General features: G+C 64.6%; 75 protein-coding genes, 2 tRNA genes, 2 pseudogenes and 1 riboswitch. Of the genes and pseudogenes, 35 read left to right on the forward strand and 44 right to left on the reverse strand.

Features of this window, described 5'->3' with window-relative positions; translation table 11 throughout:
- The 3 genes from mksF to mksB all read right to left on the reverse strand — a co-directional run.
- A partial coding sequence (gene mksF / locus HMPREF1224_RS31955) for an Mks condensin complex protein MksF (RefSeq protein WP_010793755.1) occupies nucleotides 1–2,787 on the reverse strand: 2,787 nt, incomplete at its 3' end.
- Entirely contained in the window at nucleotides 2,784–3,479 is a 696-nt protein-coding gene (gene mksE / locus HMPREF1224_RS31960; RefSeq protein ID WP_003095041.1) for an Mks condensin complex protein MksE, read from the reverse strand. The genes mksE and mksF, both read right to left, overlap by 4 nt.
- Entirely contained in the window at nucleotides 3,469–4,767 is a 1,299-nt protein-coding gene (gene mksB, locus HMPREF1224_RS31965) for an Mks condensin complex protein MksB (protein ID WP_003117421.1), read from the reverse strand. Before mksB ends, mksE begins: the two co-directional genes overlap by 11 nt.
- 284 nt (nucleotides 4,768–5,051) lie before the next feature.
- Here mksB and HMPREF1224_RS31970 point away from each other — a divergent pair, with 284 nt between their 5' ends.
- From HMPREF1224_RS31970 to can, 8 genes are all read left to right on the forward strand, one after another.
- A complete protein-coding gene (locus HMPREF1224_RS31970; protein WP_003095035.1) occupies nucleotides 5,052–5,654 on the forward strand; it encodes a hypothetical protein in 603 nt (200 codons plus the stop codon).
- 204 nt (nucleotides 5,655–5,858) lie between these two features.
- Nucleotides 5,859–6,905 carry a DUF6160 family protein gene (locus HMPREF1224_RS31975; protein ID WP_003106143.1) on the forward strand — a complete coding sequence of 349 codons (1,047 nt, stop codon included), beginning with the start codon at nucleotides 5,859–5,861 and terminating at the stop codon, nucleotides 6,903–6,905.
- A 1-nt stretch (nucleotide 6,906) separates the two neighbouring features.
- Nucleotides 6,907–7,926 carry a hypothetical protein gene (locus tag HMPREF1224_RS31980; RefSeq protein WP_003095031.1) on the forward strand — a complete coding sequence of 340 codons (1,020 nt, stop codon included), beginning with the start codon at nucleotides 6,907–6,909 and terminating at the stop codon, nucleotides 7,924–7,926.
- A 30-nt stretch (nucleotides 7,927–7,956) separates the two neighbouring features.
- On the forward strand, nucleotides 7,957–8,493 hold the full coding sequence (locus HMPREF1224_RS31985) for a DUF6160 family protein (RefSeq protein WP_003141635.1): 537 nt from the start codon (nucleotides 7,957–7,959) through the stop codon (nucleotides 8,491–8,493).
- A 259-nt stretch (nucleotides 8,494–8,752) separates the two neighbouring features.
- Nucleotides 8,753–9,454, forward strand: coding sequence for a hypothetical protein (locus HMPREF1224_RS31990; RefSeq protein WP_003141633.1), 702 nt, complete (start codon nucleotides 8,753–8,755; stop codon nucleotides 9,452–9,454).
- Nucleotides 9,451–9,903 carry a ribosomal protein S18-alanine N-acetyltransferase gene (gene rimI / locus HMPREF1224_RS31995; protein ID WP_003095025.1) on the forward strand — a complete coding sequence of 151 codons (453 nt, stop codon included), beginning with the start codon at nucleotides 9,451–9,453 and terminating at the stop codon, nucleotides 9,901–9,903. Before HMPREF1224_RS31990 ends, rimI begins: the two co-directional genes overlap by 4 nt.
- Before the next feature lie 198 nt (nucleotides 9,904–10,101).
- On the forward strand, nucleotides 10,102–11,340 hold the full coding sequence (locus tag HMPREF1224_RS32000; RefSeq protein WP_010793756.1) for a C69 family dipeptidase: 1,239 nt from the start codon (nucleotides 10,102–10,104) through the stop codon (nucleotides 11,338–11,340).
- A 61-nt stretch (nucleotides 11,341–11,401) separates the two neighbouring features.
- Nucleotides 11,402–12,049 (forward strand): carbonate dehydratase, encoded by a 648-nt coding sequence (can, locus tag HMPREF1224_RS32005; protein ID WP_003095021.1) that lies wholly within the window; start codon nucleotides 11,402–11,404, stop codon nucleotides 12,047–12,049.
- 69 nt (nucleotides 12,050–12,118) lie between these two features.
- Here the strand turns inward: can and HMPREF1224_RS32010 are convergent, their stop codons facing one another.
- Complete coding sequence (locus HMPREF1224_RS32010; RefSeq protein ID WP_003099265.1) at nucleotides 12,119–14,347, reverse strand: TonB-dependent receptor; 2,229 nt, start codon at nucleotides 14,345–14,347, stop codon at nucleotides 12,119–12,121.
- Between the two features lie 150 nt (nucleotides 14,348–14,497).
- On the opposite strand from HMPREF1224_RS32010, the pseudogene HMPREF1224_RS45960 reads away from it, so the two are divergent.
- The 3 genes and pseudogenes from HMPREF1224_RS45960 to HMPREF1224_RS32015 form a co-directional block, all read left to right on the forward strand.
- Nucleotides 14,498–14,623: pseudogene (locus HMPREF1224_RS45960) on the forward strand (integrase); the annotation flags it as partial.
- 52 nt (nucleotides 14,624–14,675) lie between these two features.
- Nucleotides 14,676–14,954: a type II toxin-antitoxin system RelE/ParE family toxin gene (locus HMPREF1224_RS44585; protein ID WP_003113526.1), complete on the forward strand. Its 279-nt coding sequence runs from the start codon at nucleotides 14,676–14,678 to the stop codon at nucleotides 14,952–14,954.
- 11 nt (nucleotides 14,955–14,965) lie between these two features.
- Nucleotides 14,966–15,271 (forward strand): HigA family addiction module antitoxin, encoded by a 306-nt coding sequence (locus tag HMPREF1224_RS32015; RefSeq protein WP_003113527.1) that lies wholly within the window; start codon nucleotides 14,966–14,968, stop codon nucleotides 15,269–15,271.
- Nucleotides 15,272–15,421: 150 nt separating this feature from the next.
- Here the strand turns inward: HMPREF1224_RS32015 and HMPREF1224_RS32020 are convergent.
- Nucleotides 15,422–15,498: transfer RNA gene (locus HMPREF1224_RS32020), tRNA-Met, on the reverse strand.
- 456 nt (nucleotides 15,499–15,954) lie between these two features.
- On the opposite strand from HMPREF1224_RS32020, the gene HMPREF1224_RS32025 reads away from it, so the two are divergent.
- Together HMPREF1224_RS32025 and HMPREF1224_RS32030 are read left to right on the forward strand one after the other, a co-directional pair.
- Nucleotides 15,955–17,097 carry an STY4528 family pathogenicity island replication protein gene (locus HMPREF1224_RS32025; protein WP_010793757.1) on the forward strand — a complete coding sequence of 381 codons (1,143 nt, stop codon included), beginning with the start codon at nucleotides 15,955–15,957 and terminating at the stop codon, nucleotides 17,095–17,097.
- 601 nt (nucleotides 17,098–17,698) lie between these two features.
- Entirely contained in the window at nucleotides 17,699–18,562 is an 864-nt protein-coding gene (locus HMPREF1224_RS32030) for a phage integrase N-terminal domain-containing protein (protein ID WP_010793758.1), read from the forward strand.
- 375 nt (nucleotides 18,563–18,937) lie between these two features.
- Here HMPREF1224_RS32030 and HMPREF1224_RS45800 read toward each other — a convergent pair whose 3' ends face one another.
- The 17 genes from HMPREF1224_RS45800 to lbcA form a co-directional block, all read right to left on the reverse strand.
- Nucleotides 18,938–19,195 (reverse strand): ATP-binding protein, encoded by a 258-nt coding sequence (locus tag HMPREF1224_RS45800; RefSeq protein ID WP_010793759.1) that lies wholly within the window; start codon nucleotides 19,193–19,195, stop codon nucleotides 18,938–18,940.
- A gap of 22 nt (nucleotides 19,196–19,217) precedes the next feature.
- The gene (locus HMPREF1224_RS32040; protein WP_010793760.1) at nucleotides 19,218–22,370 is read right to left on the reverse strand and encodes a type I restriction endonuclease subunit R; all 3,153 of its coding nucleotides are present in this window, start codon (nucleotides 22,368–22,370) and stop codon (nucleotides 19,218–19,220) included.
- A 44-nt stretch (nucleotides 22,371–22,414) separates the two neighbouring features.
- Nucleotides 22,415–22,987, reverse strand: a complete 573-nt coding sequence (locus HMPREF1224_RS44595) for an SLATT domain-containing protein (RefSeq protein ID WP_071536034.1) — start codon at nucleotides 22,985–22,987, stop codon at nucleotides 22,415–22,417.
- Complete coding sequence (locus HMPREF1224_RS44600) at nucleotides 22,980–24,290, reverse strand: SMODS domain-containing nucleotidyltransferase (protein ID WP_010793761.1); 1,311 nt, start codon at nucleotides 24,288–24,290, stop codon at nucleotides 22,980–22,982. Before HMPREF1224_RS44600 ends, HMPREF1224_RS44595 begins: the two co-directional genes overlap by 8 nt.
- 13 nt (nucleotides 24,291–24,303) lie before the next feature.
- Complete coding sequence (locus tag HMPREF1224_RS32045) at nucleotides 24,304–25,581, reverse strand: restriction endonuclease subunit S (RefSeq protein WP_010793762.1); 1,278 nt, start codon at nucleotides 25,579–25,581, stop codon at nucleotides 24,304–24,306.
- Nucleotides 25,571–27,286, reverse strand: a complete 1,716-nt coding sequence (locus HMPREF1224_RS32050; RefSeq protein ID WP_010793763.1) for a class I SAM-dependent DNA methyltransferase — start codon at nucleotides 27,284–27,286, stop codon at nucleotides 25,571–25,573. The genes HMPREF1224_RS32045 and HMPREF1224_RS32050 overlap by 11 nt, the downstream gene beginning before the upstream one ends.
- Nucleotides 27,287–27,606: 320 nt before the next feature.
- Entirely contained in the window at nucleotides 27,607–28,599 is a 993-nt protein-coding gene (locus HMPREF1224_RS32055) for a restriction endonuclease (RefSeq protein WP_010793764.1), read from the reverse strand.
- A gap of 26 nt (nucleotides 28,600–28,625) precedes the next feature.
- Nucleotides 28,626–28,946: an HVO_A0114 family putative DNA-binding protein gene (locus HMPREF1224_RS44605; protein ID WP_071536035.1), complete on the reverse strand. Its 321-nt coding sequence runs from the start codon at nucleotides 28,944–28,946 to the stop codon at nucleotides 28,626–28,628.
- Between the two features lie 274 nt (nucleotides 28,947–29,220).
- Nucleotides 29,221–30,432 carry a tyrosine-type recombinase/integrase gene (locus tag HMPREF1224_RS32060; protein WP_010793765.1) on the reverse strand — a complete coding sequence of 404 codons (1,212 nt, stop codon included), beginning with the start codon at nucleotides 30,430–30,432 and terminating at the stop codon, nucleotides 29,221–29,223.
- 205 nt (nucleotides 30,433–30,637) lie between these two features.
- On the reverse strand, nucleotides 30,638–31,738 hold the full coding sequence (gene ychF / locus HMPREF1224_RS32065; RefSeq protein WP_003099270.1) for a redox-regulated ATPase YchF: 1,101 nt from the start codon (nucleotides 31,736–31,738) through the stop codon (nucleotides 30,638–30,640).
- Between the two features lie 40 nt (nucleotides 31,739–31,778).
- On the reverse strand, nucleotides 31,779–32,363 hold the full coding sequence (gene pth / locus HMPREF1224_RS32070; RefSeq protein WP_003099278.1) for an aminoacyl-tRNA hydrolase: 585 nt from the start codon (nucleotides 32,361–32,363) through the stop codon (nucleotides 31,779–31,781).
- 41 nt (nucleotides 32,364–32,404) lie between these two features.
- A complete protein-coding gene (locus HMPREF1224_RS32075; protein WP_003099279.1) occupies nucleotides 32,405–33,019 on the reverse strand; it encodes a 50S ribosomal protein L25/general stress protein Ctc in 615 nt (204 codons plus the stop codon).
- Between the two features lie 116 nt (nucleotides 33,020–33,135).
- A complete protein-coding gene (locus HMPREF1224_RS32080; RefSeq protein ID WP_003099281.1) occupies nucleotides 33,136–34,077 on the reverse strand; it encodes a ribose-phosphate pyrophosphokinase in 942 nt (313 codons plus the stop codon).
- Between the two features lie 55 nt (nucleotides 34,078–34,132).
- Nucleotides 34,133–34,207: transfer RNA gene (locus HMPREF1224_RS32085), tRNA-Gln, on the reverse strand.
- Between the two features lie 36 nt (nucleotides 34,208–34,243).
- Complete coding sequence (gene ispE / locus HMPREF1224_RS32090; RefSeq protein WP_003099284.1) at nucleotides 34,244–35,092, reverse strand: 4-(cytidine 5'-diphospho)-2-C-methyl-D-erythritol kinase; 849 nt, start codon at nucleotides 35,090–35,092, stop codon at nucleotides 34,244–34,246.
- Nucleotide 35,093: 1 nt separating this feature from the next.
- Complete coding sequence (lolB, locus tag HMPREF1224_RS32095; protein ID WP_003095005.1) at nucleotides 35,094–35,711, reverse strand: lipoprotein insertase outer membrane protein LolB; 618 nt, start codon at nucleotides 35,709–35,711, stop codon at nucleotides 35,094–35,096.
- A 4-nt stretch (nucleotides 35,712–35,715) separates the two neighbouring features.
- Nucleotides 35,716–37,488: a proteolytic complex protein LbcA gene (lbcA, locus tag HMPREF1224_RS32100; RefSeq protein ID WP_019726913.1), complete on the reverse strand. Its 1,773-nt coding sequence runs from the start codon at nucleotides 37,486–37,488 to the stop codon at nucleotides 35,716–35,718.
- Between the two features lie 143 nt (nucleotides 37,489–37,631).
- Between lbcA and hemA the strand changes: the two genes are divergently transcribed.
- From hemA to pagL, 6 genes are all read left to right on the forward strand, one after another.
- Entirely contained in the window at nucleotides 37,632–38,900 is a 1,269-nt protein-coding gene (hemA, locus tag HMPREF1224_RS32105; RefSeq protein ID WP_003095001.1) for a glutamyl-tRNA reductase, read from the forward strand.
- Between the two features lie 17 nt (nucleotides 38,901–38,917).
- On the forward strand, nucleotides 38,918–40,000 hold the full coding sequence (prfA, locus tag HMPREF1224_RS32110) for a peptide chain release factor 1 (RefSeq protein WP_003099290.1): 1,083 nt from the start codon (nucleotides 38,918–38,920) through the stop codon (nucleotides 39,998–40,000).
- A 1-nt stretch (nucleotide 40,001) separates the two neighbouring features.
- Nucleotides 40,002–40,832, forward strand: a complete 831-nt coding sequence (prmC, locus tag HMPREF1224_RS32115; RefSeq protein ID WP_003121049.1) for a peptide chain release factor N(5)-glutamine methyltransferase — start codon at nucleotides 40,002–40,004, stop codon at nucleotides 40,830–40,832.
- Complete coding sequence (locus tag HMPREF1224_RS32120; protein WP_003099296.1) at nucleotides 40,826–41,584, forward strand: molybdopterin-synthase adenylyltransferase MoeB; 759 nt, start codon at nucleotides 40,826–40,828, stop codon at nucleotides 41,582–41,584. The genes prmC and HMPREF1224_RS32120 overlap by 7 nt, the downstream gene beginning before the upstream one ends.
- Entirely contained in the window at nucleotides 41,574–42,371 is a 798-nt protein-coding gene (gene murI, locus HMPREF1224_RS32125) for a glutamate racemase (RefSeq protein ID WP_003099300.1), read from the forward strand. The genes HMPREF1224_RS32120 and murI overlap by 11 nt, the downstream gene beginning before the upstream one ends.
- A gap of 133 nt (nucleotides 42,372–42,504) precedes the next feature.
- Entirely contained in the window at nucleotides 42,505–43,026 is a 522-nt protein-coding gene (gene pagL, locus HMPREF1224_RS32130; protein WP_003099307.1) for a lipid A 3-O-deacylase, read from the forward strand.
- A gap of 125 nt (nucleotides 43,027–43,151) precedes the next feature.
- Here pagL and phrB read toward each other — a convergent pair whose 3' ends face one another.
- From phrB to HMPREF1224_RS32150, 4 genes are all read right to left on the reverse strand, one after another.
- Entirely contained in the window at nucleotides 43,152–44,597 is a 1,446-nt protein-coding gene (gene phrB / locus HMPREF1224_RS32135) for a deoxyribodipyrimidine photo-lyase (protein WP_023912004.1), read from the reverse strand.
- Nucleotides 44,594–45,493 carry a MerR family transcriptional regulator gene (locus tag HMPREF1224_RS32140; RefSeq protein WP_010793768.1) on the reverse strand — a complete coding sequence of 300 codons (900 nt, stop codon included), beginning with the start codon at nucleotides 45,491–45,493 and terminating at the stop codon, nucleotides 44,594–44,596. The genes phrB and HMPREF1224_RS32140 overlap by 4 nt, the downstream gene beginning before the upstream one ends.
- Nucleotides 45,494–45,502: 9 nt before the next feature.
- Entirely contained in the window at nucleotides 45,503–46,459 is a 957-nt protein-coding gene (locus tag HMPREF1224_RS32145) for a DUF523 and DUF1722 domain-containing protein (protein WP_003099314.1), read from the reverse strand.
- Nucleotides 46,460–46,611: 152 nt separating this feature from the next.
- Complete coding sequence (locus tag HMPREF1224_RS32150) at nucleotides 46,612–47,595, reverse strand: NAD(P)/FAD-dependent oxidoreductase (RefSeq protein ID WP_003099318.1); 984 nt, start codon at nucleotides 47,593–47,595, stop codon at nucleotides 46,612–46,614.
- A gap of 413 nt (nucleotides 47,596–48,008) precedes the next feature.
- Between HMPREF1224_RS32150 and HMPREF1224_RS32155 the strand changes: the two genes are divergently transcribed.
- The 3 genes from HMPREF1224_RS32155 to HMPREF1224_RS32165 all read left to right on the forward strand — a co-directional run bounded on the left by HMPREF1224_RS32155 (nucleotide 48,009) and on the right by HMPREF1224_RS32165 (nucleotide 51,598).
- Nucleotides 48,009–48,926, forward strand: a complete 918-nt coding sequence (locus HMPREF1224_RS32155; protein WP_003457067.1) for a TIGR01777 family oxidoreductase — start codon at nucleotides 48,009–48,011, stop codon at nucleotides 48,924–48,926.
- Nucleotides 48,923–49,945: a ferrochelatase gene (hemH, locus tag HMPREF1224_RS32160; protein WP_003099324.1), complete on the forward strand. Its 1,023-nt coding sequence runs from the start codon at nucleotides 48,923–48,925 to the stop codon at nucleotides 49,943–49,945. Before HMPREF1224_RS32155 ends, hemH begins: the two co-directional genes overlap by 4 nt.
- A 279-nt stretch (nucleotides 49,946–50,224) precedes the next feature.
- A complete protein-coding gene (locus HMPREF1224_RS32165; protein ID WP_010793769.1) occupies nucleotides 50,225–51,598 on the forward strand; it encodes a spinster family MFS transporter in 1,374 nt (457 codons plus the stop codon).
- A gap of 1 nt (nucleotide 51,599) precedes the next feature.
- On the opposite strand, the gene HMPREF1224_RS32170 is transcribed toward HMPREF1224_RS32165, so the two are convergent.
- From HMPREF1224_RS32170 to upp, 8 genes are all read right to left on the reverse strand, one after another.
- Entirely contained in the window at nucleotides 51,600–52,547 is a 948-nt protein-coding gene (locus HMPREF1224_RS32170) for a Csu type fimbrial protein (protein ID WP_003117435.1), read from the reverse strand.
- Nucleotides 52,544–54,916 (reverse strand): fimbria/pilus outer membrane usher protein, encoded by a 2,373-nt coding sequence (locus tag HMPREF1224_RS32175; protein WP_010793770.1) that lies wholly within the window; start codon nucleotides 54,914–54,916, stop codon nucleotides 52,544–52,546. Before HMPREF1224_RS32175 ends, HMPREF1224_RS32170 begins: the two co-directional genes overlap by 4 nt.
- Nucleotides 54,917–54,932: 16 nt before the next feature.
- A complete protein-coding gene (locus HMPREF1224_RS32180) occupies nucleotides 54,933–55,721 on the reverse strand; it encodes a fimbrial biogenesis chaperone (RefSeq protein WP_010793771.1) in 789 nt (262 codons plus the stop codon).
- Nucleotides 55,722–55,739: 18 nt separating this feature from the next.
- Complete coding sequence (locus tag HMPREF1224_RS32185; RefSeq protein ID WP_003099337.1) at nucleotides 55,740–56,282, reverse strand: Csu type fimbrial protein; 543 nt, start codon at nucleotides 56,280–56,282, stop codon at nucleotides 55,740–55,742.
- Nucleotides 56,282–56,815: a Csu type fimbrial protein gene (locus HMPREF1224_RS32190; protein ID WP_003146046.1), complete on the reverse strand. Its 534-nt coding sequence runs from the start codon at nucleotides 56,813–56,815 to the stop codon at nucleotides 56,282–56,284. Before HMPREF1224_RS32190 ends, HMPREF1224_RS32185 begins: the two co-directional genes overlap by 1 nt.
- Nucleotides 56,816–56,845: 30 nt before the next feature.
- On the reverse strand, nucleotides 56,846–57,394 hold the full coding sequence (locus HMPREF1224_RS32195) for a Csu type fimbrial protein (RefSeq protein WP_003117437.1): 549 nt from the start codon (nucleotides 57,392–57,394) through the stop codon (nucleotides 56,846–56,848).
- A 333-nt stretch (nucleotides 57,395–57,727) separates the two neighbouring features.
- Entirely contained in the window at nucleotides 57,728–59,011 is a 1,284-nt protein-coding gene (locus HMPREF1224_RS32200; protein WP_003094970.1) for a uracil-xanthine permease family protein, read from the reverse strand.
- A 2-nt stretch (nucleotides 59,012–59,013) separates the two neighbouring features.
- Nucleotides 59,014–59,652, reverse strand: a complete 639-nt coding sequence (upp, locus tag HMPREF1224_RS32205; RefSeq protein WP_003094968.1) for a uracil phosphoribosyltransferase — start codon at nucleotides 59,650–59,652, stop codon at nucleotides 59,014–59,016.
- 167 nt (nucleotides 59,653–59,819) lie between these two features.
- Between upp and HMPREF1224_RS32210 the strand changes: the two genes are divergently transcribed.
- From HMPREF1224_RS32210 to HMPREF1224_RS32230, 5 genes are all read left to right on the forward strand, one after another.
- On the forward strand, nucleotides 59,820–60,377 hold the full coding sequence (locus HMPREF1224_RS32210) for a hypoxanthine-guanine phosphoribosyltransferase (protein ID WP_003094967.1): 558 nt from the start codon (nucleotides 59,820–59,822) through the stop codon (nucleotides 60,375–60,377).
- A gap of 1 nt (nucleotide 60,378) precedes the next feature.
- Nucleotides 60,379–60,852 (forward strand): WbuC family cupin fold metalloprotein, encoded by a 474-nt coding sequence (locus HMPREF1224_RS32215; RefSeq protein WP_003094965.1) that lies wholly within the window; start codon nucleotides 60,379–60,381, stop codon nucleotides 60,850–60,852.
- 67 nt (nucleotides 60,853–60,919) lie between these two features.
- A complete protein-coding gene (locus tag HMPREF1224_RS32220; protein WP_003094962.1) occupies nucleotides 60,920–61,405 on the forward strand; it encodes a hypothetical protein in 486 nt (161 codons plus the stop codon).
- Nucleotides 61,406–61,487: 82 nt separating this feature from the next.
- Nucleotides 61,488–61,778, forward strand: a complete 291-nt coding sequence (locus HMPREF1224_RS32225; RefSeq protein ID WP_003099343.1) for a PA4642 family protein — start codon at nucleotides 61,488–61,490, stop codon at nucleotides 61,776–61,778.
- A 268-nt stretch (nucleotides 61,779–62,046) separates the two neighbouring features.
- Nucleotides 62,047–62,460 carry a VOC family protein gene (locus HMPREF1224_RS32230; protein WP_003094957.1) on the forward strand — a complete coding sequence of 138 codons (414 nt, stop codon included), beginning with the start codon at nucleotides 62,047–62,049 and terminating at the stop codon, nucleotides 62,458–62,460.
- A gap of 49 nt (nucleotides 62,461–62,509) precedes the next feature.
- Here the strand turns inward: HMPREF1224_RS32230 and mqo are convergent, their stop codons facing one another.
- Nucleotides 62,510–64,033 carry a malate dehydrogenase (quinone) gene (mqo, locus tag HMPREF1224_RS32235; RefSeq protein ID WP_003161400.1) on the reverse strand — a complete coding sequence of 508 codons (1,524 nt, stop codon included), beginning with the start codon at nucleotides 64,031–64,033 and terminating at the stop codon, nucleotides 62,510–62,512.
- 840 nt (nucleotides 64,034–64,873) lie between these two features.
- On the opposite strand from mqo, the gene HMPREF1224_RS32240 reads away from it, so the two are divergent.
- A complete protein-coding gene (locus HMPREF1224_RS32240; protein ID WP_003094953.1) occupies nucleotides 64,874–65,461 on the forward strand; it encodes a YajG family lipoprotein in 588 nt (195 codons plus the stop codon).
- A gap of 57 nt (nucleotides 65,462–65,518) precedes the next feature.
- Here HMPREF1224_RS32240 and HMPREF1224_RS46100 read toward each other — a convergent pair whose 3' ends face one another.
- The gene (locus tag HMPREF1224_RS46100) at nucleotides 65,519–65,725 is read right to left on the reverse strand and encodes a hypothetical protein (RefSeq protein WP_003094951.1); all 207 of its coding nucleotides are present in this window, start codon (nucleotides 65,723–65,725) and stop codon (nucleotides 65,519–65,521) included.
- Nucleotides 65,726–66,008: 283 nt separating this feature from the next.
- Between HMPREF1224_RS46100 and HMPREF1224_RS32250 the strand changes: the two genes are divergently transcribed.
- Nucleotides 66,009–66,287, forward strand: a complete 279-nt coding sequence (locus HMPREF1224_RS32250; RefSeq protein WP_003114705.1) for a hypothetical protein — start codon at nucleotides 66,009–66,011, stop codon at nucleotides 66,285–66,287.
- Between the two features lie 120 nt (nucleotides 66,288–66,407).
- On the opposite strand, the gene HMPREF1224_RS32255 is transcribed toward HMPREF1224_RS32250, so the two are convergent.
- Complete coding sequence (locus HMPREF1224_RS32255; protein WP_003099351.1) at nucleotides 66,408–67,568, reverse strand: 1-acyl-sn-glycerol-3-phosphate acyltransferase; 1,161 nt, start codon at nucleotides 67,566–67,568, stop codon at nucleotides 66,408–66,410.
- A gap of 97 nt (nucleotides 67,569–67,665) precedes the next feature.
- On the opposite strand from HMPREF1224_RS32255, the gene HMPREF1224_RS32260 reads away from it, so the two are divergent.
- A complete protein-coding gene (locus HMPREF1224_RS32260; protein WP_003094945.1) occupies nucleotides 67,666–67,848 on the forward strand; it encodes a CPXCG motif-containing cysteine-rich protein in 183 nt (60 codons plus the stop codon).
- Nucleotides 67,848–68,111: a putative signal transducing protein gene (locus HMPREF1224_RS32265; RefSeq protein ID WP_010793772.1), complete on the forward strand. Its 264-nt coding sequence runs from the start codon at nucleotides 67,848–67,850 to the stop codon at nucleotides 68,109–68,111. The genes HMPREF1224_RS32260 and HMPREF1224_RS32265 overlap by 1 nt, the downstream gene beginning before the upstream one ends.
- Before the next feature lie 12 nt (nucleotides 68,112–68,123).
- Here HMPREF1224_RS32265 and HMPREF1224_RS32270 read toward each other — a convergent pair whose 3' ends face one another.
- Nucleotides 68,124–68,828, reverse strand: a complete 705-nt coding sequence (locus HMPREF1224_RS32270; RefSeq protein WP_003094941.1) for an MgtC/SapB family protein — start codon at nucleotides 68,826–68,828, stop codon at nucleotides 68,124–68,126.
- A 424-nt stretch (nucleotides 68,829–69,252) separates the two neighbouring features.
- On the opposite strand from HMPREF1224_RS32270, the gene HMPREF1224_RS32275 reads away from it, so the two are divergent.
- Entirely contained in the window at nucleotides 69,253–69,867 is a 615-nt protein-coding gene (locus HMPREF1224_RS32275) for an SOS response-associated peptidase (RefSeq protein WP_010793773.1), read from the forward strand.
- 2 nt (nucleotides 69,868–69,869) lie between these two features.
- Here HMPREF1224_RS32275 and HMPREF1224_RS32280 read toward each other — a convergent pair whose 3' ends face one another.
- The gene (locus tag HMPREF1224_RS32280) at nucleotides 69,870–72,008 is read right to left on the reverse strand and encodes a methyl-accepting chemotaxis protein (protein WP_003099358.1); all 2,139 of its coding nucleotides are present in this window, start codon (nucleotides 72,006–72,008) and stop codon (nucleotides 69,870–69,872) included.
- 162 nt (nucleotides 72,009–72,170) lie between these two features.
- Here HMPREF1224_RS32280 and HMPREF1224_RS32285 point away from each other — a divergent pair, with 162 nt between their 5' ends.
- On the forward strand, nucleotides 72,171–72,992 hold the full coding sequence (locus tag HMPREF1224_RS32285) for a M48 family metallopeptidase (RefSeq protein WP_003099360.1): 822 nt from the start codon (nucleotides 72,171–72,173) through the stop codon (nucleotides 72,990–72,992).
- Nucleotides 72,993–73,135: 143 nt separating this feature from the next.
- Complete coding sequence (locus tag HMPREF1224_RS32290) at nucleotides 73,136–74,161, forward strand: NAD-dependent epimerase/dehydratase family protein (RefSeq protein WP_003121034.1); 1,026 nt, start codon at nucleotides 73,136–73,138, stop codon at nucleotides 74,159–74,161.
- Nucleotides 74,162–74,170: 9 nt separating this feature from the next.
- Here HMPREF1224_RS32290 and HMPREF1224_RS32295 read toward each other — a convergent pair whose 3' ends face one another.
- The 5 genes from HMPREF1224_RS32295 to HMPREF1224_RS32315 all read right to left on the reverse strand — a co-directional run bounded on the left by HMPREF1224_RS32295 (nucleotide 74,171) and on the right by HMPREF1224_RS32315 (nucleotide 79,299).
- Complete coding sequence (locus HMPREF1224_RS32295) at nucleotides 74,171–74,614, reverse strand: nuclear transport factor 2 family protein (RefSeq protein WP_003099368.1); 444 nt, start codon at nucleotides 74,612–74,614, stop codon at nucleotides 74,171–74,173.
- 116 nt (nucleotides 74,615–74,730) lie between these two features.
- A complete protein-coding gene (locus HMPREF1224_RS32300; RefSeq protein WP_003094926.1) occupies nucleotides 74,731–75,309 on the reverse strand; it encodes a TMEM165/GDT1 family protein in 579 nt (192 codons plus the stop codon).
- Between the two features lie 90 nt (nucleotides 75,310–75,399).
- A riboswitch (yybP-ykoY riboswitch) is annotated at nucleotides 75,400–75,523 on the reverse strand.
- Between the two features lie 138 nt (nucleotides 75,524–75,661).
- Nucleotides 75,662–77,125: an amino acid permease gene (locus HMPREF1224_RS32305; protein ID WP_003094922.1), complete on the reverse strand. Its 1,464-nt coding sequence runs from the start codon at nucleotides 77,123–77,125 to the stop codon at nucleotides 75,662–75,664.
- Between the two features lie 94 nt (nucleotides 77,126–77,219).
- Nucleotides 77,220–78,218 (reverse strand): class I SAM-dependent methyltransferase, encoded by a 999-nt coding sequence (locus tag HMPREF1224_RS32310; protein ID WP_003099371.1) that lies wholly within the window; start codon nucleotides 78,216–78,218, stop codon nucleotides 77,220–77,222.
- A 109-nt stretch (nucleotides 78,219–78,327) separates the two neighbouring features.
- Nucleotides 78,328–79,299: a 2-hydroxyacid dehydrogenase gene (locus tag HMPREF1224_RS32315; RefSeq protein ID WP_010793774.1), complete on the reverse strand. Its 972-nt coding sequence runs from the start codon at nucleotides 79,297–79,299 to the stop codon at nucleotides 78,328–78,330.
- A 320-nt stretch (nucleotides 79,300–79,619) separates the two neighbouring features.
- On the opposite strand from HMPREF1224_RS32315, the pseudogene cdrA reads away from it, so the two are divergent.
- Nucleotides 79,620–82,886, forward strand: a pseudogene (cdrA, locus tag HMPREF1224_RS32320) (two-partner secretion system adhesin CdrA); the annotation flags it as partial.

Raw genomic sequence — 82,886 nt, forward strand, 5'->3', positions numbered from 1 at the left:
GGCATCCCGGCGACGGATGTATTTCCAGTCCGCTTCGTCGATATAGATGCCGTTCGGGCCGCTACCGCCTTCCAGGTCGATCGCCACGTGTGCGGAAACCTGCGGCTTCACGCTCGCCAGGATCGGCACGAAGCCCAGTTGCAGGCTGGTCTCCAGCAGCGCGGCCTGGTTGCGCTCGTCGATGTCCGCCGCCTCGTCCAGGTAGTAGGGCAGGCGCACGCGCCCGGCCTGCTCGCGGTCCATCAGGTGCAGCAACAGGTACATGTTGGTCAGCGCCTTGATGGTCATGGTGGTGCCGTTGGAGGCGGCGCCGTCGATGTCGGTGTGCATGATCGGCTGGCCGTTGACCTTGGTGATCTCGAAGGCCAGTTCGAACAGGTCCTTCAGGCCCAACTGGTTGTGGTTGGCGGCGACCAGGCGGGCCAGGTATTCCTTGGCCTCCTCGTTCTTCGCGTCCTGCTCGGCGCTCTGGGTCAGGTCGAACACCGAGAGGTTCTCGCCTTCCTCGTACTGGCCGGCGCTGTGGATGATCTGGTCGATGTGCTTGAGCGCATCCTTGTTCGGCGCGAGGACGATGCGGAAGCTCTGCAGGTTGGAAACCTGGCGCTTGTTGATCTCGCGGTTGAACAGGGCCAACTGGTGTTCCAGGTTGTCGTAGTCGCTGCGGATGTTGCGCAGGGTCCGGGCGATGTCGGTGACCGCCGCGCGGCGCGCCTTGGCCAGCGTCAGGGCCTCGTCCTGGCGATGCGCGTAGGCGTTGATCAACAGCTTCAGGCGGCGCTCGGTGTCGTCTTCGCTATCGAACTTGGCGACGCCCTTCAGGCGCACCTGGGCGTACAGCGCCTCGATCTGCCCGTCGATGCGCTGCAGCGCCTGCCAGGTGTCTTGGTAGTCGTTGAGCAGCGGCAGCAGGTTGTCCAGCGAGTCGTCCACCGGCTCCATGAACGGCGTGCCGAAGGGCAGGTCGGCCGGCAGTAGCTGGCGGCGGCGCAGGGCATCTTCCAGGGTGCGCTCCTTGGCCTCCAGGTCGCCCAGTTGCCGGGCCACCAGTTGCAGGCGCGCGGAGAGTTGCTGGACGCGCTCGGCGAAGGCGTCGCTGGAGCGCTTGAGTTCGTCCTGGGACGCCTCCAGCTGGGCCAGTTCGGCGAGCTTCTCGGGCTCCTCGGCGGTCAGCGTCTGGGTGCGGCGGAAGTCTTCCAGGGCCTTCTGCGCATCCAGCACGTCCTGGTACAGCTTCTCTGCCTGGGCCTTGCTCGCGGCGCGGTCGGCGGCGACGCTCTGCTGGGTCTTGAGCTGCTTCAGCTCCTTCTCCAGGCGCTCCTTCTGGTCGCGCAGGGCGGCGCGGTCGGCCAGGGCCTGCAACGCCGGCGGTTCGATGTGCGACAGGTCGATGCTCAGTCCGGGAGCCTCGAAATGCTCGCCCTTGAAGTGGTCGAGGATGGCTTCGACGCTCTTCACCCAGACGTCGCCGTCATCCAGGTTCACCCCGTTCTCGCCGAGCGGCAGGCTGAACAGCGCGCCGTTGAACAGACGCATCAGGCGTTCCACGTCCTGCTGGCTGAACTCCTCGCGCAGGCGTGCGTAGCTGTTGTTGTCGGCGTGTTCGAGCTGCTGGCGGACGTTCTTCAGGCGTTTTTCCAGGTCGCGCAGGCGCTCTTCCAGGTCTTCGCTGGAGAACTGCCGCGAATGGGCCAGGGCGCCGGCCAGTTCGTCGTGGGCATCCTTGGCGGCGAGCAGCTGTTGTTCGAGGACCTTGGCGTCGTCGACCAGGGCGAAGCGGGTCTTGAGCACCGACAGCTCGCCGAGCCAGCGCTGGATGCCGGCGATCTCGCGCTCCAGGCGCATCAGCTCCTGGGTGCCGCCACGCTGTTCGTTCTGCAGGCCGTCCTGCTCGGCGCGGTATTGCTCGTGCTGGATCAGCAGTTCCTCGCGGCGCGCCCCGGCGTAGTCGTGCCAGGTGCCGAGCAGGCTGTCGAGCAGCGGTGAAAGGCGGTGCATCTTGCCGCGCAGTACGTCGCGCTGGGTCACGCCGTTGGCCAGGGCTTCCACCAGCGGGCCGGCGGCGACCAGCGCCTGGTAGTCCTGCTCCATCCGCCGCACGTCGCGGAAGGCCTCCTCGCAGGCGGCGATGTAGTCGACGTTACCCGAGCGCAGGCTGTGCTCGAAGGCGTCGAGGAACAGCTGCTTGAGCTTGGCCGCGGTGATCTCGCGCATGTGCAGCAGGTTGATGAACAGCGAGCGGAAGGTCTTCAGGCTCTGCTCGCTGGTGGAGCGCAGCGGGATCATGGTCAGGTCGAGCGGGATCGACGTGTGCCCGCCGACCAGCAGGCGGCGCAGCTCTTCCGGCTTCACCTCGTAGGCCTTGATGCCTTCGCGCTCGAGGTTGGCGAACAGCTCGCGCTGGCGCAGGCAGGTACCGTTCTTCTGGTAGTGGTCCAGGCTCAGCTCGCCGGCGTAGGCGAAGAACTGGTGGCTGAAGCCGCCGCCCGGGCCGCGCCCGGCCACGCCGATCACGTGCGGACCGTGGGGCAGCATCAGTTCGAGGAGGATGTAGCTGGTGTCCGAGGCGAAGTAGAAGCGCCGCGACTGCTCCATGCTGTACTTGCCGAAGCTCATGTCCGACAGGCGGGCAAGGATCGGGAACTGCAGGGCGTTGATCGAGGCGCTCTTGCCCAGGTTGTTGGCGCCGTAGATCGACAGCGGGTTTTCCAGCGGGAAGATACCCAGGCTGTAGCCGGCGGTATTGAGCAGGGCGAAGCGGCGGATGCCGTAGCGGGTCTGGCTCATGCGTCAGCCTCCTGTTGCGCGTGTTCTTCGGCGATGGCGCGGGCGAGGGCGTCTTCCTCGCTCTCTTCGGACAATTCTTCGTCGCTGGCCATCAGCGGTTCGATCTCGCCGTCATCGACCAGCACCGGCGTCTGCAACGGCAGGTCGGCGTGCAGGCTGGCGGACAGGTTGCGGTCCTGCTGCACCGACAGGCAGACGTCTAGGAAACGGTGCATCGGCGGCATGAAGCGGTACACGCCGCTGTCCTCGGAGGCGAAGCCGAGCTGGGTCAGGCGGCGCATGACCTTCTCTTCCAGTTCTTCCTGGGTCTGCACCTCGGCCTGGAGGAACAGGTCGCGGTATTTCTCCAGCAGCGGCGGCAGCTCTTCGCGGCCGATGCTGCCGCCGTCCAGCACGGACAGCGGGTCGCGGCCCTGGTCGGCGAGGTGTTCGACGAGGATGAAGGTGAACAGCGCCAGGCGTTGGGCGGTCTTGTTCACCTGGGCGCCGACCTGCTCCGGGACGAAGTAGTAGAAGCCGCGGGTGTCGCAGACCAGCTCGAAGCCCATGGCGCGGAACAGGCCGCGGTACTGGTCCTGGTGCGAGGACAGCTGGGTGTACAGCTCGGGGTCGCGGTGGCTGATGTGGTAGCCCTTGAACAGCTCGCGGAAGATCGGCGCGAGCTGGGTCAGTTCGGAGAGATCAAGATGCATGGGTTTCGCTCGCGGAAAGGGTGTCTGCGTCCCTGGCCTGGCCCTTGTCCTTGGCGGCGGGGTTCAGGGCGAAGGAGCAGAGGCTGACGCAATGTTCGGTGGTTTCGTACTCGCGGCGTTGCAGGCGTTCGCGCTGGAAGCGCGCGTCGCGCGACAGCCGGGAGAACCAGTAGAGCAACTCGTCGGTGGCGCCGTCCGGTTCCTGGGCCAGCAGCCATTGCATGAGGTCCGGCAGCGGCAGCGCCGCCTGGCAGCGCTCGATCATTTCCCGCGCGGTCCGCGGTGGTCGCGTCGGCCCGTTGCTCTTGCGCGTGCCGCTGGACTTGGGGAACTGCGCCGGCTTCGGCTCGAAGCGGGCGAGGGCGAAGACGTAGCTCTCGACCTGCGAGGCGGTGCCGAGGAAGGTGCTCTGCGGCCGGGTGAATAGCGGCATCGCCGCCTGCGGCACGGCATCCAGGCCCTTGCGCCGGATCGCCGCCAGCGCCAGGGCGGCGCCACGGGTCACCGCGTTGTGCCGGCGCGCTTCCTCGCGCAGCGGCAGCAATAATTCGCGGGCGCGGCGCAAGGTCAGCTGGGCGTTGGTCTGCATCTCGAGGATGCGCGCGTGGGTGCGCAGCACCAGGTCGTCGTCGACCAGGTGGCCGAGGCGCTGCTGTTCGCCGAGCAGGCGCAGCAGGACCTGTTCGACCCGCCGCACGCCCTGCTCGAAGGCGCCGTCGGCGCTGACCAGTTGGATCATCGGCTCGACGTACTCGTCCCAGGTCGCCAGGACCTCCGCGTAGCGCTGCGCCAGGGGAATCTGCCGGTCGCTGGTCTTGGCCCGCTCGGCCACGCCGATCAGTGCCTGCTCGTCATTGCCGAGCTTCTTCAGTACATCGCGCACGCGCATGTCGAGCAGTCGCAGCTGGCGCGCCAGGTCCTGGCTGTCGCGGGTCTCGAAGGCGTCCTGGATGTACCCGGCGAGGCGCTCCAGATGGCGCAGGTAGGCCTCGATCTCCAGGCACAGACCAAGGCGATGCTCGTGGCGCAGGTAGGCGAGGAAGTCGTGGATCTGCGCGTTCAGCTCGAAACGGTTGGGGCTCTTGGCCACCGGGACCAGGATATCCAGGCGGATCCACTGGTCGAGCAGGGCGGTGATTTCCGCCGGGTTGCTTTCCGGTAACTGGGTGTTCAACTGGCTGCGCAGTTCCGCCAGGCTCAGGGTGCCGGCATCGAAGCGCTCGCAGAGAGGCTCGAGCAGGGCCCAGTGTTCGGCAAGCGCACGCAGTACGCGTCGGGGGTCGATCATCGGGAGGGCCGGTCCGTGGAAAAAGCGCCGATTGTACTGCAAAGGCACGGGCGACGCAGACGCCGCCGATGAGTGCGATGCAGGCCGTCGACACGTCTGCGGCGCAGGTACGGGCCCGGTATCGGTGGGTGGCATCTGGCTATCACCGAAGTGTCGAAAAGCGGCAGTTTATGACTGCGTAAGGACTTTCCTGCCCCGCCTGGTCCGGGGAATGGGGCTTCCAGGGGCTGGCACGCTTTCTGCTGAAGTCCCCTGGCCTGTCTATTCCAAATGAATGCCGACTCTTGAACGACGCCGCCTACGCCGAGGCCCGCTGGGCCGAACTGCAGAACCAGGGTGACCTTGCCTGGGACCTGGATGCCATCACCAACCGCAGCGAGGCGATCGCCTTCCTCAAACGTTTCGAGAACCGCCTGTGCATCTACTCGGCCTATGTCGAGAAGCTCTACAGCAACTACAGCTTCGTGATTCCCGAGAGCGACCATGGCGGCATCACCATCCTGCCCAGCGAGCAGGCCTGGCACGACACCTTCCACGATATCCCGCTGGCCGCGGTGGAGCCCACCGGGATCCATATCCTGCCGGGCGAGACCATGGGCTATCGCGGGCTCTACCTGAAGATTCCCGGCGAGCACCGCCTGGTGGCGTCGAAGGAATTGCCGTTCCAGGAAGGGTTGAAACTGCTGATCCAGCGTTACCAGGCTCACGACGACGTGTTCCTGCCGATCCTGGTCAAGGGCGACCTGCGCGAGTACGAAGCGCGCATGCCCTCGCTACACCTGCACCGGATCAACCCCGCCCGCCTCAGCGCACACTCCCTGCTCAGCCTCAACGCCATCAAGGGCGCCATCGCCGACCATCTGATCGGCCTGTTCCGCCAGCAGTGAAAGGCTGACGTTACCCCCGTGTGACGATGGGTAACATCCATCCTGGCCGAGCGACCGCTCATCCGCTGCAGCGAGCGCGGCGACCGCGTCGTTCGCCGGTTTTTCTCGACTATGGGTCGGCCCCGATTCGCCCGGGGCTTTCTATAGTGACTACAGGTCGCAGTGTCTCTGCCGTCGGCCACGAGAAGAACAAGAGGTGAGCCCATGTCCCGTCGTCTGCCCTTCCTGCTGCGTTGCGCGCTGTTCTGCGGCGCCGGTCTGCTGGCTGCCACCGCCCAGGCGAGGATGGAGTCGCTGGACGACGACCAGCTTTCCGACGTGGTCGGCCAGGCCTTCATCAACCTCACCACCGACGCCGCCAACGGACTGAACTTCACCCGCATCAACTTCGGCGCCGACATCGAGACCCAACTGAACATGAAGAAGCTGCAGTTGGGCCAGTACAACCGCAGCGGCGAGCTTGCCGGCAGTGCCGACATCGCCATCGACAACTTCGCCCTGGGCACGGTCAACGACACCACCGGCGCGATCAACCCGTTCCTCATCAGCAATCCCTACATCGAGTTCGCCTACGACGGCAGCAAGATGGTCGGGATCCGTATCGGTTTCGGCGAAGCCAAGGGCTACCTCTCGGGCGATATCAAGACCCTCACCGGCAACGTGCCGGTGGACCTGTACGGCACCGGCAGCCAACTGGGAGGCAGCATTTCCTGCGGCCTGCTGGCCCTCGACTGCCTGGCGGCGAAGACCGCCATCACTCTCACCGGCAGCTCTCAGTACACCGCCCAGGCAGAGCTGGTGAACAGCTCCGGCAACCCCGACCCGATCCGCGCTGCCATGATCGGCCTGAAGAACGGCACGGCCCTGGACATGCACGACAGCACCATCATCGGCAGCCTGGTGAACGTCCTGCTGCCCTTCCTGACCTCCAACGACTGCAAGCTGATGGGCGCCCAGACATGCTTCAACCTGGCCCAGTACCAGTCGTTCCCGATCGGCACCGTGGATCCGAACAACGCGCAGAACTTCATCGACTCGTCGAAAGGCTTCTTCATCTCGATGCAGAGCCAGAACGTCCAGTGGCGCGACCAGCAGGATCCCTCCAAGCTGGTCGCCGCGCTGGCCGGTGCCTTCCTCAACATGTCGCGCAACGCCGATGGAACGGCGCCGATCAAGGTCGACTTCGGTCAGGCCTTCAATGGCATTCCACGGCAGGACACCTGCCTGGGCGGCCTGAACAAGGGCTGCTGAGATGAGTCGCGCCTGCCTGCTCGCGGCCCTGCTGGCCGCCCCCTTCGCCCATGCCGAGATGACAGCGCTCGACGACGAGCAACTGTCGGACGTGCAGGGTGCCGGCATCGGCTTCGTCCTCGACAGCGCCATGGTCGACGGCAACAAGGCCACCATCGCGATCAATGGCGTGACCAACACCGCCACCGGGCAGAACGTGCCGATCACGGTAAAGGAGCTGTACGTCGCCGCCACTGGCAGCAACAAGGGCAGCACCCTGGCGCCGGTGACTCTCGGCCGTCTGAATTTCCCGTTCAAGCTGAATCTGGCCAAGGGTTCGGTGCTGACCACCCAGCTCGACGACGGGCGGGTGGTCAGCACCTTGCCGGACACCGCGGACGTGATCGAGCTGGCTTTCCCCAGCCTGGTGAGCGGCGCCGGCGGCCAGCCGTGCATCGCTGGTTACGCCGGTGCCGGTAGCAACTGCTCGAGCCGGGCCAGCGAAAAGGTCGACGCCGGCATCCGCTTCGACTTCGGCGTCACTTCCACGCGCACCGATGTGCTCAACCTGGACTTCTCCGAACTGGCGATGGACGGTTCCTACCTGCGCTTCTGGGGCGCCAACGCGCGCAGCCAACTGGTTGGCGAGATGCGCCTGAACCTCTACGCCAAGACTTTCGAGATCATGTCCTGCGGTGCTGGCTCGCCCAGTTGCGTCAGCGCCGCCGAGCAGGCCGCGCGCACCGTCTACCTGACCAACGCCTATGCCAGCGTCGCGCTTGGCTACGGGAAGTCGCAGCCGTTGCTGTTCTCGGTCACCGCCGACGGCAACTTCACTTTCGAACTGCCCAAGCTGACCCTGGCCAACGCCGCTGACTTCTACGCCAATGCGCCGCGCACCAGCCTGGTGATCGAGAACCTCAACATCGGCGGTACCCGGCCAGGCTACGGGCAGGTACCGACCGGCGGCTACAACATGGGCCGCAACGAGATATCCGGGCTCAGCTTCAACTACCTGAAGGTGACGTCGCACAACCTCTGAGGTGGCGGCGGGAAACGAGGTACGCAGCACATGGCCAAGCAGACTCATCCACTGGCAGGCGGCATCGGCATCCTCGCGGCGCTGGCGCTGCTGTTCAGCGCTTCGGCCGGGGCCGAGTTGCGCTCGCTGGGCGATAGCGATCTGGACGACGTGGTCGGCCAGGCCGGGATCAGCATCAGCGCCTCGCTCAATCTCCAGGAAAATCCTTCGCAGACGCGCTGCGCCGGCGGTTGCGGCGCGCGCCTGGCGATCCAGCCGGCCGGCAGCGGCAACAACTACCTGGTGATCGACGATATCAGCGGCAAGTTCAGCTTCGACGAAGTCACCCTGGACGTGGTGACCATCAAGGACGGCTTCGGCGGCGACGGCGCCGCCTTCAACCGCCCGGTGCTGCGCGTCGGCCTGAAGGACACCAGCTTCCAGGACCTGCGCTTCACCATCGCTGGCGCCAACAAGGCGCGCGGTACCGATCCCGGCCTGGTGCAGACCAACCTGGTCAGCGCACGCATCGACGGCACCCTCAAGCTGCAGGGCAACGTCAATATCTTCACCGTCGCCCCGCGTTGAGGGCGAACCGTCGCATGGCGGGACAAAGCCGCTCCGCCGAGGTCGAAGAACCGCTATCATTGCCTGCCTGAACGCCGGGGGCGAAACCGTCCCCGCGCATCGCCTAATTGCCGGTGCCCGAGATTTGATCGAAGAACAGCGTCGCCGCGCCTTCCTGGGCGCGATGCAGATAACCAGTTGGCTGCCCCGCCAGCCGTTGCCGTTCGCCGCACCCTCGCGGCCGGAGTTGCTGGAGACCCCGCCCCGGGAAGAGCCGGCGGTGCCTGTGCGTGCGCGCGCCGCGATCGATGCGCCGCAGGCCCGCGTCCCGCAAGCCGAGGCGCCGGCCAGCGCGCCGAGCGTGGCTCCCGCCGCGCCCGTGGAAGGCCGCGGGATCCCGATCAGCCTGCCGAAGCCGGGCGCCCCGGCGGCGAAGAAAGCCGAGCCGGTCGCGCCGGTCGAAGAGGCCCCGGCCGAGCCGCCGGCGGTCCAGGCCCCGCCGCCGCGCTTCGCCTTGCAACTGCTGCAGGCGGGCTCCTGCACCCTGCTGGTCGAACTGCCCACCGGCGAACCCTTCGCCAGCCGCGATCCGGGTTACCTGCTGCTGCGCGACCTGCTGCGCGCCGCCGGCCTGCCGGACAGCCCGCGGCTGATCGGCGAACCGGTACGCTGGCCGCTGCTGGCGCGCGGCAACCTCGACCAGGGGCCGCAGGCGGCCCTGGAGTTCGTCCAGAGCTTCGTCGCCGCGCGCATGGAGGAGAGCGAGCGTAGCCGCTGCCTGTGGTTGGTCGGCCTGCCGGCGATCCGCTTCGCCGGCGAGGGCGACGAGGGCAGCCTGTTCCGCGAGCTGCAGGTGGACGGTCTGGGCGCAACCTGGGCAGTGCCGGGCCTGGAAGCCCTCATGGAAGAACCCGCCCTCAAGGGCGAGCTGTGGCGCGCCATGCGCCGTGTCCGTCAGCGCTGGTCGAGCGAGATTCAATGAGCGATGCGATTTCCTTCCGCCCGATGACCGAGGCGGACCTCGATGCCGTGCTGAAAATCGAATATGCCGCCTTCAGCCACCCCTGGACCCGTGGCATCTTCAGCGAAGGCCTGAAGAACTACCATTGCTGGCTGATGTTCGAGGGTAGCCAGCAGGTCGGCCATGGCGTCATCCAGATCATCCTCGACGAGGCGCATCTGCTGAATATCACGGTGAAGCCCGAAAGCCAGGGGCGTGGCCTCGGTCTGCGCCTGCTCGAACACCTGATGCGCGAGGCGGCCGGCCACCAGGCTCGCGAATGCTTCCTCGAAGTGCGCGCTTCCAACCAGGCCGCCTACCGCCTCTACGAACGCTACGGTTTCAACGAGATCGGCCGCCGTCGCGACTACTACCCCGCCGTCGGCGGGCGCGAAGACGCCCTGGTCATGGCCTGTACCCTGTTCGACTGAGGCTTGCTCCGCTTCCCTGCCGGCAACTAGCTATCACTTGGAGTAGCTGGCTGGCCTTCTGGCACCGCCGTACCCTTACCAGCATTCCGATTCTCGCCTGCATACCGCAGGCAGGTCCCTTCATGCGGTAACCCTTCGCGGGAGTGCGAAGTCAGGTCGACAGCGGCCGGTGGCAGGATGCGCAGACTGGAGCCCCCCATGTGCGACACCCTGATCCTTCGCCACCAGGGCCAGACCTGGTTCGCCAAGAACAGCGACCGCGAGCCCGCCGAACCGCAGCGTCTGCTGCGCCTGCCGGCGGTGCGCAACGATCCGGAAGCGCGCTTGCGCACCACCTACCTCGACATTCCCCAGGCCGCCCAGCGACATGCGCTGGTGATCAGCCAGCCGAGCTGGATCTGGGGCGCGGAAATGGGCGTCAATGAGCACGGCGTGGCCATCGGCAACGAAGCGGTGTTCACCAAGCTGACCCGTCAGCGCGGCACCGCGCTGCTCGGCATGGACCTGCTGCGCCTGGGACTGGAGCGCGGCGCCAGCGCCCGCGAGGCGCTAGAGGTGATCACCGGGTTGTTGCAGCGTTACGGCCAGGGCGGCCCGGCCGGCTACCGCGACAAGCGCATCCGCTACGACAACAGCTTCCTCATCGCCGACCCCGGCGAAGCCTGGGTGCTGGAAACCGCCGGCAACCTGTGGGCGGCGAAGAAGGTCGAGCGCTGGGCCATCTCCAACGCCCTGACCCTTGGCCACGAATTCGACCTGTGCAGCCGCGACCTCGAGGACCAGGCTCGCCGCCAGGGCTGCTGGGATGGTCGCGGCGACTTCCACTTCGCGCGGGTCTTCGACACCCGCCTGCTACCCTGGGTCGGCGGCGCGCACCGGCGCTGTCGGATCAACCAGCGCTTCCTCGACAGCCTGCCTGGCGAGCCGGACTGGCACGCGCTGTTCGCCGCGCTGCGCCACCATGGCCCGCGCGGGGACCACTTCCGCCGCCACAACAACCGCCAGGTATGCATGCACGCCGGCAGCTTCTGGCGGCCTTCGCAGACCACCGCCAGTCTGGTCGCCCGCTTGCGCGACGACGGCCCGCTGCTGGCCGCCACCGGTACTTCGGCGCCGTGCCTGGGACTGTTCCAGCCGCTGTCCTTCGATCCGGCCTCCGGCACCGCCGTGCTCAGCCAGCCGCGCGAGGCGGTACAGGAGTCCCGCTGGTGGCGCTTCGAGGCGGTGCACCGCCGCGCGCTCACCGACCGCGCCTTCCGCCGGCTCCTGCGCAGCGGCCGCGATTGGCTGGAACGGGAACTCTTCGCCGACCTCGAACAGCCCGACTGGCCGCGCCTGGCAGAGGATGCCGCCGCCTGGCACGCCTGTTGGCATGATCAGGCCGCCATGCAGCCGCTGGCGCAGCAGCGCTGGTGGCGTAGCCACGCCGCGCTGTGACGCTTGTCAAACGGGCATCGCCTTCCGTAAGGTGCTGCACCGGTCAAACGAGGGGCATGCCATGAGCGACTTGCAGCAACTGTTCGAGAACAACGTCCGCTGGGCCGAAGCGATCAAGCAGGAAGACCCGGACTTCTTCGCCAAGCTGGCCCGCCAGCAGACCCCCGAGTACCTCTGGATCGGCTGCTCCGACGCGCGGGTGCCGGCCAACGAAATCGTCGGCATGCTGCCCGGCGACCTGTTCGTCCATCGCAACGTCGCCAACGTCGTGCTGCACACCGACCTCAACTGCCTGTCGGTGATCCAGTTCGCCGTCGACGTGCTCAAGGTCAAGCACATCCTGGTCACCGGCCACTACGGCTGCGGCGGCGTGCGCGCCTCCCTGCACAACGACCAGCTCGGCCTGATCGACGGCTGGCTGCGCAGCATTCGCGACCTCGCCTACGAATACCGCGAGCACCTGGAGCAGTTGCCGACCGAGGAAGAGCGCGTCGACCGCCTCTGCGAGCTCAACGTGATCCAGCAGGTGGCCAACGTCAGCCACACCAGCATCGTCCAGAACGCCTGGCACCGCGGCCAGTCGCTGTCCGTGCATGGCTGCATCTACGGGATCAAGGATGGCCTGTGGAAGAACCTCAACGTCACCGTCAGCGGCCTCGACCAGTTGCCGCCGCAGTATCGCTTGAGTCCGCTGGGCGGTTGCTGCTGAGAGAGGCGGAAGCTCTTTCCCACGAGTTCCCCTCTCCCTGGAGGGACAGGGGAACTGTCGAGGACGGCTTCAGAACTCCACGCTATACGTCAGGCTGTAGGTCCGCCCCCGTCCCTTGTAGTCGAACAGTCCCGCTGGTGCGAGCCCGCCGTAGTAGACCTGCGCGCGTTGTCCCCAGACCGTGGTGTAGTCCTTGTCCAGCAGGTTCTGGATGCCCGCGGTGAGGGTGCCCACCGGCAGCGCCTGGGTGCCGAGCAGGTCGAACAGCGCGTAGCCGTCGATCTTGTTGCCCGGCTCGTCGTTCAGGTTGAAGGTGCGCACGCCCTGCAGGCGCAGGCTGCGCTGGTCGTCCTTCCAGCCGACGAAGGCGCCGGCCTTGGACGGGCTGGCCGAGGTCACGTCCTGCTTCAGCCAGCGGCCGTCGACCTTCTCCTGGGAGCGGATGGCCAGGCCGTTGACGCCGACCTGCCAGTGATCGTCCAGCCAGTAGGTAGCCTGGCCCTCCAGGCCGTAGTTGCGCTTCTTGGTGTCCTGCTGCAGCACCGCCAGGGTCTTCGAGTCGTACTTGATGCTCTTGTCCGACCAGGAATAGAACGCCGCCACCTGGGTATCCAGGGCACCGTCGGTGTGCCGCCAGCCCAGCTCGACCTGCTTGGTCTTGATCCCGTCCAGCGGCGAGTCGTTCACGCTGACCCCCTGCAACAGCGGGTAGTGGCCATTGCCGTCGGCTGCGCCGTAGCGTCCGAAACCGTAGTACTTGGCCGGATCCGGCAGCTCGAAGCCTTCGCTGTAGTTGGCCCAGACCTGTTGTTGCAGGTTCAGCTTGTAGATGGCGCCGACGTTGACCAGGTTGACGTCGTAGTCCTTGCTCCCGCCCGGAACCGCGTCGGCGGTCTTGCCGAGGCCGTTGGCGATGAGGATCTGCTGGTTCGCCGCAACGAAGTCGCTGACGTCGGTGCTCATCGACTGGCGCCGCACGCCGGCACTCAGGGTCAGGTCGTCGGTGGCCTTCCAACTGCCCTGGAGGAAGAAGGCGCGGCTGTCGGTATCGATGTCCGGGTAGCGGCCCAGCTTGGCCTGTTCACTGGCTACCAGCCCGCCGCTGGCGGCGGCGAGCGGCAGGTTGAAGAGCATCTGGTCGGACGTGAATTTTTCCCGGTCCAGGTCCACCCCGTAGGTCAGGCTGGCGCGCTCCCAGGTCTTCACCAGGGCCAGTTTCATCCCGTAGTAGTCGGTGTCCTGCTGCGAGGCCGAGTAGTAGGAGGTGCCGTAGTTGATCGCGCCGCTATTGCTGTAGCGGATGGTAGGGAAGGGATTGAAGGCCATCTTCTCGTTGCGGTAGTAGGCCTGCAGGTAGAGGTCGTGACCCAGCACTTCCGGCGCGTGGTAGGTGGCGTTGAACTGATGGCGCTTGCTCTCCGGCTCGCGGTCGAGGTCGACGCCGCCCTTGATCGAATAGGGTGCCCGTCCGCGCAGGGCGTCGAAGTTGCGCCCAAGATCGAGGCCGCGGTCGCCGTCGTAGCCGGAGTCGTAGTACTGCAGGCCGAGATCGAGGCTGTGGCCATTGGCGAAAGTGAAGCCAAGGCTGCCCATCAGGTCCACCGACCTGTTGTACTGCAGGTCGGTCTGGGTGATGTCCGTCAGTACCTGGTCGCCACTGCCGTCGTAGGCCGCGCCGTTCTTCTGGTAGGCGATGGCCAGGCGGCCGTTGAACAGGTCGTTGCCGCCGCTGATCGACTGCGCCGCGCGCAGGTCGTGGTCCTCATGGCTCTGGAAGCCGCTGCGGGCGCCCAGCTCGGTGTTGAAGCGAGTGTCGCCGCCGACGCCCTTCTTGGTCACGATGTTGATGATCCCGCCGGTGGCGCCGCCGCCGTACACCGCGCTGGCGCCGGACATCACCTCGATGCGCTCGATGTTGAATGGGTCGATGGAGTCGAACTGCCGGCTGATGCCCCGTGAACTGTTCAGCGACACCCCGTCGATCATCACCAGTACGCTGCGTCCGCGCAGGTTCTGGCCGTTGTTGGTACGACCCTGGGAGCCGATATCCAGGCCCGGGATCAATTGTCCCAACGCCTCCTTCAGCGGCACGCCGGCCTGGGTCTGCTGGTCCAGTTGCTCGCGCTCGATCACCCAGACCGTGCCGGGCAACTCGCTGATGCTGGTCGGCGCGCGCGAGCCGATCACCACCATCTGCTGCTCCACCGGATCGGCAGCCAGCGCAGGAGCGGAAAACGAAGCGAAGAGGGACAGGGAAAGCGCCAGGGGAGCCGGGCGCAAAGGGATGGAGCGGGGCATGAGGAGATTTCCGAGTTGCTGTTGTTTTGATGGGCGGCAAAGCTAAACAAATCGATAATGATTATCAAATGATTCGAACTGTTTCAATGAGGCATGCCTGGCATCCAAAGCAAGATGAAATGCCTGACACGGGGCGCTGCGCATGGCGTGGCCCTACAGCGGATCCTCGGGCATTCCTCGATGATGATGCGGTATGCACATCTGTCGCCGGAGCACTTGGAATCGGCGATGCGCTTTTCTCCGATTACTCAGTCTGGCTACAAATTGACCACATGAGGATCTGTGGTAATCTGTAGTGAAGTTAACGCTTAACGTTAAGGGTTAATGAATGATTCTGACCTTTCGCTGCGACGAGACTCGTCAGCTTTTTGAGACGGGTCTTTCGAGGCGGTGGGGAGCGATCCTCACAGTCGCTACGCGTAAGCTCGCAATGCTTCATGCGGCTACGGAGCTTCGAGACCTGCGCTCTCCACCTGGAAACCGGTTGGAGCCGTTGCAGGGAAAGCGGGCGGGCCAACATAGCATCAGGATCAATGACCAGTGGCGTGTCTGTTTCGTCTGGACGGATGCGGGTCCCGAAGAAGTCGAAATAGTTGATTACCACTGAGGAGGTGGACCATGGCTACCAATGGTATGCGCCCCATCCATCCTGGGGAAATATTGCGCGATGAGTTTCTGATGGAGTTTGATATCTCTCCAGCTGCTCTAGCACGCGCTTTGAAAGTCTCCGCTCCGACAGTGAACGATATCGTTCGTGAGCAGCGTGGTATCTCCGCAGATATGGCGATTCGTCTGGGGCGTTACTTTGATACGTCCGCTCAGTTCTGGATGAATCTCCAGAGTGAGTATTCGTTAGCAACTGCTTATGCGGCGAATGGCAAGCAGATCGAACATGAGATTGAGCCGCTGCTTGCTCACGGATAGCAGTGACGTTGATCGTAGAGCCCCGCAGATGCGGGGCTTTTTTATGCGAACCGTAAATCGGTAAAGGGGGGCGTAGACGGTTTGTAGTCGGTTTGTAGTCTGCCGACCAAAACAAAAAGGGGTTAGCTTGCGCTAACCCCTTGAAAAATATGGTGGCTACACCGGGACTTGAACCTGGGACATCAGCATTATGAATGCTGCGCTCTAACCGACTGAGCTATGTAGCCGAGTGGCGCGCATTTTCCGTATCTCGGGCGGGGCTGTCAACCCCTGGGGCTAGATAATTTTCTGATCTTTCAATCGTTTAGACGGAAGGGGTCGGATCGCCGGAGAGAGGGCGATGGGGAGGGGCAGGAACGAAAAGCCCCGGCGCTTGGCCGGGGCTTTCCTGGGACGGGAAGGGGATTACACGTTTAAACGTTGATCGGTCGGCAAAGGGCCGTGAATGCTAGGTTTCACGGGGAAACCGGGCCACGGCCTTTGCGGGAATTGCTGGAAGTACCCCCAGCTGTACCCCCCATGGGGGTATCGGGATGATAGATCAGTCTGGAATCCGGTGCCAGAGCTACGCCTGCCGGATAAAACGGGTATGGCGCAAACCGCATTGTTGGCTGACGCATGGAACGGTACGCGATGAGATGCAGGGGAACGGGCCGCTGTGGCCCAGACCTCGGAGAACGCTCATGGCAGACCATCACACCCGCCACAACCCGCTGGGACAAGATGCCCTGTTCACCACGCCGGCCTCGCTCATGCTCGATGCCCGCCTCACGCCATTGGAGCGCAATGGCTGGCAGGTTCTGCGCATGCTGCGCTCTGCCGACGGCATCAGCCCGCTGGCGAATCTGGGGCAGTTGCGTCGCTATCTCACCTCTACCCCGCTGGGGCAGCGGGCCGGGTACGAGACGGCCCGGCGCGTTCTCGTCGTGCTTCGGCTGACGGGGTGGATCAGTCTGGTGGGCCAGCAGCGCGATCCTCTGACCGGCCATGTGCTCAGCGAGCTGTATCAGGTTCACGAAAGCGCCCTCGACTTCCAACAGGCTTGCACGCTCGATGCCAGCCTGCCCGCGCTTCTGCAATCTTCCGTCGGCCACGAAAACAACCAGGTGGATCGGGTGGCCATTCACATTCAGGCAACGCTGGCGCAGGCACCTGAAGCCACTTCCATTGCGCCCCACGATCAGCACCACAGTGACGATGATTTACCCCCTACGCCGCCGCCACAAGTGCACCAGGCGGCAGGCCAACTGTCATCGTCCCGTGATTCCGCTGGCAGCACGCTTGTTCCGCAACAGACCGGACTCGCTCGCCACATGACGGCTGAGCAGGGCAGTACGTATAAGACGTATATGTATAAAAAAGAACGTACGTACCGCGCGCGCGAAGGCGACGGCGATTCGGCATCGCAGTCGGTGAGCTTACCGCCTTGCCTGAGCAATGCCCAGGCAGATCAGCAAAAAGACGTCCAGGCCGCCTTGCGGCGGCTGCCGCCGCAGCAGCGCCAGGAAGTACTCGACGAGCTGCAGGCACGCAGCCAGAGCGGCACCGTGCGCAATGTCGTGGCCTACTTCTTCGCCTTGGTGAAGCGCGTTTTTGCGGGCGAGTTCCGCTTGTGGGCAGGACGCAAGGAGGCGTCTGCCGCGGACCGGCCTACAAGTCCGCCGCGCACCGAAGACCGCCCAGAACCGACTGCGCCACCGGCATCGCGTGAAACAGTCCTGGCGCACATCGCCAACATCCGCAAGATGCTGAACGTCCCGACGAACGCTGGGGACATCGCAGCACAGGTAATGCAGGTCAGGGGATGGCAGCCCCATCCTGCGTAGCAAATGCTGCCGCTAAACGGAGCGTCACTGCACGCCGCAGTGACGCTCCGCGCCATACCACCAACAATGCGGGCAAAAGCCAGTTCCTATAGCTTGCGGCCTACATGATGATGTCAGTATTACATTGACCGGGCAGTTGCCAAGACCGATGGGCTTCTTACATCGGCACCCCCAACAGCGCAAGTTCCTGCAAGCGCTGGCCCGACAGGGTGGAGCCACCCCAGGTATGCCCAGGCTCCGACGGCATACCGGCCCTACCCAGGGTGGAGCCTTCTTCGTCTGATTGAACTCATCCCTACCGCGCCGCCTGGCGCACTGTCCTTTGCGGCAATTATCTCTGTGAAACGCACAGGGCTCCCGCTGCATTTCTCATCCCACTCACTTCATAGGAGGACTCTCCCACATTCGCATCACTTTCGTCTTGTAGTACCTCCGTCCGGGCTTCCAGCAGGGAGCAAGACGGGCGCCTCATTCGAGGCTCTGGTGTCTCCTGAACACCATGCCCTTGCCATCACGGGATCTCGCCTTGGCGAGCTGGCACCAACACTAACCACTGAATTTCAGGACAACGCAGTACGGCGCCTTGCTTGGAGGCCGGAAGATGGACGACTTGACCTACACCCTGCGGCAGCTTTGCCAGCGCAACCGTGACGGCAGCTACAACACACAGGCCGACCGGATGCGTTCGCTGTTGCTGGTCGCGCGGCAACTAAGGGAGGCCGGTTTCCGGCAGATGAAGGCTTCGTCGCTCAAGGGCAAGCACGTCCATACGTTGCTGGATCGCTGGCGGGGAGAAGGCTTGTCGTCCGGCACTATCAAGAATCGGCTTTCTCACCTGCGCTGGTGGGCAGAGAAGATCGGCAAGGCCGGCATTCTGCCCTCGGACAACACACAGCTTGGCGTGCCCGAGCGTCGCTACGTGACCAATATCAGCAAGGCTCGCGAACCGGATGACAGGCTGGCCAAGATCACTGATCCCCACGTCCGTGTAAGTCTACGCTTGCAGGCCGCCTTCGGTCTGCGGCGGGAAGAATCCATCAAGTTCCAGCCTCGTCACGCTGACGGTGGCGACCACATCGCTATCAAGGGTTCATGGGCCAAGGGCGGACGCGACCGCACAGTGCCGATCACGACGCCGGAGCAGCGTGCGGTGCTGGACGAAGCACATCGGCTGGCCGGGTCGGGCTCGCTGATCCCAGCGCACAAGACCTACATCCAGCAGCGGCATGTTTACGACGGCCACTGCAAGGCGGCGGGTTTGAGCAACATGCACGGACTGCGGCATCGGTACGCGCAGATGCGGTATGAGGCACTCACAGGCTGGAAAGCTCCGGCGGCGGGTGGGCCAGCTCAAGCCCTGTTCAGCGCAAGCCAACGAACAATTGACCAGCACGCCCGACAGCAGATCAGCCGCGAACTCGGGCATGAAAGACTGAAAGTAACGTCGATCTATCTGGGTACCTGAGATTGGGTACCAACATCCCCAGGCCTCTCATGCCTCTCTGCAAAGATTCGGCTCCCAGACTTTTAAATAGAGATAACCAATTGATTTATATGATATTAAATAAAATCTCTCTGCAGCCCTCTCTCTGCAATTTTCTCTGTCAGCCGCCAGCAAGGAGCAGTATCGGAACCGGTGTTCACGATCACCTCATGGCGGCGCAGCCTGATCAGCAAGCGAAATCAGGCTTTCGCCCGCGCGGGCATAGTAGTGTCCCTTCCAGGCAATCGGGATACCCTGCAGCGCAGCAGGGATCTCAAACATCAACACGCGGCCATCGGCGTGTTCCAGCTCATGGATTTCACGGAAGGTGATGCGAGGTTCCGCATTTTCCGCAACCTACATCTTCAGCGAATGCAAGCGTTCGGATTGCAGACGGTAGTCCGTGCCGACCACGCGACGGGTTTTGTTGTTCACGCCGAACACCAGCCAGTCGCCATCGCTTCCGCGCAGGTTGGCTTCGTTTGCTAGCGCAGAGAAGTACTTGCCGATATCGTCGGTGCTGTAGTTATCGCCAGCCTGCTTGAATTCCACCACCTCGTTTTCCCAAGTAGCGACCAGGCTGTCCAGCCGTTGGCTCAAGTCTGGTTGGGTCATCGTTTCTCCTCTGTCCGCCTTATCACTTCGACCAAGCGTTCGACAGTGATTCCGCCTGCTTCAGCACCAGTTCGATGGCGGCATCCTCACCCACCGGCGGGTACTTCCACTTCTTCAGCGTGCGTCGCACCAGAATCCGCAGTTTCGCGCGTACGCTCTCGCGTACCTGCCAATCCACCGTGGTGCTGTTGCGCAGTTTCTCGGTGATCTCGACGGCGATCTTCTTCAAGGTATCGTCGCCCAACTCCCGCACGGCGCTTTCGTTGTTGGCCAGCGCATCGTAGAAGGCGATTTCGTCCGGATTCAGCCCCAGCGCTGCTTCACGCTCCAGCGCTGCCTGGAAGTCCTTGGCCATCTGGATCAACTCCTCGATGACCTGTGCCGTCTCCACCGCTCGGTTGTGGTACTTGCGCAAGGTTTCCAGCAGGCGGTCGCCGTACTTCTTCTCCTGCACTACGTTGTTACGCGCCCGCGCCTTGATCTCGTCACGCAACAGCTTTTCGAGCAGTTCCACCGCCAGGTTGCGGCTCTTCATCTGTCGCACGTCTTCCAGGAATTCTTCCGACAACAGGCCGATGTTGGGCTTGTCCAGGCCCGCCAGGGCGAAGATGTCCGCCACCCCGTCCGCCACGATAGCGTTGTCCAGGATCTGCTTGAGCGCACTGTTCTTGTCCGCGTCGGAACGCTTGCGATCCACCGTGGTGAACTTGACGATGGCAGCCTTGACAGCGGCGAAGAAGGCAATCTCCGTGCGCAGGGCGGCAGCTTCGTCCAGCGTGCTGCACAGGGAAAACGCCTTGCTCACGGCCAGCATGGCATCGAGGAAACGCTGTTTACCGTCCTTCAGCCCCAGGATATGGTTGGCCACTGGCACCAGCAGCTTCATCGCATCGGTTTCAAACCCACTGTAGTCGAAGCCGTGCATTAGCCCACGCACGATGTCCAACTTCTCCAGCAGCACGGCCAGGGCCTCGGCCGCGTTGTGCGCCGGGTCGCCCTTGCCCTTGGATTCGGTGTAGGTCTTGAGCGCCGCTTTCAGTTCGTTGGCAATGCCGATGTAATCCACCACCAATCCACCGGGCTTGTTGCGGAACACCCGGTTGACGCGGGCAATGGCCTGCATCAGGTTGTGGCCCTTCATGGGCTTGTCCACATACATGGTGTGGCAGCAGGGCGCGTCGAAGCCAGTGAGCCACATATCGCGCACGATCACCAGTTTCAACGGGTCTGCCGGGTCCTTGAAGCGCTTTTCAAGACGTTTCTTCACCTGCTGGCTGTACAGGTGCGGTTGCAGCAAGGGCTTGTCCGCTGCCGAGCCGGTCATCACCACCTTGATAGCACCCTTTTCGGGGTCGGCGTCGTGCCAGTCCGGGCGCAGGGCGACGATGGCGTTGTATAGCTCCGCGCAGATGTCGCGGCTCATGCACACGATCATCGCCTTGCCTTCCAGCGTGGCCGTGCGCGTCTCGAAATGCTGCACCAGGTCGGCCGCCACCTGTTCCAGACGTGGCCTGGCGCCCACCAGCTTGGTCAGTGCGGCCCAATCGCTCTTGGTCTTCTCGCGGGCGGTGATGTCTTCCTCGTCCTCGATGACCTCGTCCACCTGGGCATTCAGCGCGTCGATCTCGGCCTGGTTCACGTCCAGCTTGGCCAGGCGGCTTTCATAGTAGATCGGCACCGTGGCGCCATCGTCCACCGCATCCTGGATGTCGTAGATGCTGACGTAGTCGCCGAACACCGCCCGTGTGTCCTTGTCTTCCAGCGCGATGGGCGTTCCGGTGAAGCCGATGAAGGTAGCGTTGGCCAGTGCATCACGCATGTGCTTGGCATAGCCGAACACGTACTTGCCGGTCTTGGTATCCAGCCGTCCCTTCATGCCGTACTGGCTGCGGTGCGCCTCGTCGGAAATCACCACGATATTGCTGCGACCCGACAGCAGGGGATGCTGTTCTTCATCTTCCAGCAGGGCGAACTTTTGCACCGTGGTGAAGATGATGCCGCCCGCCTCGCGCGAGGCCAGCATCTCGCGCAGTTCCTCGCGGCTGCCCGCCTGCACCGGCGTCTGCCGGAGCAGGTCTTCGGCCGCGCAGAAGGTGCCGTACAACTGCCCGTCCAGATCGTTGCGATCGGTCACCACCACCAGCGTGGGGTTCTTCATCTCCGGCTGCTGCAACAGCTTGCCCGCGTAGCAGGCCATGGTGATGCTCTTGCCCGAGCCTTGCGTATGCCACACCACGCCGGCCTTGCGGCTGCCGGGCTGCACTTCCTTACCATAGGTGGCGCGCGGCTCCTGCACTTCCAGACGACCCTTGTTCGGGTTGCTGGCGGCGATCACCGTGGCTTTCACCGCCTCGCGCACGGCATGGAACTGGTGGTAGCCCGCAATCTTCTTGATGATCTCATCGGCATCCTGCTCGAACAGCACGAAGTGGCGGACATAGTCCAGAAACAGCGCAGGCTCAAAGAAGCCACGCACCAGGGTTTCCAGTTCGAACTCCAGCAGCGGCCGGTCGTCCTCATTGGCAATCGCCCGCCAGGGCTGCATGCGCTCCTGGTTGGCCGTCAGCGAACCCAGGCGCGCCGTGAAGCCGTCGCTGACCACCACCGCCACGTTGGTGTTAAAGAGGTCTCCGATCTCTTCCTTGTAGGTCTGGATCTGGTTGAAGGCATCCCAGATGTCGGTCTGCTCGTTGGCCGGGTTCTTCAGCTCGATCACCGCCAGCGGCAGGCCGTTGACGAAGGCCACCAGATCGGGACGGCGCGGCTGCTTGGTGCCGGCCACGGTGAATTGGCTAACCAGCAGGAAGTCATTGTTGCGTGGGTTGGCGAAGTGGATCAGGTTAACCAGGTCGGTGCGCTTTTCCTCGCCTTCGGAGAACTCGACGGGGATGCCGGACAGCAGCAGCCGATGCACGCGGCGGTTGCGGGCGATCAGCAGCGGCTCGCTGACCGTCAGAAGCTCGTGTGCCGCCTGCTCCAGCGCCGCGGCGGGAACATGGGGGTTGATGCGGGATAGCGCCGCCAGGAGGCGTTCTCGCAGTACGGTCTGGCGATAGTCAGTACGGGCAGGGCTGTCGCCATCTGGCGCAATGTCCGGACCATTGACGTATTGCCAGCCCAGTTCGCCAAACCAGCCGATGGCGGCGTCTTCGAGTTGTTGTTCATTTACGCTCACAGCGCATCACCCTTCATATACTTATGCAGCAATAAGTAAATTGTTTACTTCCTCTTAAGCTCTCTTGGAAGAAAGGCATCTATTTCCTCATCAGAGAAAGTCATATCCTCAAGCTCTTTTAGGGCCTTTTGAGCTTCGATGTAAGCTTTATAATTTGTACTGGGCGCACCGGTATAAACAGCATGCAAATCTTCGGCAAGCTGGTCTCTTTGCGAGCGAATTTCATCAAGCGATGCCACTGCTAAGCGGAGATCCGTCAAAAGGGAAAGATACTTCTCACGGATAATCCATAGATCAGCCCCTGCTTGTCTATGTTTTTGGGCAATTTCACCAAGATCATAGTCCTTGGTATAGGAATTAAGGACGAGCAATACCGTGGAAAGTACAACGGCAACAAATGTTCCACACTTCTTGTACTCAGCTAGCGCACTGAAATCAAAAAGAGCAGCTATCAAACCGCCCGTAACTAGAGCCGAAAGAATAATTTGGCAGAGCTTTATTTGCTTGTGTCGCTCAAATAATATGTCCGCACATTTCTCATGTGTTTTATGGGAGTAAACCACGCGTCCGTAGCACTCACGCAATTGCCCTTCTAGAATTTTTTCATTGTCAGTCATAGTCGCTTCCATCTGCTACGATTGGAACATGAATTCTATCCTTGGCAACCACAGTCTCATTTTCGACGAGATAGCACTCAACGATATGATCTCCTCGAAAGTTACTGCTTTCCTCTTTTGTTCGCCACCCGCCATCGAGCGTAATTTGCCCACGAACGCAGTCACGCCGGCGTGCCTCGTCGCCCCTATTTAGGACTTTCCAGTAGATTAGAAATGGGCCGTTAATCTGCGGCAGTTCAGATACCCAGAACTTCAGCTTCTTGTCTGATCTTAGCGGGATTTTTAGCCCCAACATATTGCGGAGAAGGAATTTTCGAAATCCGCGCTGCATCACTTCGCAATCAATTTTTAGTTGATAGCGTATATCAACCTGAAATTTATCTTCAATAAATTCCTCGGTATCTTTCCAAGTTTGTGCAGCGCTGGCTTCAGCCGATTTTTTTTGTGCAGCAGGAAATGGGCGACCATAAACCGCCTTCCATTTCTCGTTGGCGCTTTCTTTTCCTTCAGCCTCTATGGCTTTCAGGCAAAGTTCGTAGGCCTTCTTGGCCCGCCGTTGGAACTTCTTTTTGACTTTTACCCGCTGCCGACTGCCCGGCGCGGCATATTCGCTTTGGTCTGGAAGTTCAGAGATATACTTGAAAAAATCTCGACTTAGCCAGTCGTAGTAAAGGTAGCTTTTTTCGTCATAGTCCGAGGTGGAATTCAGAAAGTTATAAGCTAACGTATCGATCAACAATCCACCGATACCAATACCGTGTTTGTTTTTCCAGGCACGCACCATCTTGCACAAACGACGCAGATTTGAGTTCTTGACTGCATCCAGGTTGGCAACCGCATCCATTTCCTCTCTTGGCTTGGTGACCTTCCAGCTCCCGCCATTTTTGGTATCAGGATACTTGTAGCTCTTGTCATCCTGCTCAAAAACAGGCTGCACTTCGACATGAAAGTTCGTGTAGGTCACTGTTACCACTAGGCGATCAACTCGAACTTTCGTTGATGGATAGCGTTTGAGAATCGCATCTTTTGTGTCTTGCAAAAGTTTTAACTGCCCACCAATCTTGTCATAATCATCCCATTTGGTCTGAGGCATGATATAGAGCATGTCCAAGTCGGAGATTCCGTTAATACCGGTTCTTCTACCAAATGAGCCAACCTGAAGCGTATTGGCCGTCTTTGATTCTGTATCCCGGAATTGTTTGTTGAGTGCAGCAGTTAATTCACCGTAGCGCATGCTTATGGTTTCAGCATTGCTTATCGCCAAATTACCAATGAACTCCGAGAACATTTCTGCAACACTCATTTCCCTACCCTCTTCATTTCAGATCCGCAACAGACAAATCACCAGAGAGAAGCTTGGGAAGAAGGGTGTCGCGAAGTTCAGATAGCTGTTTCGATTCTAGATTGATACTTTCAATGTACGAGTAGAATGTGCGCACCTTTTTTGAGAAGGCTTTCCTCAGCTCCAAGGGCGCGCAAGGAAATTTCCAGCCAGCAATTGCTTCCTTGTCCCCTCTTGGCATTTTTGCCCCTTTTGACGTGCGCATCATGAACTCGAAAAAAATATCCTGATAGAGCAAGTTGTACAGAAACTCTTGGCAGCCGTCTTCCTTCGCCTCGAAACAGAGCACATCATTTGATCGCCCTCCGTCAAAACGGGCTAACCATATTTTCTTAAAATATGGCCTGATGTTGGAAACTAGAACATTTCCACTCTCGAAAGTCGGCACGGTAGCGACTGCTGGGAGGGACGACGCATGGCTTATGCCGCCCCGGTTTTCCAGCATATTTTCTGTGGAAATATAGTTCTCAACAGTCAGAGAAGACACTTCAATCTTACCCGTTGCAAAGCGCGCTATATTAGAGACGGATTTAATTCCCCACCCCTTCGGAATCTCCCACAATTCCGACTCTTCCATTGCATCGGAAAATAGCGCGGCGGTGGCGGCGAGTTGGTCGTGGTGCTCGCGGGGCATCTGGTCGAGTTCGGCGTCGGTCTTGCCGCTGATGGCGCGCATGGCGGCGCGCAGCGGGTCTTGACCTTGTTCGATGGCTGCGATCCTGGCCTTGACTGGGTCGAAATCGATAAACCAGGATTTGAAGATGGCTTGCGCCATGGCTTCGAGGGTTTGGTTGATGCGGTGGTTAAGGTCTATCTTCGAATCAAGCGCGTCCAAAATCCTAGCAATTGCTTTTTGTACAGGCAGCGCAGGAATTCTGACCTTTGCTGTATGAAGGTGATTTCTGTTAACGCCCGGAACGGCCCCCTTATCTGAGTAAGCCTGAAAATCCAGCGTTCTTAGAAAATAACTAATGAAGCGAGGATCGCTTCCTTTAAAGTCGCAAACATAAAGCGTCGTGTTTAAAGGCCAAAAATCGCCATCTATATAGAACACTTCACCTATGGTTCCATATCGCCCCGTCACAACTCCAGGACCCTTGACCATGGCTTCTGAATGGAAATCTGATATGCCAGATGATGAAACTATAGGAATCACTCCTACCGATCGCTTTCCTTTTGGAAGGTCATAACCACGCTTCAACTCAATCACATCACCCAGATTGAGCTCTTTCCAACTAGCATCAGATTGCATAACCCAATCCCGCCAGGTTCTGTCGGATTTCTTCCTCCAGCTTCGCACTTTCCACGAACTGCTCCGCCAGTTGTGTCGTTAGCCGCTGCATCTTCTTGGCAAAGGGCTCGCCGTCATCTTCCTGCTCCATCGCGCCCACATAGCGCCCCGGCGTCAGCACATGCTCATGCTTGCGGATTTCGTCCAACTTGGCGGAATAGCAGAAGCCAGCCACATCCTCGTACCCCTCGCCCTGCTGCCAGGCATGGAAGGTATCAGCGATTTTCTGGATGTCCTCCCCAGTGAAGTCGCGCAGCACACGGTCTTTCATGTAGCCCATCTGGCGGGCGTCGATGAACAGGAATTCGCCGCGCCGGTCGCGCTTTTTCTTGTCCAGAGCAAAGCCGTTCTGCTTGTCGCGGGTCAGGAACCAGATGCAGGCCGGGATCTGGGTGTTGGTGAACAACTGACCGGGCAGCGCGACCATGCATTCCACGTAGTCGTCCTCGACCAGCCGCTTGCGGATTTCGCCCTCGTTGTTGGTGTTGGAACTCATGGAGCCGTTGGCCAGCAGCAGCGCCATGCTGCCGGTGGGCGCCAGGTGCCAGAGCATGTGCTGCAACCAGGCGAAGTTGGCGTTGCCCTGCGGCGGCGTGCCGGCGATCCAGCGGGGGTCGGCGGCCAGCTTTTCGTTCCACCATTCCTTCATGTTGAAGGGCGGATTAGCCATGACGAAATCGGCGCGCAGGTCCGGGTGCAGGTCGTTGAGCAGGGTGTCGGCCGGGCCGCTGCCGAAGTTGAAGTCGATGCCGCGAATGGCCATGTTCATCGCGGCCAGCCGCCAGGTGGTGGGGTTGCTCTCCTGTCCGTAGACGCTGATTTGTCCGCTCTTGCCATTGGCTGCTTTGCCGCCGTGCTGTTCGATGAACTCCTCGCTTTGCACGAAGAAGCCGCCGGAGCCCATGGCCGGGTCGTAAACACGGCCTTTAAATGGCTGGAGCATTTCCACGATCAGGGTGACGATGCTCTTTGGAGTGTAGTACTGGCCGCCCTTCTTGCCTTCGGCCAGGGCGAACTGGCCGAGGAAGTATTCGTAGACGTGGCCGAGGATGTCCTTGGATTTCAGGTCCAGCGGCTGGCCCTTGTACTCCTTGGCGCTGAAGTCGGTATCCGAGAAGTGGCTGATCAGCCCGGCCAGCTTGCTGGAATCGAGCTGCACGCGGGCGAAGTCTTTGTTGAGCACGTTCTTCAGGCGGGCGTTCTCGCGCTCGACAGCCTCCATGGCGTTGTCGATCAGCCAGCCGACCGAGCGCATTTCCTCCGGCTCGTCCTTGCCCGGCTTGTTCCACGGCAGCGCCGCCTTGGGCGGCAGTTGCGCGCAATCGCGTAGGGTTTGCCAACGCGCTTCCACCGGGACCCAGAACACGTTCTTCTCGGTGTAGTAGTCGCGCACTTCCAACTCGACGGCGATGTTGTCTTCGTACTCCTGGGTGCCTGCGCCGCCGTATTCGGCCGGATCCATGTAGTAGTCATGATCCGGGTTGGTGAACTGCTCGCGCAGTTCGCGCTGCCGTTCTTCGAAGGCATCGGAGACGTACTTGAGGAAGATCAGCCCGAGCACGACGTGCTTGTACACCGCAGCATCGAGGTTTGAACGTAGCTTGTCGGCAGCGGTCCAGAGCTTTTTTTCCAGGTCGTTGAAGAATTGTTGTTCGATCGGTCTCATGTCTTTGTCCCGTGTTGCATTCTGTTGACCTTCCTTACGAGCCTCGTTGGCTTGCCGCTTAATAGCTCCTGCTGGTGCGGTGCCGGGTTTGGGCAAAGACGAAGCACCCTCGGTCAAGGCAACTGAGCCGCCGCGCCCTCGTCCAGGACGGATGCGACCGTCGTCGATCAGTTGCTGCTTGACGCGTTGGTAGATACTGTCCTGCCAGCCCAACGCTTCAAGCAGGCGTTGATTGCCCGCGCTGCCGCCAAGGGAACCCAATGTTGCGATGAATTGCTCGATCTGTTGTTCTACGGGAGTCACTTGCTGATCCTATGGCATCAGGCAGGCCAGTACAGCCGCTTCAGCGGCACAATTCGTTTGGTTTCGGCGTCGGTAGCGTCGTAGTGCTCGATCAACGCGCGCACCACGTGATCCAGCGTCCACATCGCCAGCGGGATGGAGGCGCGGTCTGCTTCGTACAGGGCGTCCTTACTGAAACCACCCGTGCTGACATACAGCCCTCGATCATCCTTGTGGCGGCCGCCGAGGAAGCTGCGGATTTCCTGACTGCCCATCTGCCCCTTGCGATGCTTGACCTCCACGACGATGCGCGGGTGTTCAAAGCCAAAGCCATCCGGCGAGGCAACGATGTCCTTACCCCGATCCGAGCCAGGTGCCGAAACTTGGGTTTTGTAGCCCATGGCGCGTAGGATGCCGGCGACCAGTTGCTGCATGTCGTCCCAGTCGAGTTCGTTGACGCGGTCCTTGATGCGTTCCAGCGCCTGGGACTCGATGTCGGCCAATGGATCGGCGACGACTTCTTCGGTTTCATCTTCTACTGCCGGAGCCGGCTTGCCCTTCAGCGCCGCCAGCACTTCGCTTGCCGCGCTGGACGGAACCTCGAAGAGGGTGAGGGTCGAGCCCAGGCTGTTCTTTGTGCTGGTGCCCAAGCTGTCGCGTAGCAATTCCTGCGTTTGCCACTGCACCTTGCGTGCTAGTGGCATGCCTTGTTCGGCCCACTCAGGATGGTGTTCGGCTGCCCCCATGACCTTGCCGATTGAGTACAGGCGATTGGCTGGTGAATAAGTGATGACCCAGTCTCCGTTCTGAATGTCATTGACGAAGCGCCAGACCTGGGATGCGCCCGATACCACCGTGCCTTGTTTTGCCTGTGGCTCGGCAGACTGGTACAAGGCGATTAGCTGCTTACGCCCGACACCGGGTTTGGCGTGGGCAGCCAATTGATTCCAACCCACGGCAGCCACGCCGCGCTCTCGAAAAGCGTCATACAAGCTGCCACCTTCGCCGCGCACCATCCACATCCGCGCCATCGCATTCCCTCCCGTATTCATAGCCATCAATCCAACACAACTAGAAATTCAGTTGCCAGTGCGGTCGGCTGAACATCTCGAACATTGCGCTGTAGCGAAACCAGTCCATAGTCAGCCATCAACCGTAGAGTGCGCGACAAGTTCGGCACTTTGCGGCCACTGAGTTTGGCCAGTGCGGTCAAAGACTTGGGTTGTTTGTCATGGATCAGGCGCAGCAGGTGGCGGTTGTCGTCCGACAGCACCGCTGCCAGTGACGCCAAGGATGGAAACCAGATGCTGGGAACCTCACATCCTTGCGGAGGAGGCGAACTATTCGGCTGTCGAACACCGACAATGCAGCGTTTCATGTTCACAAGCCCAAAGACACGTTAACTTACAATAATATCAGTCCCTGATAAGCACTGTTTGGCGAACCAGGAAAACTTGCCGCGCCCCACGAGGAAATGGGGTAATTCAACAAAAATTACCCCAATACTCTCAAGCGATTACCCCATTTCCAACGCTCCGCACGCAGCAAGGGCAAATGGCAAGGGAACGGCACTCAAGGGACAACGGCTCTACCCAGAAAAGGAAAAGGCCACCCCTTGTTCACTCGCTCTGCAGCACCTGGCCAAATCGTCCCTATGCCGTGCCGCTGCCCTCCGCCGCACCCAGATAGTCCGCCCAGTCCTGCAACAGCGTCCTTCTCTGATCCAGCAGGAGCGCCTTGTTGTACGTCGCCCGCACCTTGTTGCTTTCCACGTGGGCAAGCTGCCGTTCAATTGCATCAGGCCGGTATCCATTCTCATTGGCCCAGGTAGAAAATGTCGTCCGCCAGCAATGCGGCGTCGTGCCTCGACCCAGATTCATGTCGCGCATCGCGTAGGTGAGCCGATTGGGCGTAGTGAAGCCCTTTCCGCTTCGGTGCGGAAACAGATAACGCCCGCCACCCGTGATGTGCTGCAAGTCTTTCAGCACCGCTACGGCCTGCGTGGACAACGGGCTGACATGGTCACGCCGCGCTTTCATCTTCGCCGCAGGCCGACGCCACAGTGCATCCTCAAAGTCCAACTCGTCCCACTCGGCATCCGCCGCTTCTCCTGGCCGGCATGCGGTCAGCGCAATCAGCCGCAGGCACAACGAGGTTTCCGGATAGCCCCGGTAGCCGCGCAACTCCTGATAGAACCTCTGGATTTGCTCTCGCGTCATCGCCGCCTTGCTCTCGCTGAACGGCACGCGTAGCAGCCCGCGCAGGCTGGGAATTGGATTTGCCTCGACCAGCCCCCTCACCACCGCAAACTCAAAGATCGCTGAAAGATCACCTTTGACGTGAATCGCCGCCCACGCACCGTGAGACTTACACTCCTCCAGCAGCGGGCGAATCTGCTTCACGCCAATGGCGCTCATCGGCATCCCATCGAACTTGGGTGACAGGTACTTCCTGATGCGGGACTCTTTCGTACGGTAGGAACTGAGCGCAAAGACTGGCTTGATCTCGGCCAGGTAAGCCTGCGCCACCTTGGCGAACGAGCTTTCCTTTGCGCGCTTGCGTTCCTCCAGCGCCTCCAGGTTGCGCTCTTTGACCTGCCGCCGCTCATGGGCAGGATGGATGCCTTGCTTGACCAAGGCACGCGCCTTCTCGCGGGCCGCACGCGCCTCTGCGAGGCTTACGTGAGGAAAACCGCCAATGGCAAAGAGATTCTCCTTGCCTTGCAGGCGGTACTTCCACCGCCAGAGCTTGCCGCCGGCGGGCTTGACCAGCAGGAACAAGCCCCCGCCGTCTGATAGTTTCCAATCTCGATCAGTTGATTTGGCCGACCTGATCTTGGCGTCGGTGAGTAGATTCTCGGGCATCGTTGGACTCCACTGCGGGGAAAAGTACCCCCACGGTTGAACACGAGTACCCCCAACGCTACCCCCGAATTTTCCAGACATCGATGAACAATAGGAACGCTCAGTAGACCGTATTGTTTGGCAAGCCCTTGATTTAAAAAGGTCTGCTCCATCCACCAAGCGCCACTGAACGCTCCTGAGTTCCGAAAAAATCGTCAGACGTTGATCACACGTTGAAGCGGAAATGCATCACGTCGCCGTCCTTGACGATGTAGTCCTTGCCTTCCAGGCGCCACTTGCCGGCTTCCTTGGCGCCCTGTTCACCCTTGAACTGGATGAAGTCGTCGTAGGCGACCACTTCGGCGCGGATGAAGCCTTTCTCGAAGTCGGTGTGGATCACGCCGGCGGCCTGCGGGGCGGTGGCGCCGACGCGGACGGTCCAGGCGCGGACTTCCTTCACCCCGGCGGTGAAGTAGGTCTGCAGGTTGAGCAGGCCGTAGCCGGCACGGATCACACGGTTCAGGCCGGGTTCCTCGAGACCGAGGGACTCGAGGAACATGTCCTTCTCTTCGCCGTCTTCCAGCTCGGCGATCTCGGCTTCGATCTTGTTGCACACCGGCACCACCACCGCGCCTTCTTCCTCGGCGATGGCCTTCACCACATCCAGGTGCGGGTTGTTCTCGAAGCCGTCCTCGGCGACGTTGGCGATGTACATCACCGGCTTGCTGGTCAGCAGGTGGAAGCTGCGCACCAGGCGCTTCTCCTCGTCACCGAGGTTCTTCAGCAGCGAACGCGCCGGCTTGCCCTCGGTGAAGTGGGGGATGAGCTTTTCCAGCAGGGCCTTCTGGGCCAGGGCTTCCTTGTCGCCGCCCTTGGCGTTGCGGGCGACTTTCTGCAGTTGCTTCTCGCAGCTGTCGAGGTCGGCGAAGATCAGTTCGAGGTCGATGATCTCGATGTCGCGCTTGGGGTCGACGCTGTTGGACACGTGGATCACGTTGTCGTCTTCGAAGCAGCGCACCACGTGGGCGATGGCGTCGGTCTCGCGGATGTTGGCGAGGAACTTGTTGCCCAGGCCCTCACCCTTGGAGGCGCCCGCCACCAGGCCGGCGATGTCGACGAATTCCATGGTGGTCGGCAGTACGCGCTCGGGCTTGACGATCTCGGCCAGGGCGTTCAGGCGCGCGTCGGGCATCGGCACGATGCCGCTGTTCGGCTCGATGGTGCAGAACGGGAAGTTTTCCGCCGCGATACCGGATTTGGTCAGGGCGTTGAACAGGGTGGACTTGCCGACGTTGGGCAGGCCGACGATGCCGCAGTTGAATCCCATGCTATGTCCCTCGCGCTCAGACAGGCGCTAGAAAAGTGGTTCAGGCCTTCTGGCTGTGCAGCTTCTGCATCGCCCGGGTCCAGTCCCCGGCGAGCATTTCCGGCAGCACGCCGAGGGCGAAGTCGATGCTGGTGTCGAGCAGTTCCTGCTCGCTGCGCGGTGCGCGGCCGAGCACGTAACCGGAAACCAGGCTGCTGTGCCCCGGATGGCCGATGCCAAGCCGCAGGCGATGGAAAGAATTCTGATTGCCGAGCTGGGCGATGATGTCGCGCAACCCGTTGTGCCCGCCGTGTCCGCCGCCGGTCTTGAGCTTGGCGACGCCAGGGGGCATGTCGAGTTCGTCGTGGGCCACCAGGATGGCGTCCGGGGCGATCCGGAAGAATCCCGCCAGCGCCGCTACGGACTGGCCGCTGCGGTTCATGTAGGTGGTCGGGATCAACAGACGAACGTCCTTGCCCTGGTGGCTGAACTTGCCGACCAGGCCGAAATACTTGCGGTCAGCCACGAGGCTGACGCCCTGGGCATGCGCCAGGCGCTCAACGAAAAGGGCCCCCGCGTTATGCCGGGTCTGGTCGTATTCAGGACCCGGGTTTCCCAGGCCAACGATCAGTTGTACGGCAGTCACGACGGGAGCCCCTCTCTATAAAAAGGCGATCGAGTAATGAATTACTCGGCGGCGCCTTCTTCGCTACCTTCTTCCTTCACCACGCGGGAAGCGTGGATGTTGGCAACGGCCAGGTCGTTGCCGTGGGCCAGTTGTACCAGCTCGACGCCTTTCGGAGCCTTGAGGTCCGACAGGTGAACGATCTGGCCCAGCTCGACCTTGGCCATGTCGACTTCGATGAATTCCGGCAGGTCTTTCGGCAGGCAGGAAACTTCGACTTCGGAGATGGTGTGGGAGATCTCGCCACCGGCTTGCTTGACGCCAACGGCTACTTCTTCGTTGATGAAGTGCAGCGGTACGTGGGCGGTCAGCTTGTGGTCGGCGACCACGCGCAGGAAGTCGGCGTGCATCACGAAGCCTTTCGCCGGATGGCGCTGCAGGGCCTTGATCAGTACGGTTTCCTTGGCGCCGCCAACGTTCAGGGCGATCACGTGGCTGAAGGCAGCCTCGTTTTCCAGGAGCTTGGCGATTTCGCGCAGTTCCAGGGTTACGGACTGGGGCTCTTTGTCGCCGCCGTAAACGACAGCAGGAACCAGACCGGCGTTACGACGCAGGCGGCGGCTCGCACCTTTCCCCAGATCGGAACGCACTTGGGCATTCAGAATAAAGTCGACCATTGTGTATCTCCAAAAATAACAATGCGCCCGAACGCTTGCGACCAGCGTTCGGGCGATTTCAAAGGCCCCGCCGGAGCGGGGCGTTTTCGTTCAGGCGCGTTCGTCGAGGCTAGGCCTCAGCGGAACATCGCGCTGATCGATTCTTCGTTGCTGATCCGGCGCATGGCTTCCGCAACGACCGGAGCGATGTCCAGCTGGCGGATGCGGCCACAGGCCTGGGCAGCGGCGGACAGCGGGATGGTGTTGGTCACCACCAGCTCGTCCAGTACGGATTTCTCGATGTTCTCGATGGCACGGCCGGACAGCACCGGGTGGGTGCAGTAGGCGATGACCTTGGCGGCGCCGTGCTCTTTCAGGGCCTTGGCGGCGTGACCGAGGGTGCCGGCGGTATCGACCATGTCGTCTACCAGTACGCAGGTACGGCCTTCGACGTCACCGATGATGTGCATCACTTCGGACTGGTTGGCCTTGGGACGACGCTTGTCGATGATCGCAAGGTCAACGCCCAGGGACTTGGCCACGGCGCGCGCGCGCACCACGCCGCCGATGTCCGGGGAGACGATCATCAGGTTCTCGAAGCGCTGGTCTTCGATATCGTCCACCAGCACGGGGGAACCGTAGATGTTGTCTACCGGGATATCGAAGAAGCCCTGGATCTGATCCGCGTGCAGGTCGACCGTGAGGACACGGTTGACCCCGACGACGGTCAGCATGTCGGCCACTACCTTGGCGCTGATGGCCACGCGGGCGGAACGCGGACGGCGATCCTGGCGGGCATAGCCGAAGTAGGGGATGACAGCGGTGATACGAGTGGCCGAGGAGCGGCGGAAGGCATCGGCCATCACCACCAGTTCCATCAGGTTGTCGTTGGTCGGCGCGCAGGTCGGCTGAATCAGGAATACGTCCTTGCCGCGGACGTTTTCGTTGATTTCGACGCTGATTTCGCCATCGGAGAATTTGCCAACTGAAACATCGCCAAGAGGAATGTGCAGCTGACGCACGACGCGTCGTGCAAGATCGGGGTTAGCGTTCCCCGTGAAGACCATCATCTTGGACACGCTACAGGTACCTGTGTCGACCGAAGGGATCCGGATGAAATACAGAAGAGGAAAATGGCAGGGGCGGCTGGATTCGAACCAACGCATGGCAGGATCAAAACCTGCTGCCTTACCGCTTGGCGACGCCCCTGTGGTATTGCTCGAATGCCGTTTCGGCATTCCTTTCTCAGACCAGAGTTTCCAGCTTCCGGTGCAACATCGAGATGTTGCTTCCTTTGGCGACGAACCTCTGAAGGTGGTCTGGAAGAAGGGCCGAGACTTTATCAGCTTCAGCTTTGTTTGGGAAGCTCCCAAACACACAACCTCCAGTGCCGGTTAATCTAGCTGAAACAAATTTGTTTAGCAAGATCAAAGCGTTACGAACTTCTGGGTAACGCCTCTCGACTACCGGCTGACAGTCGTTTCGGCTGTCCCCCTCGAGAACGGTGCGCACTTTAATGGCGGGAGAATCGCGTGTCAACAGTGGATCTGAAAAAATTTCTGCTGTGCTGACAAGTACTTGCGGAACCACGACGAGATACCAGGGCTCCGGGATGTCCACCGGGGTGAGCTTTTCGCCCACGCCCTCGGCGAAAGCCGCGCGTCCGCGGGTGAAGACCGGCACGTCGGCGCCCAGGCGCAGGCCCAGGGCGGCGATGCGGTCCTCGTCCCAGCCGAGTTGCCAGAGATGGTTCAAGGCCAGGAGCGTCGTGGCGGCGTCGGAGCTGCCGCCGCCGATGCCGCCCCCCATGGGCAAGCGCTTGTCCAGCCAGATGTCGACGCCTTGCGGGCTGCCGGAGGCTTCCTGCAGCCCGCGCGCGGCGCGCACGATCAGGTTGCTGTCGTGCGGCACCCCGGCGATTTCCGTGTGCAGGCGTACCTGGCCGTCCTGGCGGGCTTCGAAATGCAGCTCGTCGCCGTGGTCGAGGAATTGGAAGAGGGTCTGCAACTCGTGATAGCCATCGTCGCGGCGGCCGAGGATATGCAGGAACAGATTGAGCTTGGCCGGGGCTGGCAGGCTGAGGCGCACGCTCATGTCAGCGGCCGAGCTGGCGCGGCTGCCAGTCCTTGATCACCAGGGTGACGTCGAGGTCCTGGCCGTGCAGTTTCAGGCGCTCGGGTAGCCAGTAGCCGTTCTGTTCGGCGTAGCGGGTGTATTCGATCTGCCAGCCGTCCTGTTCCAGGCGCGCCAGGCGACTGTCGGCGTCGAGGGTCAGGCGGCTCTTGCTGTCCGGCGCCGGGAGGCCGCGTACCCACCAGAGCAGGTGCGAGACCGGCAGGCGCCAGCCTAGTTGTTCTTCCAGCAGTGCTTCCGGGGACTCCGCCTGGTAGCGGCCCTGACCGGCGACTTCCAGGCTCACCGCGCCTTCACGCCCGGTCAGGCGTGCTGCGCCGCGGCCGAGCGGGCCGGACAGGCGGATGTCGTAGTAGCCCTGGCGCTGCAGCCAGAACAGGGTGCCGCTGCCGGAGTCGCGCGGGGCGCGGATGCCGACCTTGCCGTCGATCTGCCAGGCATCCAGCTCGCTGAGCTGCTGCTTGTGGGTTTTCCAGGTCTGCGCATCGCCCTGGCCTTCCAGGGCTTCGTGGGAGGTCAGGCCGGCGCAGCCGCTGAGCAGGGCCAGCGCGGAGGCGGCGAGGAAAAGACGTAGACGCATGGTTTCAAGGAGTCTCGGCGCCGGTCAGGCGCTTGATGGTGCGGCGCAGCACGTCGCTGTCGGGCTGCTTGTCGAGGTATTCGCGCCAGATGGCCCGGGCGTCGCCCTGGCGCCCCTGGGCCCAGAGGACTTCGCCCAGGTGCGCGGCGACCTCGTGGTCGGGGTAGCGCTGCAGCGCCTGGCGCAGGTAGCGCTCGGCGTCGGCCAGCTTGCCCTGGCGATAGTTGATCCAGCCCATGCTGTCGAGGATCGCCGGGTCGTCCGGGTTCAGCTTGTGCGCCTTGAGGATCAGCTCGCGGGCCTCGCCGTAGCGGGTGGTGCGGTCGGCCAGGGTGTAGCCGAGGGCGTTGAGGGCCATGGCGTTGTCCGGCTCGCGGGCGATGACGAAGCGCAGGTCCTTTTCCATCTGCGCCAGGTCGTTGCGCTTCTCCGCCAGCATCGAGCGGGTGTAGAGCAGGTTGAGGTCCTCCGGGTACTGCTTCAGACCCTCCTGGATGGCCTGCCAGGCCTTTTCCTGCTGGTCATTGTTGGACAGCGCCTCGGCTTCGATCAGGTACAGCTGGATGCCGTAGTCGGGTTGCTCGCTGCGCGCCTTGTCCAGGCGCTGGGCGGCTTCGTCGACGCGACCGGCCTTGAGCAGGACGTCGGTCTGGCGCAGTTGCGCCGGGAGGAAGTCATTGCCCGGGCCGACCTGGGCGTACTCGTCGAGGGCACGCGCGGTGTCCTTCTGTTCCTCGGCGAGGCGGCCGAGGTTGAAGTGGGCGGCGTCGACGTGGCTGTCGCGCTCGACCAGTTCTTCCAGGTAGATCCTGGCTTCGTCCCAGGCCTGGGCTTCCAGGCAGACCAGCGCCAGGGAGAAACGCAGGTCGTCGTCGTCGGGGAATTGCTGGACCAGTCCGGCGAACTCGGCCTTGGCGTCGTCCAGGCGGTTCTGCTCCACCAGCAGGCGCGCGTAGGCGAGGCGCACGCGCTTGTCGTCCGGGTGTTCCTTGATCCCGGCCTTGAGCAGCGGCAGGGCCTCGTCGCTGCGCTTCATGCTCTGCAACAGGCGCGAGCGGAGCAGCAGGGGGGCCACTTCGTGGCGGCTTGCGGAGTTGTCCTCGAGCAGGGTCAGGGCTTCGTCCGGGCGGCCGTCCTGTTGCAGCAGCAGGGCCTTGCCGAACAGCAACTGGCCGTTGTTCGGGTATTTCTTCAACAGGTGGTCGAAGCTCTGCAGCAGGCCGGCGCGGGTATCCGGGTCGGTCTCCGCGGCAGACAGGGCGAGGAAGTCGAAGTGCGTGTCGCCCTGGCCGTTGAGGACCTTCTCCATGTACACCATGGACTCCTCGTAGCGCCCGGCGCGGGCCAACTGGATCGCGGCGGCGCGTTGGGCATCGAGGTTGTCCGGCGCGCTGCGCGCCCAGAGCAGGGAGGTGTCGAGGGCTTCCTGGTCGGCGCCGAGGTATTCGGCGATGCGGAAGGCACGCTCGGAAACCCCGGGGTCGCGGGTTTTCTGCGCCTGCACCACATAGTTGCTCAGGGCGATGTCGAAGCGGTTGCGCTGCCCGGCCAGTTCGGCCACCAGCAGCGAATACAGGCTGTCCTCGCTGAAGGAGCCGTACTTTTCAGGCTTGGCCTTGGTCTCGACCGCGGTGTCTTCCACCGGCGGGGTGCCATCGGGAGTCTTGTGGATAAGTGACTGGCAGCCGCCGAGCAGCAGCGTGACGGTCAGCAGCGCAAGGGATTTGTTCATAGAGGAAGAAAGCCGGCCTTGAACCTGCGAGGGTGGCGCCATCATGACATAAGCCGTCCGGCAAGCCCAAGGGGGCCGGGACGGGCGTCGACGAAGCTGTCTATGGGGTCAATACATCGGCAATGGTTGTCCTGCCCTTGGCGAAGTAGGAGAATTGCGCGTTTCCCCGATTAGCTCAGCGATCCTGCATGGCCTTCATTGCCCTCGGCATCAATCACAAGACCGCCTCGGTGGCTGTCCGCGAGCGCGTGGCTTTCACTCCGGAACAGATGGTCGAGGCGCTGCAGCAGCTCTGCCGCCTGACCACCAGCCGCGAGGCGGCCATCCTGTCGACCTGCAACCGGAGCGAACTCTACCTGGAGATCGACCATCCGACCGCGGACGACGTGCTCGCCTGGCTGGCGGACTACCATCGCCTGACCCTCGACGAGTTGCGCGCCTGCGCCTATGTGCACCAGGACGAAGACGCGGTGCGCCACATGATGCGCGTGGCCTCCGGCCTCGACTCGATGGTCCTCGGCGAGCCGCAGATCCTCGGCCAGATGAAGTCGGCCTACGCCGTCGCGCGCGAGGCCGGCACCGTCGGTCCGCTGCTCGGCCGCCTGTTCCAGGCCACCTTCAGTACGGCGAAGACCGTCCGCACCGATACCGCCATCGGCGAGAACCCGGTGTCCGTGGCGTTCGCCGCGGTGAGCCTGGCCAAGCAGATCTTCAGCGACCTGCACCGCAGCCAGGCGCTGCTGATCGGCGCCGGCGAGACCATCACCCTGGTCGCGCGCCACCTGTTCGAGCAAGGCGTGAAGCGCATCGTGGTGGCCAACCGCACCCTGGAGCGCGCCAGCCTGCTCGCCGAGCAGTTCGGCGCCCATGCGGTGCTGCTTTCGGAGATCCCCGAGGAGTTGGCCAACAGCGATATCGTCATCAGCTCCACTGCCAGCCAGTTGCCGATCCTCGGCAAGGGCGCCGTGGAGCGCGCGCTGAAGCAGCGCAAGCACAAGCCGATGTTCATGGTCGACATCGCCGTGCCGCGCGACATCGAGCCGGAAGTCGGCGAACTGGACGACGTCTACCTCTATAGCGTCGACGACCTCCACGAAGTAGTGGCGGAGAATCTCAAGAGCCGCCAGGGCGCTGCCCAGGCCGCCGAGGAACTGGTCGGCAGCGGCGTCGCCGAGTTCATGCAGCGCCTGCGCGAACTGGCCGCGGTGGACGTGCTGCGCGCCTATCGGCAGCAGGCCGAGCGCCTGCGCGATGAGGAGCTGGGCAAGGCCCAGCGGCAACTGGCCAACGGTGCCGACCCCGCCGAGGTGATGGCCCAGCTGGCCCGCGGCCTGACCAACAAACTGCTGCACGCGCCCAGCGTGCAGATGAAGAAAATGTCCGCCGAGGGCCGCATCGACGCGCTGGCCCTGGCCCAGGAGCTGTTCGCCCTCGACGAGGGCGCGCCGCGCCACTGACCGGTACCTATGCCTGCATGAAAGCTTCTCTGCTGAAAAAGCTGGATGTCCTCAGCGATCGCTACGAAGAACTGACGGCGCTGCTCGGCGACGCCGAGGTGATCAGTGACCAGACCCGCTTCCGCGCCTATTCCCGCGAGTACGCCGAGGTCGAACCGGTGATCCTGGCGTTCCGCGACTACCGCAAGGTGCAGGCCGACCTCGAGGGTGCCCAGGCGTTGCTCAAGGACAGCGACCCGGAGTTGCGCGACCTCGCCGAGGAGGAGGTCGCCGAAGCGCGCGGCCGCCTCGCCGCCCTCGGCGACAGCCTGCAGCGCATGCTGCTGCCGAAGGATCCCAACGACAGCCGCAACGTGTTCCTGGAGATCCGTGCCGGCACCGGTGGCGACGAGGCGGCGATCTTCTCCGGCGACCTGTTCCGCATGTATTCGCGCTACGCCGAGCGCCAGGGCTGGCGGGTCGAGACGCTGTCGGAGAACGAGGGCGAGCACGGTGGCTACAAGGAAGTGATTGCCCGGGTCGAGGGCGACAACGTCTACGCCAAGCTCAAGTTCGAGTCCGGCGCGCACCGCGTGCAGCGGGTGCCGGAAACCGAATCCCAGGGCCGGATCCACACTTCCGCCTGCACCGTCGCGGTGCTGCCGGAGCCGGACGAGCAGGCAGCGATCGAGATCAACCCGGCCGACCTGCGGGTGGACACCTACCGTTCCTCCGGTGCCGGCGGCCAGCACGTCAACAAGACCGACTCGGCGGTGCGCATCACCCACATTCCCAGCGGCATCGTGGTCGAGTGCCAGGAAGAGCGCTCGCAGCACAAGAACCGCGCCAAGGCCATGGCCTGGCTGGCGGCCAAGCTCAACGACCAGCAGCAGGCCGCGGCGCAGCAGGCGATCGCCAGCACGCGCAAGCTGCTGGTGGGCTCGGGCGACCGCTCGGAGCGCATCCGTACCTACAACTTCCCGCAAGGGCGGGTCACCGACCATCGCATCAACCTCACCCTGTACTCCCTGGGCGAGGTGATGGAGGGCGCGGTGGAACAGGTGATCGAGCCGCTGCTGCAGGAATACCAGGCCGATCAACTGGCGGCCCTGGGCGACTGACATGACCACTATCTGTACCCTTCTCAAGGATTCCCAACTGCCCGATTCGCCCAGCGCCCGGCTCGACACCGAGTTGCTGCTGGCGGCGGCGATGGGCAAGCCGCGCAGCTTCCTGCGTACCTGGCCGGAGCGCATCGTGCCGCGCGAGGCCAACGAGCGGTTCGACGACTGGATCGCCCGTCGGCGCAACGGCGAGCCGGTGGCCTACATACTTGGCCACCAGGGCTTCTGGAGCCTGGACCTGGAGGTCGCGCCACACACCCTGATCCCGCGCCCGGACACCGAACTGCTGGTGGAAACCGCGCTGGCGACCCTCGCGGCGGACACCGCTACCGTGCTCGACCTGGGCACCGGCACCGGCGCCATCGCCCTGGCCCTGGCCAGCGAACGGCCGCTGTGGACGGTGACTGCGGTGGACCGCGTGGAAGAGGCCGTGGCGCTGGCCGAGCGCAATCGCCAGCGGCTGCTCCTGGAGAACGTCGAGGTGCGCCGCAGCCACTGGTTCTCCGCTCTCGATGGCCGACGCTTCCGGATGATCGTCGGCAATCCGCCGTATATCCCTGCCAGCGATCCGCACCTGAGCGAGGGCGACGTGCGTTTCGAGCCGAAGAGCGCGCTGGTCGCGGGTAGCGATGGCCTCGACGATATCCGCCAGATCGTCGCCCAGGCGCCGCAGCATTTGCTGGACGAAGGCTGGTTGCTGCTCGAGCACGGCTATGATCAAGGGGCGGCGGTGCGCGAACTGCTCGGCGCCCGCGGCTTCGCCGGGGTACATACGTTGCGCGACCTCGGCGGCAACGAGCGGATCACTCTCGGACAATGGGCATGCTGAGCGACGAGGAACTGCTGCGCTACAGTCGCCAGATCCTGCTGGCGCAGGTCGACGTCGAGGGCCAGCTGCGCCTGAAGCGCAGCCGCGCACTGATCGTCGGTCTTGGCGGCCTGGGTTCGCCGGTGGCGCTGTACCTGGCCGCGGCCGGGGTCGGCGAGCTGCACCTGGCGGATTTCGATACGGTCGACCTGACCAACCTGCAACGGCAGGTCATCCACGATGGCACCAGCGTCGGTGTCGGCAAGGTGGAGTCGGCGATGCGCCGGCTGGGCGCGCTGAATCCGCAGATCCGCCTGGTCAGCCATAGCGCCGCGCTGGACAAGGACTCCCTCGATGCCGCCGTGGCGGCGGTCGACCTGGTGCTCGACTGCACCGACAACTTCGCCACCCGCGAGGCGGTCAACGTCGCCTGCGTGCGCGCCGGCAAGCCCCTGGTCAGCGGCGCGGCGATCCGTCTCGAGGGCCAGCTTTCGGTATTCGATACCCGCCGCGACGAAAGCCCCTGCTACCACTGCCTCTACGGGCACGGCAGCGAGGCCGAGCTGACCTGCAGCGAGGCCGGCGTGATCGGTCCGCTGGTGGGGCTGGTCGGTAGCCTGCAGGCGCTGGAGGCGCTCAAGCTGCTGGCCGGTTTCGGCGAACCGCTGGTGGGCCGCCTGCTGCTGGTGGACGCCCTCGGCACGCGCTTCCGCGAATTGCGGGTGCGTCGCGATCCTTCCTGTGCCGTCTGTGGGCAACGCCATGGCGGTTGAGTCGGCCGCGGTCGGCGTTTTCGATTCCGGGGTCGGCGGGCTCAGCGTATTGCGTGAGATTCGCGCGCGCCTGCCATCCGAATCGTTGCTCTACGTCGCCGACAACGCCCATGTGCCCTACGGCGAGAAGAGCGCGGAGTACATCCGCGAACGCTGCGAGCGGATCGGTGATTTCCTTCTGGAGCAGGGCGCCAAGGCTCTGGTACTGGCCTGCAATACCGCGACGGCTGCGGCTGCGGCGGAATTGCGCGAACGTTATCCGCAGGTGCCGCTGGTGGCCATGGAGCCTGCGGTGAAGCCGGCCGCGGCGGCCACCCGCAACGGTCGGGTCGGCGTCCTGGCCACCACCGGAACTCTGAAGAGCGCGCGTTTCGCCGCCTTGCTCGACCGCTTCGCCAGCGACGTACAGGTCTTCACCCAGCCCTGCCCGGGGCTGGTCGAGCGCATCGAAGCCGGCGATCTCTATGGGCCGCAAACCCGGGCACTGCTGGAACGCCTGCTGGCGCCCATCCTCGAACAGGGCTGCGATACGCTGATCCTCGGCTGTACTCATTATCCCTTCGTCAAACCCCTGCTGGCCGAGCTGATCCCGGCGGAGATGGCGGTGATCGATACGGGAGCGGCTGTCGCCCGGCAGCTGGAGCGCGTATTGTCGGCGCGGGCGCTACTGGCCTCTGGCCAGGCCGCGACGCCGCGTTTCTGGACCAGCGCGCTGCCGGAGGAGATGGAAAGGATCCTGCCGATCCTCTGGGGAAGCCCGGAAAGCGTAGGAAAATTAGTCGTTTAGTCGTTCCTGGCAGACGTGCCAGCGATTTTTTGAACTAAAGCGTTTGGTCTAGTATCTGCTTTAGTAAGTGCGCTCTTATAATGCGCAGCTTGAATGCGGGGGCTTTCATGCAACTTTCGAAAAGGACGTTTCAATGAAGAAACTACTTCCGCTGGCCGTTCTGGCCGCACTTTCCTCCGTCCACGTGGCGTCCGCCCAGGCGGCAGACGTCTCGGCCGCCGTCGGTGCGACCGGCCAGTCGGGCATGACCTATCGCCTGGGCCTGAGCTGGGATTGGGACAAGAGCTGGTGGCAGACCTCCACCGGGCGCCTGACCGGCTACTGGGATGCGGGCTACACCTATTGGGAAGGTGGCGATGAAGGCGCCGGCAAGCATTCGCTGTCGTTCGCTCCGGTATTCGTCTACGAGTTCGCCGGCGACTCGATCAAGCCATTCATCGAGGCCGGTATCGGCGTGGCGGCGTTCTCCGGCACCCGTGTCGGCGACCAGAACCTGGGTTCCTCCCTGAACTTCGAAGACCGCATCGGCGCCGGCCTGAAGTTCGCCAACGGCCAGTCGGTCGGCGTTCGGGCGATCCACTATTCCAACGCCGGCCTGAAACAGCCGAACGACGGTATCGAGTCCTACAGCCTGTTCTACAAGATCCCGATCTAGTCGGCACGGGCGAAAAAAGCCGGGTTCATCCCGGCTTTTTCATGCCTGCGATTCTTCCGCCCCGCCGCACCGCCCTATGGAAAGAGCGAGCCATTTGGCGGGAGGCGATAGCTCGCTGACGCGCCCTACGCGCGACCATCGCGCGGCGGCAGGTTGCGGAAAGCCGCCAGCGCCCGTTCGCGGCTGGCCTTCAGGTCGACCATCGGCCGTGGATAGTCGACCCCGGCGAACAGCCCCAGGCTGGACGGATCGTGGATCGCCTTGCGCTCCAGGCCGGCCAGTTCCGGCAGCCAGTGGCGGATGAACTCGCCGCGTGGATCGAAGCGTTCGGACTGCGAGAGCGGATTGAACAGGCGGAAGTAGGGGACGGCGTCGGTGCCGGTGGATGCGCTCCACTGCCAGCCACCGTTGTTCGCCGCCAGGTCACCGTCGATGAGGTGGCGCATGAACCAGCGTTCGCCTTCGCGCCAGTCGATCAGCAGGTTCTTGCTGAGGAACATCGCTACCACCATCCGCAGGCGATTGTGCATCCAGCCGGTGGCGAGCAACTGGCGCATTGCCGCGTCGATGATCGGTATGCCGGTGCGCCCCTGTTGCCAGGCTTCGAGTTCCGCCGGGGCCTGGCGCCAGCGTAGGGCTTCGGTCTCCTCGCGGAAGGGGCGGTGCCGGGAGACCCGGGGGTAGCCGACCAGGATGTGCTTGTAGAACTCGCGCCAGAGCAGCTCGTTGATCCAGGTCGCGGCGCCTTGCTGGCCGCCGCTGAACTCGCCGCGGTTGGCAACCAGCGCGGCGTCCAGGCATTGTCTGGGCGAGAGTACGCCGGCGGCCAGGTAGGGCGACAGTTGGCTGGTGCCGGGAAGCGCCGGGAAGTCGCGCCGTTCATGGTAGTCGGCCAGGTGCTGGTCGGCGAAGTCGCGCAGGCGTTCCTGCGCTACCTCTTCGCCTGCCGGCCAGAGGCGGCGCAAGCTATCGGCCGGCCGCGGGAAGGCGGGCACGGCATCCGGCAGCGGGTCGCTGGCCAGCGCGTGCGGTGGCTGGGGCTGCGGACGCGGGCGGACACCCGGCAGGGCCTGGTACAGCCGTTCGTGGCAGACCTTGCGGAACTGGCTGAACACCTGGAAATAGCCGCCAGTTCGGGTCAGCACCGAGCCGGGGGCGAAGAACAGCTGGTCGAGGTGGCTGTGGAAGGCCACGCCCTGTTCACGCAGGCGTTGGCCGACGGCCTGGTCGCGGCGTTCCTCGTTCACCCCGTATTCCTGGTTGACGTGTACCGCGCCGACTCCCAGCTCCCGACAGAGCCGGCCGATGACTTCCGGGGCTTGCCGCCAGTGGCCGCAGTCGCGCACCAGCAGCGGGATGTTCAGCGCGGCGAGCTGGCGGTGCAGCTCGCCCAGGTTGCGCAGCCAGAAGTCGACCTTGCAGGGCGCATCGTCGTGTTCCCGCCACTGCGCCGGGCTGAGCAGGTAGAGAGCCACGCAAGGGCGCCCATCGGCGGCGGCGAGGAGCGCGCTGTTATCGGTGGTTCGCAGGTCGCAGCGAAACCAGATCAGGTTCATCGGAAGTCCGTTCATGGGTTCAACAGACCTCGTTCGCCGAGCAGGCGGCGGGCTTCCAGGGGCGTGCTCGCCAGCAGCAGGCCAGTTAGCGCCAAGGTTTCGAAGGCTTCGCGCTGGATCTCCACGGCCGGTCCGACCAGCACCACCGGGCAGCTCACCCCTGCCAGCAGGCGCGGCAGGTGCTCCGGATTGAGGCGATGACTGGCGTACAGCAACAGGCCGCGAGCTTCCAGGCGTTCGCAGGCCAGGGCCAGTTCGGCCGGTGGCAGCGGCCAGTCGAAGACCTGCAGCGGCACCTCGCCGCTGCCGAGCAACCAGCTGCACAGCCAGAGGTTCGGTTCCAGCGACAGCTCGGACTGGTTGACCAGCAGCAGCGGCGCGCCCTGTTGCAGCCGTTGCTGGTGATAAAGGCGGGCGCCCAGCTTGCTGCGCAACCAGGAGAAGAAGAAGGCCCGCTCCATGCGCGCGCCGAACTGTCCCTGCCAGCGTCGTTCGAGGTGCTGCAGCAAGGGTTGCAGAAGCTTTTCGCAGAGGGTCGCTACCGGATAGAGCGACGCGGCCTGGTTGAACAGATCGTCGAGGCGTCGCTCGGCCAGCGCGGCGATGGCGTCCAGCAGCTGTTCGTGCAGGCGTTCCCAGGGGGATTCGACATCCGCCGCCGGGGTTTCCTCCGGACGCTCCAGCAGCGCGCGCACCTGGCTGATGGCGACGCCACGCTCGAGCCAGACGAGTATCCGGCGGATGCGCTCGACCTGCTCTTCGCTGTAGAGCCGGTGCCCCTTGCCGGTGCGTTGCGGCACCACCAGGCCATAGCGGCGCTCCCAGGCGCGCAGGGTGACCGGATGGACGCCGGTCAGACGAGTGACTTCGCGGATCGGCAGGCCGCCGCGTTCGAGGTGGGGCGAGTTCATCGGGAAATCCTAGAGCGCGTTGCGCAGGCCGAGTTCGGTCGGGTGCGGTTGCAGGTAGGCCTGCTGGGCGATGTATGCATGCGGGTGGCGACGGAAGTGGTGCTTTAGCAGGGTCAGCGGTACCACCAGCGGCACGCTGCCATGCCGGTATTGCTCGATCAGCTCGCGCAATTCACGCCTGTCTTCGGTTGCGAGGTCGCGTTTCAGGTAGCCGCTCAGGTGCAGCAACACGTTGCCATGGCTGCCGCGGGTCGCGCAGCGGCGCAAGCCCTGCATCAGCTCGCCGAAGTAGCGAGTGCCGAGGGCTTCCGGCTGGTAGTGGCCGGCTTCGCCGAGCAGGCGGCCGAGGCTGCGGTAGTGCTCCGGCGAATGGGCCAGCAACTGGTACTTGTAGCGGCTATGGAAGGCGACGATGGCCGAATGGCTGAGGCCGCGCTGGCGCAGGGCCTGCCAGTGGGCATGGGCATACACGCGGGTGAGGAAGTTCTCCCGCAGGACCGGATCGTGCAGCCGGCCTTCTTCTTCCACCGGTAGCTCCGGCAAGGCTTCGCAAAGGGCTGCGGCGAAGCGTCCACGGCCTTCGGCGCGCGGCGCGCCGCCGCCTTCTGGATAGACCTTGACCCGTTGCAGCCCGCAGGACGGCGAGCGTTGCATGAAGATGAAACCGTCCAGCGTATCCGCCCGTTGCGCCACCCGCCGCGCATATTCGGCGAGCGCTCCGCCGACCGCCAGGCCGTCGCGGCTCCGCGCCTCGGCGGCTTCCGGAGTGCCTTCCAGGCGAATCGCCGGGCGCGGCGTGCCCAGGCCGATGGCCTGTTCCGGGCAGAAGGAGACGAACTCGACGTGCCGCGCCAGTTCCTCGCAAAGCGCGGATCGCTTGTGGCCGCCGTTGAAGCGCACCGGTTCGCCGAGCAGGCAGGCGCTGATGCCGAGTCGGGGCGTCAGGGAAGGGTGAGATTCGTGCATCGGTGTCGTCTCCCAAGGGGAAAGGAGGTTCGCGCGCAGCTCGACAGCCAGGCGGTCATACGACACATCCTAGAACTTATCTTGTACAGGTCAATGTATTTGTATAGGTATTTTCTTGTCACATCGGGCCGCCAGGCGACGGCCCGATCCCCTCAGAGATGTTCCAGCAGGCGCCGCGCGGCTTCCTGGCCGCTGAGCCAGGCGCCTTCGACGCGGCCGCTGGAGCACCAGTCGCCGCAGGCGTAGATGCCCAGGTCGGGATCGCCGAGGGCGCCCCACTGGTGGGCCTCCGCCGGGCGTGCATAGAGCCAGCGGTGGGCGATGCTGAAGGCGGCTTCCGGTACGGCGCAGCCGATCACTTCGGCGAAGGCGCAGCGAAGGTGCTCGACCACGTCCTCCTTGGCCATGTCGATGTGCTGCCGGCTCCACTGGCTGGTGGCGTGCAGCACCCAGGTGTCGAGGGTGGTGTCGCGCCCCGGCTTGCTGCGATTGCAGGCCAGCCAGGCGATCGGACTGTCGTGCACGAAGCAGCCCTGCACCGGGGTGTCGAGTACCTCGCGGAAGCCCAGCGCCACCGCCCAGGTCGGCTCCATGACCACGCTCGCGGCGGTGGCCGCCAGTTTCGGCACGCTGGCCAGCAGCGGCGTGGCCTGGGGAGCGGGGATGGCGATCAGGACCTGGTTGAACGGACCGTGGTTCTGTCCCTCGGCGTCCTGCAGGTGCCAGTGCTGCTTGCCGCGGAAGACCTCGGTGATGCGGCAGGAGAAGACCACTTGCAGATCGGTGAGCAGGGCGCGGGTGATCGCACTCATCCGTGGGATGCCGACCCAGCGTGGCTGCTCGTCCGGGGAGGGGCTCAGCTGGCCGTCGCGGTATTGGTAGAGAGCGGGTTTCCACTCGTCCACCCAGCCTTCCTCGCGCCAGTGTTGCAAGGCGTCGAGGAAGCGCCGGTCGCGGGCGGTGAAGTATTGCGCGCCGAGGTCCAGCGTGCCGGCCTCGCTGCGCTTGCTGGCCATGCGGCCGCCGCTGCCGTGGCCCTTGTCGAACAGTTGTACGGTCTGGCCGGCGGATCTCAATGCGTGGGCGGCGGAAAGCCCGGCGATGCCAGTACCGATGATGGCGATGGGGACGCTCATGACATGCCTCTCTGGTTGTGTAGCGTCTGGACAGGCGAATCAGGTTTCTTGTACAAGCTTGATTTAATGTACAGTATTGCGCGTGCTTCGAGGCGCACCTTGCATCGCGCCGATGGCGCGCCTGCGGCGCACGGCTCGCTTCCTGGCCTGTCGAACCTTCAGACGTTCCGTTCGGAAGTATCAACCGAGTTATCTGAAGAATAGACGGCTGGCGCCGTTCACTAAGGCACCAGTGCGATGCAAGCCCTGTTCCTTGGCTGAGTCGAAAACGACGCCAGGGTTCCCCGGCCGGAGCCGACGGATCTTCCATCCACAGGATAACGCTGGAATGGGGGGAGGATGCACGGTCATCGGGCAGATCGATGTCCAGGGTCCAGACTGAAAGGGCACGCAGGCAAAACGAGGAGACAGCCATGCACATTCTCTTGACCGGCGGTACCGGCCTGATGGGGCGCCGCCTGTGCGCCCGCTGGCGACAGGCCGGGCACCGGCTGACCGTGTTCAGCCGGCGGCCGCAGCAGGTGGAATCGCTGTGCGGCGTCGGCGTGCGCGGCATCGATCGTTTCGACGAGTACGGCGACCAGCCGCTCGACGCGGTGGTCAACCTGGCCGGCGAGCCGATCGCGGACAAACCCTGGAGTCACAAGCGCAAGGCGCTGCTGTGGGAAAGCCGGGTACGCCTTACCGAGCGCCTGGTGGAATGGCTGGACGCTCGCGAGCAGCGCCCGGACCTTCTGTTATCGGGTTCTGCGGTGGGTTGGTATGGCGACAGCGGCGAGCGCCCGGTGACCGAGGAGGGGGCGGCGGCCGGCGAGGATTTCGCCAGCGAGCTATGCCTCGCCTGGGAGCAGATCGCCCGCGAGGCGGAGAAGCTCGGCACCCGTGTCGTGCTGTTGCGCACCGGCCTGGTGCTGGCCCCCGAGGGCGGCTTCCTCGGGCGCCTGTTGCCGCTCTACCGGCTCGGCCTGGGCGGACCGCTGGGTGACGGCCGGCAATGGATGCCGTGGATTCATATCGAGGATCAAATCGAGCTGATCGATTTTCTTTTGCGGCGGCCCGATGCCAGCGGTCCCTATAATGCGTGCGCTCCCAACCCGGTGCGCAACCGCGATTTCGCCAAGGCCCTGGGCCGGGCGCTGCACAAGCCGGCGCGGATACCGACCCCCGGGTTCGTCCTGCGCCTCGGGCTGGGAGAAATGTCCGGATTGCTGCTCGGCGGCCAGCGAGCCTTGCCGCAACGCTTGCAGGACGCCGGCTACCGTTTTCAATTCACCGACCTGGACGTGGCGCTGGCCGATGTCCTGGCCGCCCGACGAAAGGATCAGGCATGACCGAGAATGCCCTGCTGTTGCTCAACCTGGGCTCCCCGGATTCGACCCGGGTGGAGGATGTCCGCCGCTATCTCGACCAGTTCCTCATGGATCCCTACGTGGTCGACCTGCCCTGGCCGCTGCGGCGCCTGCTGGTGTCGCTGATCCTGATCAAGCGTCCGGCCGAATCGGCGCACGCCTACAGCTCGATCTGGTGGGACGAAGGGTCGCCACTGATCGTCCTCAGTCGTCGCCTGCAGGAGGCGATGAAGCCGCACTGGCCGCATGGGCCGGTGGAACTGGCGATGCGCTACGGCCAGCCGGCCATCGAGAAGGTCCTGCTCGACCTGGCGCGCCGTGGTATCCGGCGGGTGACCCTGGCGCCGCTGTATCCGCAGTTCGCCGACAGCACCACGACCACCGCCGAACAGGAGGTGCGCCGGGTGATCGCCGCCCATCGCCTGGGCCTGGAGGTCAGCACGCTGCCGCCGTTCTACGACCAGCCGGTCTACCTCGATGCCCTGGTGGAAAGCGTGCGTCCGTACCTGCAGCAGCCCCACGACCATCTGTTGCTGAGCTTCCATGGCTTGCCCGAGCGGCACATCCGCAAGCTGGTGAAGGATCCTGCCCACGACCTGCTGGCCGAGAACAGCCGCAACGTCAGCCCCGAAGCCCTCGCCCTCTGCTACCGCAGCCAGTGCCTGCGCACCGCCGAGGCCTTCGCCGAGCGCGCCGGCCTGGAGCAGGGGCGCTGGTCGGTGTCGTTCCAGTCGCGCCTGGGGCGCGCCAAGTGGATCGAGCCCTATACCGACGCCAAGCTCGACGAACTGGTGCAGCGCGGGGTGAAGCGCCTGCTGGTGATGTGTCCGGCGTTCGTTGCCGACTGCATCGAGACCCTGGAGGAAATCGGCATGCGCGGCCGCGAGCAGTTCATCAGTGCCGGCGGCGAGGACCTGGTGCTGATTCCCTGCCTCAACGACCACCCCGCCTGGGTCGGCGCCCTGGCCGAGATGAGCGGGCGCTTGGCCAGGCCGCTCTGAGAGCCTGTTCATGATCCGCTGCGCGGCGCGGTATGACGGCTTTGAAGTGCTCATTTGCCGCTCGTCAGCTCCGCTTCCCCGCCCAGCTCGCGAGATGCTGGACAGGCTCTGAGCGCATGCGGCGGCGAATGACCTGGCGGTCATTCGCCGGAACCCGCTTCCCGCATTCAGCAGTTCTATAGTCCCTTGCCCTGGGTATAAGCCCGGATGTTGCCGGCTTATCCTGCCTGTCGACCCTCCCTTCGCATCCGCCGCTTCGGCGGCGTCCAGGAGTTCGGCATGCATAACAACAATAACGGCTATCCCTCCAACCTTGCGGCCTGGACCACGGTGGCGATCCTCATGGTCGCCTATGTGCTGTCCTTCATCGACCGGCAGATCCTCAACCTGCTGGTCGGCCCGATCCGCCGCGACCTGGCCATCAGCGATACGGAAATGAGCCTGCTGATGGGCTTGTCCTTCGCCCTGTTCTACACCCTTTGCGGTATCCCGCTCGGACGCATGGCCGACAACCGCAGCCGGTGCGGCCTGATCCTGTTCGGCGTGCTGGTGTGGAGCGCGATGACCGCGGCCTGCGGTCTGGCGCGCAGCTATTGGCAATTCCTCACCTTCCGGGTCGGCGTCGGGGTCGGCGAGGCGGCGCTGTCGCCAGCGGCCTATTCGCTGATCGCCGACAGCTTCCCGCGCGAGCGTCGGGCGACGGCGATCAGCGTCTACTCGATGGGCATCTACCTGGGCTCGGGGCTGGCCTTCCTGCTCGGCGGGCTGGTGATCAAGTTTGCCTCGGCCCAGGGTGACGTGCATCTGCCGCTGTTCGGCGAGGTGCGCCCGTGGCAACTGATCTTCCTCATCCTCGGCGCCGCCGGCGTGCTCTTCTGCCTGTTGCTGCTGGCGATCCGCGAGCCGGCCCGGCGCGGAGTCGGCGCAGGCGTGGCGGTGCCGCTGGGCGAGGTCGGCGCCTACCTGCGGGCCAACCGCAAGACCGTGCTCTGCCACAACTTCGGTTTCGCCTGCCTGTCCTTCGCCGGCTACGGCAGCGGCGCCTGGGTGCCGACCTTCTTCGTCCGCACCCACGGCTGGGACGCCGGTCATGTCGGGGTGGTCTACGGCAGCATCGTCGCGGTGTTCGGCTGTCTCGGCATCGTCTTCGGCGGGCGCCTGGCCGACTACTGGGCGAAGCGCGGGCGTAGCGACGCGAACATGCGCGTCGGGCTGCTCGCCGCCTGGGCGGTGATTCCCTTCACCCTGGTCTATCCGCTGCTGGACAACGCCAATTGGGCGGCGGCGCTGATGGCGCCGACGGTGTTCTTCCTGAGCATGCCGTTCGGCGTGGCCCCGGCGGCGATCCAGGAGATCATGCCCAACTCGATGCGCGGCCAGGCCTCGGCGATCTACCTGTTCGTGGTCACCCTGTTCGGTCTCGGCGTGGGCCCGACGGCGGTGGCGCTGGTCACCGATTTCGTCTTCGCCGACGACATGGCGCTGCGCTACTCGCTGCTGCTGGTGACCCTGGCCGCGGTGCTCGGTGCGGTAGTCCTGCTGGGGATCGGCCTCAAGCCCTATCGCGCCAGCCTGGAGCACCTGAAGGACTGGAGCCTGCGACGGGAAGGCGAGGGCGGCGAGGATTGGAAGGCGTCCCGGCAGCCGGCCTGACTCAGTAGGTGAGGATCACCCGCACGGTATCGCTGTAGGTACCGGCGGGGACGTTGCCCTGGGCCGGGTTGACGATGGCCCGGTACGGCACGTTCTGCGCGGCGCCGCTACCGGTGCCTGCCTGGGTGTTGCTGGTGGTCCAGACCGTCGAGTCTCCCGGTTTGTAGAGGTTGTACTGGATCGCGTTGGCGCCGCTGAGCATTCGCCGCCAGCCGCCGCTGAAGTTGTTGCCGTTGTCGAAGCCGATGGTATAGGTGGCGTTCAGGGTGCAGCGCACGCCAATGTTCTGGTTCACCGCGGTGAAGGCCGAGACCAGCGCGGCGCTGCCGAAGCTGAGGTCCGGAGCGCTGTCGATGAAGCAGTCCTTGAGCACCGTCAGGGTAACGTTGACGCTGCTGCTGGCGGTGCCGTCGTCGTACACGCAGAGTCCCAGGGCACCGGCGGCGCAGAGGTGCCAGGCCCAGTTCAGGCCGATGGTATCGGTATAGGTGCCGGCCGGCAGGGTCACCCCGGTGGCGGTGCGCAGGTACAGCGGCAGGCTGCCGTCGGTGGCGTTGAACAGGCCGAGGATGCCGAGGAAGGTGGTGCTGCTCCAGCGTACCGTCGAGCCGACGTTGTAGACGGTGCCGCAGCCGTTGTCCTTGCAGATGCTGTAGGGCAGGTAGGTGCCGCTGGCGGCGTTGTACAGCCGCGGCGTGGTGCCCAGCGGATTGGCGGTGCTGGCGATGGTCGCGTCGATGGTGTTGGTGCTGAGGATCGACAACAGGCTGCCGGTGCACTTGAAGCCGGTGGTGCCGGTGATGGTCTGGGCGGTGCTGGCCACGGTGAACGAGCTCAGGCTGCCGAAATTGCCGGTGCCGGAGCTGGTGGTGCAGGCGGCGAGCAGCAACGGGCTGGCGCAGAGCGTAGCGAAGCCGAGCAGGCAGGCGGACGTGGAGTGGCGGCTCATGGCGTATCTCCGATCGGGGCCGAGCAGGTCAGCGGGCCGACCTGGCTGACGGTGGGTTTGCGCGTGTCCAGGCGGAAGCGTGCCTGGCAGGCCCGGCCGTCGGGGCGGACCACGCGTAGCTGGTTGTCGCTTTGCAATCCTTCGAAATAGACCTGGCCGTCCCAGCCGACGCTGGCGCGCTGGCCGCTGCCGGTTTCTTCGGCCTGGCTGCCCAGCGGCAGCGGTTCGCCGCGCTCGTCCACCAGGTTGATGCTGGCGGCGACTACGGCACGGATCGGGAAGTCCAGCAGCAGGCCGCTGCCCTGGCGTACCGCCACGCGCTGCTCGACTTCGGGCGCGCTGACGTTGGCCGGAAGGTCCAGCGGCTCGATCTGGAACTTCGCCGGGTAGTAGGCCGCGACCCAGGGCACCAGCAGGTGGCCGTTGTCGTCGGTGCTGCCCATCAGTTGGTTCTCGTAGCGGATCGGCACCTGTGGATAACCCTTGGTGCTGACCAGGACGAAGGCGTCGTTGATCCGGTTGCTGGCGAACACGGCGTTGTCCATCCATACCAGCGAGCCGCTGAGATCGGCCCAGCGCGTGTAGTTGCCGGTCTCGCCATAGAGGCCGCCCTGCAGTTGCACGTTCTGCATGCGCCAGGTCAGGTCGGCCTGCTGGTAGCGGCTGGCGCCGCCGCCATAGCCGAGGTTCCAGCCGAGGCCGCCCTGGCTCGGCGTGGAGCGGCTCCAGATCACCCGCTCGCTGTAGCGCCGGTCGCTGTCGCGGGTGACGCCGATGTTCAGCAGGCCGTTGATGTCGAAGGGAATCACCAGTTGCATCAGCGCGCTGTAGCCGTCGCCGTCGAGATCCTTGTTCAGCGCCAGGTAGAAGCTGCTGCGGCTGCCGATCGGGCGGCTGTAGGAGAGGTTGGCCAGGCGCGTGCGGCTGCCGTCGCGGGCGCGGATGTCGAAGTAGCCGGTACCGATGGTGCCCTGCTCGTCGAAGGTCAGGCTGGCGGTAGCCTGGTCGGTGCGCCGGCTCAACTGGTACTCGCCGTCCAGGGTGCCGAGGTCGCCATAGCCGGCGCTGCGCTCGATGTGTTGCAGGCTGAGGCCGAGCCGTCGCGAATAGTAGGAGTAGCCGAGCAGGTATTGCTGGCCGCTGTCGCCCTGGCCGTCGCTGCCGCTGGCCGCCAGGCTGAGGGTGCCGAAGGTGGCCACGGCGATGTCGCCGCCGATGCCGAGCAGGCGCAGGTCGCTGGCGGCCTCGGCGTGGGTGGAGAGGGTCAGGCGGTCGCTGACGCCGTAGCGATAGATGCCGCTGGCGGCATTGTCGGCATAGGAGAAGTTGCGCAGGCCGTAGTCGTCGCGCAGACGCCCGACGGACAGGTCGAAATCGCTCAGGCCGCGCGCCAGCAGGGTGTTGGATACGTAGAACGGCAGGCTGGTCACCACTTGTCGGCCCTGGGCGTCGGTGGTCACCACCGTGGCTTCGCCGGCTCCGTTGATATACGGCACGTTGCTGATGGCGAAGGGACCGGGTTGCAGGTCGGCGCTGCTGGCCTTGTAGCCGTTGATGAACAGGTCGACGGTGCTGGGCACTGCGGCCTGGCCGTCGAAGCGCAGCAGCGGATAGGTGACCAGGTCCGGACGTACGCCGAAGTTGCGGGCGAAGCGAAAGCCGCCCATGCGTACCGGGGTGGTCCAGTTCAGCGCGCCGTTGACGTAGTCGCCCAGTTGGTAGCTGTGCATGTTGCGTTCGTCGTTGTACAGCCAGTAGGTGTCGTAGCGCAGGTAGCGGCTGTCGAGGTTGTCGGCGTCGCCGAAATAGCGGGTGTAGACGCCGGTGTTGGAGATCACCCCGAAGCCGTCGAACAGGCGTTGCTCGAGCAGCGCGGAAAGCCAGGGCGTGGCACCGTCGGCGGGGTCCGAGTAGTACAGGTCGTAGTTGAACAGCGCGCCGAGGCTGCTGCGCGCCGGGGCACGGGCGACCAGTCCGGGATCGTCGAAGCGCTGCTCCGGCAGCCAGTCCGGCGGCACTTGCAGGTGCAGTTGCTGGCTGGCGCTGTCATAGTCCGCCCGGACCTCGGGCAGGGCGTCCACCGCGACCTGTCCGGCGGGGTTGCCAGGCAGGCGCACGCCGGCTTCGCGCAGGGCCGCGGCGTCGAGCAGGTAATGGCCATCGGCGGCGTTGACCGGCACCACCTGGCCGCTGTCGCGGCCGTTGATCACCAGTTCTAGGTAGTAGAGGGCGTTGCCGCCGCCGGACGGAGCGGGTTGCGGCGGCGGCAGTCCGGCCAGGTAGTCCGCCGCATGGACAGGGGAGAGCAGCGCCAGGCCGATCAGTAGCGAGCGGTGGCGGCGAGAGCGCCGCTGACACGGGCGAGGCACGGGACCGACGTCCGCCTCAGTACCCGGGAACGCTGATCGGCGCGTCGTTGTCCGCCAGTTGCAGTTTCAGGGTCATGCCGGCGTCCGGCAGCAGCCCCGGCGGCAGCGGCCAGCGCATCTGCCGGCCGGGCAGCACGTAGCCGAGCAGGCCGTCCAGCAGCGCCAGGCTGCGGCCGTTGCCCTCCCAGCGGACATGGCTGAGGCGGGCGTGCACGCTACCCTCGTTGCGCACCTGCAGGTAACGCTTGCCCTGTTCCTCGACCAGCCGCCAGGCCAGTTTCGGCCGGGTCGCGTCGGCCGGGTCGCGCTCGACATCGCTGCGCGGCTGGGTCCAGACGCCGTCGGCGCTGACGAACAGCGGTACCGAATAGCGCATCTGGAACTGCAGGGCGAGACCGGGGCTTCGTTGCGTCTGCCCCGCGCCGCCGTCGGGCACTTCGTCGATCAGCACCCGGTAGGCGTCCTCCGGCGTGCTGGGCTGGCCGCCCTGGCGGATCAGCCGGACCAGTTGCCGGCGGCCCGGCTCGACCTTGACGAAGGGCGGGCTGGGAATCACTGCCTGCTGGTTGCGATAGACGTCCTGGAAATCCGCCTGGGACCAGCCGAGCACGCGCACCTGCAGGGTCACCGGTTGCTTGCCGCGATTCTCCAGCCACAGCGCCGTGGCCGGCTGGTCGGCTTCGATGGCCGGGTTGATCGGCCAGATCAGCACCGCACTGGCGGCCTGTGCCGGGCCGCCCAGGAGCAGCGCCAGCAGCGCCGCAAGCCAGCGGCTGGGGCGGAGAGGTAGGTGTGGACTGGGCATGTGATCCTCCATGACGGCTCAGAACGAAAGGGTGACGGTGACGGTATCGCGGTAGTTGCCGGCGGACGGCAGGCTGCCGACCGCGAACAGGCGCGCGTATACCGTGTAGGTCTGGGTGCTGGCGGGAAAGTTGGCGATGGTCCGCGCGAGTGCCCCGTTGCCCCAGACCTGGGAGTAGGCGGCATCCTGGTAGAGCTGGTAGGCGAGGGTCTCGTTGCCGCTCACCCGCTTCAGGTAGCGCTGGCTGCTGCTGCCGCCATTGACCCCGTAGTCGAGGGCGACGGAGACGGTCATTCCCGGAGTGCAGGTCAGGACGATGGAGCCGGCCCCGGAGCTGCTGGCGACGTTAACCGGACTGGCCAGGTTGCCGAGGGTGCCGAAGCTCAGGGTGCCGAGGTCATAGGCGTTGTTGCTGATGGCGGTGCCGAAGGCGCAGCCGTTGGCGACCACCGCCTGGACCTGGAAGGCGCGGCTGATCGGCGATGGATCGGCATGCGCGACCAGGTTCGGCAGCGGGAGCAGGAGAAGCGACAGGAATAGACGCCGGCTGGACATCGGCATCACCAGCTGATGGTCACGTTGACGGTGTCGCGGTAGGTCCCGGCGACCGGCGTGGTCTGTGCCGGCACCAGGCCGTAGATGGGGTACCACTGGTCGTTGCCGTTGCCGGTGGCGGCAACGCCGGTGGTGTTGTCCCAGACGATGCCGCCGGGGCGGTCGCTGTACAGGTTGTAGGTCAGGGTGAGGGCGGTGTTGGCGATGTTCGCCATGCGCCGCGTGGCGACGCTGCCGTAGAGCCCGCCGTCGAGCGTGATCGCATAGGTCTGGCCGCTGACGCACCTGACCCGGATGGAGCCTGCGCCTTGCTGGCTGGTGGCGCTGATGGCGTTGTTCAGGGAGGCGTACTGGCCGAAGTCGAGGGTGCCGAAGGTGATCGCGCCGCCGCTGCCGACGCTACCCGCTTCGCAGGCCGGGAGCAGCGTGGCGCTCAGGACGATGGTGGCGGTCTGCGCGTTTGCCGGGTTGCAGCCGAGCAGGCAGAGCAGTCCTCCGGTGAAGTAGCGGTTCAGGCTCATCGGTCCCCCCAGGACCATGCTGCCTGGCGCCGCGCCTGGCGGCGCGTCTTACCAGGCGATGGTGACCAGCAGGGTGTCGGTGTAGGTCCCCGCCGTCGGCGTGGGTGTGCTTTGTCCGGTGGGCACCACGCGGCCATAGAGGGGGATGTTGACCGCGGTGCCGGTGGAGACCGAGGAGATGTCCACCGGTGTGTTGGCCTGGATCAGCGCGCTGCGCGCGGCGTCCGAATAGATGTTGTAGGCGATGGTGCTGCTGGTGGTGGTGGTGTTCTGCATGTAGCGCTGGCCGCCGCTGGCGTGCAGGCCTGCGTTCACCGTCAGGCTCGGGGTCAGGCCGGTGCTGCACTGGATCTGGATATTGCCGCTGGTGCCGACGGTCTGCGCGTCGACCACGTTGGTGAGGTCGGAATGGCTGCCGAAGTCCAGGGTTCCCCACTGGTTGATACCGCCGCTGACGCTGCCGTTGATGATGGTGCAGCCGGCACCGATGACCATCTGCACGCCGACCTGGCCGATCAGCGTACCGGCGGCCTGGGCGGTGCCCAGCAGGCTGGCGCAGGCACAGAACAACAAGACTGCCGGAGTGCGTTTATTCATCTCTAACTTCCTGTCGATAACGAATGTCGGTGGCGCAGGACGATGTTGGCGGATAAATAAAGTTCCCACGACTTTAAATGATCGGCCTTATATATCCGCCAAATTCGAAGTTCATGGCTGGCGACGCGCCGGGTGCGGCGCAGAGCGGCTCGCCAGTCATGCTTGACTGGCTATATAGCAGCGCGAATAAGCCTCTGCCAGTTAGATGACGTGATTATTTGGAAAATACAGGGAAGTTTAATTACAAAGTAGTAAGCGATTGGCTACATGCTTTTGAAAATAACGTGGCGGGTGGAAAATGGACGGAACAGCGAAGTGTTCCGTCCGTTGTTTTCAGTGTGAGTCCTTGTGTTGTTCGTCGAGCGCCTTGTTCTGCCAGCCGTCGTTGCCCGGCAGCAACAGGTTGAGGACGATGGCGACGATGGCGCACAGGGCGATGCCCTTCAGGCCGATGTCGTCGGGGCCGGTACCGCTGCCGATCAGCACGCCGCCGATGCCGAACACCAGGGTCACCGAGACGATCACCAGGTTGCGTGCTTCCGAGAGATCGACCTTGTGCCGGATCAGGGTGTTCATGCCGACCGAGGCGATGGTGCCGAACAGCAGGCAGAGGATGCCGCCCATCACCGGTACCGGGATGCTTTGCAGGATCGCGCCGAACTTGCCGACGAAGGCCAGGGTGATGGCGATCACCGCCGCCCAGGTCATGATCTTCGGGTTGTAGTTCTTGGTCAGCATCACTGCGCCGGTGACTTCCGCGTAGGTGGTGTTGGGCGGTCCGCCGAACAGGCCGGCAGCCGAGGTGGCCAGGCCGTCGCCGAGGAGAGTGCGGTGCAGGCCGGGCTTCTTCAGGTAGTCCTGGCCGGTGACGCCGCCCACCGCGATGACCCCGCCGATATGCTCGATGGCCGGGGCCAGGGCCACCGGGACGATGAACAGGATCGCCTGCCAGTTGAATTCCGGCGCGGTGAATTTCGGTAGCTCCAGCCAGGGTGCGGCGACGATCGCGGCGGTGTCGACCACGCCGAAGACGAACGACAGGGCGAAGCCGACCAGCACGCCGGCGATGATCGGCACCAGGCGGAATATACCCTTGCCGAATACCGCCACCACCAGGGTGGTGAGCAGCGCCGGCATCGAGATCATCATCGCGGTGCGGTACGGCAGCAACTCGCTGCCGTCGCCGGCCTTGCCCATCGCCATGTTCGCCGCAATCGGCGCCATCGCCAGGCCGATCGAGATGATCACCGGGCCGATCACCACCGGCGGCAGCAGTTTATCGATGAAGCCGGTGCCCTTGATCTTCACCGCCAGGCCCATGAAGGTGTAGACGAAGCCGGCGGCGACCACCCCGCCCATGGTCGCGGCCAGGCCGAACTGGCCCTTGGCGAGGATGATCGGGGTGATGAAGGCGAAGCTGGAGGCGAGGAACACCGGTACCTGGCGCCCGGTCACCAATTGGAACAGCAGGGTCCCGAGGCCGGCGGTGAACAGCGCGACGTTGGGATCCAGACCGGTGATCAGCGGCATCAGCACCAGCGCGCCGAAGGCGACGAACAGCATCTGCGCGCCTGACAGCACCTGGCGCCAGAGCGGCTCCTGGAAGGCATCGCCCATGTTCAGGCTTCCTTCTGCTTGGTACCGAAGATCTTGTCGCCGGCGTCGCCCAGGCCCGGAATGATGTAGCCGTTCTCGTCGAGCTTCTCGTCGATCGAGGCGGTATAGATGATCACGTCCGGGTGGGCCTTGCGTACCGCCTCGATGCCCTCGGGGGCGGCGACCAGCACCATGGCGCGGATTTCCTTGCTGCCGGCCTTCTTCAGCAGGTCGATGGTGGCGACCATCGAGCCACCGGTGGCGAGCATCGGGTCGATGATCAGCGAGCGGCGCTCGGCGATGTCCGGCGCCAGTTTTTCCAGGTAGGTGCGTGCTTCCAGGGTCTCTTCGTTGCGGGCGACGCCGACCGCGCTGACCTTGGCGCCGGGAATCAGGCTGAGCACGCCGTCGAGCATGCCGATGCCGGCGCGCAGGATCGGCACCACGGTGATCTTCTTCCCGGAGATCTTCTCCACCGTCACCGGGCCGGCCCATCCGGGGATTTCGTACTGTTCCAGGGGCAGGTCCTTGGTCGCCTCGTAGGTCAGCAGGGCGCCGACTTCCTGGGCCAGTTCGCGGAAGTTCTTGGTGCTGATATCGGCACGGCGCATCAGGCCCAGTTTGTGGCGGATGAGGGGGTGGCGGATCTCATGTACGGGCATGGGCGACTGTCTCCAACGGGGGCGGGCAAAAAAATTGCGCTAGCGTAATGCATTCCGCACAGTCTGGACCATTATTCTGATTCGCACTCGACCGCCGGGGGTTGCCCGATGGCGACCGGATGAGTACCTTTGCCGACTTTTTCTCAGCCCAGCCAGGGAGAAGCACCATGTCCGTCGATCTCGCGCACATCCGCCAAGTCATGGCGGAAGCCGACTGCCTGTTCAACAACGACGAGGTCGAGGCAGCCATCGGTCGCGTCGCCGAGGCGATCAACCGCGATCTCGGCGAGACCAACCCGGTGGTCTTCTGCGTGATGAACGGCGGCCTGATCTTCTCCGGCAAGCTGCTCCCGCTGCTCGACTTCCCCCTCGAACTGTCCTACCTGCATGCGACCCGTTACCGCAACGAGACCTCCGGCGGCGAACTGTTCTGGAAGGCCAAGCCGGAAATCTCCTTCATCGACCGTGACGTGCTGATCATCGACGACATCCTCGACGAAGGGCACACCCTCTCGGCGATCATCGACTTCTGCAAGCATGCCGGCGCACGCGCGGTGCACACCGCCGTACTGGTGGACAAGGAACACGAGCGCAAGGCCCGGCCCGACCTCAAGGCCAGCTTCACCGGCCTCTACTGTGCCGACCGCTACGTGTTCGGCTACGGCATGGACTACAAGGGCTACTGGCGCAACGCCGCGGGCATCTTCGCGGTCAAGGGGCTCTGAGATGGCCGGACCGCGCTACCTCGACCAGCAATTGTTCGCCGAACTGGCGAGCGGGGCGGGTAACGCGCCGCGTGGTCGCCAGCATCACAACTTCCACCGCATGGAGGAGCCCTGCCATCGCATGGCGGTGGGCCTCCAGCCGAATACCTACATCCCGCCGCACCGGCACCTGGATGCGGGCAAGGCCGAGGCGCTGATCGTGCTCAAGGGCCGTCTCGGCCTGCTGGTCTTCGCCGAGGACGGGGAACTCCTCGACAAGCGCGAGTTGAGCGCCGCTGGGGACTGCCCCGGTGTCGACCTGCCGCCCGGGGTGTTCCATGCCCTGGTGGTGCTGGAGCCGGACAGCATCCTGTTCGAATGCAAGGCCGGGCCTTACCGCCCGCTCGGCGAAGGCGAGTTCGCCAGTTGGGCGCCTGCCGAAGGCAGCGCCGATGCGCCGGCCTACCGGGACTGGATGCGCGCCCAGTTCGCCTGAGCGCTTCGCTTCGGCGGCGGGTCGGCAGCCATGCTAGAGTGCCGGCTCGCCCTGTCCGGAGGTCCCGATGTTCGCCCGTAGCCTGTGCGGCTCCCTGCTCCTGTTTGTCAGTCTGGCCGGCCTGGCCGCCGAGAATCCCCCGATGCACGCGCGCTTCCTGCCGCCCGACGACGGCCAGTTGCGCCAGGAGGCGCCGGAGCAGCAGCAACTGATCCAGATCACCGAGTACAGCGTGGTGCTGGGCAACCAGCGGCAGTCCAACCAGCAGCCGATCCCGATCACCACGCCGACCCTGCTGCGCCTGAAGGGCAAACCGCTGAGCAAGGGCGCGACCCTGGCCCAGGTGCTGATCCAGTTCGACAGCGAAGGCAAGAGCCTGAAGAAGCCGGTCTACGATGCCGGGACCCGCACCCTCACGCTCAACTACCCGTTGGCGCAGTACCCGGCGTTGCTCGACCTGCTGCGCAACCAGACGGTCTATTGCCAGTTCCTCGCCTATCCCAACGGCCATGTCTGGGCCGACCTGCACACCGGCGCGGTACGCGCGCGTTGAGCCTCGCCGCGCGCCGGGAGTAAACTGCCTGGCCTTATCCCGCGCCGGGCGAGCCCGGCCCCAGAGCCGTTGAGAGAAAGCGATGCGCAAAGACAAGAAACAGATCATTGGCGAAGAGATCAGTGACGAGTCGATCAAGCTGTTCCTCGGCGTCGAGCCGGCCGACGACACCCCCCCCTCGCTGCACAAGCTGATCAAGGCCTATCGCGGTCTGCGCATCGACGACTTCGAGCGCTTCCTCACCTTCTTCCGCGAGGCCGGCTACGATCTCGACGCGCGCGACGCCAAGGGCAACGACTTCGTCGCCCTGGTCGCCGACCAGCGCCAGGCCGTGCCCTACATCGAAGCGCTGCAGGCGGCCAAGGGCGCCTGAGCCGGCCATGCAGCGAAAAGCCCGCCCTTCGGCGGGTTTTTTCGTTGCGCGGTCCGCTGAGTCACGCCCGTCGGAGAACGCCAGCATCCGAATGGCGGCTGGTGGTGGCAAGGGTCGATAGACGCCGCGCGGGCCCCGCCGCGGTCGCGGATCGCCAGGGCGGCGGGGAAGGGCGAATGGCCAGGACTGCGTTATTCGCTCTGCGAGAGGCTGCCTGTCGGCTGCTGCTTTTCTACACTCACAGGAAAAACAGCCTGCCGAGGTTCCCATGTACGTCCAGCCCTACGTCTGCTTCAACGGCCGTTGCGAAGAGGCCCTGCGTTTCTATGAACACGCCATCGGTGCCAGGGTGAGTTTCCTGTTCCGTTTCGACGAGGCGCCCGGTCCGGTGGTGGTGCCCGAAGGCTGGTGCGACAAGGTGATGCACGCCAACCTGCAGATCGGCGACAGCCAGATCATGGCCTCGGACGGGCACGGGCCGGCGTTGCAGCCGATCTCCGGGATTTCCCTTTCACTGAATACCCGCGACCCGCAGCAGGCGCGGCGCTGCTATGACGCCTTGCTGGAGGACGGCGGGCGGGTCGAGCTGGAGTTGGGCAAGACCTTCTGGTCGCCCTGTTTCGGTACCCTGGTGGACCGTTTCGGGGTGTCCTGGATGATCAATTGCGAGGCCGGCGCCTGACTCCACAAATGAAAAAGCCGCCCGAAGGCGGCTTGTTCCGTAGCGCGGCTCACTCGGCGTTGACCGGGGCCTGCACGTCGTTCTTCGCGGTCAGTTCCAGCACCTCGCTGCAACGGCTGCTGACGCTGCGGTACAGCTCGGCGTCGCTTTCCAGCTCTTTCTCGCGAGCCGGGAAGATTTCCTTCAGCTTGGCGCTCCACTCCGGCGAGCGGGCCTGCTCCGGGAAGCAGCGCTCGATCAGGCCGAGCATGATCGAGACGGTCACCGAGGCGCCCGGCGAGGCGCCCAGCAGGGCGGCGATGGAGCCGTCGTGGGCGGCCACCAGCTCGGTGCCGAACTGCAGGATGCCGCCTTTCTTCGGATCCTTCTTGATGATCTGCACGCGCTGGCCGGCGACTTCCAGGCGCCAGTCCTCGGCCCTGGCTTCGGGGTAGAACTTGCGCAGGGCTTCCAGGCGCTGTTCCGGCGACTGCATGACCTGGCCGATCAGGTAGCGGGTCAGGTCCATGTTGTCGCGGGCCACCGAGAGCATCGGCAGGATGTTGCCCGGGCGTACCGACAGCGGCAGGTCGAGGAACGAGCCATGGCGCAGGAACTTGGTGGAGAAACCGGCATAGGGGCCGAACAGCAGGGATTTCTTGCCGTCCACCACGCGGGTGTCCAGGTGCGGCACGGACATCGGCGGCGAGCCGACCTCGGCCTGGCTGTAGACCTTGGCCTGGTGCTGCTTGACGATTTCCGGGTTGTCGCAGCGCAGCCACTGGCCGCTCACCGGGAAACCACCGAAGCCCTTGCCTTCCGGGATGCCGGAAAGTTGCAGGAGCGGCAGGGCGCCGCCGCCGGCGCCGAGGAAGACGAAGCGTGCCTGGATCTCGCGGTCGCCGCCATTGCGGGTGTCCTTGACGGTGACCCGCCAGCCGTTATCGGCGCGGCGCAGGTGGGTGACCTTCTGGTTGTAGCGGATCTGCGCGCCCGGCTGTTGCGCCAGGTGTTGCAGGAGCTGGTTGGTCAGGGCGCCGAAGTTGACGTCGGTACCGCCCTCGACGCGGGTCGCGGCGATCGCTTCGTCGGCCGGACGACCCGGCATCATCAGCGGCATCCACTCGGCGAGGGTGGTCTTGTCCTCGGAGTAGACCATGGTCTCGAAAGCGTGGTGCTTCGTCAGCGATTCGAAGCGCTTCTTCAGGTAGGCGATGCCTTCACTGCCGCGCACGAAGCTCAGGTGCGGTACCGGGTTGATGAAGGTCTTCGGCGAGCCGAAGGTGCCCTTGGCGACCAGGTGCGACCAGAACTGCTTCGACACCTCGAACATGGTGTTGATGCCCACGGCTTTCTTGATGTCGATGCTGCCGTCGGCCGACTGCGGGGTGTAGTTCAGCTCGCACAGGCCGGCGTGGCCGGTGCCCGCGTTGTTCCACGGGTTGGAGCTTTCGATCGCGCCGGACTCCTGGAGTTCGACGACTTCCATCTTCAGGTTGGGGTCGAGTTCCTTGAGCAGGACCGCCAGGGTCGCGCTCATGATGCCGGCGCCTACCAGCAGCATGTCGACTGTTTCGTGATCGTTTTGCGCCATTAACGCTTCTCCAAAATCTTCAGCACCAAATTGACGACAGACGGGGCGGGGCCGAGGCCGGTACGGGCCGGCAGGCAGCGGCGGAGGGAGCCGTCATGTCCGATTCTTCGCAACAACGGCGGGACGCCGGGCGTCATCGCCTATGGATGCCGGGCGCGGGGCTGGCGATCTGGCAGCCTGGCTGGCCCATGCGGGCATCCGGTCGTGCAAGCACATTCGCGACGGAACGGGCCGTCAGGCTCTGGTCATGAGGTATCCGCTGCGGTCGCGTCTGCGGGGGGCTGTTTCAAGCGCTAATGGCGCACTTACCGACGCAAAACTCTTCATTGCTCGCCACACTCTCGTGAAGTAGTGAAATACCTTCGATCCACGCTCTTTTGGAGACATGGCCGGAAGGGCTCGTCTGTCGCGGGCATGCCTTCGCAGAATCGTGCGGGGTCATGCGGCATTCCTTGCCGAAAAACTCGCTACAGGCGTTTCAGGGCGTCTGCCTCATGGGGCAGCGCTCTACTGGCGGCTCTCTGTGGGGGGATGGCGCGGGGGCCGGAACCCGATCAGGAGGCGTCCTTATAATCGGGGGGCGATTATAACGGTGAAAATCAAAAAATACCCCGCTCCTTAGACTTTTTTCCCATTCCCGGTCACGAAGTGCCCGCCGGCGAAAGCCCCCTGGGACAATCCGCCGCGCCGTATCTGCCAAACGCCGGGCATGCGTGCCCTGCGCCACCTGCCACAGGCGAGGAACCGCGCCCCGTGGCGAACGTCCAAGGCAATGCTGCGGTGCCTTCGCGGCGCCGTTATACTGCCGGCCATTCGTGCCCAACCCATGGAGAGATGAGCATGCTGCATCGCCTGTTGCTCAGCCTGATGACCGCAAGCGCCCTGGTTCTCGGCGGCTGCGCCCTGAGCCCGCAACAACTGGACCCGCAACCGGTCCTTAAAGGACCGTTGACCGCAGTCGGCCATGGCCAGCCGGTGGTGGTCAAGGTGGTCGATGGCCGTCCCGGCCCGTCCCTGGGCACTCGCGGCGGCCTCTACGCCGATACCAGCACCCTGACCGTCCGTAGCGAGGACGTGGTGCCCAAGCTCCAGGCCCAGGCCGAGACGGCCGTGCGCCTGCTCGGCTACACGCCTTCGGCCAACGCCTACAACGCGCCGCAACTGACCCTGACCCTGGCCGAGCTGAAGTACCAGTCGCCGAAGGACGGCGTCTACGTCACCCAGGCCGACATCACCGCGACCTTCCGCGCCGACGTGCAGAACAGCAGCCGGCGCTACACCGGTCGCTACGGCGCCTCGCTGAACCAGCGCTTCGGCATGGCGCCGAACCAGGCGACCAACAGCAAGCTGGTCAGCGAGGTGCTCAGCGACGCCCTGACCCGCGTATTCAAGGACCCGACCATCGCTCAGACCCTCGGCCAGCAATGAGCCGGCGGTAACGAGAAAGCCCGGCGGATGCCGGGCTTTTTCATGCGCTCGGGAAACTCAGGCGGCCTGGTGGAACGGGTCCGGCTCGCCGATGCTGATGCGTTCGTCGGTCTCAGGCAGGTCGAGGTGTTCATGGCCGCAGGCGGTGCAGTACACCAGCCAGCGGTCGTCCTGGACATTGAAGGAAAGATCGACGATCACGGCCTCGATCTCGTCCAGGTGGTCGATCAGATAGTTATGTTCGTGGGGTGCGGTTTCCAGCATGACGACTCTCCTGTGTTGTCGTTTGCCTGGGTGGGGTTCTGTGACCGGCAAAGCACTTTCAGACTAGTCGGTCACTCTGGCGAGGCCGCGCCTTTTTTAGACGGATTGCTGCTAACCGCTGCGCTTCGTCGCGACAACCCGGGTGCCGCTGGCCGTCGCTCATGCATTCTGGATAGAATTCGACCAGTCCTTCCCCGCCGTCCCCGACGGTCCGTCCTGTCATCAGCTCACCCAAGGCGTTATTCGGTAGCCCCGGCGTGTGGTCCTGTTGCGGAGGTTATCGATGTCCTTGCAAGCCTTGTGGGCGCTGTTCCTCGCCCATCCCGCGCAGGCCGTGAACGGCCTTGCGCTGTTCTTCGGTGTCGCCGGCGCCTGGCTGCTGCTGGCCACCCGCGCACGCGAGCGTCGCGCCCTGGCGCGCTGGGCCGCGGAGGGCGAGGCGGGGGAGGCGGCATTGCCGATGGACGAGGCGACCCTGCGGATCAACCTGTTCTTCTACCGATTCGGCACCGCCTGCCTGGGCCTGGCGCTGCTGGTCAGCTGGGCCAGCACGCGGCTCTGAGAGCCCTGCCTCGGCGAGCCGAACCGCACGCGGATAAGCGTATCGCGGTTATCCGTCCATCGCCTGCGGGTTCGAAGCCGTTGCCCGATGGAGAAGCCCGGCGGCGCCGGGCTTTCGTCTTCAGGATTGCTGCTTGATCCGGTATTGGTTGAGCACCGGGTTGGCGTATTGCAGCACCAGCCAGGGGCGCTGCTCGGCCGGGCATTGCTCCAGGCGGCGGTTCCATTCCTTGCGCGCCTTCTCCAGCTCCTCGCTGCCGAACAGGCTCTCGGCCGTGGGGACGGCGAGGCCCGGGTCGCGGTTCTCGCTCATCTCGTAGGCCAGGTAGTGCACCGGGAACAGACGGTAGTTGCCGAGGATCTGCCGGTCCAGTTCGGCGGCCAGCTGCTTGGCGTCGCTGAACTCGCCCTCCAGCTCGGCGCCGAAGTTGATGTGCACGCGGCCCTTGTAGCCGGTGATGCCCAGGGCGATGCTGGCATCGTCCTCGCCCGGTGCCTTGCGGTACTCGCCGGTGCTGGCGCGGGTGTGCAACTCGCGGGCCTTGGCCAGGTCGCAGGGGTCGTATTCGTAGCTGATCGACACCGGGATGAAATGCAGGGCGCGCACCATTTCGGCGAAGGGTTCGTCCTTACGGCTCATGTGGAACATCTTGAGGATCGCCGAGTCGGTACGGTCGTCGCCGTCCTTGGCCCGCCCTTCGGCCTGGGCGATCCACACCGACTGGCGGTCCTCGCGGATCGAGTGGTTGATGTAGGCGGAGAGCGTCTGGTAGGCGGCGAGCTTCTCGCGCCGGCCGCTCAGCGAACGGTGCACGATGAAGCTCTTGTTCAGGCGCATCAGGTCGCTGACGAAGGATTTCTGCAGCAGGTTGTCGCCGATGGCGATGCGCGGGGTCGGCAGGCCGGCGTGGTACACGGCGTAGTTGACGAAGGCCGGGTCCATCACGATATCGCGGTGGTTGGCGATGAACAGGTAGGCGCAGCCTGGCTTGAGGCGATTGACCCCGGAGTAGGTGACGCCATCGGTGGCCTTCTCGATGGTGTGGTCGACGTAGGGCTCGAACTTGTCCTGCAGCGTGGCGACGCTGCGGATGCCGGTGACCTCGCGGGCCAGGCGATGGGCTATAAGAGGTTTGAGCAGCCAACCGAGGGGACCGGCCAGGCGCGGGAAGCGGTAGCGGACCAGGGCGCCGAGGAAGGCGTCGTCGCTCAGGAGGCGTTGCAATACCGCGGGGACTTCGGCGTCACTGTAGGGTCGGATGGCTTCGAACTCGCCCATCATGCTTTCTGGTTCCATATGGATGCTGCGAAGGCCGCCCAAGGGGGTGGCCGAAAATTGAACCGCGCGATTATAAACGGAACTCATAGGGGGTGCAGCGATGCTCGAAAGCCAGGCCTATAGCTGCCCTTACTGCGGGGAACCGGCCGAGGCGCTGCTCGACCTGAGCGCCGGCGACCAGCAGTACTACGAGGACTGCCCGGTGTGCTGCCGGCCGATCCTGTTCGACCTGCGCACCGATGGGCAGGACTGGTCACTGAACGTCCGCCGGGAGGATGACTGATGCAGCGCGTATATGAGCCGGCCGACCTGCTGGAGGCCGAGATGCTGGTGGGAATGCTCGCCAGCGAAGGGATCGCCGCCCATGTCAGCGGCCGCCACCTGGTCGGCGCCATCGGCGAACTGCCGCCTGGCGGACTGCTGGCGTTGTTGGTGGCGGACGAGCAGACGGAGCGGGCGCGAGAACTGATCGTCGCCTACAACGCCGCCGCCCCGTTGGCCGAGGAGCCGCCGGAGCCCTGCGGCCCCGGCAGCCTGTTGTGTTGAGGCGGCCGCCGCTCAGTCGGCCGCCAGTTCGAAGACCTGCCAGCGCACCGAGCTGACGCCCTTCTCCAGGCTGACCCGGCTGACCAGGCGTTCCAGCTGCGCCGGAGCTTCGGGGGTGCCGAGCAGTTCGGCGCGGACTTCCAGCTTGGCCGGGTTGTCCAGATCCTCGCTGTGCAGCGATTGCAGGCGCAGGTCGCTGCTGCCGAGGCTGTGCAGCATCAGGCTGCGAACCTGGATCTCGTCCTCGGCGCGGCAGACGATCTGCACTTCGTAGCGTTGCTCGGCCTCGCTGGCCGGCAACACGTCCTGGCGGTTCAGGCGTTGGGCGATGTCGCGCAACAGGATGTTGGCGCAGAGCACCACCAGGCTGCCGAGCGTGGCCTCCAGCAGCAGGCCCATGCTGCACAGGACGCCGATGGCGGCGGTGCACCAGAGGGTGGCTGCGGTGTTCAGGCCGCGCACGTTGAGGCCGTCGCGCATGATCACGCCGCCGCCGAGGAAGCCGATCCCGGAGACTACATAGGCGGCGATCCGCGAAGCGTCGCCGGCCAGGCCGGGCACGCCCTGGGTCATCAGCACGAACAGGCAGGCGCCAGTGCTGACCAGCGCGTTGGTGCGCAGGCCGGTGAGGCGTTGGCGCAGCTGGCGTTCGGCGCCGATCAGGGCGCCCAGGACCAGCGCGACCGCGACGCGCAGGAGAAATACTTTCCAATCCATGTTTCACCTCGTTGCCGGCCGACGGCCGGAGCTGGCGCGGGCCGACGGTCCGCGCGGATAAGGGACGATGGATTGCGCAGGACCGCGGCTTCCCGCTGCGCGTTGGCGCGAGGGAAGGGACACGAAGGGAAAATGGGGATGCGTCATCCCGGACGGGATGCGGATCGCCACTGTCCGCCATGTTCGGCGAGGCAGTGGCAGAGGGTTCTGCTGGACTAGCTCGCCGGATGGACCTGTCGCAATCGACTAGGGCTGTTGTCCAATGCAGGACTCCTGTGTGGGTTACAGAATGCGGGCGGCACCTTAAGCCTGGAGGATAGGCGCGTCAAGTTAAGATTGGGTTTCATTCAGCTTGCGTTCGGCAAGGCCAGTGTGGCGCTTCGGGTTACACTGTGCGGCTTTCCCTCACCAGGCAGTGCCAAGCATGAGTGGTCGTTACGCCCTGTTCCGCTGGAATCCGTCGCTGGCGGCCCTGCCGGGCTTTCCGGCGGATTGGCGGGCGCACTGGAACATTTCTCCGGCGAACCAGGTGCTGATGGTTCGCGAGGACGCCGGTGCGCGCCGCGCCGACCTGGCGCGCTGGGGGCTGACCCCGGCCTGGCTCACCGACCTGTCGCGTACGCCCAGCCACGCGCGGGCGGAAACCCTCGCCGAGCAACCGATGTTCCGCGAGGCGTTCCAGCAGCGCCGCTGCCTGCTGCCGGCCAACGGCTTCTATGAATGGCGCGGTGTGCGTAAGCGTCCGTACTGGGTCTCCACCGGCGAGCGCCTGTTGTTCTTCGCCGGCATCTGGGAGGCCTATCCGGTGCATGGACAAACCTGGCTCAGCGTGGCCCTGGTATCCCAGGCGGCCGCCGAGTTCCGCCGGCCGCTGCTGCTCGACGAGGCCGAGCAGGATACCTGGCTGGCTCCGCACACGCCGCTGCCGGCGCTGATAAGCCTGCTCGCCAAGCCCCAGCCGAACCTGCGCAGCGTGGCCCTGGCCGGCTTCGTCAACAAGCCTGAAACCGACGGGCCGGAGTGCCTGACCCCGGCCTGACGCTAGACCCTGAACTGATTCACCAGGCGCCGCTGCTGCTCGGCCAGGCGGGTCAGCTCGGCGCTGGCCTGCGAGGCCTCGTCGGCGCCGCCGGCCACCTGGTTGGCGACCTGGCCGATGTTGGCGACGTTGCGGTTGATGTCCTCGGCCACCGCGCTCTGCTCCTCGGCGGCGCTGGCGATCTGGGTGTTCATGTCGTTGATCACCGATACCGCCTGGGTGATCGACTCCAGCGCCTCGGCCGCCTGGCGCGCATGGCGCACGCTGTCGTCGGTGCGCTCCTGGCTGTCCTGCATGACCTTCACCACGTCGCGGGTGCCCTGCTGCAACTGCTGGATCATGCTCTGGATTTCTTCGGTGGCCTGCTGGGTCTTCTGCGCCAGGTTGCGTACCTCGTCGGCCACCACCGCGAAACCGCGACCCTGCTCGCCGGCGCGGGCGGCCTCGATGGCGGCGTTGAGGGCGAGCAGGTTGGTCTGCTCGGCGATACCGCGGATCGCCACCAGGATCGCGTTGATGTTTTCGCTGTCCTTGGCCAGGTTCTGCACCACTCCGACCGCGCGGCCAATCTCGCTGGCCAGGGCCTGGATCGCCGCCGAGCTGCTTTCGACGATCTGCTTGCCCTGGTGCGCGGCCTGGTCCGCGTGGTTGGCTGCCTCGGCGGCGTGGGTGGCGTTGCGCGCCACGTCCTGGGCGGTGGCGGTCATCTCGTGGACCGCGGTGGCCACCAGTTCGATCTCCGCCAGTTGCTGCTGCACGCCCTGGTTGGTGCGGATGGCGATGTCGGCGGTGTGCTCCGAGGAGTCGCTGACCTTCTGCACCGATTGCACCACCTGGCCGATCATGTTCTGCAGTTTGCCAAGGAAGGTATTGAAGCCCTTGGCGATGGAGCCCAGCTCGTCGGCGCGCTCGCTGCTCAGGCGGCGGGTGAGGTCGCCTTCGCCCTGGGCGATGTCGTCGAGCATGCCGACCAATTGGCGCAGCGGCCGGGCGATGCCGTAGCCGACCAGCCAGACCACCAGCAGGCCGAGGGCCGCTACCACCAGGCCGGCCAGGCTCATGCCGAGGATATCCTGCTGGCGCTGGTCGCTCAGCTCGCCCTGGAGTTGCTGCAGTTCGCCGAATACCGCCGCCTGGGGAATCTGCAGCATGAGGGTCCAGCGCACGCCGCTGTCGGCGATGGTGAAAGGCAGGAACAGCTCGATGTGGCCGTGCTCGGCGTCGATGTCGTAGAGCGGCTGGTCGACCGTGAGGTTTTTCAGGTTGTCCACTTCGTTGCCGTCGAGGACGCTGCCGGCGGGCTCGCCGAGCTTGCTGTCGTCGCGGGTGTAGGCCACCAGGCGGCCGTTGCTGGCGATCAGCGCCATTTCCCCGGCGCCATCGTAGAGCTGCTGGTCGGCGCGCTTGAGCAGGTCCTGGATGAAGGCCAGCGAGAGGTCGGCACCGACTGCGCCGCGGAACTGGTCACCGACCATGATCGGCACGTTGAAGGACGACATCATCACGGTCTTGCCGCCCATTTCGTAAGGGGCCGGGTCGATGATGCAGGGACGCTTGTTCTCTTTCGGACAGGCATAGAACTCGTTCTCGCGCACCCCGGTGGGCAGCAGCTTTTCGCTATCGATGCTGTCGGCCATGGCCTCCACGATCGGCTTGCCGTCGGCGCCGCGATACCACCAGGGCAGGTAGCGGCCGTCCGGGCCGTAGCCCTTGCCGGGTTGCCCGGCGAAGGCGGCATCGGTATCGAAGGCATTGGGTTCCCAGGCCATGAAGGTGTCGAGCAGCTTGGGGTTGTTCTGCACGGTGCTGCGCAGCAGCGCGGAGATTTCGTCGCGGCTGGCGTTCAGCTGCGGCATGCCGTCGGCGCCCGGCTCGCCGAGCAGGCGGGTGCTGTTGGCCAGGCCGTGGACCACCGTCAGCGGATACTCCAGCTCGCGCTGGATCTGGCTGACCTGGGCGCGGGCCAGGGCCACCAGGCGCTCGTTGATGACCTTCTCCAACAGGCCCTGGGTGCGTTGCTGCACCAGCTCCTGCGTTCGCGCGCCGGCGAACAGGGCGTACAGCACCAGCACCACGACGACGCTTAGAACGCTGGCGCCGGCGAGGGCGGCGACAGAAAACTGGATCGACTTGAGCTTCATGATGGGACTTCTGACCCTTGTTGGAATTGTCTCTGAGGAGCTTATCGGCAGGAGGACGGCAAATCCTTAATCGGCCGTCGGAGATTTCCTCGCCAACGGCTGTTGCCGGCGTTCGAGGCGCGGCCTACCATGCGCTCGGCCTTCAGAGGAGAACAAAGGACCATGGCTCATCCCTTCCGATTCGCCACCCTCGCCGGCGCGCTGCTGCTCGCCGGTTGCCAGGCAGTGAACACCACCAGTGGCGGCGCCGTCGGCGTCGACCGCAAGCAATACATGTTCAGCATGTTGTCCAGCCAGGAAGTCGACCAGATGTACGCCCAGTCGTACCAGAAGACTCTCGGCGAGGCGAAAAGCGCCGGCGTGCTCGATACCAGCAGCGCCGACGCGCGGCGAGTCAAGGCGATCGCCCAGCGGCTGATCCCGCAGACCGCCGCCTTCCGCCCGGACGCCACCGGCTGGAACTGGGAAGTCAATGTGGTGAAGAGCGACGAGCTCAACGCCAACTGCGGTCCCGGCGGCAAGATCATTTTCTACACCGGGCTGATCGACAAGCTGAAGCTCACCGACGACGAGATAGCCGCGGTGATGGGCCACGAGATCGCCCACGCCCTGCGCGAGCATGGGCGCGAGGCCATGTCCAAGGCCTACGGCGTGCAGGTGGCCAGCCAGATCGGCGCCCTGGCCGGCCTCGGCCAGGAAAGCCTGCAGCTGGCCAATACCGGCGTCGACTACCTGATGACCCTGCCCAACAGTCGTGCCAACGAGAACGAAGCCGACCTGATCGGTCTCGAGCTGGCCGCCCGCGCCGGCTACAACCCGGAAGCGGCGATCACCCTCTGGCAGAAGATGGGCAGGGCCAGCGGCGGCGCCAGCCAGCCCGAGTTCACCAGCACCCACCCCTCCGACAGTTCGCGGATGGCCAATCTCCAGGCCGCGATTCCCAAGGTGATGCCGCTGTACCAGCAGGCCAGGCGCGGCAAGTGAGGCCAGGGCGCGCGGTCGCGGGGGGCGGCCGGCGCGCCGACAGGCTTACCATCGGAAACGCCTGTTGTGTATTTCCGTAACCTGCTGTTTGGTATCTCGCCGGTGTTCGGCCTAGACTGCTGGCCGACCCGCTTGCGGGACCCGTGGACGAACAGCCACTCTCACGCCCTGGAGCTCATGTGAAATACGCCGTACTCGGAGCCACCGGCCTGCTGGGACATCACGCCGCGCGCGCCATCAGGGCCGCCGGTCACGATCTGGTGCTGATCCACCGTCCTTCTTCGCAGATCCAGCGTCTCGCCTATCTGGAGCCCGAGTGCCGGGTCGCCGAGATGCTCGACCACGCCGGCCTGGAACGCGCCCTGCGCGGCCTCGACGGGGTGATCTTCAGCGCCGGCTACTATCCTTCGCGGCCGCGCCGCTGGCAGGAGGAAGTGGCCAGCGCGCTGGGCCAGACCAACCCGTTCTATGCCGCCTGCCTGCAGGCCAGGGTGCCGCGCATCCTCTATGTCGGTTCGGCATATGCCATGCCCCGCCATCCCCAGGGACTACCGGGCCACGAGGGGTTGTTCTACGACAGCCTGCCGAGCGGCAAGAGTTCCTACGTGCTGTGCAAATGGGCGCTCGACGAGCAGGCCCGGGAGCAGGCGCGCAACGGCCTGCCGGTGGTGATCGGGATTCCCGGCATGGTACTCGGCGAACTGGACATCGGCCCGACTACCGGGCGCGTGATCACCGCCATCGGCAATGGCGAGATGACCCACTACGTCGCCGGCCAGCGTAACGTCATCGATGCCGCCGAAGCCGGGCGCGGACTGCTGATGGCCCTTGAGCGCGGGCGTATCGGCGAGCGCTACCTGCTGACCGGGCACAACCTGGAAATGGCCGACCTGACCCGGCGCATCGCCGAGCTGCTCGGCCAGCCTGCGCCGCAGCCGATGTCGATGGCCATGGCTCGCGCGCTGGCCACCCTGGGCCGCTTGCGCTACCGGGTCAGCGGCCAGTTGCCGCTGCTCGACGAAACCGCCATCGAGGTGATGGCTGGCGGGCAGTTCCTCGATGGACGCAAGGCCCGCGAGGAACTCGGCTTCTTCTCCACCACCGCCCTCGACGACACCCTGCTGCGCGCCATCGACTGGTTCCGCGACAACGGCTATTTCAATGCCTAGGACGGTTGGCTAGGGCAGCGCTTTTTCCGCGAAGGGTCGGGTCTGCAGTCCCAGCTGGGCGCGAAAGCTCTCCATGTCGAACATGGTGCACAGCTCCTGCAACTGGCCCTGCGGGTTGAACACCCAGAAGCCCATCGCGGAAATGCTCAGCACCTTGTCGCTGGCCGGATAGCCCAGGGTCGGCCGGACGATGGTGCCGATCAGCGTGCTCCAGGTGAACACCTTGCGTTCCTCGCCGATGCAGTCTTCGACCACGACCTCCAGGTCCGGCATCGCCGTGCGGATGTCCTGCAGCAGGCGGATATAGCCGGCGGTATCCAGGGGACGGCCGATGAACGAGCTTTTGTAGAGGAAATCCTTGCTGTGCAACTGCTCCACCAACGCCATGCGGCCCTTGTTCCAGGACAGCTCGATGTGATGGCGGGCGAGTCGTTTCAGGTCGTGTGAGGGCATCTCCGGCTCTCGAGGGCGAGTGGTGGGGCAGGCATCCGGTGCCTGCCTGAACTGTAGCCGTTCCTATGCATTTTGCATTGGCCGCCCAGCCATCCCGGGCCCGGCGGCGCAGTCCTTCAGAGCCAGCCGGTCAATTGCGCGGCGTGCCAGGCGGCGTACAGGCCAAGTGCGGCGAAGGCGGCCGCGGCCAGGCGGCGGATCAGGGTCAGCGGCAGCTTGTCGGCGGCCAGGTTGCCGATCAGTACCACCGGTACGTTGGCGATCAGCATGCCCAGGGTGGTGCCGATCACCACCAGCCAGAAATGCGGATACTGGGCGGCCAGCATGACCGTGGCGACCTGGGTCTTGTCGCCCATCTCGGCGAGGAAGAACGCGATCAGGGTGGTGAGGAAGGGGCCGTATTTCTTCAGTCCGGACTCTTCGTCGTCGAGCTTGTCCGGTACCAGCGTCCACAGGGCGACGGCGATGAAGGAGGCGGCGAGGATCCAACTGAGGGTGGCTTCCGAGAAGAAGCTGGCGACCCAGGCGCCCACCGCGCCGGCAGCGAAATGGTTGGCCAGGGTGGCGGCGACGATGCCGGCGATGATCGGCCACGGCTTGCGGAAACGCGCCGCGAGCAGGAGTGCCAGCAACTGGGTCTTGTCGCCGATTTCCGCGAGGGCAACGATGAGGGTAGGGACGAACAGCGATTCCATCAGGCTTCCTAAGGGGCGGGTCGACCAATCACCATGACACGCGCCATCTGCCCGCCCCGGGTCAGATCGTGCGTGTCATAGGTCTTGTCAAACCCTTGGCCTGTCTGGGCAGGCTTGGGTCGCGCGCGCCATGGTCTGCGGACCAAGTGTGTTGACGCGTGCCGGGCGAGGCCGGTGCGGCGCTCGCGGGAGACTACTCCCCTAGGACGGGGCGCATTCTGCCCAAGCCGGGCGGCTTGGGCAAGCCCGGGACGGAAACTTTCGTCCGGGAGGGCGGCGAGGGAGCCTGATCGCAAGGAAACGTGCCGGCATCCGCAGCGATCCGCGAGGAATCGCTGGGCGGCAGGGTGAGTCAGGTATTGGTCGGGCTGACGTCCATTTCGTGGTAGCGAACGAAGCGTGCGCGCTTCTTCCAGCGGTATCCCAGCCAGATCGCCAGGAACAGCGGCAGGCTGATATAGGTGGCGAGGAGGCCGATCCAGTCGATGCGTTCGCCCACCAGCGCCTGGTAGTTCTGCCCGAGGGTGATGACCATGCACAGGGCGAAGGCGAACAGCGGCCCGAAGGGGAACAGCTTGGCCCGGTAGGGCAGGTCTTCCAGGCGGCCGCCCTGGGCCAGGTAACCCTTGCGGAAGCGATAGTGGGAGATGGCGATGCCCAGCCAGGCGATGAAGCCGCACATGCCCGAGGTGTTCAGCAGCCATGTGTAGACGGTGCTGTCGCCGAAGGCCGAAGTGAGGAAGCACAGGGCGCCGACCAGGGTAGTGGCGTACAGCGCGTTGCGTGGCACGCCGCTGCGCGAGACGCGGGAGAACAGGCGCGGTGCCTTGCCCTCGAGGGCGAGGTTGTAGAGCATCCGGGTCGAGGCGTACATGCCGGAGTTGCCGGCGGAGAGGATCGCCGAGAGGATCACTGCGTTCATCACCCCGGCCGCCGCGGCGAAGCCGGCGCGCTCGAAGAGCAGGGTGAAGGGCGACACGCTGATGTCGCTGGCATCGTTCTTCAGCAGGTTCGGGTCGGTGTAGGGAATCAGCATGCCGATCACGAAGATCGCCAGGATGTAGAACATCAGGATGCGCCAGAACACCTGGCGAATGGCGATCGGGATGTTCTTCCGCGGATTTTCCGATTCACCGGCGGCGATGCCGATCAGTTCGGTGCCCTGGAACGAGAAGCCGGCGATCATCGCCACCCCGACCATCGCCTGGAAGCCGCCGACGAAGGGCGCGTCGCCCATGGTGAAGTTGCTGAAGCCGGGCGACTCCACGCCATGCATGATGCCGAAGATGGTCGCCAGGCCGACGCCGATGAAGATCACCACCGTGACTACCTTGATCAGGGCGAACCAGAATTCGCTCTCGCCGAAGCCGCGCGCGGAAATCACGTTGAGGCCGAACATGATGCCCAGGAAGATCGCGCTCCAGTAGATGCCCGGCACCTCGGGGAACCAGAAACTCATCACCAGTTGCGCCGCCACCAGTTCCGCGGCGATGGTCACCGCCCAGTTGTACCAGTAGTTCCAGCCGAGGGCGAAACCGAAGCCATCTTCGACGAACCGGCTGCCATAGGTGCAGAACGAGCCGGAAACGGGCATGTAGGCCGCCATCTCGCCGAGACTGGTCATGAGGAAGTACACCATCAGCCCGATCAGTGCGTAGGAAAGCAGCGCACCGCCGGGCCCGGCGGTGGCCACGGTGGCCCCGGAGGCGACGAACAGCCCGGTGCCGATGGAGCCGCCGATGGCGATCATGTTCAGGTGGCGCGGCTTGAGCACCCGCCGCAATTGCTGGCCCTGGCTGGCGTTCAGGTCAGTCATCGGCGGCCTCCCGGCGGGTGGCCACGGAAGGGTCTGGCTGCGGGCGTGCGGGCAGGGAGAGGAAAAGCTTCATTCACAGGGTTCCAGGCAGAAATCAGGAGCGACGGGCGGAGTAGATGCGGAAACCGTCGCCTTCGGCGAGTGTCCGGCAGGGGCCGAGGTGGCGTTCGATCAACGGCGGGTACTTCAGGAAGCTGTTGGCGACCAGGCGCAGTTCGCCGCCCGGCGCCAGGTGCTCGGCGGCGCGTTGCAGCAGGCGCTCGGAGGCCTGGTAGTCGGTGTGCACGCCCTGGTGGAAGGGCGGGTTGCTGACGATCGCGGCGAGTTCGCGCGGCGCGCCGTCGATGCCGTCGGCGGCGATCACTTCGCCGTCCAGGCCGTTGGCGGCGAGGGTCAGTCGGCTGCTCTCGACAGCGAAGGCGTCGACGTCGAGCAGGCTCAGGCGACTGGCGGGGTAGCGACGCTTGAGGACCGCCCCGAGTACCCCGGCACCGCAGCCGAAGTCCAGCAGATGGCCGCCGGGCAGGGCTTGCAGTTGCCCCAGCAGCAGCGCGCTGCCGCGATCCAGGCGGCCATGGCTGAACACCCCCGGCAGGCTCACCACCTGCAGCTCGCCATCGGCCAGCGGCAGGCTGTAGCGCTGGGCCAGGGCGTGCAGGTCGGGCTCGGCCGGCGCCTGTTCGATACGCACCTGCCAGAGCTGGCAATGCCGCGCGCTATCCAGTTTGCGGGGCTTGCCGTAGGCGGCCAACTGCTTGCTCGCGCGCTCGATCCCGCCGCGCTTTTCGCCGACCAGGAAGAGTTCGCCGCCGGGCAGGCGGGCGGCCAGGCTGGCCAGCAGGTAGTCGGTCAGTTCGCGGGACTTGGGCAGGAACAGAACGGCCGAAGTCCAGGCGCCAGTCGGCGCGCGCGTGTCGAAACGGCTACGGCCGGGGAAGCGGGCGTCCAACTGCGCCTGCTCGCCGGCGTGCCAGCTCCAGCCCTGGGCCTGCGGTAGCTCGGCGAGCAGGTCGTCGGCGGGCAGGCCGGCCAGCAGCAGCGGGGTCGCGAAGAGGTGGCGCTGGCGCAGCAGCACTTCACTGCGAGGGTCCATGCGGGCTCCGGAAAAAATGGGAAATCTTAACAGGCTTGGGCCTGGCATACCCGCATGGATTGTCGGCGAGGATCGCCGTTCATCCGTGCGCGGTGCCCGCAGCGCCGTATCAGCCGGCGTTGACTACCCGCAGGGCGCGCCCGGCCTTCCATGCCTCTGCGGTTTCCGCCAGTTGGCCGACGATGCGCTGCCGCGCCTCGCGACTGCCCCAGGCGTTATGGGGGGTGACGATCAGGCGCGGGATGTCGGGGGCCAGCAGCGGATTGCCGTTTCTCGGCGGCTCGACGCTGAGCACGTCGGTGGCGGCGCCGCCCAGGTGGCCGCCGCGCAGGGCGTCGGCCAGCGCCTGTTCGTCGACCAGGCCGCCACGGGCGGTATTGACCAGGAAGGCGCCAGGCTTCATCAGCGCCAGTTCGGCGGCGCCGAGCATCCCGCGGGTGTCCTCGGTCAGCGGGCAGTGCAGGGTCAGGGCGTCGACCCGTGGCAGGAGTTCGCCAAGCGGCAGGCGGTCCGCCCGGGCGGGCCGTCCTGGCAACTGACCGAGCAGCACGCGCATGCCGAACGCCTCCGCCAGCCGCGCCACCGCCCCGCCCAGTTCGCCATGGCCGAGCAGGCCGAGGGTCTTGCCTTCCAGTTCGACGATGGGGAAGTCCAGCAGGCAGAACTGGCTGGATTGCTGCCAGCGGCCGCTGCGTACCGCCTGCTGGTAGTCCGGCAGGCGCGTAGCCAGGGCCAGTAGCAGCGCGAGGGTGTGCTGGGCTACCGAGGGCGTGCCGTAGCCATGGCAGTTGGCGACGACGATACCGCGCTCGCGAGCGGCAGCGAGATCGATGTTGTTGGTGCCGGTAGCGCTGACCAGGATCAGTTCCAGCTCTGGGCAGGCGGCGATGCATTGCGCGTCGATCGGCGCCTTGTTGCTGATCGCGACCCGCGCACCGTGCAGCCGCGCGGCGACTTCCTGCGGTTGGCTGGCGGCATGCAGTTGCAGCTCGTCGAAGGCGGCGCGCAGGGGGCGCATGTCCAGGTCGCCGAGGTCGAGGGAGGCATGGTCGAGGAAAACGGCGCGCAGGGCATGGCTCATGGAAGGTTCCTTGGCGGCAGCGGACGGGGGCTGCCTAGCCTAGCAAACCCGCGTGCCAGGGAGGTCTTCCGGTTTTCTTGACAGTGATTATCCCGAAAGTATTGTCGGTTTTTTGACGGTATTACATATTTAACCTCGGTAGTGTCATTTTTGAGTCACTCCGACGAACGGTCGCCCTTTCAAGTGGACAATTTTTGATCTGAAAGGCATTTTTTTGGCACACAAGGCGCAATGTGAATTGCTTCTCAGATTTTCGTCATTTAACTGACGAAATGCAGTGCTGGAAAACTGACGTGCGCCACGCAGATAGGGAGATTTTCATGGTCCGTCCGGATAGCCAGCGCGGCAAGCGCACCTCTTCGAAAGCTGGTAGGGAAGGGCGTTTCGTCCTTGCCGCCAGCAGCACCCTCATGTTCGCCATCGCCAGCATCAACGCGGCCATGGCGGCACCTACCGGTGCCCAGTTCAACCCCAGCGAGATCAAGATCAGCCAGCAGGGCAAGACCACGCTGATCGACCAGAGCACCCAGCGCGCGATCATCAACTGGAAGGGCTTCGACGTCTCCGCCGACGAGGCGGTGCGCTTCAACCAGCCCGGTGTGACCTCGTCGACCCTGAACCGGGTCACCGCAGGCCAGGAAAGCGTGATCGCCGGGCGCATCTCCGCGCCCGGCCAGGTGATCATCTACAACTCCAACGGCGTGGTCTTCAGCGGCTCGGCCAAGGTAGACGTGGGCTCCCTGATCACCACCACGGCGAACATCAGCGACGAACACTTCCGCCAGGGCAAGCTGATCTTCGACCAGCCCGGAAACCCCGACGCGCGGATCGTCAACGACGGCAGCATCAGCGTCGCGGAGAAAGGCCTGGCGGCCTTCGTCGCGCCGTCCGTGGCCAACAACGGCGTGATCAACGCCCGCCTCGGCACCGTGGCGATGGCCGCCGGCAATGCCGCGACCATCGACCTCTACGGCGATGGCCTGGTGTCGATCGCCGTGACCGACCCGGTTACCCGCAAGCCGCAGGATGCCCAGGCGCTGGTCAGCAACGGCGGCGCGATCCAGGCCGACGGCGGTAGCGTGCTGATCACCGCCGAGCAGGCTTCCCGGGTGGTCGACAACGCGGTCAACCTGTCCGGCGTGATCCTTGCCCGCGGCACCGAGGTGCGCGAGGGCAGCGTGGCGCTGGTAAGCAAGTCCGGGGACATCCAGGTCGCCGGCAAGATCGACGTCAGCGGTCCGAAGAGCGGCGGCGACGTGCTGGTCAGCGGGCAGCAGGTGGCCCTGGCGAGCACCGCCAGCATCGACGCCCGCGGCGCCGCACAGGGCGGCAGCGTGCGCATCGGCGGCGACTTCCAGGGCCGCGGCGAGTTGCCACGAGCGAAGAACGCTACGCTGGCCAAGGGCGCCAGCATCGACGTCTCGGCTACCGGCAAGGGCAATGGCGGCCTGGCGGTGGTCTGGTCCGACGGCAATACCCGCATGGACGGGCGGATCCTCGCGCGCGGCGGCGCCCAGGGCGGCAACGGCGGCCTGGTGGAGACCTCCGGCAAGGTCAACCTGAGCATCGCCGACAGCGCCTACGTCAGCGTCGCCGCACCCTACGGCAACGGTGGCACCTGGCTGCTCGACCCGACCACCCTGCGCATCGTCGCATCCGGCGGCACCTCCGGCTCGGTGGGGGGCGCCAACGGCGCCAGCGGCGACGCGACGGTGAATGCCTCGGTGGTTACCGGTGCGTTGGCAGGCGGCAAGGTGACCCTCAGCGCCAGCGACCGGCTGTCGGTGGAAGCGCCGCTGATCACCAGCAACCTGGGCGGCGCCAGTCGCGGCCTGGAGCTGATCGCCACCGGACCTGCCGGTGCGGTGGATATCTCTGCGCCGATCCTGTTCCGCAACGGCAGCCTGGCAATCCGCGCCGGCGGCAACATCAGCTTCCTCAGCGGCGGCACGCCGCAGACCAGCGGCATCGTCGACCTGGGCAGCGGCACCCTGTGGATGCAGACCAGCACCGCCGGCAAGATCAGCCAGCAGGCCGGTACCGCATTGATCGCCGCCAACCTCGCCGGCCGCGCCGGTAGCATCGACCTGGCTTCCTGGGACAACTACGCCGGCAACCTGGCGCTGCAGACCTTCAACGGTACGCTCAAGTACCGGCAGAGCAACGCCACCGGCGTGACCACGAGCGGCACGGTGTTCGATCCGTTCATCAACCAGAGCATGACCGGCACCGCGCAGAACATCGTCTCCAGCGTCGGCACGCGGATTCTCGAGGCCAACAGCGTCGGCACCACCGGCAACTACACGCTGACCGCCGACGGCAACAGCGAGTTCGACCGCCTGGTGTTCACCGCGCTGCCCTATAGGCGGGTCAGCGGTTCCGCCAGTTTCCCGACCAACGACTCGTCGGACTACCTGGTGACCAACCTGCGCTACCAGGTCAACGGCAGCAACGTCACCGCCACCCCGAACGGCGGTGCGCCCAGCGGGTTCACCGTCGCCGCCGGCAACGGCAGCGTCACCACCTGGACCGGAAACTGGGGCACCAGTTGGGGCGTCAAGGGCTTCGGCGGCGTGATCGGCGTGACCGACGAACTGCAGTACGACGTCGGCACCGGCCTGACCGAGGAACTGATCTTCGGCCTCGGCGGCAAGACCAGCCGCGTCGATACCCGCCTGGACCTGTTCATGCGCGAGGGAGCGTTCAACAGCTTCGCCGAGCGCGCCCAGGTGGAGATGTTCAAGACCACCACCACTGCCGGCGACATCCTTTCCCGCCAGCAGACCGCCACCCTGACCGCCAATGACGCTACCCGCGTCTACGGTGATGTGAATCCGACTCTGACGGCCACGATGTCCGGCATCAACGCCATCGACGCCTACGTCAACAGTCAGTTCAACGACCTCTACCAGGCGACCGCCAGCACCACGGCGACCCAGGCGTCGAATGTCGGGCAGTACGCGATCACCGGTAACGCCAATGGCAGCGAGTATTTCAGCCAGCGTTACCAACTGGTGCGCCAGGACGGCAGGCTGACCGTCACGCCGGCGCAATTGATCGTCAGCGCCGACGCCAAGACCAAGGTCTATGGCGACGCCGATCCGACCCTCACCTACCAGGTCAGTGGCCTGAAGAACAGCGATACCGCCGCTGGCGTGCTGAGCGGCAACCTCGGCCGGGTGGCCGGGGAGAACGTCGGCAACTACGGGATACTCCAGGGCGGGCTGGGCCTCAACACGGCCAATTACACCCTCAGCTACGTCGGCAACGACCTGCGCATCACCCCGGCACAACTGAACGTGATCGCCGATGCCAAGACCAAGGTCTACGGCGACCTGGATCCGGCGCTGACCTACCAGGTCTCCGGTCTCAAGCGCGGCGATACCGCCGGTGCCGTGCTCAACGGCGGCAGCCTGAGCCGCGTGGCTGGCGAGAACGTCGGCGTGTACGGCATCAACCAGGGTGGACTGGGCCTGGTCAGCAGCAATTACACCCTGAACTACCAGGGCAATAACCTGACCATCACCAAGGCACTGCTCAATGTGATCGCCGATGCCAAGACCAAGGTCTATGGCGATGCCGATCCG

It is taken from the genome of Pseudomonas sp. P179 (assembly GCF_000478485.2).
In the GTDB taxonomy this organism is placed as follows: Bacteria; Pseudomonadota; Gammaproteobacteria; order Pseudomonadales; family Pseudomonadaceae; genus Pseudomonas; species Pseudomonas aeruginosa.

Bases quoted from the DNA above. Each gene is read 5' to 3' on its own strand.
- HMPREF1224_RS32260 (WP_003094945.1), top strand. From the start codon at position 67,666: ATGCTCGAAAGCCAGGCCTATAGCTGCCCTTACTGCGGGGAACCGGCC.
- HMPREF1224_RS32050 (WP_010793763.1), bottom strand. From the start codon at position 27,286: ATGAGACCGATCGAACAACAATTCTTCAACGACCTGGAAAAAAAGCTC.
- HMPREF1224_RS32140 (WP_010793768.1), bottom strand. From the start codon at position 45,493: ATGAACTCGCCCCACCTCGAACGCGGCGGCCTGCCGATCCGCGAAGTC.
- lbcA (WP_019726913.1), bottom strand. From the start codon at position 37,488: ATGATGGCGCCACCCTCGCAGGTTCAAGGCCGGCTTTCTTCCTCTATG.
- HMPREF1224_RS32300 (WP_003094926.1), bottom strand. From the start codon at position 75,309: ATGGAATCGCTGTTCGTCCCTACCCTCATCGTTGCCCTCGCGGAAATC.
- HMPREF1224_RS32215 (WP_003094965.1), top strand. From the start codon at position 60,379: ATGGCCGGACCGCGCTACCTCGACCAGCAATTGTTCGCCGAACTGGCG.
- HMPREF1224_RS31985 (WP_003141635.1), top strand. From the start codon at position 7,957: ATGGCCAAGCAGACTCATCCACTGGCAGGCGGCATCGGCATCCTCGCG.
- mksE (WP_003095041.1), bottom strand. From the start codon at position 3,479: ATGCATCTTGATCTCTCCGAACTGACCCAGCTCGCGCCGATCTTCCGC.
- HMPREF1224_RS32120 (WP_003099296.1), top strand. From the start codon at position 40,826: ATGCTGAGCGACGAGGAACTGCTGCGCTACAGTCGCCAGATCCTGCTG.
- murI (WP_003099300.1), top strand. From the start codon at position 41,574: ATGGCGGTTGAGTCGGCCGCGGTCGGCGTTTTCGATTCCGGGGTCGGC.
- HMPREF1224_RS32280 (WP_003099358.1), bottom strand. From the start codon at position 72,008: ATGAAGCTCAAGTCGATCCAGTTTTCTGTCGCCGCCCTCGCCGGCGCC.
- HMPREF1224_RS32030 (WP_010793758.1), top strand. From the start codon at position 17,699: ATGGACGACTTGACCTACACCCTGCGGCAGCTTTGCCAGCGCAACCGT.
- HMPREF1224_RS32240 (WP_003094953.1), top strand. From the start codon at position 64,874: ATGCTGCATCGCCTGTTGCTCAGCCTGATGACCGCAAGCGCCCTGGTT.
- HMPREF1224_RS32000 (WP_010793756.1), top strand. From the start codon at position 10,102: ATGTGCGACACCCTGATCCTTCGCCACCAGGGCCAGACCTGGTTCGCC.
- mqo (WP_003161400.1), bottom strand. From the start codon at position 64,033: ATGGCGCAAAACGATCACGAAACAGTCGACATGCTGCTGGTAGGCGCC.
- HMPREF1224_RS32270 (WP_003094941.1), bottom strand. From the start codon at position 68,828: ATGGATTGGAAAGTATTTCTCCTGCGCGTCGCGGTCGCGCTGGTCCTG.
- HMPREF1224_RS32025 (WP_010793757.1), top strand. From the start codon at position 15,955: ATGGCAGACCATCACACCCGCCACAACCCGCTGGGACAAGATGCCCTG.
- ispE (WP_003099284.1), bottom strand. From the start codon at position 35,092: ATGAGCGTGCGCCTCAGCCTGCCAGCCCCGGCCAAGCTCAATCTGTTC.
- ychF (WP_003099270.1), bottom strand. From the start codon at position 31,738: ATGGGATTCAACTGCGGCATCGTCGGCCTGCCCAACGTCGGCAAGTCC.
- HMPREF1224_RS32060 (WP_010793765.1), bottom strand. From the start codon at position 30,432: ATGCCCGAGAATCTACTCACCGACGCCAAGATCAGGTCGGCCAAATCA.
- HMPREF1224_RS32285 (WP_003099360.1), top strand. From the start codon at position 72,171: ATGGCTCATCCCTTCCGATTCGCCACCCTCGCCGGCGCGCTGCTGCTC.
- HMPREF1224_RS32185 (WP_003099337.1), bottom strand. From the start codon at position 56,282: ATGCCGATGTCCAGCCGGCGTCTATTCCTGTCGCTTCTCCTGCTCCCG.
- HMPREF1224_RS32315 (WP_010793774.1), bottom strand. From the start codon at position 79,299: ATGAGCCATGCCCTGCGCGCCGTTTTCCTCGACCATGCCTCCCTCGAC.
- HMPREF1224_RS32015 (WP_003113527.1), top strand. From the start codon at position 14,966: ATGGCTACCAATGGTATGCGCCCCATCCATCCTGGGGAAATATTGCGC.
- phrB (WP_023912004.1), bottom strand. From the start codon at position 44,597: ATGAACGGACTTCCGATGAACCTGATCTGGTTTCGCTGCGACCTGCGA.
- HMPREF1224_RS32010 (WP_003099265.1), bottom strand. From the start codon at position 14,347: ATGCCCCGCTCCATCCCTTTGCGCCCGGCTCCCCTGGCGCTTTCCCTG.
- HMPREF1224_RS32210 (WP_003094967.1), top strand. From the start codon at position 59,820: ATGTCCGTCGATCTCGCGCACATCCGCCAAGTCATGGCGGAAGCCGAC.
- HMPREF1224_RS32230 (WP_003094957.1), top strand. From the start codon at position 62,047: ATGTACGTCCAGCCCTACGTCTGCTTCAACGGCCGTTGCGAAGAGGCC.
- upp (WP_003094968.1), bottom strand. From the start codon at position 59,652: ATGCCCGTACATGAGATCCGCCACCCCCTCATCCGCCACAAACTGGGC.
- HMPREF1224_RS32180 (WP_010793771.1), bottom strand. From the start codon at position 55,721: ATGCCCAGTCCACACCTACCTCTCCGCCCCAGCCGCTGGCTTGCGGCG.
- HMPREF1224_RS32195 (WP_003117437.1), bottom strand. From the start codon at position 57,394: ATGAATAAACGCACTCCGGCAGTCTTGTTGTTCTGTGCCTGCGCCAGC.
- HMPREF1224_RS32045 (WP_010793762.1), bottom strand. From the start codon at position 25,581: ATGCAATCTGATGCTAGTTGGAAAGAGCTCAATCTGGGTGATGTGATT.
- HMPREF1224_RS32155 (WP_003457067.1), top strand. From the start codon at position 48,009: ATGCACATTCTCTTGACCGGCGGTACCGGCCTGATGGGGCGCCGCCTG.
- HMPREF1224_RS32305 (WP_003094922.1), bottom strand. From the start codon at position 77,125: ATGACTGACCTGAACGCCAGCCAGGGCCAGCAATTGCGGCGGGTGCTC.
- HMPREF1224_RS32275 (WP_010793773.1), top strand. From the start codon at position 69,253: ATGAGTGGTCGTTACGCCCTGTTCCGCTGGAATCCGTCGCTGGCGGCC.
- HMPREF1224_RS44585 (WP_003113526.1), top strand. From the start codon at position 14,676: ATGATTCTGACCTTTCGCTGCGACGAGACTCGTCAGCTTTTTGAGACG.
- HMPREF1224_RS32075 (WP_003099279.1), bottom strand. From the start codon at position 33,019: ATGGTCGACTTTATTCTGAATGCCCAAGTGCGTTCCGATCTGGGGAAA.
- HMPREF1224_RS32310 (WP_003099371.1), bottom strand. From the start codon at position 78,218: ATGGACCCTCGCAGTGAAGTGCTGCTGCGCCAGCGCCACCTCTTCGCG.
- lolB (WP_003095005.1), bottom strand. From the start codon at position 35,711: ATGCGTCTACGTCTTTTCCTCGCCGCCTCCGCGCTGGCCCTGCTCAGC.
- HMPREF1224_RS32220 (WP_003094962.1), top strand. From the start codon at position 60,920: ATGTTCGCCCGTAGCCTGTGCGGCTCCCTGCTCCTGTTTGTCAGTCTG.
- hemH (WP_003099324.1), top strand. From the start codon at position 48,923: ATGACCGAGAATGCCCTGCTGTTGCTCAACCTGGGCTCCCCGGATTCG.
- HMPREF1224_RS32200 (WP_003094970.1), bottom strand. From the start codon at position 59,011: ATGGGCGATGCCTTCCAGGAGCCGCTCTGGCGCCAGGTGCTGTCAGGC.
- mksB (WP_003117421.1), bottom strand. From the start codon at position 4,767: ATGATCGACCCCCGACGCGTACTGCGTGCGCTTGCCGAACACTGGGCC.
- HMPREF1224_RS32145 (WP_003099314.1), bottom strand. From the start codon at position 46,459: ATGCACGAATCTCACCCTTCCCTGACGCCCCGACTCGGCATCAGCGCC.
- HMPREF1224_RS32190 (WP_003146046.1), bottom strand. From the start codon at position 56,815: ATGGTCCTGGGGGGACCGATGAGCCTGAACCGCTACTTCACCGGAGGA.
- HMPREF1224_RS32250 (WP_003114705.1), top strand. From the start codon at position 66,009: ATGTCCTTGCAAGCCTTGTGGGCGCTGTTCCTCGCCCATCCCGCGCAG.
- HMPREF1224_RS32055 (WP_010793764.1), bottom strand. From the start codon at position 28,599: ATGGCGCGGATGTGGATGGTGCGCGGCGAAGGTGGCAGCTTGTATGAC.
- prmC (WP_003121049.1), top strand. From the start codon at position 40,002: ATGACCACTATCTGTACCCTTCTCAAGGATTCCCAACTGCCCGATTCG.
- HMPREF1224_RS46100 (WP_003094951.1), bottom strand. From the start codon at position 65,725: ATGCTGGAAACCGCACCCCACGAACATAACTATCTGATCGACCACCTG.
- prfA (WP_003099290.1), top strand. From the start codon at position 38,918: ATGAAAGCTTCTCTGCTGAAAAAGCTGGATGTCCTCAGCGATCGCTAC.
- rimI (WP_003095025.1), top strand. From the start codon at position 9,451: ATGAGCGATGCGATTTCCTTCCGCCCGATGACCGAGGCGGACCTCGAT.
- HMPREF1224_RS32255 (WP_003099351.1), bottom strand. From the start codon at position 67,568: ATGATGGGCGAGTTCGAAGCCATCCGACCCTACAGTGACGCCGAAGTC.
- HMPREF1224_RS32295 (WP_003099368.1), bottom strand. From the start codon at position 74,614: ATGCCCTCACACGACCTGAAACGACTCGCCCGCCATCACATCGAGCTG.
- HMPREF1224_RS32170 (WP_003117435.1), bottom strand. From the start codon at position 52,547: ATGAGCCGCCACTCCACGTCCGCCTGCCTGCTCGGCTTCGCTACGCTC.
- HMPREF1224_RS44605 (WP_071536035.1), bottom strand. From the start codon at position 28,946: ATGAAACGCTGCATTGTCGGTGTTCGACAGCCGAATAGTTCGCCTCCT.
- HMPREF1224_RS44595 (WP_071536034.1), bottom strand. From the start codon at position 22,987: ATGACTGACAATGAAAAAATTCTAGAAGGGCAATTGCGTGAGTGCTAC.
- HMPREF1224_RS32150 (WP_003099318.1), bottom strand. From the start codon at position 47,595: ATGAGCGTCCCCATCGCCATCATCGGTACTGGCATCGCCGGGCTTTCC.
- HMPREF1224_RS32165 (WP_010793769.1), top strand. From the start codon at position 50,225: ATGCATAACAACAATAACGGCTATCCCTCCAACCTTGCGGCCTGGACC.
- HMPREF1224_RS32225 (WP_003099343.1), top strand. From the start codon at position 61,488: ATGCGCAAAGACAAGAAACAGATCATTGGCGAAGAGATCAGTGACGAG.
- HMPREF1224_RS44600 (WP_010793761.1), bottom strand. From the start codon at position 24,290: ATGAGTGTTGCAGAAATGTTCTCGGAGTTCATTGGTAATTTGGCGATA.
- HMPREF1224_RS32265 (WP_010793772.1), top strand. From the start codon at position 67,848: ATGCAGCGCGTATATGAGCCGGCCGACCTGCTGGAGGCCGAGATGCTG.
- can (WP_003095021.1), top strand. From the start codon at position 11,402: ATGAGCGACTTGCAGCAACTGTTCGAGAACAACGTCCGCTGGGCCGAA.
- HMPREF1224_RS45800 (WP_010793759.1), bottom strand. From the start codon at position 19,195: ATGACCCAACCAGACTTGAGCCAACGGCTGGACAGCCTGGTCGCTACT.
- hemA (WP_003095001.1), top strand. From the start codon at position 37,632: ATGGCCTTCATTGCCCTCGGCATCAATCACAAGACCGCCTCGGTGGCT.
- HMPREF1224_RS31980 (WP_003095031.1), top strand. From the start codon at position 6,907: ATGAGTCGCGCCTGCCTGCTCGCGGCCCTGCTGGCCGCCCCCTTCGCC.
- HMPREF1224_RS31975 (WP_003106143.1), top strand. From the start codon at position 5,859: ATGTCCCGTCGTCTGCCCTTCCTGCTGCGTTGCGCGCTGTTCTGCGGC.
- pagL (WP_003099307.1), top strand. From the start codon at position 42,505: ATGAAGAAACTACTTCCGCTGGCCGTTCTGGCCGCACTTTCCTCCGTC.